This is a genomic window from Actinomadura meridiana (assembly GCF_039537545.1).
Classification (GTDB): Bacteria; Actinomycetota; Actinomycetes; order Streptosporangiales; family Streptosporangiaceae; genus Spirillospora; species Spirillospora meridiana.
This window is the reverse complement of the sequence record NZ_BAABAS010000004.1, coordinates 547,608-662,950: the sequence shown is the minus strand read 5'-3', so window position 1 is coordinate 662,950 and position 115,343 is coordinate 547,608. Positions and strand designations below refer to the sequence as shown.

Annotated in this window: 104 protein-coding genes, 1 tRNA gene and 2 pseudogenes (1 of these 107 only partly in view); 61 read left to right on the top strand and 46 right to left on the bottom strand. The window is 72.1% G+C overall.

The genetic code is table 11. The features are described 5' to 3' along the window. The 8 genes from pgl to tkt form a co-directional block, all read right to left on the bottom strand. Window positions 1-325, bottom strand: partial view of a 6-phosphogluconolactonase gene (gene pgl, locus ABD808_RS07165; RefSeq protein WP_344891679.1) — the 5' end (the start) only. 413 nt of this gene lie to the left of the window's left edge; 325 of the gene's 738 nt are visible here — the first part of the coding sequence; the start codon lies at window positions 323-325; its stop codon lies off the left edge, out of view. Beyond that, window positions 322-1,362, bottom strand: a complete 1,041-nt coding sequence (gene opcA, locus ABD808_RS07160; protein ID WP_344891677.1) for a glucose-6-phosphate dehydrogenase assembly protein OpcA — start codon at window positions 1,360-1,362, stop codon at window positions 322-324. Before opcA ends, pgl begins: the two co-directional genes overlap by 4 nt. Window positions 1,363-1,379: 17 nt before the next feature. Further along, window positions 1,380-2,918 carry a glucose-6-phosphate dehydrogenase gene (zwf, locus tag ABD808_RS07155; protein WP_344891674.1) on the bottom strand — a complete coding sequence of 513 codons (1,539 nt, stop codon included), beginning with the start codon at window positions 2,916-2,918 and terminating at the stop codon, window positions 1,380-1,382. A gap of 55 nt (window positions 2,919-2,973) precedes the next feature. Next, window positions 2,974-4,638 carry a hypothetical protein gene (locus tag ABD808_RS07150; RefSeq protein ID WP_344891671.1) on the bottom strand — a complete coding sequence of 555 codons (1,665 nt, stop codon included), beginning with the start codon at window positions 4,636-4,638 and terminating at the stop codon, window positions 2,974-2,976. Further along, the gene (locus ABD808_RS07145) at window positions 4,635-6,326 is read right to left on the bottom strand and encodes a phosphoheptose isomerase (RefSeq protein WP_344891668.1); all 1,692 of its coding nucleotides are present in this window, start codon (window positions 6,324-6,326) and stop codon (window positions 4,635-4,637) included. The genes ABD808_RS07150 and ABD808_RS07145 overlap by 4 nt, the downstream gene beginning before the upstream one ends. Window positions 6,327-6,404: 78 nt before the next feature. Then, on the bottom strand, window positions 6,405-8,102 hold the full coding sequence (locus tag ABD808_RS07140) for a glucose-6-phosphate isomerase (protein ID WP_344891665.1): 1,698 nt from the start codon (window positions 8,100-8,102) through the stop codon (window positions 6,405-6,407). Next, entirely contained in the window at window positions 8,099-9,214 is a 1,116-nt protein-coding gene (gene tal, locus ABD808_RS07135) for a transaldolase (RefSeq protein WP_344891662.1), read from the bottom strand. Before tal ends, ABD808_RS07140 begins: the two co-directional genes overlap by 4 nt. 12 nt (window positions 9,215-9,226) lie before the next feature. Further along, complete coding sequence (gene tkt, locus ABD808_RS07130; protein WP_425548893.1) at window positions 9,227-11,353, bottom strand: transketolase; 2,127 nt, start codon at window positions 11,351-11,353, stop codon at window positions 9,227-9,229. A 461-nt stretch (window positions 11,354-11,814) separates the two neighbouring features. Here tkt and ABD808_RS07125 point away from each other — a divergent pair, with 461 nt between their 5' ends. From ABD808_RS07125 to ABD808_RS07115, 3 genes are read left to right on the top strand one after another with little or no spacing between them, the layout of a single operon-like run. Then, window positions 11,815-12,786 carry a heme o synthase gene (locus ABD808_RS07125; RefSeq protein ID WP_425548901.1) on the top strand — a complete coding sequence of 324 codons (972 nt, stop codon included), beginning with the start codon at window positions 11,815-11,817 and terminating at the stop codon, window positions 12,784-12,786. 50 nt (window positions 12,787-12,836) lie between these two features. Further along, entirely contained in the window at window positions 12,837-14,069 is a 1,233-nt protein-coding gene (locus ABD808_RS07120) for a PrsW family intramembrane metalloprotease (RefSeq protein WP_344891659.1), read from the top strand. A 54-nt stretch (window positions 14,070-14,123) separates the two neighbouring features. Further along, complete coding sequence (locus ABD808_RS07115) at window positions 14,124-15,125, top strand: COX15/CtaA family protein (protein WP_344891656.1); 1,002 nt, start codon at window positions 14,124-14,126, stop codon at window positions 15,123-15,125. A 2-nt stretch (window positions 15,126-15,127) separates the two neighbouring features. Here ABD808_RS07115 and polX read toward each other — a convergent pair whose 3' ends face one another. The 5 genes from polX to ABD808_RS07090 form a co-directional block, all read right to left on the bottom strand. Continuing rightward, window positions 15,128-16,846: a DNA polymerase/3'-5' exonuclease PolX gene (polX, locus tag ABD808_RS07110; RefSeq protein ID WP_344891654.1), complete on the bottom strand. Its 1,719-nt coding sequence runs from the start codon at window positions 16,844-16,846 to the stop codon at window positions 15,128-15,130. A gap of 49 nt (window positions 16,847-16,895) precedes the next feature. After that, complete coding sequence (gene prcB, locus ABD808_RS07105; protein WP_344892881.1) at window positions 16,896-17,705, bottom strand: proteasome subunit beta; 810 nt, start codon at window positions 17,703-17,705, stop codon at window positions 16,896-16,898. 135 nt (window positions 17,706-17,840) lie between these two features. Beyond that, window positions 17,841-18,779, bottom strand: a complete 939-nt coding sequence (locus ABD808_RS07100; RefSeq protein WP_344891651.1) for an EamA family transporter — start codon at window positions 18,777-18,779, stop codon at window positions 17,841-17,843. A 3-nt stretch (window positions 18,780-18,782) separates the two neighbouring features. Beyond that, complete coding sequence (locus ABD808_RS07095; RefSeq protein WP_344891648.1) at window positions 18,783-19,553, bottom strand: ABC transporter permease; 771 nt, start codon at window positions 19,551-19,553, stop codon at window positions 18,783-18,785. Continuing rightward, complete coding sequence (locus tag ABD808_RS07090; protein WP_344891645.1) at window positions 19,550-20,476, bottom strand: ABC transporter ATP-binding protein; 927 nt, start codon at window positions 20,474-20,476, stop codon at window positions 19,550-19,552. Before ABD808_RS07090 ends, ABD808_RS07095 begins: the two co-directional genes overlap by 4 nt. Window positions 20,477-20,683: 207 nt before the next feature. Here ABD808_RS07090 and ABD808_RS07085 point away from each other — a divergent pair, with 207 nt between their 5' ends. The 13 genes from ABD808_RS07085 to ABD808_RS07025 all read left to right on the top strand — a co-directional run bounded on the left by ABD808_RS07085 (window position 20,684) and on the right by ABD808_RS07025 (window position 32,872). After that, complete coding sequence (locus ABD808_RS07085; RefSeq protein WP_344891643.1) at window positions 20,684-21,925, top strand: arginine deiminase; 1,242 nt, start codon at window positions 20,684-20,686, stop codon at window positions 21,923-21,925. 1 nt (window position 21,926) lies between these two features. Further along, the gene (arcC, locus tag ABD808_RS07080; RefSeq protein ID WP_344891640.1) at window positions 21,927-22,862 is read left to right on the top strand and encodes a carbamate kinase; all 936 of its coding nucleotides are present in this window, start codon (window positions 21,927-21,929) and stop codon (window positions 22,860-22,862) included. After that, complete coding sequence (locus tag ABD808_RS07075; RefSeq protein ID WP_344891637.1) at window positions 22,859-24,319, top strand: amino acid permease; 1,461 nt, start codon at window positions 22,859-22,861, stop codon at window positions 24,317-24,319. The genes arcC and ABD808_RS07075 overlap by 4 nt, the downstream gene beginning before the upstream one ends. Further along, entirely contained in the window at window positions 24,316-25,227 is a 912-nt protein-coding gene (locus ABD808_RS07070) for a universal stress protein (RefSeq protein ID WP_344891634.1), read from the top strand. The genes ABD808_RS07075 and ABD808_RS07070 overlap by 4 nt, the downstream gene beginning before the upstream one ends. A gap of 84 nt (window positions 25,228-25,311) precedes the next feature. Next, window positions 25,312-26,088, top strand: a complete 777-nt coding sequence (locus ABD808_RS07065; RefSeq protein ID WP_344891631.1) for a helix-turn-helix transcriptional regulator — start codon at window positions 25,312-25,314, stop codon at window positions 26,086-26,088. Then, window positions 26,085-27,497, top strand: coding sequence for a Fe-S cluster assembly protein SufB (sufB, locus tag ABD808_RS07060; RefSeq protein WP_344891628.1), 1,413 nt, complete (start codon window positions 26,085-26,087; stop codon window positions 27,495-27,497). Before ABD808_RS07065 ends, sufB begins: the two co-directional genes overlap by 4 nt. Next, entirely contained in the window at window positions 27,497-28,660 is a 1,164-nt protein-coding gene (gene sufD, locus ABD808_RS07055; protein ID WP_344891625.1) for a Fe-S cluster assembly protein SufD, read from the top strand. The genes sufB and sufD overlap by 1 nt, the downstream gene beginning before the upstream one ends. Beyond that, window positions 28,657-28,974, top strand: coding sequence for a non-heme iron oxygenase ferredoxin subunit (locus ABD808_RS07050; protein WP_344891622.1), 318 nt, complete (start codon window positions 28,657-28,659; stop codon window positions 28,972-28,974). The genes sufD and ABD808_RS07050 overlap by 4 nt, the downstream gene beginning before the upstream one ends. Window positions 28,975-29,005: 31 nt before the next feature. After that, window positions 29,006-29,770 carry a Fe-S cluster assembly ATPase SufC gene (gene sufC, locus ABD808_RS07045; RefSeq protein WP_344891619.1) on the top strand — a complete coding sequence of 255 codons (765 nt, stop codon included), beginning with the start codon at window positions 29,006-29,008 and terminating at the stop codon, window positions 29,768-29,770. Further along, window positions 29,767-31,029: a cysteine desulfurase gene (locus ABD808_RS07040; protein ID WP_344891616.1), complete on the top strand. Its 1,263-nt coding sequence runs from the start codon at window positions 29,767-29,769 to the stop codon at window positions 31,027-31,029. The genes sufC and ABD808_RS07040 overlap by 4 nt, the downstream gene beginning before the upstream one ends. Before the next feature lie 53 nt (window positions 31,030-31,082). Beyond that, window positions 31,083-31,541, top strand: coding sequence for a Fe-S cluster assembly sulfur transfer protein SufU (gene sufU, locus ABD808_RS07035; RefSeq protein ID WP_344891613.1), 459 nt, complete (start codon window positions 31,083-31,085; stop codon window positions 31,539-31,541). A gap of 73 nt (window positions 31,542-31,614) precedes the next feature. Continuing rightward, entirely contained in the window at window positions 31,615-32,001 is a 387-nt protein-coding gene (locus tag ABD808_RS07030) for a metal-sulfur cluster assembly factor (protein ID WP_344891610.1), read from the top strand. An 88-nt stretch (window positions 32,002-32,089) separates the two neighbouring features. Next, entirely contained in the window at window positions 32,090-32,872 is a 783-nt protein-coding gene (locus tag ABD808_RS07025; protein WP_344891607.1) for a class I SAM-dependent methyltransferase, read from the top strand. On the opposite strand, the gene ABD808_RS07020 is transcribed toward ABD808_RS07025, so the two are convergent. Further along, window positions 32,844-33,434, bottom strand: coding sequence for a hypothetical protein (locus ABD808_RS07020; RefSeq protein WP_344891605.1), 591 nt, complete (start codon window positions 33,432-33,434; stop codon window positions 32,844-32,846). The genes ABD808_RS07025 and ABD808_RS07020 overlap by 29 nt on opposite strands. A gap of 234 nt (window positions 33,435-33,668) precedes the next feature. Between ABD808_RS07020 and tnpB the strand changes: the two genes are divergently transcribed. From tnpB to ABD808_RS07005, 3 genes are read left to right on the top strand one after another with little or no spacing between them, the layout of a single operon-like run. Beyond that, complete coding sequence (gene tnpB, locus ABD808_RS07015; RefSeq protein ID WP_344891602.1) at window positions 33,669-34,994, top strand: IS607 family element RNA-guided endonuclease TnpB; 1,326 nt, start codon at window positions 33,669-33,671, stop codon at window positions 34,992-34,994. Further along, entirely contained in the window at window positions 34,985-36,172 is a 1,188-nt protein-coding gene (locus tag ABD808_RS07010) for a sensor histidine kinase (RefSeq protein WP_344891600.1), read from the top strand. Before tnpB ends, ABD808_RS07010 begins: the two co-directional genes overlap by 10 nt. 30 nt (window positions 36,173-36,202) lie before the next feature. Next, window positions 36,203-36,880: a response regulator gene (locus ABD808_RS07005; RefSeq protein ID WP_344891597.1), complete on the top strand. Its 678-nt coding sequence runs from the start codon at window positions 36,203-36,205 to the stop codon at window positions 36,878-36,880. Between the two features lie 30 nt (window positions 36,881-36,910). On the opposite strand, the gene ABD808_RS07000 is transcribed toward ABD808_RS07005, so the two are convergent. Further along, entirely contained in the window at window positions 36,911-38,044 is a 1,134-nt protein-coding gene (locus ABD808_RS07000; protein ID WP_344891594.1) for an EAL domain-containing protein, read from the bottom strand. A 104-nt stretch (window positions 38,045-38,148) separates the two neighbouring features. Beyond that, window positions 38,149-38,544 carry an ABC transporter permease gene (locus tag ABD808_RS06995; protein ID WP_344891591.1) on the bottom strand — a complete coding sequence of 132 codons (396 nt, stop codon included), beginning with the start codon at window positions 38,542-38,544 and terminating at the stop codon, window positions 38,149-38,151. A 163-nt stretch (window positions 38,545-38,707) separates the two neighbouring features. Here ABD808_RS06995 and ABD808_RS06990 point away from each other — a divergent pair, with 163 nt between their 5' ends. The 3 genes from ABD808_RS06990 to ABD808_RS06980 are packed head-to-tail and all read left to right on the top strand — an operon-like array spanning window position 38,708 to window position 40,760. After that, window positions 38,708-39,346, top strand: a complete 639-nt coding sequence (locus ABD808_RS06990; RefSeq protein ID WP_344891588.1) for an AIM24 family protein — start codon at window positions 38,708-38,710, stop codon at window positions 39,344-39,346. Further along, window positions 39,346-39,999, top strand: coding sequence for an AIM24 family protein (locus tag ABD808_RS06985; protein ID WP_344891585.1), 654 nt, complete (start codon window positions 39,346-39,348; stop codon window positions 39,997-39,999). Before ABD808_RS06990 ends, ABD808_RS06985 begins: the two co-directional genes overlap by 1 nt. 2 nt (window positions 40,000-40,001) lie before the next feature. Beyond that, a complete protein-coding gene (locus ABD808_RS06980; protein WP_344891582.1) occupies window positions 40,002-40,760 on the top strand; it encodes an AIM24 family protein in 759 nt (252 codons plus the stop codon). Between the two features lie 74 nt (window positions 40,761-40,834). On the opposite strand, the gene ABD808_RS06975 is transcribed toward ABD808_RS06980, so the two are convergent. Next, window positions 40,835-41,635: a VOC family protein gene (locus ABD808_RS06975; RefSeq protein ID WP_344891579.1), complete on the bottom strand. Its 801-nt coding sequence runs from the start codon at window positions 41,633-41,635 to the stop codon at window positions 40,835-40,837. A gap of 288 nt (window positions 41,636-41,923) precedes the next feature. Between ABD808_RS06975 and ABD808_RS06970 the strand changes: the two genes are divergently transcribed. Together ABD808_RS06970 and ABD808_RS06965 are read left to right on the top strand one after the other, a co-directional pair. Beyond that, window positions 41,924-43,525: an ABC-F family ATP-binding cassette domain-containing protein gene (locus ABD808_RS06970; RefSeq protein WP_344891576.1), complete on the top strand. Its 1,602-nt coding sequence runs from the start codon at window positions 41,924-41,926 to the stop codon at window positions 43,523-43,525. Between the two features lie 116 nt (window positions 43,526-43,641). Beyond that, window positions 43,642-43,854 (top strand): helix-turn-helix domain-containing protein, encoded by a 213-nt coding sequence (locus tag ABD808_RS06965; protein WP_021596738.1) that lies wholly within the window; start codon window positions 43,642-43,644, stop codon window positions 43,852-43,854. 156 nt (window positions 43,855-44,010) lie between these two features. Here the strand turns inward: ABD808_RS06965 and ABD808_RS06960 are convergent, their stop codons facing one another. Further along, window positions 44,011-45,954, bottom strand: coding sequence for a Xaa-Pro dipeptidyl-peptidase (locus tag ABD808_RS06960; protein ID WP_344891573.1), 1,944 nt, complete (start codon window positions 45,952-45,954; stop codon window positions 44,011-44,013). Between the two features lie 306 nt (window positions 45,955-46,260). On the opposite strand from ABD808_RS06960, the gene ABD808_RS06955 reads away from it, so the two are divergent. Beyond that, on the top strand, window positions 46,261-48,243 hold the full coding sequence (locus ABD808_RS06955; RefSeq protein WP_425548892.1) for an ABC transporter ATP-binding protein: 1,983 nt from the start codon (window positions 46,261-46,263) through the stop codon (window positions 48,241-48,243). Between the two features lie 21 nt (window positions 48,244-48,264). On the opposite strand, the gene ABD808_RS06950 is transcribed toward ABD808_RS06955, so the two are convergent. Beyond that, window positions 48,265-49,212 (bottom strand): sulfotransferase family protein, encoded by a 948-nt coding sequence (locus ABD808_RS06950; RefSeq protein WP_344891571.1) that lies wholly within the window; start codon window positions 49,210-49,212, stop codon window positions 48,265-48,267. 58 nt (window positions 49,213-49,270) lie between these two features. Between ABD808_RS06950 and ABD808_RS06945 the strand changes: the two genes are divergently transcribed. From ABD808_RS06945 to ABD808_RS06935, 3 genes are all read left to right on the top strand, one after another. Continuing rightward, window positions 49,271-49,516, top strand: coding sequence for a hypothetical protein (locus tag ABD808_RS06945; protein ID WP_344891568.1), 246 nt, complete (start codon window positions 49,271-49,273; stop codon window positions 49,514-49,516). Between the two features lie 88 nt (window positions 49,517-49,604). After that, the gene (locus ABD808_RS06940; protein ID WP_344891565.1) at window positions 49,605-50,759 is read left to right on the top strand and encodes a S66 peptidase family protein; all 1,155 of its coding nucleotides are present in this window, start codon (window positions 49,605-49,607) and stop codon (window positions 50,757-50,759) included. Beyond that, window positions 50,756-51,658, top strand: a complete 903-nt coding sequence (locus tag ABD808_RS06935) for a DUF1444 domain-containing protein (RefSeq protein WP_344891562.1) — start codon at window positions 50,756-50,758, stop codon at window positions 51,656-51,658. The genes ABD808_RS06940 and ABD808_RS06935 overlap by 4 nt, the downstream gene beginning before the upstream one ends. A gap of 19 nt (window positions 51,659-51,677) precedes the next feature. On the opposite strand, the gene yczE is transcribed toward ABD808_RS06935, so the two are convergent. Further along, window positions 51,678-52,313, bottom strand: a complete 636-nt coding sequence (gene yczE, locus ABD808_RS06930) for a membrane protein YczE (protein WP_344891559.1) — start codon at window positions 52,311-52,313, stop codon at window positions 51,678-51,680. Between the two features lie 93 nt (window positions 52,314-52,406). Between yczE and yczR the strand changes: the two genes are divergently transcribed. Beyond that, a complete protein-coding gene (yczR, locus tag ABD808_RS06925; protein WP_344891556.1) occupies window positions 52,407-53,858 on the top strand; it encodes a MocR-like transcription factor YczR in 1,452 nt (483 codons plus the stop codon). 179 nt (window positions 53,859-54,037) lie between these two features. Here the strand turns inward: yczR and ABD808_RS06920 are convergent, their stop codons facing one another. The 4 genes from ABD808_RS06920 to ABD808_RS06905 all read right to left on the bottom strand — a co-directional run bounded on the left by ABD808_RS06920 (window position 54,038) and on the right by ABD808_RS06905 (window position 57,239). Continuing rightward, window positions 54,038-54,472, bottom strand: coding sequence for a CBS domain-containing protein (locus ABD808_RS06920; protein ID WP_344891553.1), 435 nt, complete (start codon window positions 54,470-54,472; stop codon window positions 54,038-54,040). 168 nt (window positions 54,473-54,640) lie between these two features. Further along, the gene (locus tag ABD808_RS06915) at window positions 54,641-56,254 is read right to left on the bottom strand and encodes a phytoene desaturase family protein (protein WP_344891550.1); all 1,614 of its coding nucleotides are present in this window, start codon (window positions 56,252-56,254) and stop codon (window positions 54,641-54,643) included. Between the two features lie 22 nt (window positions 56,255-56,276). After that, window positions 56,277-57,110: a formate dehydrogenase accessory sulfurtransferase FdhD gene (gene fdhD, locus ABD808_RS06910; protein ID WP_344891547.1), complete on the bottom strand. Its 834-nt coding sequence runs from the start codon at window positions 57,108-57,110 to the stop codon at window positions 56,277-56,279. A 35-nt stretch (window positions 57,111-57,145) separates the two neighbouring features. Next, window positions 57,146-57,239: transfer RNA gene (locus tag ABD808_RS06905), tRNA-Sec, on the bottom strand. Window positions 57,240-57,390: 151 nt separating this feature from the next. Here ABD808_RS06905 and selD point away from each other — a divergent pair. Both selD and ABD808_RS06895 read left to right on the top strand, forming a co-directional pair. Beyond that, a complete protein-coding gene (gene selD, locus ABD808_RS06900; protein WP_344891544.1) occupies window positions 57,391-58,383 on the top strand; it encodes a selenide, water dikinase SelD in 993 nt (330 codons plus the stop codon). 92 nt (window positions 58,384-58,475) lie between these two features. Continuing rightward, window positions 58,476-58,769, top strand: a complete 294-nt coding sequence (locus ABD808_RS06895) for a GlsB/YeaQ/YmgE family stress response membrane protein (protein ID WP_344891542.1) — start codon at window positions 58,476-58,478, stop codon at window positions 58,767-58,769. Here ABD808_RS06895 and ABD808_RS06890 read toward each other — a convergent pair. Both ABD808_RS06890 and ABD808_RS06885 read right to left on the bottom strand, forming a co-directional pair. Continuing rightward, complete coding sequence (locus ABD808_RS06890; RefSeq protein WP_344891539.1) at window positions 58,766-60,649, bottom strand: propionyl-CoA synthetase; 1,884 nt, start codon at window positions 60,647-60,649, stop codon at window positions 58,766-58,768. The two genes, ABD808_RS06895 and ABD808_RS06890, sit on opposite strands and share 4 nt — an antisense overlap. Window positions 60,650-60,814: 165 nt before the next feature. Further along, a complete protein-coding gene (locus tag ABD808_RS06885; protein ID WP_344891536.1) occupies window positions 60,815-62,245 on the bottom strand; it encodes an MFS transporter in 1,431 nt (476 codons plus the stop codon). Window positions 62,246-62,304: 59 nt separating this feature from the next. Between ABD808_RS06885 and ABD808_RS06880 the strand changes: the two genes are divergently transcribed. The 3 genes from ABD808_RS06880 to ABD808_RS06870 all read left to right on the top strand — a co-directional run bounded on the left by ABD808_RS06880 (window position 62,305) and on the right by ABD808_RS06870 (window position 65,906). Next, complete coding sequence (locus ABD808_RS06880) at window positions 62,305-62,790, top strand: MarR family winged helix-turn-helix transcriptional regulator (RefSeq protein ID WP_344891533.1); 486 nt, start codon at window positions 62,305-62,307, stop codon at window positions 62,788-62,790. Between the two features lie 137 nt (window positions 62,791-62,927). Next, window positions 62,928-64,655 (top strand): SelB domain-containing protein, encoded by a 1,728-nt coding sequence (locus ABD808_RS06875; RefSeq protein WP_344891530.1) that lies wholly within the window; start codon window positions 62,928-62,930, stop codon window positions 64,653-64,655. A 63-nt stretch (window positions 64,656-64,718) separates the two neighbouring features. After that, window positions 64,719-65,906 carry an RtcB family protein gene (locus ABD808_RS06870; protein WP_344891527.1) on the top strand — a complete coding sequence of 396 codons (1,188 nt, stop codon included), beginning with the start codon at window positions 64,719-64,721 and terminating at the stop codon, window positions 65,904-65,906. Window positions 65,907-65,926: 20 nt separating this feature from the next. Here ABD808_RS06870 and ABD808_RS06865 read toward each other — a convergent pair whose 3' ends face one another. Further along, window positions 65,927-66,733, bottom strand: a complete 807-nt coding sequence (locus tag ABD808_RS06865; protein ID WP_344891524.1) for an alpha/beta fold hydrolase — start codon at window positions 66,731-66,733, stop codon at window positions 65,927-65,929. 106 nt (window positions 66,734-66,839) lie between these two features. On the opposite strand from ABD808_RS06865, the gene moaA reads away from it, so the two are divergent. Genes moaA through ABD808_RS06850 form a run of 3 tightly spaced genes read left to right on the top strand, consistent with a single transcriptional unit; the run spans window position 66,840 to window position 68,774 of the window. After that, on the top strand, window positions 66,840-67,829 hold the full coding sequence (gene moaA, locus ABD808_RS06860; protein WP_344891521.1) for a GTP 3',8-cyclase MoaA: 990 nt from the start codon (window positions 66,840-66,842) through the stop codon (window positions 67,827-67,829). Window positions 67,830-67,833: 4 nt separating this feature from the next. After that, complete coding sequence (gene mobA / locus ABD808_RS06855; protein WP_344891518.1) at window positions 67,834-68,403, top strand: molybdenum cofactor guanylyltransferase; 570 nt, start codon at window positions 67,834-67,836, stop codon at window positions 68,401-68,403. 50 nt (window positions 68,404-68,453) lie between these two features. Then, the gene (locus ABD808_RS06850; protein WP_344891515.1) at window positions 68,454-68,774 is read left to right on the top strand and encodes a DUF6457 domain-containing protein; all 321 of its coding nucleotides are present in this window, start codon (window positions 68,454-68,456) and stop codon (window positions 68,772-68,774) included. On the opposite strand, the gene ABD808_RS06845 is transcribed toward ABD808_RS06850, so the two are convergent. Beyond that, window positions 68,771-69,019, bottom strand: coding sequence for a hypothetical protein (locus ABD808_RS06845; protein WP_344891512.1), 249 nt, complete (start codon window positions 69,017-69,019; stop codon window positions 68,771-68,773). The two genes, ABD808_RS06850 and ABD808_RS06845, sit on opposite strands and share 4 nt — an antisense overlap. Window positions 69,020-69,101: 82 nt before the next feature. Here ABD808_RS06845 and ABD808_RS06840 point away from each other — a divergent pair, with 82 nt between their 5' ends. Continuing rightward, a complete protein-coding gene (locus ABD808_RS06840; protein WP_344891509.1) occupies window positions 69,102-70,529 on the top strand; it encodes an MFS transporter in 1,428 nt (475 codons plus the stop codon). Here the strand turns inward: ABD808_RS06840 and ABD808_RS06835 are convergent. The 3 genes from ABD808_RS06835 to ABD808_RS06825 all read right to left on the bottom strand — a co-directional run bounded on the left by ABD808_RS06835 (window position 70,498) and on the right by ABD808_RS06825 (window position 73,282). After that, a complete protein-coding gene (locus ABD808_RS06835) occupies window positions 70,498-71,841 on the bottom strand; it encodes an FAD-dependent oxidoreductase (RefSeq protein ID WP_344891506.1) in 1,344 nt (447 codons plus the stop codon). The genes ABD808_RS06840 and ABD808_RS06835 overlap by 32 nt on opposite strands. Continuing rightward, window positions 71,831-72,646 (bottom strand): tryptophan 2,3-dioxygenase, encoded by an 816-nt coding sequence (locus ABD808_RS06830; RefSeq protein WP_344891503.1) that lies wholly within the window; start codon window positions 72,644-72,646, stop codon window positions 71,831-71,833. Before ABD808_RS06830 ends, ABD808_RS06835 begins: the two co-directional genes overlap by 11 nt. 141 nt (window positions 72,647-72,787) lie before the next feature. Further along, entirely contained in the window at window positions 72,788-73,282 is a 495-nt protein-coding gene (locus ABD808_RS06825) for a MarR family transcriptional regulator (protein WP_344891500.1), read from the bottom strand. Between the two features lie 104 nt (window positions 73,283-73,386). Between ABD808_RS06825 and icmF the strand changes: the two genes are divergently transcribed. Continuing rightward, window positions 73,387-76,605, top strand: coding sequence for a fused isobutyryl-CoA mutase/GTPase IcmF (gene icmF / locus ABD808_RS06820; protein WP_344891497.1), 3,219 nt, complete (start codon window positions 73,387-73,389; stop codon window positions 76,603-76,605). Window positions 76,606-76,665: 60 nt separating this feature from the next. After that, window positions 76,666-77,436 (top strand): helical backbone metal receptor, encoded by a 771-nt coding sequence (locus ABD808_RS06815; RefSeq protein WP_344891495.1) that lies wholly within the window; start codon window positions 76,666-76,668, stop codon window positions 77,434-77,436. A gap of 28 nt (window positions 77,437-77,464) precedes the next feature. On the opposite strand, the gene ABD808_RS06810 is transcribed toward ABD808_RS06815, so the two are convergent. After that, window positions 77,465-77,704 carry a flagellar biosynthesis anti-sigma factor FlgM gene (locus ABD808_RS06810; RefSeq protein WP_344891493.1) on the bottom strand — a complete coding sequence of 80 codons (240 nt, stop codon included), beginning with the start codon at window positions 77,702-77,704 and terminating at the stop codon, window positions 77,465-77,467. Between ABD808_RS06810 and ABD808_RS06805 the strand changes: the two genes are divergently transcribed. Beyond that, the gene (locus tag ABD808_RS06805) at window positions 77,691-78,443 is read left to right on the top strand and encodes a hypothetical protein (protein WP_344891491.1); all 753 of its coding nucleotides are present in this window, start codon (window positions 77,691-77,693) and stop codon (window positions 78,441-78,443) included. The two genes, ABD808_RS06810 and ABD808_RS06805, sit on opposite strands and share 14 nt — an antisense overlap. 436 nt (window positions 78,444-78,879) lie before the next feature. Here the strand turns inward: ABD808_RS06805 and ABD808_RS06800 are convergent, their stop codons facing one another. Further along, window positions 78,880-79,209, bottom strand: coding sequence for a DUF3099 domain-containing protein (locus ABD808_RS06800; protein WP_344891489.1), 330 nt, complete (start codon window positions 79,207-79,209; stop codon window positions 78,880-78,882). Window positions 79,210-79,278: 69 nt separating this feature from the next. On the opposite strand from ABD808_RS06800, the gene ABD808_RS06795 reads away from it, so the two are divergent. Then, on the top strand, window positions 79,279-79,491 hold the full coding sequence (locus tag ABD808_RS06795; protein ID WP_344891487.1) for a dodecin: 213 nt from the start codon (window positions 79,279-79,281) through the stop codon (window positions 79,489-79,491). Window positions 79,492-79,768: 277 nt separating this feature from the next. On the opposite strand, the gene ABD808_RS06790 is transcribed toward ABD808_RS06795, so the two are convergent. Then, window positions 79,769-81,142 carry a metallopeptidase TldD-related protein gene (locus ABD808_RS06790; protein ID WP_344892875.1) on the bottom strand — a complete coding sequence of 458 codons (1,374 nt, stop codon included), beginning with the start codon at window positions 81,140-81,142 and terminating at the stop codon, window positions 79,769-79,771. Between the two features lie 5 nt (window positions 81,143-81,147). Beyond that, window positions 81,148-82,647 carry a TldD/PmbA family protein gene (locus ABD808_RS06785; RefSeq protein ID WP_344891484.1) on the bottom strand — a complete coding sequence of 500 codons (1,500 nt, stop codon included), beginning with the start codon at window positions 82,645-82,647 and terminating at the stop codon, window positions 81,148-81,150. Between the two features lie 180 nt (window positions 82,648-82,827). Between ABD808_RS06785 and fabG the strand changes: the two genes are divergently transcribed. Both fabG and fabI read left to right on the top strand, forming a co-directional pair. Further along, window positions 82,828-83,532 (top strand): 3-oxoacyl-[acyl-carrier-protein] reductase, encoded by a 705-nt coding sequence (gene fabG / locus ABD808_RS06780; protein ID WP_344891481.1) that lies wholly within the window; start codon window positions 82,828-82,830, stop codon window positions 83,530-83,532. A 5-nt stretch (window positions 83,533-83,537) separates the two neighbouring features. Then, the gene (gene fabI / locus ABD808_RS06775; RefSeq protein ID WP_344891478.1) at window positions 83,538-84,323 is read left to right on the top strand and encodes an enoyl-ACP reductase FabI; all 786 of its coding nucleotides are present in this window, start codon (window positions 83,538-83,540) and stop codon (window positions 84,321-84,323) included. Between the two features lie 33 nt (window positions 84,324-84,356). Here the strand turns inward: fabI and ABD808_RS06770 are convergent, their stop codons facing one another. From ABD808_RS06770 to corA, 3 genes are read right to left on the bottom strand one after another with little or no spacing between them, the layout of a single operon-like run. Further along, window positions 84,357-86,249 carry a helix-hairpin-helix domain-containing protein gene (locus ABD808_RS06770; protein WP_344891475.1) on the bottom strand — a complete coding sequence of 631 codons (1,893 nt, stop codon included), beginning with the start codon at window positions 86,247-86,249 and terminating at the stop codon, window positions 84,357-84,359. After that, window positions 86,246-87,199, bottom strand: a complete 954-nt coding sequence (locus ABD808_RS06765) for an aldo/keto reductase (protein ID WP_344891472.1) — start codon at window positions 87,197-87,199, stop codon at window positions 86,246-86,248. The genes ABD808_RS06770 and ABD808_RS06765 overlap by 4 nt, the downstream gene beginning before the upstream one ends. A gap of 55 nt (window positions 87,200-87,254) precedes the next feature. Continuing rightward, a complete protein-coding gene (gene corA, locus ABD808_RS06760; protein ID WP_344891469.1) occupies window positions 87,255-88,235 on the bottom strand; it encodes a magnesium/cobalt transporter CorA in 981 nt (326 codons plus the stop codon). Between the two features lie 66 nt (window positions 88,236-88,301). Here corA and ABD808_RS06755 point away from each other — a divergent pair, with 66 nt between their 5' ends. From ABD808_RS06755 to mshC, 8 genes and pseudogenes are all read left to right on the top strand, one after another. Beyond that, window positions 88,302-89,006 carry an MSMEG_4193 family putative phosphomutase gene (locus tag ABD808_RS06755; protein ID WP_344891466.1) on the top strand — a complete coding sequence of 235 codons (705 nt, stop codon included), beginning with the start codon at window positions 88,302-88,304 and terminating at the stop codon, window positions 89,004-89,006. 10 nt (window positions 89,007-89,016) lie between these two features. Then, window positions 89,017-89,566, top strand: a pseudogene (locus ABD808_RS06750) (DUF3090 domain-containing protein). 75 nt (window positions 89,567-89,641) lie between these two features. After that, window positions 89,642-90,433, top strand: a complete 792-nt coding sequence (locus ABD808_RS06745) for an SCO1664 family protein (RefSeq protein WP_344891463.1) — start codon at window positions 89,642-89,644, stop codon at window positions 90,431-90,433. Between the two features lie 262 nt (window positions 90,434-90,695). Then, entirely contained in the window at window positions 90,696-91,451 is a 756-nt protein-coding gene (locus ABD808_RS06740) for an NRDE family protein (protein ID WP_344891460.1), read from the top strand. A 39-nt stretch (window positions 91,452-91,490) separates the two neighbouring features. Further along, a pseudogene (locus ABD808_RS06735) lies at window positions 91,491-91,691 on the top strand (hypothetical protein); the annotation flags it as partial. Between the two features lie 129 nt (window positions 91,692-91,820). Further along, window positions 91,821-92,438, top strand: coding sequence for an ABC transporter permease (locus ABD808_RS06730; RefSeq protein WP_344892872.1), 618 nt, complete (start codon window positions 91,821-91,823; stop codon window positions 92,436-92,438). Window positions 92,439-92,440: 2 nt separating this feature from the next. Then, window positions 92,441-93,370, top strand: coding sequence for an ABC transporter permease (locus ABD808_RS06725; protein ID WP_344892869.1), 930 nt, complete (start codon window positions 92,441-92,443; stop codon window positions 93,368-93,370). Window positions 93,371-93,418: 48 nt separating this feature from the next. Further along, entirely contained in the window at window positions 93,419-94,657 is a 1,239-nt protein-coding gene (gene mshC, locus ABD808_RS06720; RefSeq protein ID WP_344891457.1) for a cysteine--1-D-myo-inosityl 2-amino-2-deoxy-alpha-D-glucopyranoside ligase, read from the top strand. A gap of 4 nt (window positions 94,658-94,661) precedes the next feature. Here the strand turns inward: mshC and ABD808_RS06715 are convergent, their stop codons facing one another. The 3 genes from ABD808_RS06715 to ABD808_RS06705 form a co-directional block, all read right to left on the bottom strand. Continuing rightward, a complete protein-coding gene (locus ABD808_RS06715; protein WP_344891453.1) occupies window positions 94,662-96,119 on the bottom strand; it encodes a serine/threonine-protein kinase in 1,458 nt (485 codons plus the stop codon). A 148-nt stretch (window positions 96,120-96,267) separates the two neighbouring features. Continuing rightward, entirely contained in the window at window positions 96,268-97,110 is an 843-nt protein-coding gene (locus tag ABD808_RS06710; RefSeq protein ID WP_344891450.1) for a PAC2 family protein, read from the bottom strand. A gap of 145 nt (window positions 97,111-97,255) precedes the next feature. Beyond that, entirely contained in the window at window positions 97,256-97,714 is a 459-nt protein-coding gene (locus tag ABD808_RS06705) for a universal stress protein (RefSeq protein ID WP_344891446.1), read from the bottom strand. Between the two features lie 181 nt (window positions 97,715-97,895). Here ABD808_RS06705 and ABD808_RS06700 point away from each other — a divergent pair, with 181 nt between their 5' ends. The 7 genes from ABD808_RS06700 (at window position 97,896) to ABD808_RS06670 (ending at window position 105,764) form a co-directional block, all read left to right on the top strand. Beyond that, entirely contained in the window at window positions 97,896-98,558 is a 663-nt protein-coding gene (locus ABD808_RS06700) for an HAD family hydrolase (protein WP_344891443.1), read from the top strand. Window positions 98,559-98,702: 144 nt separating this feature from the next. Then, complete coding sequence (locus ABD808_RS06695) at window positions 98,703-99,140, top strand: hypothetical protein (protein WP_344891440.1); 438 nt, start codon at window positions 98,703-98,705, stop codon at window positions 99,138-99,140. Window positions 99,141-99,636: 496 nt separating this feature from the next. Continuing rightward, on the top strand, window positions 99,637-100,629 hold the full coding sequence (locus tag ABD808_RS06690; RefSeq protein WP_344891437.1) for an ABC transporter permease: 993 nt from the start codon (window positions 99,637-99,639) through the stop codon (window positions 100,627-100,629). A gap of 46 nt (window positions 100,630-100,675) precedes the next feature. Further along, window positions 100,676-102,442: an ABC transporter substrate-binding protein gene (locus ABD808_RS06685; RefSeq protein WP_344891434.1), complete on the top strand. Its 1,767-nt coding sequence runs from the start codon at window positions 100,676-100,678 to the stop codon at window positions 102,440-102,442. A 105-nt stretch (window positions 102,443-102,547) separates the two neighbouring features. Then, on the top strand, window positions 102,548-103,561 hold the full coding sequence (locus ABD808_RS06680; RefSeq protein WP_344891431.1) for an ABC transporter permease: 1,014 nt from the start codon (window positions 102,548-102,550) through the stop codon (window positions 103,559-103,561). Beyond that, window positions 103,561-104,628 (top strand): ABC transporter ATP-binding protein, encoded by a 1,068-nt coding sequence (locus ABD808_RS06675; RefSeq protein ID WP_344891428.1) that lies wholly within the window; start codon window positions 103,561-103,563, stop codon window positions 104,626-104,628. Before ABD808_RS06680 ends, ABD808_RS06675 begins: the two co-directional genes overlap by 1 nt. A 26-nt stretch (window positions 104,629-104,654) precedes the next feature. After that, the gene (locus tag ABD808_RS06670) at window positions 104,655-105,764 is read left to right on the top strand and encodes an ABC transporter ATP-binding protein (protein ID WP_344891425.1); all 1,110 of its coding nucleotides are present in this window, start codon (window positions 104,655-104,657) and stop codon (window positions 105,762-105,764) included. 87 nt (window positions 105,765-105,851) lie between these two features. On the opposite strand, the gene ABD808_RS06665 is transcribed toward ABD808_RS06670, so the two are convergent. From ABD808_RS06665 to ABD808_RS06645, 5 genes are all read right to left on the bottom strand, one after another. Continuing rightward, window positions 105,852-108,350, bottom strand: a complete 2,499-nt coding sequence (locus ABD808_RS06665) for an ABC transporter permease (protein ID WP_344892866.1) — start codon at window positions 108,348-108,350, stop codon at window positions 105,852-105,854. Continuing rightward, a complete protein-coding gene (locus ABD808_RS06660; RefSeq protein WP_344891422.1) occupies window positions 108,350-109,204 on the bottom strand; it encodes an ABC transporter ATP-binding protein in 855 nt (284 codons plus the stop codon). Before ABD808_RS06660 ends, ABD808_RS06665 begins: the two co-directional genes overlap by 1 nt. A 384-nt stretch (window positions 109,205-109,588) precedes the next feature. Next, entirely contained in the window at window positions 109,589-110,269 is a 681-nt protein-coding gene (locus ABD808_RS06655; RefSeq protein ID WP_344891419.1) for a response regulator, read from the bottom strand. A 166-nt stretch (window positions 110,270-110,435) separates the two neighbouring features. Continuing rightward, window positions 110,436-111,659, bottom strand: a complete 1,224-nt coding sequence (locus ABD808_RS06650) for a sensor histidine kinase (protein WP_344891414.1) — start codon at window positions 111,657-111,659, stop codon at window positions 110,436-110,438. Between the two features lie 117 nt (window positions 111,660-111,776). Then, a complete protein-coding gene (locus tag ABD808_RS06645) occupies window positions 111,777-112,760 on the bottom strand; it encodes a RecB family exonuclease (RefSeq protein WP_344891408.1) in 984 nt (327 codons plus the stop codon). 186 nt (window positions 112,761-112,946) lie between these two features. Here ABD808_RS06645 and ABD808_RS06640 point away from each other — a divergent pair, with 186 nt between their 5' ends. Both ABD808_RS06640 and ABD808_RS06635 read left to right on the top strand, forming a co-directional pair. Beyond that, complete coding sequence (locus ABD808_RS06640; RefSeq protein WP_344891405.1) at window positions 112,947-114,140, top strand: site-2 protease family protein; 1,194 nt, start codon at window positions 112,947-112,949, stop codon at window positions 114,138-114,140. A 74-nt stretch (window positions 114,141-114,214) separates the two neighbouring features. Continuing rightward, entirely contained in the window at window positions 114,215-115,168 is a 954-nt protein-coding gene (locus ABD808_RS06635; RefSeq protein WP_344891403.1) for a tRNA (adenine-N1)-methyltransferase, read from the top strand. The last annotated feature ends 175 nt before the right edge of the window (window positions 115,169-115,343 follow it).

Below are 115,343 nucleotides of genomic sequence, written 5' to 3'. Positions count from 1 at the left end.
GCATCGGGTGCACGCGCGCCGGATCGACCGGGACGTGGTCGAGCAGCGCCTCGCGGGCGCCGGTCTCGTTGCGCTCCGGGTCTCCGGTGGGCAGGAAGCGCTCGTCGCCCCACCACACGTCGAGACGGGCCCAGTCGATCGCGTCGCGGGCGGGGGCGGCGGCGAGGGCGGCGAGCACCGCCGTGCCGACACCGCCGCCCGTGAGCACGACCGACGCCGATCCGCGTGCGGACTGCGCGTCGACGATGGTCGTGACCAGGCGTGCCGCCGCCGTGGCGGCGAGCACCTCCTGGTCGCGGTGGGTCAGGACCGTCGGGGACGTCACGCCCCCTCCTGCTTCTTGTCGGCCTTCTGGGCCGCTTCCTCCTTGGCGGGTTCGGTTGCCGGGGCCTCGCCTGCCGGTGCCTTCCCTGCCGGGGTCTTGTCTGCCGTGGACTCGGTCGTCGCGCCGCCCGCGAGGTCCTTGGCGAAGCGGGCCGCTGCTTCGCGGTACACCTCGTCGGGGTCGAGTCGGCGCAGCTCCTCGGCCAGCAGTTCGGCCATCGGGCGGCGCAACAGCGCCACCTGCCGGTCGGGCTGGCCGGGACGGCACAGCGTCGCGACCCGCCCGTCCGGACGGTGCACGACGATGTCGCCGCCGGTCGTCCGCAGCTGGACGCCCGTGACGCCGGGGCCCTCCGACACGGACCGGTCCACCGGGACTCCGAGCCTGATCGACAGCCACGCCGCGAGGAGTTCCGCGCTCGGGCTGTCGGGCTCGGCCGACACGACGCCGGACACGATGTCGTCGTGGTCCTGGTCGAGCGCGGCGGCCAGCAGCGACCGCCAGTTCGTCAGCCGCGTCCAGGTGAAGTCGGTGTCGCCAGGCCGGTACGCCGCCGCGAGCTGCGCGAGGGTGCCGAGCCGGTCGCGGGCCGCGTAGGAGTCGGTCACCCGGCGCTGTGCCAGCGCGCCGAGCGGGTCGCCCGCCGGGACCTTCGGGACCTTGCCGCCCGGCCACCAGGTCACCACCGGGGTGTCGGGCATCAGCAGTGGGACGACGACCGAGTCGGCGTGCTCGGCGAGCGGCCCGTACATGCGCAGCAGCACCGTCTCGCCGGGGCCGGTCTCGCCCATCCGGATCTCGGCGTCCAGCCGGGAGGAGTTGCCGCGCGGGTCGCGGGAGATCACGGTCAGCACCCGGCACGGATGCTCGCGCGCCGCCTCCGTCGCGGCTCGCACCGCGTCGTACTGCGCGGACTCGTCCGTCACGATGATCAGAGTGAGGACCATGCCGACGGCGGGACCGCCCATCAGATGCCGGGACTGCGTCAGCGCGTCCTGGATCTGCCGGGTGGTGGTGCCGGTGAGGTCGATGTTCATCTAGCGCCCCCGTTCGTCTAGAGCCGTCGCCACGTGCGGCCGTCGCGCGCCATCAACTCGTCGGTGCTGTCCGGCCCGTAGCCGCCGGACTTGTACTGGTCGAGCCCGCCCCGGCTCGCCCAGAACTCCTCGATCGGGTCGAGGATCCGCCAGGACAGCTCGACCTCCTCCTGGCGCGGGAACAGCGGCGGGTCGCCGATCAGGACGTCCAGCAGCAGCCGCTCGTACGCCTCCGGGGACGTCTCGGTGAACGACTCGCCGTACGCGAAGTCCATGTTGACGTCGCGGATCTCCATCGCGGTGCCGGGCACCTTCGACCCGAACCTGACCGTGATGCCCTCGTCCGGCTGGACCCGCATGACCAGGGCGTTCTGCCCGAGCTCCTCGGTGTCGGTCTCCGAGAACGGCAGGTGCGGCGCCTGCTGGAACACCATCGCCACCTCCGTCACCCGGCGGCTGAGGCGCTTTCCGGTGCGCAGGTAGAACGGGACGCCCGCCCAGCGGCGGTTGTCGATCTCCAGCTTGACCGCCGCGTAGGTCTCGGTGCGGGTGTCGGCGGGGATGCCGTCCTCCTCCAGGTAGCCCTTGACGCTGACGCCGCCCTGCCAGCCCGCCGCGTACTGGCCGCGCGCCGTGGACGCCTCCAGGTCGCCGGGCACCCGCACCGACGACAGGATCTTGGCCTTCTCGGCGCGGACGGCCTCGGCGCTGAACGACGTCGGCTCCTCCATCGCGGTCAGCGCCAGCAACTGGAGGAGGTGGTTCTGGATGACGTCGCGGGCGGCGCCGATCCCGTCGTAGTACCCGGCGCGTCCGCCGATGCCGATGTCCTCGGCCATGGTGATCTGCACGTGGTCGACGAACGAGCGGTTCCAGATCGGCTCGAACATCGTGTTGGCGAACCGCAGCGCCAGGATGTTCTGCACGGTCTCCTTGCCGAGGTAGTGGTCGATCCGGAAGATCGACTCCTCGGGGAAGACGCGGTGCACGGTGTCGTTCAGCTCGACGGCCGTCTTCAGGTCGCGGCCGAACGGCTTCTCGATGACGACCCGGCGCCACGACCCCTCCCGGCGGTCGGCGAGGCCGCTGCGCCGCAGCTGCTCGACCACCTTCGGGAAGAACTTCGGCGGGATCGACAGGTAGAAGGCGTAGTTGCCGCCGGTGCCCCGGGTGTCGTCCAGCTCCTTGACCGCCATCGACAGCGCGTCGAACGCGCCCGGGTCGTCGAACGTGCCGGGGACGAAGTGCATGCCCTGCGACAGGTGCGTCCAGACGTCCTCGCGGAACGGCGTGCGGGCGTGCGCCTTCACCGACTCGTAGGCGATCTGGCGGAAGTCCTCGTGCTCCCAGTCGCGGCGCGCGAACCCGACCAGGGAGAACCCCGGCGGCAGCAGTCCCCGGTTCGCCAGGTCGTAGATCGCCGGGAGCAGCTTCTTGCGCGACAGGTCGCCCGTGACGCCGAACAGCACGAGCACGCACGGCCCGGCCACCTGCGGGAGGCGCTTGTCCCGTGGGTCGCGGAGCGGATTGGCCGGGCTGATGAGTGGGTCGGTCACATGGTCCCCTTCGATCGCACTCGCTTTGACACTCCTCGCTCTGGCACGGTGACGCTCATTCCCCTTCTCTGGCGGAGTCGAGCAGCCGGGTGAGCCCCGCCCGGCGGTCCCGCAGGTGCAACCGGATGACGGGCAGGCCCGCCGCGCGCGCGTTCTTCGCGTCCCCGAGCGCCCGCGCGAGCTGCACCATGCCGAGCCGGTGATGACGGCCGGGGACCGGTACGTCGCGCACGACGTTCCCGGTCACCATCAGGTATACGCCACCGTCCCCCTGATCATTCCAGAACGCGGGAAGCCCGGTGCCCCAGCGGGCGGCGACCGGACGGCCGGTGCGGGCGGCGAGCCGGGCCGCGAGCCGCCGCACCTGCGTGCCCTCGCCGCGCGACTCGTCCGGGTCCAGATAGGCGACGATCACCAGATGCTCCCCGTCGGCGACCCGGGCGATCAGCTCGTCGAGGAGTTCCGGCAGGTCCCGCGCCACCGCCAGCCCGGGGACGGTCGTGTGCGCCTCGACGGCCAGCGCCGGGTCGCCGTCGGCGAACAGCGCGTCGCCGGAGCCGTCGTCCAGCGTCATCGGGGCGGTGCCGTCGCGCGGGGCGAGCGGGTCGAGCTCCAGCAGGTGGGACGCGACGGCGGCGGCGTACTCCCACACGACGAGCTGGGCGGCGAGCGGGCCGGTGACGGTCGCGTCGTCCTGGTGCGGACGGCCGTCGAATGTGATGAGGAACATGTCGTCGTCGGGGGACAGCGGGAGCCCGCCGTCCTGGACGACGGGCGTCAACCGGCCCCGGCCCGACTCCTCCAGCAGCCGCGCCACCCAGCCCGCGATGCCCGGCAGCGCCGCCGGATACCCGCCGAGGACGGCGGTGCCGCGTCCCGATCGGACCGCTCCCGCGAGGATCGCGCCGAGCGCCAGTCCCGGGTTGTGCTCCGGCCGGGTCAGCGAGGGCAGGACGGCGGTGGCCTCGTCGAGCAGCGCCGCGACGTCGACCCCGGCGAGCGCGGCGGGCAGCAGCGCGTACGGCGACAGCGCGCCGAACGGGGTCGGCGCGGGCGCCTCGACCAGCGGATGCCCGGTCTCGATGGCGATCTTGGCCGCGGGGGAGCGCGGCTCGGCGACGGTGACGAACCGCCGCGCGATCTCGTCGGGGGACAGGCCGAGGTCGCAGAGCATCCCGTGCAGGACCCGGCGCAGCGCGTCGGTGCCGGGGTCGTCGCCCGTCACCACGACCGTCGTCCGGTTCAGCCGGGTGGGGTCGTCCGCGAGGCGGAGGGGTGGGCCGGGGTCCGGGCCGTCGAGCACGGTGAGGGTGACGTCCTGCGGTGTGGTGAGGCGGTGCGGTGTGGTGAGACGGTGCGGTGTGGTGAGGCGGTGCGGTGCGGTGAGGCGGTGGGCGTCGACGATGAGCCTGGCGGCGTGGGCCGGGGCGCCGCGGCCGAGCAGCAGCACGTCGGTCAGGCCCTCCGCGCGGGCCCGTTCGCGCAACTCCGCCACGCGGCCCAGGGCGGCGCGGCCGGGGCCGGGTTGCGCGGGCCAGCACAGCGGGCGGCCCTCGTCCCGCGCGGCGGTGGCCGACGGCCACAGCGACGGGTCCTCCGACGCCAGCCGGACCGGCACCTCGTCGATCCACAGGCGGCCGAGAAGCCGCTCGGCCGCGCCCTTCAGCGGCCCTCGGGCGGTGATGGCCGTGTCCCCCGAGACGACGGCGTTGAAGGTCACGACCCGCGAACTCCCGCCACCGAGCGGACCGCCTCGGTGAGCCTGCCCGCGCCGTCCACCGGGTCGCGCAGGTGCAGCCGGATCACCGGGAACCGGCGTTCGCGCAGCGCCCGCAGCTCGCCGAGCGCCCGCGCGATCTGGAGCTTCGCCAGGCTGTAGGGGCGGCCGGGGATGGGCTGCGAGGCGAGCACGTCGCCGGGCGCCGGGTCCCCGGTGATGATGAGGAACGCGCCGTTGCCCGGGCCGTCCTTGTGGACGGGTCCCGTCGCGTGCGGGTAGGCGGGGCCCGGGCCGTACACGACGGGACGTCCCGACGCGCGGGCCAGGGAAGGCGCCAGGTACCGGCCCGAGAAGTCGCCCGACAGGTACGTCATGACCGACAGGTAACCGCTGGACGGCACGGCGGCGACCAGCCCGCCGAGCACCGTGCGCAGCTCCGCGCCCGGCGGCCACGGGAAGTCGGCGTGGACCTCGATGCCGTCCTCGACGTACACCGGCCGCTCCGCCGTCAGCGAGCCGCCGCCCGCCGAGCGCAGCAGCGTCGCCGCGTCGTCCTCGGACTCCTGGACGACCCTGCTGCCCGCCTCGAACGGGTTCACCCCGAGCAGCCACCCGGCGACCGCCGTCGCGTACTCCCACAGCAGGAACTGCGCGCCGAGCGGCGCCCACACCGAGGTGTCGGAGTCGTCGTCGGCCGCCGACCGCGGGTTGATCGACACGCCGTGCACGTCGGGGAAGTCGCCGCGCCCGCCCGGCGGCTCGAACGCCAGCACGCCCTTGCCGCGCTTGCCGGTGCCGACGGCCAGGAGCTGGGTGATCCAGGCGCTGAGCGTGCCCGACCCGCCGCGCTCGCGCAGCATCACCTTGTCGCGGGTGAGGCCGCCCGGCGACTGCTGCGCGCAGCCGCCGAGGATCGCGCCGAGCAGCAGGCCCGGGTTGTCCTCCTCCTTGCCGAGGGACGGCACCAGCGTCGCCGCCTCCTCCAGCAGCCGGTCCGCGTCGGCGCCCGCGAGGACCGCCGGGACCAGCCCGTACGCCGACAGCGCCCCGTAGTGGCCCGGCAGGTACGGGTCGGTCAGCCCGATCCGGTACCCGCACTGGCGGGCGAAGTCGTGCAGCGGGCTGCCGTGGTCGGTGACGACCAGGAACCGGCTCGCGATCTCCCGCTCCGACAGGCCCCGCTCGCGGAACGCGGCCGCGAAGATCCGCCGGTAGGCGTCGCCCTCCAGCGACACGCCAGCCTTGCTCGCGAGGACGACCAGTGTCCGGTCGAGCCGCTCCAGCGCGTACGCGAGCGCGGCGGTGTCGCTGCCGTCCAGGACGGTCAGGCCGCCGCGCCTGCCGTCCGCCGCGTCGCGCTCACCGGTGGTGCGCGTGCCCTCGGGCGTGTGCGCGTCCACGATCGCCTGGGCGGCGAGGCTCTCCGCCCCGACGCCGATCAGCACGATGTGGTCCAGGCCCGAATAGCGGGCCTCCGCGACCAACCCGTCCACCTGTTTGAGCAGACCCCGGGACGCGAACGGCAGATCGAGCCACCCCAGCCGACTGTGGTCGACCGCGCGCCGTCCCCACAGCCGGGGGTCCTTCGCGGCGAGCGCGCCGGGGACGCCGCAGCTCACCAGATAGTCCCTCGCCCGCAACGCCACGTCCAGCACGTCGCCGCGCGTCAGTACGTCGAATCCCGACACGTTCCCTCCTGACCCCTATCGTTTCAGGAGAGAAAGGGCATTCGCGACCAACTCCCTCGATCTTTGTTTTTCGAACATTCAGCCGAGCGCTGAGCCGGGTGTCGAGCCGAGTGCCTGGCCGAGCTGCGCGAGGCCCTCGGCCCGGTCGCGCAGATGCAGCCGGACGGCCGGACGCCCCAGCGACCGGACGACCCGCAGATCGCCGAACGCCTGCGCGAGCTGGAGTTCTCCCAGGCTGTAGGGGCGCCCCGGGACGGGCACGTCGTCCGAGACGGCCCCGGTGACCTGCATGAACACGCCGTTCGCCGGGCCGCCCTTGTGGTACTGCCCGACCGTGTGCAGAGATCGCGGCCCCCAGCCGAACGTGACGGGCGCCGGATGTCTGCGGACCATCGCGCCGCGCGCGGCCAGCAGTGGCCGCAGCTCGGCCGCCGCCGCGTCCCCGACGCGGTCCAGATAGGCGACGACTGCGAGGTAGCCGCCGTCGCGGACGTCCTCCACGATCGCTTCGAGCGCCTCGGTCAGCGTCCGCGCGCCGCGCAGCGCGTCCGACCCGGCGTGCACCTCCACCGCATCCGACACCAGCTCCGGCGGCCGGTGCACCACCGTGGGCGCCGTGTTCTCCTCCGAGCGCAGCAGCGCCGCCGTGCTGGCGCGCGACTCGGCGACGTCCGGCTCGTCGAACGGGTCGACGCCGATCACCCGGGCCGCGACCGCGACCGCGTACTCCCACAGCGGGAACTGCGCGCCGAGCGGCCCGGCGACGCTCACGCCCGCCTCGCGGCCCGGGCCCGGCTCGTCCGGACGGCGGCCCAGGATGACGCGGCGCAGGTCGCCCGCCAGCTCGAACCCGGGCGCGTTGACGCCCTCCACCACGACCGGCAGCAGGCCCCGGCCGTGCTTGCCGGTCGCCCCGGCGACCAGCTGCTCCACCCAGCCGTCAAGGCCGTCCAGACCGGAGCCGTGGTCGGCGATCACCAGCTTGTCGCGGGTGCCGAGCGCCGAGGAGCCGAGCGCCGCGCCGAGCGCCAGCGCCGGGTTGTCGTAGGGCTGCCGGAGGACCCCGGCGAACCGGGACGCCTCGTCCAGCAGGGCGTCCACGTCCACCCCGGCGAACGCGGCCGCGACCAGGCCCCGCGCGCCGAGCGCGCCGAACCGGTCGTCGACGGTGCCCTCGGCGGTGACGAGGTTGTGTCCCGCGTCGAGCGCGACGCGTTCGAGTTCCGAGCCCTCCTCGGCCACGACGACGAACCGGCGGACCAGCTCGTCGCGGCCCAGGCCCGTCTCAAGGAACGCCTGGCCGAACACGCGGCGCAGTGCGTCCGCCTCGATGCTCTCGCCGACCAGGACCACGAGCGTCCGGTGCAGGTCGCCCGCGAGGACGCCCGCCACCTCGTGCGGGTCGGACGTGTCGAGGACGATCAGCTCAGTACTCTCGGAACGCTCCATTCCGGCGGTGCGGTACATCGCGTCGGAGGCGAGGACGGAGCCGCCGGAGCCCGCGACGACGACCCGGTCGAGACCGGCGTCGCGGGCCTCCCGCACCGGCTCGGCCAGCCGGGCCGCCAGGGACCGCGAGGTCTCCGGCAGGTCCAGCCAGCCGAGGCGGCGGGCCGCGAGGGGGGCCGCGTCGGGCCCCCACAGCTTGGCGTTCCCGGACGTCAGCGCGCCCGGGACGCCGTCGGACACGAGGCGCTCCAGCACCGTCTCGCTCTCGTCGACGACGGCGCCGCGGATGGTGACCGAGATCCCCCCGGCGGTCACCACCGAGGTCACGCGCCGGCCCTCTTGGACTCCAGTTCGCCGGAGATGGACCCGAGCAGCTCCTGCCACGAGGCCGCGAACTTCTCGACGCCCTCGTCCTCCAGGACCCGCACCACGTCGTCGTAGTCGACGCCGACCGACGCCAGCGCCGCCATGTGCGCGCGGGCGTCGTCGTAGGCGCCGCGGACGGTGTCGCCGCGGAGCTGGCCGTGGTCGGCGACCGCCTTCAGCGTCGCCTCCGGCATCGTGTTGACGACGCCCGGCGCGACCAGCTCGTCCACGTACAGCGTGTCGACGAGGTCGGGGTCCTTCACCCCGGTCGACGCCCACAGCGGACGCTGGGGACGGGCCCCCGCGTCCTTCAGCGCCTGCCACCGGTCCGTGCCGAACCTGTCCTCGTACAGGGCGTACGCGAGCCGGGCGTTGGCGAGGCCCGCCCTGGACTCCAGGCCCGCCGCCTCGTCCGTGCCGATCTTCTTCAGCCGCTTGTCGATCTCGGTGTCGACCCGGCTGACGAAGAACGACGCGACCGACGTGATCCCCGACAGGTCGTGGCCGTTCTCCCGGGCCTTCTCCAGGCCCGCGAAGAAGGCGTCGATGACCTCTCCGTAGCGCTCCAGCGAGAAGATCAGCGTCACGTTCACGCTGATGCCCTCCGCCAGCGCCGCCGTGATCGCGGGCAGGCCCTCCGGCGTCGCCGGGATCTTGATGAACAGGTTGGGCCGGTCCACGAGCCACCACAGCGCGCGCGCCTCGGCGATCGTGCGGCGGGTGTCGCGGGCCAGGCGCGGGTCGACCTCGATCGACACGCGCCCGTCCAGCCCGTCGGTGCGGTCGTAGACGGGGCGCAGCACGTCGCAGCCCCAGCGGATGTCGTAGGTGGTGACCGCGCGGGTCGCCTCCTCGATGTCCACGCCCCGCACCGCCAGGTCGCGGACCTGGTCGTCGTAGGCGGTGCCCTTGCTCAGCGCCTTGGCGAAGATCGTCGGGTTGGACGTGACGCCGACGACGTTGCTGTTCTTGACCAGGTTCGCGAGGTTTCCGGTCCGCAGCCGGTCGCGGCTGATGTCGTCCAGCCAGATCGACACGCCCTCGTCCGAGAGCGCCTTCAGAATGTCGCTCATCGCGTTCTCTCCCTAGTTGCCGGTGGTCTCGCCGCGCCCGGCGTTCTTGACGGACGCCTTGATCAGGCTGGCCTTCGCCGCCGCCACGACCCGCTCGGCGGTGATTCCGAACTGTAGGAACAGCGTCTTGTAGTCGGCGGACGCGCCGAAGTGCTCCAGGCTCACCGCCTCGCCCGCGTCACCGAGGTAGGAGCGCCAGCCGAGCGCGATGCCCGCCTCGACGGACACCCGCGCGCGCACGCCGGGAGGCAGCACCTCCTGCCGGTAGGCGTCGGTCTGCGCCTCGAACCACTCCACGCACGGCATCGACACGACGCGGGTGGGGGTGCCCTCGGCCTGGAGCGTGTCGCGGGCCTCCAGCGCGAGTTCCACCTCGCTGCCCGTCGCGATGATGATCACGTCGGGCTGGCCGCCGTCGGCGTCGGCGAGCACGTAGCCGCCGTTCGCGGCGCCCTCGGCGGACGCCAGCGCGCCGCCGCGGTCCAGGGTCGGCAGCTTCTGCCGGGTCAGCGCGAGGCCCGCCGGACGGTCGGTGTGCCGCAGGACGGTCCGCCACGCGACCGCCGTCTCGTTGGCGTCGGCCGGGCGGACGACGTCCAGGCCCGGGATCGCGCGCAGCGCCCACAGGTGCTCGACGGGCTGGTGCGTCGGGCCGTCCTCGCCGAGGCCGATCGAGTCGTGCGTCCACACGAACGTGACCGGCAGCTTCATCAGCGCCGCCAGCCGCACCGCCGGGCGCATGTAGTCACTGAAGATCAGGAACGTGCCACCGTAGGGGCGGGTGCCGCCGTGCAGCGCGATGCCGTTGCAGATCGCCGCCATCGCGTGCTCGCGGACGCCGAAGTGCAGCGTCCGGCCGTAGCGGTGCCCGGGGAACTCCTTGGTCTGGAACTCCTCGGGGATGAACGACGGCTCGCCCTTCATCGTCGTGTTGTTGCTCTCGGCCAGGTCGGCCGAACCGCCCCACACCTCCGGCAGCACCGGCGCCAGCGCGGCCAGGATCTGCCCGGACGCCGCGCGGGTCGCGATGTCCTTGCCGGGCTCGAACGCGGGGATCGCGGCGTCCCATCCGGGCGGCAGCGTGCGGGACGAGATCCGGTCGTACTCGGCGGCCCGCTCCGGGTTCGCCGCCCGCCAGGAGTCGAACGCGCCGTTCCACGCGGCGTGCTCGGCGCGGCCCCGCTCGGACACCTGCCGGGCGTGCGCCAGGACGTCCTCCGGAACCTGGAACGTTTCGGCCGGGTCCATGCCGAGGATCCGCTTGGTCGCCGCGACCTCGTCCGCGCCGAGCGCCGAACCGTGGACCTTGCCGGTGTTCTTCTTGTTCGGCGCGGGCCAGCCGATGATCGTGCGCAGCGCGATGAACGACGGGCGGGACGTCTCGGCCTTCGCCGCGGCGAACGCGGCGGCCAGCGCGGCGACGTTCTCCTCGTAGTCGCCGTTCTCCGTCCAGTCGACGCGGTGGACGTCCCAGCCGTAGGCGGCGTACCGGGCCCGCACGTCCTCCGACAGCGCGATCGCGGTGTCGTCCTCGATCGAGATGTGGTTGTCGTCGTACAGCAGGACCAGGTTTCCGAGCCGCTGGTGCGCGGCGAGGGCGCTGGCCTCGTGGCTGATGCCCTCCTCGATGTCGCCGTCGGACGCGATCGCCCAGACCGTGTGGTCGAACGGCGACCCGCCGTCGGGGGCGTCCGGGTCGAACAGGCCGCGTTCGCGGCGCGCCGCCATCGCCATCCCGACCGCGTTCGCGATGCCCTGCCCGAGCGGCCCCGTCGTCGTCTCGACGCCCGCGGTGTGCCCGTGCTCGGGGTGGCCGGGGGTGAGGCTGCCCCACTTGCGCAGCGACTTCAGGTCGTCCAGCGTCATCGGGTAGCCCGACAGGTACAGCTGGATGTAGAGGGTCAGGCTGGAGTGGCCGCAGGACAACACGAATCTGTCCCGCCCGGCCCAGTGCGGATCGGTCGGGTCGTGCCGGAGGAACCGCTGGAAGAGAAGGTAGGCGGCGGGCGCGAGGCTCATCGCCGTCCCGGGGTGACCGGACCCGGCCTCCTCGACCGCGTCCATGGCGAGGGCGCGGATCACGTCCACCGCGCGCCGGTCCTGGTCGGACCATTCAAACGTGCTGTTGTCCCTGCTCACGGAACGCCGGGCTCCTCTCGAAACGGTGCTGCAGATCCACTCTGTGATGTTGTGCCGCCGCGGTCACGCGCGAATCTCCGCCGCCCCACGCGCGGCACCGCCCCTTGGGCGGCAAGATCACGCCACGCCCTCCGCGAGCCTACCGCGCCCTTGCCCGGACGCCTTGCGCGCTAACCCCTGCCGCGCCCGATCCGCCGACCGATCCGGCGGGTGATCGGCGACCCGGTGCGTGACCCCCGGAGGGGGCGGACTACAGTGAGGGCGCGGTTGACGACAGCGGCCGCGGCAGGAACGAAGCCGGATAGTCGCATCCAGCCGAGGCCGGCCCGATCGCGGGGGCGCCGCCGAGGTGGTAGGCGATTTCAGATCCCTAGTTGGACGTGGACCCGATTGTGACGGTGCTCAGTAACAAGCGCGGAGTCGAGGCCTCCCTCGACGGCCTCGACGACCTCGACGGGCAGGTGGCGGGGGCGCCGCTGGAGCCCGTGGCCGCCGAGGCGGACCAGGTTCTCGACCCGGCCCCGGAGGCGCGCCCGACGCTGGCCGCGAGCGTGCGCGCCTACGTCGCGCTGACCAAGCCGCGTGTCATCGAACTGCTTCTGATCACCACCATCCCGGTGATGTTCCTCGCGGACGGCGGAGTGCCCGCACTGTCCACCGTACTGCTGACACTCGCGTTCGGGACGATGTCCGCGGGCGCCGCCAACGCGATCAACTGCTACATCGACCGCGACATCGACGCCAAGATGCGCCGCACCCGGCGCCGCCCACTGGCCCGCCACCAGGTCACGCCCGCCCGCGCGCTGATCTTCGGGGTCAGCCTCGCGGCGCTGTCCACGGTCGGGTTCCTGCTCGCGGTGAACCCCGTCGCGGCCGCCGGGTCGCTGTTCGCGATCCTGTTCTACGTCTTCGTGTACTCGCTGCTGCTGAAGCGGCGGACGTCGCAGAACGTCGTGTGGGGCGGCATCGCCGGGTGCATGCCCGTCCTCATCGGGTGGGCGGCGGTCACCGGCGACCTCGCCTGGACGCCGTTCGTCTTGTTCGGCGTCGTGTTCCTGTGGACGCCGCCGCACACCTGGACGCTCGCGATGCGCTACCGCGATGACTACGCGGTCGCCAAGGTCCCGATGCTGCCGGTCGTCGCCACCGAACGCCGCGTCGTCACCGAGAGCCTCATCTACACCTACGCCACCGTCGCCTGCTCGCTGGTGCTGTGGCCGGTGGGCGGGATGAGCCCGGTGTACGGCGCCGTCGCCGTCGTCCTCGGCCTGGTGTTCCTCGCCGAGGGGCACCGGCTGCTGCGGGCGGTGCGCGCCGGGGTGACCGGCGTCCACCTGCGGCCCATGCGGTTCTTCCACCTGTCCAACGTCTACCTGGCGTTGCTGTTCACCGCCGTGGCCGTCGATCCGATCTTGTCCTGGCCACTGTCCTAGCGGGCCCCGTCACGCCGCGTCACCTCATCACGGGCGGTTACGCTCGCCTCATGGCGCACGTGAACCCCAAGGCGGTGCTCGAGGGCCGGATCCCGGGGCGGCCCCCGGTCGGCATGATCATCGGCATGACCGTCTCGGGCGTGTGCGTCCTGGTCGCGCTCGGGCTGACCGCCGCCGTCGGCGGGCCCGGCTTCTGGGTGGGCGTGCTGCTCGCCATCATCCCGATCCCGGTGCTGGTCGCGCTCTCGCTGACCCTCGACCGGCTGGAGCCCGAGCCGCCGCGCGCGCTGGCGTTCTCGTTCCTGTGGGGCGCGGGCGTCGCGGTGCTCGGCGCGCTCGTGCTGAACACCCTCGGGCTGCTGTACGTCACCGTGCCGATCTTCGGGGAGACGGAGGGGCACTTCGTCAGCGCCACGTTCGGCGCGCCCGTCATCGAGGAGACGCTGAAGGGCGCCGTCCTGTTCGGCCTGCTGTGGTTCCGCCGCAACGAGATCGACGGCTTCGCCGACGGCATCATCTATGCCTGCATGGTCGGCCTCGGCTTCGCCATGATGGAGAACATCACGTACTACATGCGGGCGTACGACGATGGCGGGGCGCAGCAGCTCACGGCCGTCTTCGTGTTGCGCGGGCTGATCGTGCCGCTCAGCCATCCGCTGTTCACGTCCATGACCGGGCTCGGCGTCGCGTACGCCGCCACCCACCGGCGGTGGCAGGTCGCCGCGCCGCTCGTCGGGCTGCTCGGCGCGATGATCCTGCACGGGCTGTGGAACGGCGGCGCCTCCCTCGGCCTCGGCGGCCTCGCCGTCGTCTACGTGCTCGACTTCTGCGTCCTGGTCGCGCTGATCACCGTCGTGTTCGTGGAACGGCGCGGCACCGTCCGGCGCATCGAGGCGTACCTGCCGATGTACGCGAGCACGGGCCTGGTGACGCCGCAGGACGTGCGGATGCTGCGGTCGATGCCGTCCCGCCGCTACGCCCGCCGCTGGGCCCGCAGGGTCGGCGGCACCAGCGCCGCCCGCGCCATGACCGACTACCAGCTCGCCGCGACCGAGCTGGCGCTGCTGCACAAGCGCGCCGACCGGGGCGTCGCCGACCAGAACTGGTTCGTCACCCGCCGGGACGCCCTGCTGAACCTGATGGCGCTGGCCCGGCAGGCGTTCCTGCGGACGCCGCCGCGTCCCGGGGTGCCGGGGCCGCCGTGGGCGGGGGAGGGACCGTCCGGATTCGGCTGGCCCGGCCCGGCGCCCGGCGGGCCGCCACCCGGCCCGTACGCCCGGTGACCCTCACCGGGGGGCGGATCGGGGGCGCCGTGACCCGGCCATACGATGGGTGCCGTGGCTGAGCGACTCCCTTCCCACCTCCTGATCCGCGCCTGGAACGCCGTGTGGCGTCCGACGCCCGGGTCGCTGCGGTCGCTCGCGCTGCTCGGCGTCCTCGGCAACGTGCTCATCGTCGTCAGCGGCGGAGCCGTCCGGGTCACCCAGTCGGGGCTCGGCTGCCCCGACTGGCCGCGCTGCTCCGGCGACAGCCTCGTCCCGACGCACAACGCCGAGCACCACGTGCTCAACATGTCGATCGAGTTCGGCAACCGGCTGATCACGTTCGTGGTCCTCGGGGTCGGGGTGCTGGTGTTCGTCGCGGCGCTGCGGCTGCGTCCCCGCCGGAAGCCGCTGGTGTGGTGGGCGCTGGCGCAGCCGATGAGCGTCGTCGCGCAGGCCGTCATCGGCGGCATCGTCGTGCTGACGAAGCTGCACCCGGCCGCCGTCTCGCTGCACTTCCTCGTCTCGCCCGCCCTGCTGGTGTTCTGCGTGGCGCTGTGGGTCCGCTGCGGTGAGGGCGACGCCCCGCCCCGGCCGCTCGCCGGGCCGTGGACGCGCCGCCTCGCCGCCGCGCTGCTGGTCTCCTGCGCCGCCGTGCTCGTCGCGGGCACCGTCGTGACCGGCACCGGCCCGCACGCCGGGGACGCCGAGTCGCGCCGGTACGGCTTCGACATCACCGATGTCGCCCGGATCCACGGCGAACTGGCGTGGGTCACGATCGCGCTGACGCTGGTCGCCATCGTCGTCCTGCACCGCACCGGCGGGCCCGCCGCCGCCCGCCGCCGCGCCCACGAGCTGGCCGGGCTGATCGTCGTCCAGGGCGCCGTCGGCTACACCCAGTACGCGCTGGGCGTCCCGGAGGGCCTGGTGCTGCTGCACATGCTCGGCGCGGTGCTGATGTGGATCGCGGCGTTCCGGCTGTTCTTCGCGCTCCGCGACCGGGGGCCCGCCCCGGCCGCGGAACCGGCGGCGCCGCTCGCCCCGGCGCCCGCCGTGGAGACGCCGCAGCCCGCCTGACCTCAGCTTTTGCGCAGGAACTCGCGGAGACGTTCCAGCGGCCAGGTGTTGATCACGTCGTCGGGGGTCAGCCAGCCGCGCTGCGCGGTGCCGACGCCGTAGCGGATGTTGCGGTGGTGGCCGAGCGAGTGCGCGTCGGTGTCGATGGAGAACTTCACGCCGAGCCGCTTCGCGCGGCGCGCCAGGTCGGCGGGCAGGTCGAGCCGGTCGGGGAACGAGTCGATCTCCATGGCGGTGCCCGTGCGGGCGGCGGCGCGGAACACCTCGTCCCAGTCGGCCTCTACCGGCGGGCGGCGGCCGATGCTGCGGGCCGTCGGATGCCCGATCACATGGACGTGCGGGTTCTCGCAAGCCCGGATGAGCCGCCGCGTCATCGTCGCCTCGTCCTGCGTGAAATGGGAGTGGACGGACGCCACGCACACGTCGAAACGGGACAGGAAGTCGGCGTCCCAGTCGACGCCGCCGTCCGGGTCGATGTTGAGTTCGGTGCCGTGCAGGAGTGTCAGGTCGCGGTACTTCTTCTGGAGCTTGGCGACCTCGACGCGCTGGGCGAGCATCTTCTCGTCCGTCATCCGCTGCATGACGAGGTTCGGCGCGTGGTCGGTGATCGCGTAGTACTCCAGGCCGCGGTCGCGCGCGGCGGCGACCATGGCCGCCAGGGACGCGACGCCGTCGGTCAGGTCGGTGTGGCTGTGCAGGTCGCCGCGCAGGTCGTCGACGGTGACGAGCCGGGGCAGCGTCCCGGCGAGCGCGGCCTCGATCTCGCCGGTGTCCTCCCGGAGGGTCGGGTGGACCCAGGGGAGGCCGAGCCGCTCGTAGACCTCCTCCTCGGTCTCCGACACGATCAGCTCGTCGGACTCGGCGTGGAACAGGCCGTACTCCGACAGTTTCAGGCCCGCCTTCACGGCGATCTCGCGGGTGCGGATGTTGTGCGCCTGCGAGCCGGTGAAGTACTGGAGCGCGGCGCCCCACGACTCGGGCGGCACGACCCGCAGATCGACCTGGAGGCCCTTGGTAGTACGGATCGAGGTCTTCTTGTCGCCGCTCGCGATGACCTCCGCGACGAACGGCAGCGCCGTGAACGCCTCCATGATCGGATGCGGATCGCGGGACGCGGCGAGGACGTCCACGTCGCCGATCGTCTCCCGCATCCGGCGCAGCGAACCGGCGTGTTCACACCGCTCCACCTGCGGCAGCGCCGACAGCGTCGCGACGATCTCGTCGGCGACGCCCGCCGCGACGTCGACGAGGACCCGCTCGCCGGAGCTGCGCATCAGCTCGATGCCGCGCAGGATGTTCTCCTCCGTCTTGGCGCCGAACCCCTTCAGACCGCGCAGCCGCCCCTCGCCGATGGCGGTGGCCAGCTCGTCCACCGAGGAGACGCCGAGCGCCTCGTACACGGCGAGGGCCTTCTTCGGGCCGAGCGTCGGGATCGCGGTCAGCGCCCGCACCCCGCTGGGAATCTGGGTGCGCAGCTCCTCGACCTGCCGGATCGTGCCGGTGGTGTTGTAGTCGACGACCTTCTTCGCGATCGCCTCGCCCACGGCCGGGATTCCGCGCAGCCCGGCCAGGTCGAGGCCCGCGATGTCGTCGGGATGACCGGCGATCGCCCGCGCCGCCTTCTCGTACGCCCGGATCTTGAAGGCGTCGCCGCCCGTGATGGACAGCAGGTCGGCCAGTTCCTGGATGAGGGCCGCAGCCTCGTCGTTCGCCCGTGCCATGCGTCCGAGTCTAGGAGCCGGGTACGACGTTTCCCCGCGCCGGACGGGCTCAGCGCAGCGGCGCGACCGGCCCGTTCGGCTCGTCCAGCCGGGCCCGCATGACCGCGTCGGCGATCGTGGCCACCTGCTCCTCCGGCAGCTGCCGGTAGCCGTCCTCGGTGACGACCGCGATCGTCGGGTAGATCCGGCGTGTCGGGTCGGGTCCGCCGGTGGCGCTGTCGTCGTCGGCCGCGTCGTACAGCGCCTGGACGCAGACGGTCGCCGCGTCCTCGATCGACAGGTCGGCCCGGTACAGCTTCTTCAGCGACCCCCGCGCGTACGGCGAGCCGGACCCGTCGGCGTGGAACTCGCGGGCCTCCTGCGGCGCGCCGGTGATGTCGTAGGTGAAGATCCGGCCCTGCCCGGAGTCGGGGTCGTACCCGCAGAACAGCGGCACGACCGCGAGACCCTGGAGCGCCTGCGCGAGGTTGGCCTGGATGACGGCGCCGAGGCGGCGGGCCTTGCCCGGCAGCGACAGCGGGACCGTCTCCATCTTCTCGTAGTGTTCCAGCTCGACCTGGAACAGCCGGACCATCTCCAGCGCCAGCCCGACCGTCCCCGCGAACGCGACGGCGGAGTACTCGTCGCCGCGCTGCACCTTGTCGAGACGGCGGTAGGCGATGCGGTTGCCCTGCGTGGCGCGCCGGTCGCCCGCCATCATGACCCCGCCGGGGAACGTCAGCGCCAGGACGGTCGTGCCGTGCGGCAGCTCCGGGAGGTCCCCGTCCGGCACCCGGTTGACGGGCAGCAGCTCGGGGGAGTGGACGCGCAGGAGGTCGACGAACGACGCCGACCCCGCCTCGAAGAACTCGGGCGGCATCCCCTGGTCCTCGGTCCGGCCGATCACGGCGACTCCCCTCCGCTGGACGATCCCTGGATCCCGATCCTTCCACACCGATCTCAAGCCTGTCCCTTGTGAGGGGACGACCCCCCACACCCCCCGGTTCGCTGTCGCTCAAGCTTCGGGGGCCTCCGGCGGGTCCTTCTGGCCGCGCGTGGCGCCCGCGCAGGCGACGATGACGCAGCAGATCGCGATCCACTGGCGTCCGGTGAGGATCTCGCCGAGCAGCGCGACGCCGACGAGCGCGGCCACGGCGGGCTCCAGGCTCATCAGGATCCCGAACACGCGTGCGGGCATCCGCCGCAGCGCCTCCATCTCCAGCGAGTACGGGATCACCGACGACAGCAGCCCCACCCCGAGCCCGATGAGTAGCAGCGTCGGGTCGAGCAGCGCCGAGCCCCCGGCCGTGATCCCCACCGGCAGGATGACGATCGACCCGACGACGCTGGCGACGGCCAGGCCGGTCGAGCCGGAGAACCGCTGCCCGGTCGCGGCGGTCAGCAGGATGTAGGCCGCCCAGCAGCCCCCGGCGATCAGCGCGCACGCGATCCCGACCGGATCGACGTGGCCGGACCCGCCCCGGGCGAGCAGGACGACCCCCGCCCCCGCCAGGACGGCCCACAGCGCGTCCCGTGGACGCCGCGACGCGGAGATCGACACCGCCAGCGGGCCGAGGAACTCGATCGTCACCGCGACGCCGAGCGGGATCCGCGCGAACGCCTGGTAGATCGAGAAGTTCATCAGCGCCAGCGCCAGCCCGAAACCGGCGGCGATGGCGAGGCTGGAGCGGGAGTGGTCGCGCAGCACCGTCCGCAGTGCCCGGCGGCCCACGAACCCCAGCACGATCGCCGAGGTCAGCAGTCGGACCGTCACGACGGTGGTCGGCGGCATCCGGTCGAAGAGGTGCTTGGCCATACCCGCCCCGAGCTGCACGGAGATGATGCCGAGCAGGATCAGCGCGGGCGGTGGGACCGATCCAAGTGAGAGCGTACGTTTTGGCCAAGACGCCCGGGACTCGCCCCCGTACGATCCCGGCGCCTCAGCCAGCGCCATGCATCACTCCCATTCGAAGAACCTCGCGGCCAGCGCGAGCCCGGCGACCGCCCACACGGCGAGGACGAGCAGGGCCGTGCAGGGAAGGGCCGCGCCGTCCTGGAGGACGTCGCGCAACCCCTCGGCCAGGGCCGAGATCGGCAGCAGTTCCAGCGCGTCCCGCACCCCGTCCGGGAAGTCGTCCAGCGGGAAGATGACGCCGCCGACCGCCAGCAGCAGGACGTACACGAGGTTCGCGGCGGCGAGCGTGGCCTCGGCGCGCAGCGTCCCCGCCATGAGCAGCCCGAATCCGCTGAACGCGGCCGTCCCGAGCAGCAGCAGGACGAGCACCGAGCCGGGGTCGCCCTTCGGGTGCCAGCCGAGCGCGAACGCCACCGCGCAGATCACCACGGCCTGCACCGCCTCGACCGCGAGCACGCTGAGGGTCTTGGCGGCGATCAGGCCGCCGCGCGGCAGCGGGGTCGCGCCGAGCCGTTTCAGGACGCCGTAGCGCCGCTCGAACCCCGTCCCGATCGCCTGCCCGGTGAACGCCGTGGACATCACCGCCAGCGCCAGGACGCCGGGCGCGAGGAAGTCGACACGACGCCCGGAGCCGAGATCGACCAGAGACGTGGCGCTGAAAAGGACGAGCAGCACCACCGGGATGATCAACGTCAGCAGCAACTGCTCGCCGTTGCGCAGCACGCCGCGCAGCTCGTAGGCGGCCTGCGCCAGGACCATCCGCGACAGCGGCGCGGCACCGGGCGCCGGGGACAGGTCCAGCGGCGCGGTCATGAGCGAAGCTCCCGTCCGGTCAGTTCGAGGAAGACGTCCTCCAGGGTGCGGCGCTCGATCCGCAGGTCCTCGGTGAGGACGCCGTGCGAGGCGCACCAGGCGGTGACCGTGGCGAGCAACTCGGGCCGCACGTCCGCCTCGATCAGGTAGTGCCCGGCGGGCGACTCCTTGGCGGCGCTCCCGGCGGGCAGCGCCGACAGCAGCTCCTCCAGGCCGAGGCCGGGACGGGCGCGGAACCGCAGCTGCCGCTCCGCGCCGGTCAGCTCGGCCGGGGCGCCCTCGGCGACGAGCCTTCCGTGGTCGACGATGGCGACGTGGTCGGACAGCCGCTCGGCCTCGTCCATGTTGTGCGTGGTGAGGACGACCGCCGCCCCGGCGGCGCGCAGCTCCTCGATCAGCTCCCAGGTGGCGTGCCTGGCCTGCGGGTCGAGGCCGGTGGTGGGTTCGTCCAGGAAGACCAGCTCGGGCCGTCCGATCACGGCGACGGCCAGCGACAGCCGCTGCTGCTGCCCGCCCGACATGCGGCGGAACGGGGTGCGGGCGTGCTCGGTGAGCCCGAGCCGCTCCAGCAGCGCGGCCGGGTCGAGCGGCGTCGCGTGGAACGAGGCGACCAGGCGCAGGAACTCCCCGGCGCGGGCCGTGCCGGGGACGCCGCCGCTCTGCGGCATCACCCCTACCCGGGGTCGCAGCTCCCGGCCGTCGGCGGCGGGGTCGCGGCCGAGGACGCGGACCGTCCCGGAGTCGGCCCGCCGGAACCCCTCGCAGATCTCGATCGTGGTGGTCTTGCCCGCGCCGTTCGGACCGAGCAGCGCGGTCACCGCGCCCCGGGCGGCGCGCAGCGACAGACCGTCCACGGCCCGCCGCTCACCGTAGCGCTTGACGAGCGCGTCCAGCTCGACGGCGGCGTCTCCGGGGGGCGTCATGAGGACGAGTCTAAGCCGGTGGGGGTACGGGCTCCGCGCCTGGTCCCGCCCGTCCGGCGGGGCGCCGCGATCGGCTCCCCGCCGGGACGCCGGACGGAAGTGGATCTAGTTTCGCCCGCGCGGGCCGGGGGAATTGACGGCCTGTCGCCGCGCCGCGCCCGGCGACCTGGGGCCCGCCACCGTCGCCGGGTCCCAAGGAGGTGGGGGATGGCGTTTCATGTCGATTCTGAGGTGGGGCGGCTTCGGGGGGTGCTGCTGCATCGGCCCGAGCTGTCGCTGAAGCGGCTGACCCCGTCGAACGCCGCCGGTCTGCTGTTCGACGACGTGTTGTGGGTCAGGCGGGCCGTGGAGGAGCACGAGGAGTTCGAGGACGTGCTGCGCGCGCGGGGCGTCCGGACGTACCTGGTGCTCGACCTGCTGCGAGAGACGGTCGAGAACCTTGAGGCCCGCGTGCACATCCTCGACGCGGTCGTCGACCCGCACTGGTTCGGGCCGCTCGCCGTCGACCCGATCCGCAACTGCTTCGACGCGATGGACGCGGCGGAGCTGAGTTCGTTCCTGGTCGGCGGCATCACCAAGCGGGAGCTGCTGGAGCGGATGCCGGAGCCCGCGTCGATCGCGTTCCACTCGATGCCGATGGACGGGTTCGTCCTGCCGCCGCTGCCGAACCACCTGTTCACCCGCGACACGTCCTGCTGGATCTACGACGGCGTGTCGATCAACACGATGCGCATGAAGGCCCGGATGCGCGAGACGGTGAACATGGAGGCGATCTACCGGTGGCATCCGCTGTTCGCGGAGGGCTACGGCAGGCCGGGCCCGGACGGCTTCCGCGTCTGGAACCGGGGCATGGAGATGGCCCCGGCGACGCTGGAGGGCGGCGACGTCCTGGTCATCGGGAACCGCGCCGTCCTGGTCGGGATGAGCGAGCGGACGCAGCCGCAGGCCGTCGAGATGCTGGCCCAGTCGCTGTTCGCCGCCGGGGCCTGTGACCGGATCGTCGCGCTGCGGATGCCGAGCAAGCGGGCGTTCATGCACCTGGACACCGTCATGACGATGGTCGACCACGGCGTGTTCACCACGTACGCGGGGATGGGGACGCTGCCGTCCTACACGATCGAGCCAGGCGACACCGAGAAGGAACTGAAGATCACCGACCATCCGCCGGAGGACATGAACCGGGCCATCGCGGCGGCGCTCGACCTGGACGACATCAAGGTCCTCACCCCGACGCAGGACGTGTTCGCCGCCGAACGCGAGCAGTGGGACGACGGCTCCAACGTCCTCGCGGTCTCTCCCGGCGTGGTCATCGCCTACGAACGCAACGCCACGAGCAACAACCATCTGACCCGCAACGGGATCGAGGTCATCACGATCCGGGGCAGCGAACTCGGCCGCGGACGTGGCGGACCGCGCTGCATGAGCTGCCCGATCGAACGGGACGCCTGACATGCGGGTCGTCGTCGCACTCGGCGGAAACGCACTGGTCAGGCGGGGCGAGACACCGGACGCCGGGCCGCAGCGCGGCAACGTCGACCGGGCCGTGCGGGCGCTGGCGCCGCTCGCCGAACGGCACGAGCTGATCGTCACGCACGGGAACGGGCCGCAGGTCGGGGTGCTGGCGCTGGAGAGCGTCAACGACCCGAACCTGACCCGCCCCTACCCCCTCGACACCATCGGCGCCGAGACCCAGGGCATGATCGGCTACTGGATGCTCCAAGCGCTGCAGAACGCGCTGCCCGGCCGCCAGGTCATGGCGATGATCAACCAGACGCTGGTGTCGGCGGTCGACCCGGCGTTCCAGAACCCGACCAAGTTCGTCGGCCAGGTCTACGACCAGGAGGAGGCGGAGAAGCTCGCCGCCGAGTACGGCTGGACGGTCCGGCAGGACGGCGACGGCTGGCGGCGCGTCGTCCCGTCCCCGCGCCCGCAGCGGGTGATCGAGACCCGGTTGATCAGGGAGCTGGTCCGGCTCGGCACGGTCGTGGTCTGCGCGGGCGGCGGCGGCATCCCGGTGTTCCGCAACGACGTCGGGCGCCTCCAGGGCGTGGAGGCGGTGATCGACAAGGATCTCACCGCGTCCGTCCTGGCCGAGAGCATGGACGCGGACGCGCTGTTGATCCTCACCGACGTCCCGCGCGTCATGCGGAACTTCGGTACCCCCGACCAGGAGGAGATCGGCCACACGACCCCGCACGAGCTGCGCGCCGAGGAGTTCCCCGCCGGGTCGATGGGCCCGAAGGTGGAGGCGGTGGCCGGCTTCGTCGAGCGCACCGGCGACATGGCCGCGATCGGACGGCTCGACCAGTGCGTCGAGATCCTCGACGGCGCCGCCGGAACGATCGTCACCCCCAACGCGACCTGGCCGCTGGCGAGCACCCTGTGACCGCCGGGACGGGGGCCCGGCCGGTCTCGTTCGCCCGCAGCCTGCTGCGCACCAAACCCGTCGATCGGATCGTCGCGGAGGGCGGGCACGGCGAGGGCGGCGAGCTGAAGCGGACGATGAGCCTGCTCCAGCTCACCCTGTTCAGCGTCGGCGCCACCCTCGGCACCGGGATCTTCGTCGTGCTCGGCGAGGCGGTGCCGAAGGCCGGGCCCGCGGTCGTGCTGTCGTTCGTCCTCGCCGCCGTCACCGCGCTGTTCTCCGCCCTGTCGTACGCGGAGCTGGCCGGGACGATCCCCGTCTCCGGCTCGTCGTACTCCTACGCCTACGCCACGCTCGGCGAGCTGGTCGCGTGGGTGTGCGGCTGGTGCCTGCTGCTGGAGTACGCCGTGTCGGTGTCGGCCGTCGCGGTCGGCTGGGGCTCCTACCTCAACGAGTTCTTCGACGACGCGGCCGGGTTCACGATCCCCGTCGAGCTGAGCGCCCCGCCGGGCGACGGCGGCTGGATCAACCTCCCGGCCGTGGTCGTCGTGCTGTTCGCGACGTTCCTGCTGCTGCGCGGGACGTCCGAGAGCGCGACCGCCAACACGATCATGGTCTTCCTCAAGATCGCCGTGCTGCTGTTCTTCTGCGCGGTCGCGTTCACGGCGTTCGACTCGGGGAACCTCAGCCCGTTCGCGCCGATGGGCTGGGCGGGGATCAGCGCGGCGGGCTCCAAGGTCTTCTTCTCCTACATCGGGTTCGACGCCGCCTCCACGGCGGGCGAGGAGGCGAAGAACCCGCGCCGCGACCTGCCGCTCGCGATCATCCTGTCACTGGCCATCGTGACCGCCGTCTACGTGCTGGTCGGTCTCGCCGCCGTCGCCGCCATGCACTGGGAGCGGTTCTCGCTGTCCGGTGCCGAGGCGTCGCTGGCGCAGGTGCTGGACGAGGCGACCGGACGCTCCTGGCCCTCGATGATCCTGTCGCTCGGCGCGGTGGTCGCCATCGCCAGCGTCGTCCTCACCGTCATGTACGGGCAGACCCGCATCCTGTTCGCGATGTCCCGCGACGGGCTCATCCCGGACGTGTTCCAGAAGGTGAGCCCGAGGCGTCGCGTGCCCGTCGCCAACACGATCATCGTGGCGGCGTTCATCTCGGTCCTGGCCGCCGCGATCCCGCTCGGCCGTCTCGTGGACGCCACCAGCATCGGCACCCTGTTCGCGTTCGCGCTGGTCAGCGTTGGCGTCATCGTCCTGCGCCGGACCCGGCCCGACCTGCCGCGCAGCTTCCGCACCCCGCTGTACCCGGTGACGCCGCTGCTCGGCGTCGCGTTCTGCGTGTATCTCATGGTCGGCCTCGGCGGCGTGACCTGGCTGGTGTTCACCCTGTGGAGCCTCGTCGGTCTGGTCGCCTACTTCCTGTACGGTCGCCGCCACTCACGCCTGGCCGCTCCCTCCTCGGGAAGGGGGACGGCATGAGGGTCCTGGTCGGCTACTGTCCCGACGACCGGGGCGCCGACGCGCTGGCGCTGGCGGCCCTGCTCGTGCGTGTCCTGGACGCGCGGCTCGTGGTCACCAACGTCCACCCGCCGCCGTGGCCCGCGCGCGGACCCGGCTCGGTCGACGCCGAATGGGTCGCCTATCTCCGGGCCGAGTCGCGGGCGGCGCTCGACGACGCCGCCGCGAAACTCGCCGAGGCGGGCGTCCCCGAGACCGCCGTGACGTTCCGCGTCCACTCCCACCGGGGCAGCGGGCGGGGCCTCATCGAGGTCGCCGGGGACGTCGACGCGGGCCTCATCGTCGCCGGGTCGGCGCCGCGCGGGCGGCGTGGACGCATCGCCATCGGCAGCACCGCCGACCAACTCCTGCACGGCTCGCCCGTCCCCGTCCTGCTCGCCCCGCGCGGCTACGCCGACGACCCGCCGGGAGGGTTCGACCGCCTGACGGTCGCGTACTGGCGGCGCCGCGCCTCGGACGGCCCGCTGACGGCCGTCGCCGAGATCGCCGGGTCGCTGGGTGTGCCGCTGCGGCTGCTCACCCTCGTGCTGCGCCCGCCGGGCCTGGCGGCGAAGCTCAGGAACGTGGGCGACGTCCTGGACCGCCAGGTCGCCCAGGCCGACGCCGACCTGGACCATGCCGCCGGGCTTCTGGCGCGGTCTCCCGGCGGAACGTCGGTGGAGCGGCTGGCGGTGGTCGGGACCGGGGTCGCGAAGACCCTCGGCACCGTCGATATGCTGCCCGGCGAGATCCTGGCCTGCCAGTCCAGCCACGACGGGCCGCTGCGCACGGTCTTCCTCGGGGAGAGCTCCGGCAAGATCGTCCGGGCCGCGCCGTGCCCGGTGCTGCTCCTGCCGCGCGGCGTCGCACCGGGCGGAAGCCAAGCTTAGGTAAGGCTTACCTGCGTGAGGCACGACATCGGGAAAGCGGTGTTTGGCGGGAAGGAATTACGGCACACTGATGTTGTGAAAAACGTGAGCGAGGATCGGACGAGCACGGAGGCCGCCACCGCGCGGCCCTTCGGCACGCCCTCCACGCCTGGTAGGGCCGAGCGCGACACCCGCGCCCGGGTCGCCCGGCTGATCCTCGAACACGGGCCGGTCACGGCGTCCACACTGGGGGAGCGCGTCGGTCTCACGCCCGCCGCGATCCGCCGCCATCTGGACGCCCTGCTCGCCGACGGCATGATCGAGGTCCGCAAGGCACGGACGCCGCAGACCCGGCGCGGCCGGGGACGTCCCGCCAAGTGGTTCGCCATCACCGACGCCGGGCGCAGCGCGTTCGTGCACGCCTACGACGACCTGGCGACGAGCGCGCTGCGGTTCATCGCCGAGACGGCGGGCGACCACGCGGTCGCCGAGTTCGCCCGGCGCCAGATCGCCGACCTGGAGCGCCGCTACCGGCCCGTCGTGCAGGACGCCCCGCCCCACCAGCGGGCCCGCACGCTCGCCGAGGCGCTGTCGGCCGACGGCTACGCGGCCGCCTCGGCCAAGGCGCCCCAGCCGGGCGGCGGCGAGCAGCTGTGCCAGCACCACTGTCCCGTCGCGCACGTCGCCGCGGAGTTCCCGCAGCTGTGCGAGGCCGAGACCGAGGCGTTCAGCCGCCTGCTGGGCACGACCGTCCAGCGGCTGGCCACGATCGCCCACGGCGACGGGATATGCACGACCCACGTCAGCCCCCGCTCCCTGTGCGGCGGTGGCGACGAGGAGACAGAGACACATGACGAGGAGTCCGGAGGGACCTCCCTATGACTACGGCAGCCCACCCTGAGCTGGAAGGGCTCGACAGGTACAAGTTCGGCTGGGCCGACTCGGACGAGGCGGGGGCCTCGGCGCGGCGCGGTCTGAACGAGGACGTCGTCCGCGACATCTCGGGCAAGAAGGGCGAGCCCGACTGGATGCTCGACCTGCGCCTCAAGGGCCTGCGGCTGTTCAGCAAGAAGCCGATGCCCACCTGGGGGTCCGACCTGTCGGAGATCGACTTCGACAACATCAAGTACTTCGTCCGGTCCACCGAGCAGCAGGCCGGGTCCTGGGAGGAACTTCCCGAGGACATCAAGAACACCTACGACAAGCTCGGCATCCCCGAGGCGGAGAAGCAGCGCCTCGTCGCGGGCGTCGCCGCGCAGTACGAGTCGGAGGTCGTCTACCACAAGATCCGCGAGGACCTTGAGGAGAAGGGCGTCCTGTTCCTCGACACCGACACCGGCCTGCGCGAGCACCCCGAGATCTTCCAGGAGTACTTCGGCTCGGTGATCCCCGTCGGCGACAACAAGTTCGCCGCGCTGAACACCTCCGTGTGGTCGGGCGGCTCGTTCATCTACGTGCCGCCGGGCGTGCACGTGGAGATCCCGCTCCAGGCCTACTTCCGGATCAACACCGAGAACATGGGGCAGTTCGAGCGGACGCTGATCATCGCCGACGAGGGCTCGTACGTCCACTACGTCGAGGGTTGTACCGCTCCGATCTACAAGTCGGACTCGCTGCACTCCGCCGTCGTCGAGATCGTCGTGAAGAAGGACGCCCGCGTCCGCTACACGACCATCCAGAACTGGTCCAACAACGTCTACAACCTGGTGACCAAGCGCGCCGTCGCCTACGAGGGCGCCACCATGGAGTGGGTCGACGGCAACATCGGCTCCAAGGTCACCATGAAGTACCCGGCGGTGTACCTGCTCGGCGAGCACGCCAAGGGCGAGACCCTGTCGATCGCGTTCGCGGGCGCCGACCAGCACCAGGACGCGGGCGCCAAGATGGTGCACGCCGCGCCCAACACCTCCTCCAGCATCATCTCCAAGTCGGTGGCGCGCGGCGGCGGCCGCACGTCCTACCGGGGCCTGGTGCAGATCCAGGAGGGCGCCGAGCACAGCAAGTCCACGGTGAAGTGCGACGCGCTGCTCGTCGACCAGATCAGCCGGTCCGACACCTATCCCTACGTCGACGTCCGCGAGGACGACGTCGAGATGGGCCACGAGGCCACCGTCTCCAAGGTGTCGGAGCAGCAGCTGTTCTACCTGATGAGCCGCGGCCTCACCGAGGACGAGGCGATGGCGATGATCGTGCGCGGGTTCGTCGAACCCATCGCGCGCGAGCTGCCGATGGAGTACGCCCTTGAGCTGAACCGGCTCATCGAGCTTCAGATGGAAGGAGCCGTCGGCTGATGGGGCTCGACACCAAGCCTCTCTCGACGCTGCACCGGAAGGCGTCGTTCGACCTCGGCGACTTCGACGTGCCGACGGGCCGCGAGGAGGAGTGGCGGTTCACGCCGCTGCGCCGCCTGCGCGGCCTGCACAACGGCACCGCCGACGAGGGCGGCAAGGTGCTGGTCGAGGCGGAGGCGGCGCCGGAGGTGACGGTCGAGACCGTCGACCGCGACGACCCGCGCCTCGGGACGGCCCACGTGCCGTCCGACCGGGTCAGCGCGCAGGCGTGGACGGCGTTCACGCACGCGACCGTCGTGACCGTGCCGAAGGAGGCCGTCGCGTCGGCGCCGACCGTGCTGCGGATCCACGGCGAGGACGCCCTGTCGCCCGGCGGGGCCGCCGCCTACGGCCACACCACGGTGATCGTGGAGCCGTTCGCCGAGGCCACCCTCGTGCTGGCGCACCGGGGCGCCGCGACCTACGCCGACAACGTCGAGTTCATCGTCGGCGACGGCGCCCGCCTGTCGGTGATCAGCCTCCAGGACTGGGCGGACGGCAGCGTGCACGTCTCCCACCAGCACGCCCGGCTCGGCCGCGACGCGCGGTTCGTGTCGCACAACGTGTCGCTCGGCGGCGACGTCGTGCGGATCTCGCCGTCCATCTCCTACGACGGGCCCGGCGGCGACGCCGAGCTGTACGGGGTGTACTTCGCGGACGGCGGCCAGCACCTGGAGCACCGGCTCCTCGTCGACCACGCCGTCCCGAACTGCCGCAGCCGCGTCGACTACCGGGGCGCCCTCCAGGACCAGGACGCCCACGCCGTCTGGATCGGCGACGTGATCATCCGCGCGGAGGCGGAGGGCACCGACACCTACGAGCTGAACCGCAACCTCGTCCTCACCGACGGGACGCGGGTCGACTCCGTCCCCAACCTGGAGATCCTCACCGGTGAGGTCGCCGGGGCCGGGCACGCCTCGGCGTCCGGTCGCCTCGACGACGAGCACCTGTTCTACCTCCAGGCCCGCGGCATCACCTTCGACGAGGCGCGCCGCATGGTCGTGCGCGGCTTCCTCGGCCAGCTCGTCGAGCGCATCGAGGTCGCCGAGGTGCGCGAGAAGGTGCGCGAGGCCATCGAGGCCGAGCTCGACACGGGCGCGGCCGACACGGGGGCGCGTGGATGACGTACGTCAAGGTCTGCGCGCTGGACGAGGTCCCGGTGGACGGGGCCATCGCCGTCGAGGTCGACGACACGCCCGTCGCGGTCGCGCGCAGCGGCGAGGACCTCTACGCCCTCAGCGACATCTGCTCGCACGCCGAGGTGTCCCTCTCCGAGGGGGAGATCTACGACGGCACGATCGAGTGCTGGCTGCACGGGTCGTGCTTCGACCTGCGCACGGGCAAGCCCACCAACCCGCCGGCCACACAGCCGGTCGCCACCTACAAGGTCAAGGTCGAGGACGGCGACGTCTACGTCTCGCTCGCGGCCGACGACTGACACATACATTCGACTAAGGACTAGAAGCACCATGGCCACCCTTGAGATCCGCGACCTTCACGTCTCCGTCGGCGACGGCTCCGACGGGTCGAAGGAGATCCTGCGCGGGGTCGACCTCACCGTGCGGGCGGGCGAGACCCACGCGATCATGGGCCCGAACGGCTCCGGCAAGTCCACCCTCGCCTACGCCGTCGCCGGGCACCCGAAGTACGAGGTGACGTCCGGCGCCGTCACCCTCGACGGCGAGGACGTCCTCGCCATGTCCGTCGACGAACGCGCCCGCGCCGGGCTGTTCCTCGCGATGCAGTACCCCGTCGAGGTGCCCGGCGTGTCCGTCTCCAACTTCCTGCGCTCCGCCGTGACCGCCGTGCGCGGCGAGGCCCCGAAGCTGCGCGAGTTCTCCAAGGAGATGAAGCAGGCGATGGACGCCCTGGCCATCGACCCGGCGTTCGCGCAGCGCAGCCTGAACGAGGGTTTCTCCGGCGGCGAGAAGAAGCGGCACGAGATCCTCCAGCTGGAGATGCTGAAGCCGAAGGTCGCCGTGCTGGACGAGACCGACTCCGGCCTCGACGTCGACGCGCTCAAGGTCGTCGCCGAGGGCGTGAACCGGTTCGCGGCGGGTGACACCGGCGTCCTGCTGATCACCCACTACACGCGCATCCTGCGCTACGTGAAACCCGACTTCGTGCACGTGTTCGCGGCCGGCCGCGTCGTCGCCGAGGGCGGCCCCGAACTCGCCGACGAGCTTGAGGACCAGGGGTACGAGAAGTATGTGAAGGCGGGCGCGTCCCTATGAACCTGCTGCCGGAGGAGCTGAAGAAGGACTTCCCGCTGCTTCAGCGCACGGTTCGCGGCGGGCGCCCTCTGGTGTATCTCGACTCGGGCGCGACGTCGCAGAAGCCCGTCCGCGTCCTGGAGGCCGAGCGGGAGTTCTACGAGCGGCACAACGCGGCACCGCACCGGGGCGCGCACCAGCTCGCCGAGGAGGCCACGGAGGCCTACGAGAACGCCCGCGCGTCCATCGCCCGGTTCATCGGCGCGTCGCCCTCCGAGGTCGTGTTCACCAAGAACGCCACCGAGGCCATCAACCTGGTCGCGTACGCGATGAGCAACGCCGCGACCGCGGGCCCCGAGGCCGAGCGGTTCGCGGTCGGCCCCGGCGACGAGGTCGTGGTGTCGGAGATGGAGCACCACGCCAACCTCGTCCCGTGGCAGCAGCTCTGCCGGCGGACCGGGGCGACGCTGCGCTGGTTCGGCATCACCGACGACGGCCGTCTCGACCTGGAGCACCTCGACGACCTCGTCAACGAGCGCACCAAGATCGTGGCGCTGACGCACCAGTCGAACGTGCTCGGCACCGTCCCGCCGATCGAGCGGATCGCGGCGCGCGCCCACGCCGTCGGCGCGCTCGTGCTGCTCGACTCCGCGCAGGCCGTGCCGCACCAGCCGGTGGACGTCGCCGCGCTCGGCGCCGACTTCCTGGCGTTCTCCGGCCACAAGATGCTCGGCCCGACCGGCATCGGCGTGCTGTGGGGCCGGGGTGAGCTGCTGGCCGCGCTGCCGCCGTTCATCACCGGCGGATCCATGATCGAGGTCGTCCACATGGAGGAGACCACGTTCATGCCGCCGCCGCAGCGGTTCGAGGCGGGCGTGCCGATGACCGCGCAGGCCATCGGGCTCGGCGCCGCCTGCGAGTACCTCGCCGAGATCGGCATGGACCGGATCCACGCCCACGAGGAGGCCCTCGTCGGCTACTCCCTAGAACGGCTCGCCGAGATCCCCGGGGTGCGGATCATCGGCCCCGGCACCACGGAGGCGCGCGGCGGCGCCGTGTCGTTCACCGTGGAGGACATCCACCCGCACGACGTCGGCCAGGTCCTGGACGACCTGGGCGTCGCGGTCCGCGTCGGCCAGCACTGCGCGTGGCCGATCTGCCGCCGCTTCGCGATCCCGGCGACGACCCGCGCGACGTTCTACCTCTACAACACCCTCGGCGACGTGGACGCGCTCACCGACGGGATCAGGCAGGCCCAGAAGTTCTTCGGCACCACCTGAGGAACAGCACCGGGAACCGCCCTGTTGTAGCGAAAGAGTTCGGAAAGGACGCCATGCATCTTGAGGGGATGTACCAGGAGGTCATCCTGGATCATTACCGCAACCCCCATCACAAGGGGCTGCGGGAGCCGTTCGAGGGCGAGGCGCACCACGTCAACCCGACGTGCGGCGACGAGGTGACGCTGCGCGTCCACCTGGACGGCGACGGCCAGGCCGCCACGGTCGCCGACGTGTCCTACGACGCGATGGGCTGCTCCATCAGCCAGGCCAGCGCCTCGGTGATGTCCGACCTGGTCATCGGCAAGTCCGTCAAGGAGGCGATGGCGGTCGGCGAGGAGTTCCTCACGCTGATGCAGTCGCGCGGCCAGGACATCGAACCCGACGAGGACGTCCTGGAGGACGCCATCGCCTTCGCCGGGGTCTCCAAGTACCCGGCCCGCATCAAGTGCGCCCTGCTCGCCTGGATGGCGTGGAAGGACGCGACAGCCCGCGCCCTGGGCGAGGCCCGATGACCGCAGCGAAGCGAGGATCTTCGGGCGGAGCGCCCGGGGGTCCGGGGGTCGCCACCCAGAGAGGTAGAGCATCATGAGCGAACCGACCGAGACCGCCGCTCCCGACAGCGTCGCCCCTGACAGCGCCGTTCCCGAGAGTGCGGTCGCTGGCGGCGCCGTCCCCGACGAGGACATCCTCGAAGCCCTCAAGGACGTCGTCGACCCCGAACTCGGCATCAACGTCGTCGACCTGGGTCTGGTGTACGGCGTCACCCTGACCGACGAGGTCGCCACCCTGGACATGACCCTCACCAGCGCCGCCTGTCCGCTCACCGACGTGATCGAGGACCAGGCGCACAGCGCGCTGGAGGGCATGGTCAAGGACGTCAAGATCAACTGGGTGTGGCTGCCGCCGTGGGGCCCCGACAAGATCACCGACGAGGGTCGCGACCAGCTCCGCGCCCTCGGCTTCAACGTCTGACCCACGTCTGACCCACACCGCACCAAAGGCCGCGCCGAGGGCGCGGCCTTACGTGTACCTGGTGATTTCTCCACTTAGGGTGGGGTTTGTGGTTGACGAGTTCTCTGATGGTGACCCGGAGTTGAGGGCACGGCGGGCGGTTTCGTTCGGCGGGAACGCCGCCGCGTACGCGGAGGAGCGGCCCGACTATCCCGTCGCGGCCGTGCGGTGGGCGTTGGAGCCGGTCGCGGACCGCCGGCCGTTGCGGGTGCTCGACCTCGCCGCCGGGACCGGCAAGCTGACCGGGGTGCTGCTCCGGTCAGGGGTGGACGTGGCGAACCTCGTCGCCGTCGAGCCCGACCCGGCGATGCTGGCGGAGCTGCGGCGCCGCCTGCCGCAGGTGCGGGCGGTCGAGGGCGCGGCCGAGCGGATCCCGCTGGGCGACGGCACCGTCGACGCGGTGGTCGTCGGGCAGGCCATGCACTGGTTCGACCTCGACCGGGCGCTGCCGGAGATCCACCGCGTGCTCGCCGACGGCGGCGTGCTCGCCGGACTGTGGAACACCGACGACGACCGGGTGCCGTGGGTGGCGGAGATGCGGCGGGTGTCGCGGAGCGGCGTCCCCTCCGTGGGGGACGGGCTGAAGCCGCTCGACCTCGGGGAGTGGTTCCCCGGGTTCGAACGGGCCGACTTCCCGCACGCGCAGCGCCGGACGGCCGAGTCGATGGCCGCGACCGTCGGGACGCACTCGCGCGTGCTGGTCCTGGACGACGCGGAGCGCGCGGCCGTCATGGCGCGCCTGCTGGGGTACCTGCGCGCCACGCCGGAGACGGAGGGGGAGTTCGACCTGCCGATCGTCACCCTCACGGTCCGTGCTCGGCGGGCGGGCTAGGGGCCTTCGGCTTGGCGGGCCACAGCGTGTAGGTGATCGGCCAGATCGACCAGACCGCGAGGACGACGCCGAGGCGGCTGAGCCAGCCGTGCAGGGCCTCGGTGCGGTCGGCGTCGTCCACCCACGCGATCATGATGAGCAGGAAGCCGCAGGCGAGGGCGGTGGCGAGCGCGGCCTTGCCGAACTCGCGCCACTCGTAGCGGGCGCGGGCCGCGCCGTGCTCGGGCTTGCCGCGCGGCGGCGGACCGCCCGCGAAGCGGTGCGCGAACCGCTCGTCGGCCCAGCGGACGGTGCTGTGCCCGAACGCGACCGAGTACCCGAGGCAGGCGGCGGCGAACCCGTGCGCGAACCCGGCCGTCCCGCCGTCGTGCAGGTCGATGGTGGTGGCGGCCAGCAGGACGAGGTCGACGAGCGGCACGCCCAGCAGCAGCGCCGCGCCCGTCCCGCGCATGCGCAGCAGGTACCGGGTGGCGAGCCCGGCCGCGAGCACGACCCAGAAACCGACCTCACAACCGGCGATGACCGCGATCAGCACGTGGAGCCCCTCTCTCGACGGTTCCATCGTCCTGCCGGACGGGCCGCGGATCGTCGTCCGCTGTGCCGGTTCCGGTGGTCGTCCGAAGGATGTACGGGGCGTCCTCACCCAGGTGGAGGAGCGGGCGGCGCGGAGATGCTGAGATGGAGGGGTTCTCATCTGCTGGTTGGGGAGTGAGTGAGGGTGAGTGTTCGTGCGTGTCTGCGCGCAGGTCCGGGAACGCTGGGGCGGAATGTCGGCGGTGTCGGTACGGTGTGTGATGTGCAGGTCACTCAGGCGTACCGGTTCGCGTTGGACCCGACGCCCGCGCAGCGGCGGGCGTTGGTCTCGCATGCGGGTGCGGCGCGCTTCGCGTGGAACTGGGCTCTGGCCGCCTGCACCACACGCCACCAGGCTGAAGGCACATGGTGGTCGGCGACCGACCTGCACCGGTTGTGGAACCAGACCAAGAAGGCCGACCCCACGCTGGGCTGGTGGGCTCAGAACTCCAAGTGCGTGTATCAGGAGGCGTTCCGCGACCTGGACCGGGCGCTGCGCGACTTCGTCCGATCCCGCAACGGGCAGCGCAAGGGCCGCCGGTTGGGGTTTCCTCGGTTCAAGAAGTGGGGCCGGTGCCGGGACTCGTTCCGGTTCTCCACCGGTGTCATGCGCTGTGCGGGCCGGACCGTGACCCTGCCACGCCTGGGCACCATCGGTACGCACGAGTCGACCCGCAAGCTGGCCCGGCGCTTGGAGGGCGGCCCGGCGCGGGTCTTGTCGGCGACGGTGTCGCGGACGGGGCATCGCTGGCACGTGTCGTTCACCGTGCGGATCGACCGTGAGGTGCCCGAACGGCACGCCCGCCCCGGCAGCGCCGTGGGTGTCGATCTGGGCGTGTCGACGCTGCTGACGGCCGTCGACAACAGTGGCTCGGTGATCGAGATCGCCGGGCCGAAGGCGCTGCGGGCGGGGTTGCGGGCACTGGCGCGGCTCAGCCGGGCGCACGCCCGCACACAGCCGGGGTCGGCGAACCGGGCCAAGGCGGCTGGGCGGCTGGCCCGCCACCACGCCCGCATCACCCACGTCCGCGCCGACGCCCTCCACAAAGCCACTACCATGCTGGCCGCCCAGTACGAGACCGTTGTGGTCGAAGACCTCAACGTGGCCGGGATGCTGGCCAACCGGCGGCTGGCCCGCGCAATCGCCGACGCCGGGTTCGGGCGAGCGCGGCAGATGCTCGCTTATAAGACCGGATGGAACGCTGGAAGCTTGGTGGTCGCCGACCGCTGGTTCCCATCCTCCAAGAAATGCTCGGGTTGCGGGAGGCCAAAGCCAAACCTCTCCCTGTCCGAGCGTACCTACCGTTGTGGCGGCTGCGGCCTGGTCACCGGCCGGGACGTCAACGCCGCCCGTAACCTGCTCAACCTCGCCGTCAGTGGGGCGGAGAGCCAAAACGCCTGTGGAGGCGATGTAAGACCCGGCCTGGCCGGGCGACCGCCTGCGAAGCAGGAACCCGGCACCGCATACGCGGGTCAGACCGGGACCGCCACCGCGCAAGCGGCGGCTACCCTGATGGCGAATTCTCACATTCGCTCACTTTGTCGGTAACGGTGCACAGGCTCACCACCCGCAAGGACGCGCTCATCGCCGTGGCGGCGCTGGCGGGCGGGCTGGTCATGCTCGCGGTCCACGGCTACTCGACGTGGACGGACGACTGGGACCCGTCGGTGTGGCTCCGGGTGTTCCCGCTGCTCGGGCTGTGCTCGGCGGTGCTGATGCGGCGGACGGCGCCGCTCGCCGCGCTGGCCCTCGCGACCCCGTTCAACATCGCCGACGTGGTCATGGGCCCGAGCATCGCCACCGCCATGATCTACGGGGACGCGCTGTACGCGGCGAGCCTGTACGGGCGGCGGCGGACGGCGGAATGGCTGCTCGGCACGACCACGGCGGCGTCGCTGGCGGTGGCCGCCGCGACCGGGATCGGGCTGCGCGGCTTCGCCGTCGGGGTCGTCGGCGGGTCGGTCGCCGGGGTGGTGTGGGTCGCGCCGGTGCTGACGGCGATGACCGTCCGGGAGCACCGGCACCGGGCGCAGGCGGAGCGGCAGCGGGCCGAGCAGGTGGCGCGGCTCGCCGAGCTGGACCGGCGGGCGGCCGTGACCGCCGAACGCGCCCGCATGGCCCGCGAGCTGCACGACGTGATCGCCAACCATCTGAGTGCCGTGGCATTGCACTCCTCGGCCGTGCTGAAGCTGCCCGGCCTCGACCGGGACGGCGTGGTGCGGGCCATGGAGGTCATCCGGGAGAACAGCGTCCAGGGCCTCGCCGAGATGCGCCGGATGATCGGGCTGCTGCGGGACGGCGACGACGACCCGGCGGCGCGGCCCCGGCTGGCGGAGCTGGAACGGCTCGTCCGGCACACCGGCAGGTCCGACCTGTCGGCGCGGCTGCGGGTCGTGGGGGAGCCGCCGGAGCTGCCCGCCGCCGTGGAGCTGGCCGCGTACCGGATCGTCCAGGAGGCGCTGACGAACGCGCTGAAGCACGCCGGGCCCGGCCGCGCCGACGTCGGCGTCGAGTACACGCGGCGGTGCGTGGTGATCGACGTGCTGAGCCCGCTCGGCGCGGGCGCGGCCCGGCTGCCCGGCACCGGGAGCGGGCTGGTCGGGATGCGCGAGCGCGCGATGATGCTGGCCGGAACGTTCGACGCGGGCCCGGACGGCGACCACCACTGGCGGGTGCACGCCGAGCTGCCCGTCGACCAGCGGTTCGCGGACGCGGAGGTGTCATGATCGCGGAGGTGTCATGATCGCGGAGGTGCCATGATCGAGGTGCTGGTCGCCGACGACCAGGCGGCGGTGCGGGCGGGGCTGGTGCTGATCCTGGGCGCGGCGCCCGGCGTCCGGGTCGTCGGGGAGGCGGCGGACGGGGCGCGCGCGGTGGAGCTGGCCCGGGAGCTGCGGCCCGACGTGGTGCTGATGGACGTCCGGATGCCCCGGCTCGACGGCATCGCGGCCACCCGGCAGATCGCGGACATCGCGAACGTCCTCGTGCTGACCACGTTCGACATGGACGAATACGTGTTCGGCGCCCTGCGTGCGGGCGCGGCGGGCTTCCTGCTCAAGGACGTGGACGCCGACAAGCTCGTCGAGGCGGTCCGGACGGTGGCGGCGGGCGAGGGGATCATCGCGCCACGGGTCACCCGGCGGCTCATCGAGGCTTTCGCCACCCACACGGCCCCGGCCCTGGCCGCCTCCGCGCCCGCCGAGCTGACGCCGCGCGAGCGCGAGGTGTTCGCCTGCCTGGGGCAGGGCCTGTCGAACGGGCAGATAGCGGCCCGCCTGGACATGGCGGAGACGACCACCAAAACCCATGTCAGCCGCATCCTGGGCAAACTGGGGCTGACCAGCCGCGTGCAGGCGGCCATCCTCGCCCGCGAGACGGCCACCGCCGAACTCCCCGGCCCCGACCCGAACCTTGGATCACCCGGACTGGGCTAGCCCGGCAGCGACGGTCTCAGCGCGACGGTCTCAGCGGGACAGGCTGCGGATCAGGTCGGCGACGCGGACGATGCCGAGGCAGCGGCCCAGCTCGTCCACGACCACCAGGTCGTCGTAGACGCGCTCGCCGTCCTGCCCGGCGGCCCGCAGCGCCGCGACCGCCGGGACGGTGCGCGGCACCGGCCGGGGCTCGTCGGCCAGCCGCGCGGCGGGCCTGCGGGCGTGCAGGGCGTGCCCGTAGGCGCCCGACAGCCGCAGCAGAAAGCGGGTCCGGTCCACCGTGCAGCGGGGGCGTTGCCGTTCGTCGACCAGGACGATGCTGGTGATGCCGGTCTCGGTGTTCAGCGCGTCCAGCACCTCCCCGGCGGTGGCGGTGTGCGGCAGGGTCACGGCGGGCAGCGTGAACTCCGAGACCCGCGGCCCGAGCCAGGTGTCCGGCCGCGCGGGCTCCTCGGCGGCCGCGACGGGAATGTGGACCGGCATCCCCGGCCGCCACTCCGGCGGGGCCAGCGCGGGCCCCTGGACGAGCCGCACCCCGGCGTCGCGCATGTGCAGCACCTGTTCGCGCGTCCCCATCTGCGGCGCCAGGACGTGCGTCTCCAGCCGGTGCGCCAGCTCCACCAGACTGCGCACCAGCGCGGCCCGGCGCGGTTCGGCGGCCGCGCGGCGGGCCAGCTCCGAGTCGAGCTTCAGCAGGTAGGACGCGCCGTCCACGAGCAGGTCGAGCGGCGCGTGGGCGGCGCCGAGCCCGGCGAGCCCGACGAGGTACCCGGCGCGGCGCAGCCCCGACAGGGCGGCGGTGACGGGCGGGCGCAGCGCGGGCGGGAACCCGCCCGACACGCACAGGATGAACTCCTGCGGGCGCCGTCCGGTGTCGCCGAGCCCGTGATGCAGTTCGGCGAGCAGGTCGTCGCCGCGGGCGAGGCTCTCGGCGCGCAGGCCGATCTGCAACGGGAGCGGCGTCCCGAGGTCGGAGGCGGCGCGGGCGGCCTCGACCGCACGGCGTATGTCCTCGGCGGCCGGGTCGATTCGCATCGGACCGGACGTCGCGGAAGGGGGCGCGTGCGCTTCCACCGCGACGACGGTCCCGGTGCTGAGATCGACGACCGGATGGAACACCGCTCGTGCGGGGAGGAGGGCGTCAAGGGCATCGACGGCTGCCACACACCGCATCATGGCGCCGACACATCGTCCAAACCAGATGTGTCAGCCGAAGTTAACCCACTATTCGCAGTTCAGAGGCCGTATCGGTCCAAAACGGTGTTCACTCATATCCCGCGTCCGCCGAGCAGGGCCGACAGCAGGTACGTGACGCCCGCGACGGCGGCGAGCCACACGTACGCGGAGATGTCGGCGCCGCGCAGCGCCTGGACGGTGAGCCCGCCGACCACGGCGACGGTGAGCACGTCGCCCGTCATCGCCGCCGCCCGCAGATGGGCGCGCGCCCGGGTGCCCGACCCGAAGCTCTCGCTGAGCGGAAGGGCGGGCTCGTTGCGCCGGTAGGCGAGGTAGGCCGCGTAGCCCGCCAGCGCGGCGAGCGCGGCGAGGGCCGTCCCGGACCGCCCGTCGGCGGCCAGCACGGCCCCGACCACCACACCGGCGCCGAGGACGACCCCGGGCACGGCCCACCTGCTGAGGCTGCGGCGTTCGGGAGCGATCCACATGGTGCCCATCCTTCCCCGATCCCGGCGAGGGCGCTCCTTCAACGCGCCGAGCGTTTCCATTGTGGGGGAACGCCCCCCCACACCCCCTAGAAGAACAGCTGTGTCTTTGTGGGGGGGCGACCCCCCACACCCCCCCGCAAGAACAGCTGTATCTTTCCGCCTCGTGGCGCAATTTCGAATGAACGGCTCCAAGATGCTCGCCGTCGACCTCGGCGGCGAGACCATCAGGGCGCTGAACGGCTCCATGGTCGCCTACGAGGGCCAGATGTCGTTCAAGCGGCAGGGCATGACGGGCGGCGAGGGGCTGCGGGGCGCACTGAAACGCAGGATCGCCGGTGAGGGCATGACCCTCATGGAGATCAGCGGGCAGGGCACGGTGTACCTGGCGAGCGAGGCGACGGAGGTGACCCTCGTCCAGCTGACCGGCGACACCCTGTTCGTCGAGTCGGAGAGCCTGCTCGCCCTCGACGGGAACCTCCAGACGGGCGTTCAGTTCGTCGGGCTGCGGGGCATGGGCACCGGGCAGGGGCTCGCCACCACCAAGGTGGACGGGCACGGGACGGTCGCGATCCTGTCCGACGGGCCCGCCATCGCGCTGGAGGTGACGCCGCACACGCCGTTGTGCGTCGACCCCCACGCCTACGTCTGCCACCACGGGCAGCTCCAGCAGGACGTCGTCACCGACGTCAACTGGCGGACGGTGATCGGCCAGGGGTCGGGGGAGAGCGTGCAGTTCCGCTACCAGGGGCACGGCCTGGTCTACGTGCAGCCCGCCGAGCGCGGCGGGATCTTGGAGGTCTGATGCCCGGGTACCAGTCGATCAACTCCAAGATGCTCCAGGTGCCGATCGGTCCCGGCCAGGAGGTCTACAGCAAGCGCGGCGCGATGCTCGCCTACGTGGGGCCGGTGTCGTTCGCGCCGACCGCGACGGCCGGGCAGGGCGTCGGCGGCACCCTCGGACGCGCCGTCGCCGGTGAGCGGTCCGCGATGATGCACGTCACCGGCCAGGGCAGCGTCATGTTCGGGCACGGCGGCCTGTACGTCACCGTCATCGACCTCCAGGGTGCCGACACCCTCTACGTGGAGGCCGACCGGCTGCTGGTGCACGACGCGACCCTCCAGGTCGGGACGATGTTCATGGGCGAGCAGGGCGGCGTGCGCGGCATCGTGCGCGGCGCCGTCACCGGGCAGGGCCTGTTCACCTCGACGCTCATGGGCCACGGCTCGTGCGCGGTGCTGTCGCACGGCGGGGTGATGGAGCTGCCGATCAGCCCGCAGCGTCCCGTGCACGTCGACCCGCAGGCGTACGTCGCGCACCGCGGCCAGGTGCAGAACAAGCTCACCACGGCGGTGGGGCTGCGCGACCTGGTCGGACGCGGTTCGGGTGAGGCGTTCCAGCTCGAACTGAGCGGTTCCGGCGTCGTCTACGTCCAGGCCAGCGAGAGGAAGATCTGACCGTGAGCAGCTTCGGCACGCGGACCTGGAACCCCGGGACGCTCCCGTCCAACGACAACGTCAACCCCTACGCCTTCAGCGTCGACCTCAACGGGCAGTGGTTCGCGCAGAAGGGCAAAATGATCGCCTGCTACGGGCAGGTCAGGTTCGAGGCGCTGTCGGCGGGCCCGCTCGACTCGCTCGTCGCGCACACGTTCAACTCGCCGCTGTACGCGCAGGACTGGATCGTCGCGCAGGGGCAGGGCAAGCTCCTGCTCGCCGACCGGGGCTTCGACGTCAACTCGTTCGACCTGGACAACGGGAACCTCACCGTCCGGGCTGGGAACCTGCTGGCGTTCGAGCCGGGCCTGGAACTCAAGCAGTCGATCATCCCCGGGTTTCTGACGCTGATCGGGACCGGACGGTTCGTGGCCGCCTCCAACGGGCCCGTCCACTTCGTGGAACCGCCCATCAGGATCGACCCGCAGGCACTGCTCGGCTGGGCCGACTGCCCGTCCCCGTGCCACCACTACGACCACTCCTACATGCGCGGAGCGTTCGGCGCGGCGCGGATGGTGTTCGGGATCGGCGGGCAGTCCGGCGAGGAGCACCAGTTCGACTTCACCGGTCAGGGCATGGTGCTGATGCAGTCGTCGGAGGTCGTGATGAACGAGGACGTCCTGCTCCGCGACCTCGAAGGCCAGATCGGGCTCGTCGGCACGTCCGGGCTGCAACGGCTCCAGCGGACGATCACGCAGCGACTGTCCTCCGAACGCGGCTGACCCGGCCGGGGGCGGACGCCGGAGCGTCCGCCCCCGGCCCGCCGGTCAGGACTCCGCCGCGTCCGGAAGCCTCGTCACGCGGACTCGTCCGGAAGCCTCATCACCCGGAACGGCACGCCGAACGGGTCGCGGACGGTCGCGATACGGCCGTACGGGGTGTCGGCCGGCTCCTCGTCGACCGTGCCGCCGCCCCCGCGCACCACCTCGACCGCCGCGTCGGCGTCCTCGACCGCGAAGTAGGTGAGCCAGGACGCCACCTCGCCCGTGCCGCCGCCGAGCACCAGGCCCTCACCGCCGAGGACGCCGCCGATGAACCGGCCGTCCGGGCGCGCCAGGGTGGTGTAGTCCATGCCCTCGGCGCCCTCCATCGGCTCGACCTGGTAGCCGAACAGCGTCCGGTAGAAGGCGCGCGCGGGCCTGGCGTCGCCCGGGACGAACAGGTCGTTCCAGGTGAACGAGCCCGGCTCGTTCACGATCCGGGAGCCCACGTGCGCGCGTCCCTGCCACAGCCCGAACTGGCCGCCCGCGGGGTCCTTGACGATCGCCATGCGGCCGAGGTCCATGACGTCCATCGCCGGGGCGACGATCTCGCCGCCCGCGCTCGCGGCGCGCTCCACGAGCGCGTCGCAGTCGTCGGCGGAGAAGTAGAGGCTCCACCAGTACACGTGCGGCTGATCCTCGGGGTTGAGCATCATGCCCGCGACGGGCTCGCCGCGCAGCAGGCACAGGTTGTAGTGGCCCGCCTCCTCGCCCGCGTCCTGGAACTCCCAGCCGAACAGCGTCCCGTAGAACGTCTTGGCCCGGTCGAGGTCGGGGACGCCGAGGTCGAGCCAGTCGGGCGTCCCCTCCGGTGCGTTGCTCGTGACCTGCGTCATTTCGGCTCACACTCCTCCGTGCTCTCCGCCTGCTCGCTGTCGTCGCACGCCCCCGTCCCCATCCTGGCCCACCGCGCGAGGTTCACACATTGGTCTTCGCGCATCGGCGTCCGCGCGCCGCCCGCCAGGGCCTCCGGGACGGGACAAGTCGGGTCGTCACGTACACTGGACCGATGGTTCCGCTCCCGAACTGACAGGCCGCGCCCCAGCGCGCCCCGGTCCCGAGACCGCGTGGCGCGCTTCTTCGTGCCTGTCCACCGAGCCGTCCGTCAGGGGAGCCCTGTCACTGTGATCATCGCGAAAGACATCGAACTGCGCGCCGGGTCCCGGCTGCTGATCGAGGCCGCCACGTTCCGGGTCAATCCCGGCGACCGGGTCGGGCTCGTCGGTCGCAACGGCGCCGGCAAGACCACCCTCACCAAGGTGCTGGCCGGGGAGGCGACGCCCGCGCAGGGCGCGGTGACGTCGTCCGGCACCATCGGCTACCTGCCGCAGGACCCCCGCGACGTCGACCTCGACGAGCTGGCCCGCGACCGCATCCTGTCCGCCCGCGGCCTGGACGAGGTGATCCGCAAGCTGCGCGCCGCCGAGGACGCGATGGCGGTCGCCGCGACCGGCGCCGAGCGGGACAAGGCCGTCCGCCGGTACGGGCGCCTTGAGGAGCGGCTGCACGTCCTCGGCGGCTACGCGGCCGAGTCCGAGGCGGCGTCGATCGCCTCCAGCCTCGGCCTGCCCGACCGGGTGATGACCCAGCCGCTCGGGACGCTGTCGGGCGGGCAGCGGCGCCGCGTCGAGCTGGCCCGCATCCTGTTCTCCGACGCAGACACGCTGCTGCTGGACGAGCCCACCAACCACCTCGACGCCGACTCGGTCGTCTGGCTGCGCGACTTCCTGAAGTCCCACCAGGGCGGCCTCGTCGTGATCAGCCACGACGTGGAACTGCTGGACGTCGTCGTCAACCGGGTGTTCCACCTGGACGCGAACCGCTGCGTCGTCGACATCTACAACGTCGGCTGGAAGAAGTACCTCGACCAGCGCGAGACCGACGAACGGCGCCGCAAGCGCGAGTCGGCGAACGCGCAGCGGCAGGCGTCCGCGCTGATCTCGCAGGCCGACAAGATGCGCGCCAAGGCCACCAAGGCCAAGGCGGCCCATCAGATGGACCGGCGGGCCCGGCAGCTGCTGGCGTCCGTGGAGGGCGAGCGGCAGGCCGACAAGGTCGCCAAGATCCGGTTCCCGGAACCCGCCCCCTGCGGTAAGACTCCCCTCACCGCGGAGGGTTTGTCGAAATCGTACGGATCTTTGGAGATATTCACCGACGTGGACCTGGCCGTCGACCGGGGCAGCCGCGTCGTCGTCCTCGGCCTCAACGGCGCGGGCAAGACGACCCTGCTGCGCCTGCTGGCGGGCGTCGACGAGCCCGACACCGGCGCCGTGGTGGCCGGACACGGCCTGCGGATCGGCTACTACGCCCAGGAGCACGAGACCCTGGACGTAGAGCGGTCCGTGCTGGAGAACATGCAGTCGGCCGCGCCCGGGATGGCGCCCGTCGACGTCCGCAAGATCCTCGGCTCGTTCCTGTTCTCCGGCGACGACGTCGACAAGCCCGCCGGGGTCCTGTCCGGCGGCGAGAAGACCCGGCTGGCGCTGGCGATGCTGGTGGTGTCCAGCGCGAACGTCCTGCTGCTGGACGAGCCCACCAACAACCTCGACCCGGCCAGCCGCGGAGAGATCCTCGCGGCGCTGCGGACGTTCGCCGGAGCCATCGTCCTGGTGACCCACGACGAGGGCGCCGTCCAGGCGTTGGCACCGGAAAGGGTTATTTTGCTCCCCGATGGGGTGGAAGACATCTGGAGTGACGAGTTTGCCGATCTGGTGGCACTCGCGTGACCTGCGGAGTGACTTCAACGGATCTTTTCTCGCCGAGTGGGTAGCCGAACCGCCGGGAATGACTGATCATGGCGGGGGATAACGCAGCGGTCACCACATCACTACGGGAGGTACTCGTGGCCGAGACCCTGAAGAAGGGCACCCGCGTGACCGGTGCCGAGCGCGACAAGCTGGCGGCGGACCTGAAGAAGAGGTACGACTCCGGCGAGAGCATCCGCGCCCTGGCAGCCGCCACCGGCCGCTCCTACGGTTTCATCCACCGGATTCTGACCGAGTCCGGAGTCAACCTGCGCGGTCGCGGTGGTGCGACCCGGGGCAAGAAGTCCTGACCGGACAACGGCCCCCGGATGAGCGCACGGCCCGGCCCGCCGCCGCGACCGGCCCACCACGGTCCGGTCGCGGCGACGGACGGGTTCCGGCCCCGCCCCGCACAAGCGGGGCGGGACCGGAGCGCCCACATCGTCCGACACCGGCTGCTGGTCGGTCTACTGCTGGTCGGCCGCCAGTGACTCGCGTCCGCCGCGTGCCAGTGGCAGCAGGATCCGGCTGACGCCGGGAGCCACGCCGACCTCGGTCCCCGCCGGGTACCGCAGCGTGAAGTGGTAGTCGGTCGACAGCAGGATCACGCCCAGCCGGTGCCCGGCCTTCACCACGTAGTCGGTGGGTTCGAGATCCCACCGGAACGAGTAGCTCCTGCCGGGCTTGATGGGCTCGGTGCGGCTGAAGCTGTGCCGGTTCCGCACGTCCAGCCAGCCCCGCGTGATGATCTTGTAGGGCGCGGTCTGCATGCTGAGCTTCTGCCGGATCGTGCAGCCGACGTCGCCCTCCACCGTCTGCCCGAAGCACACCTGCTCAGTGGTGTTGAGCCGGTTGCCCGTCGGACGGCTGTCGGTGCCGTAGTCGACCAGCAGCGCCGTCAGGTACGGCGACCGGCCGTCCAGCGACGCCCGCACCGACATCGACGGGATGCCGTCCACCCGGACGGGCTTGCTGAGCGGTCCCGTCAGGTAGGCGAGCCGGTTCGGGTCGGCCTGGTCCTCGTTGAGAAGCAGCTCGCTCGCCGTGCGGGTCTTCCCGGCGTCGGTGAACGTCTGCGTCCGGCCGTGGCGCGGCCGGAGCCCGAGCGTGCCCGGCTGCCCCGACTCCCCGGCGTTCAGACTGACCGGGACGGTGCGGGTGCCCGGAACCGGCCAGTCACGCGCCGTCTCCCATGACCCGTCCGGGTGCTCGATGTCCACCTTGGGCTCGCGCTCGATGCCGTTCCTGATCCCGTACAGGTACCGGTCGAACCAGTGGTGGATCTGCCGCAGCCACTCCTCGACGCGCCACCGGAACGGCGTGGCGTGGTTGGCCTGGTGCAGCCACAGCTTGCGCGGCACGCCCGCCCGCTTGAGCGCGTTCCACCACTGCACCGAGTTCTTGATCTTGACGTTCCAGTCGTTCAGGCCGTGCACGACCATGACGGCCGCGCGGACCTTGCGCGCCTGGCCCACGTAGTCACGCTGCGCCCACATCCTGGTGTAGTCGCCGGTCTCGCGGTCCTGCGTCGCCTCGATCTCGTCGATGATCTTCGCGCAGACCTCGGGGTGCTGGCGGGTGAGCACCACCTTGGCCAGGACGTCCAGGTCCTCGCCCTGGAAGCCGCCGGGGGCGACGACGCCGCCGCCCGCGCGGTAGTAGTCGTACCAGCTGGAGATCCCGGCGATCGGGACGATGGCCTTGAGCCCGTCGACCCCGGTGGCGGCGGCCATGTTCGGGAGCGTTCCGTTGTAGGACTGGCCGATCATCCCGACGCTGCCGGTGGACCAGCTCGCGGTCACCGGCGTCCCGTCCGGCGCCCAGCCCTTGGCGCGGCCGTTCAGCCAGTCCACCGCGGCCTTCGCGCCCGCCTGTTCCTGGCGGTCACCGGACGTCGGGCAGCCGGTCGAGCCGCCCGTCCCGATGCTGTCCAGGTTGGCGATGGCGTAGCCGCGGGGCAGGAAGTAGTTGTCGTAGTAGCCGGGGAAGATCTCGGCCAGGTCGCGGGCGGGTGAGGTCAGGGACTGCGCGCCCTTGTCGTCGATGTCGACCGGGTGCAGCGGGATGTCGTGGGTGCCGGCCCAGTACGGGCTGGCCTCCATGATCGTGGGGACCTTGAGCCCGGCGGTGTCGGTCTCCTTCGGGCGCATGATCCGCATCTGGACGCGGTCGCGGACGCCGTCGCGGTCGCTGTCGACCGGGGTCTCGATGCTCACGGTCTGTGTGACGGCGTCGGCGCGGGAGAAGACGGGTTGCGTCTCGCCGTTCTGGACCGTGACCTTCGCGGCGGGGGAGGAACCGGGCGGCGCTGACCTTGTGGGTTCGGCGACCGCCGGTGACGCGGCGACGGCCAGCAGCGCGGCCGTGAGGGTGGCCACTGCGGCGCCGCCACGCGGGAGGCGTTGTTTCACTGGGGCTCCTGGGAGGTGTGAGCCTGAAATGTGGACCTCATTAACTCGTGGAGGCGCCGTGAAGTCCATAAGCACCGCGTCTCCGTGCGCCGCCGGAACGTGATCATGGAGGGAACCGGGCCGTTCCGGGAGGAGTGGGTGGTCGTCCCACCACAGGGAACGGTTTCGCCAGGAGCGGACGCGGGAAGGCGCCGGGCGCCCCGGGCGTTGTCACCGCCGGGTGTTGAGATGCTTACTTGATTACATATGGCTTGATCGCATTTGGGCGTGATTGCATGCGGCGGACCTTCGGAGGCGCTTGTGGGTATGCCGGGAATGCCGGGCAACGGCTGGCAGGTGATGGCGTCGTTCCGTAAGGACGGCTCCGTCACGCGGCAGAAGCTGAAGCCCGGCACGGTGAAGCGGATCGCCGGTTATGCCCGGCCGTACGTCCGTGAGCTGGTGCTGTTCCTCACCCTGAACTCGCTGGCCGCGTTGATCGTCGTCGCCAACCCGCTGCTGCTGAAGGCGATCATCGACCAGGGCATCGTGTCGGGACGGCAGGACCTGGTCATCTGGCTCGCCGTCGCGGTGGCGGGGCTCGCGCTGGTGGAGGCCGTGCTCGGCCTCGGGCAGCGGTGGTACTCCTCGCAGATCGGCGAGGGGCTGATCTACGACCTGCGCAGCCAGGTCTTCGGGCACGTCCAGCGGCAGCCCGTCGCGTTCTTCATGCGCGCGCAGACGGGCTCGCTCGTCAGCCGCCTCAACAACGACGTCATCGGCGCGCAGCGCGCGATCACCACCACCCTGTCGTCGGTGGTGTCCAACGTGATCAGCCTGGTCGTCGTGGTGATCACGATGATGATCCTGTCGTGGCAGGTGACGCTGGTCGCGCTGTTCCTGCTGCCGATCTTCATCCTGCCGGCCAAGTGGGTCGGCAAGCGGCTCCAGCGCGTCAGCCGCGAGCAGATGGTGCTGGACGCCGAGATGGGCTCGCTCATGACCGAGCGGTTCAACGTCGCGGGCGCGATGCTGGCCAAGCTGTACGGGCGTCCCGCCGAGGAGGAGGAGAACTTCTCCCGCCGCGCCGCCCGCGTCCGCGACATCGGGATCGTCGCCGCCATGTACGGGCGGGTGTTCTTCACCGCGCTGACCCTCGTCGCTGCCCTCGCCACCGCCATGGTGTACGGCGTCGGCGGCTACCTGGCCGTGGACGGCGCCTTCCAGCTCGGCACGCTCGTCGCTCTCGCCACCCTGCTGACCCGCATGTACGGGCCGCTGACCGCGCTGTCCAACGTCCACGTGGACGTCATGACCGCGCTCGTCAGCTTCGACCGCGTGTTCGAGGTCCTCGACCTCAAGCCGCTGATCCGCGACCGCGACGATGCCCGCCCGCTCCACGCGACCACCACCGCGTCCTCCACCGGACCCTCGACCTCGCTGTCGAAGGCGCCGTCGATCCAGTTCGACCACGTCCGGTTCGCCTACCCGTCGGCGGAGGAGGTGTCGCTGGCCTCGTTGGAGTCGATCGCCCGCGTCGACACCGCCCCCAGCCGCGAGGTGCTGCACGACGTCGACTTCACCGCCGCCCCCGGGCAGCTCGTCGCGCTCGTCGGGCCGTCCGGCGCGGGCAAGTCGACGATCACGCACCTGGTGTCGCGGCTGTACGACGTGTCCGAGGGCGCGGTGCGGATCGGCGGCGCGGACGTCCGCGACACCACCCTGGAGTCGCTGCGCGCCGAGGTCGGCGTGGTCAGCCAGGACGCGCACCTGTTCCACGACACGATCCGCGAGAACATGCGCTACGCCCGTCCGGAGGCGTCCGACGCGGAGATCCTCGCCGCGCTGGAGGCCGCGCACATCGGCGAACTCATCGCCGACATGCCCGAGGGGCTCGACACCGTCGTCGGCGACCGCGGCTACCGATTGTCGGGCGGGGAGAAACAGCGCCTCGCCATCGGGCGGCTGCTGCTGAAGGCGCCGTCGGTGGTCGTGCTGGACGAGGCGACCGCGCACCTGGACTCCGAGTCCGAGGCGGCCGTCCAGCGGGCGCTGCGCACGGCCCTCGCCGGACGGACGTCCCTGGTGATCGCGCACCGGCTGTCCACGATCCGGGAGGCCGACCAGATCCTGGTGATCGACGACGGCCGCGTCGCCGAACGCGGACGGCACGAGGACCTGCTGCTCCAGGGCGGCCTGTACGCCGAGCTGTACCGCACCCAGTTCTCCCACCAGCGCGACGACGAGCCGAACTTCGGGGAACGTCCGAGCGAACCGCTCGGCGCCGAGTGGGCGGGCACGGGCGAGTGAGCGGTCAGAGCCGGTGAGCGGTCACAGGTCGTTGGACAGGCGGTAGCCGAGCCGCCGCAGCTCCGTCCCGGCGACCTTCTCGACCTGGGCGAGCTGCCGCGACGTCAACCGCTCCCGCCACGACCCGACGCCCCCGGTCTCGTCTCCGCCGTCCTGGACGCGGACGAGGCCGGACAGCGTCGTCCGGGAGATCGGGGCGTCCAGGTACCGGGCCAGGTCGGCGCCGAGCCGCCGCGGCTTCGTCACCAGGTCCTCGTACCGGACGGTGAGCAGCTGTTCGTCCGGGACCTGACGGCGGAGCCGGGCGCTGAGCCGCACCGCGCCCCGCCACCGCAGCGCGCACTTGACGGCGGGCGCGGCGCGCGGCCAGCGGCTCCGCTCGGTGTGGTCCTCGACGCCGAGGAACGGGTTCGGGAACACCGTGTCGAGGTTGGCGATGGCGGGCTTGAACCAGGCCAGGCAGCGCTCGTCGGCGAGCATGTCGGCGACCGCGTCCCGGCCGTCCCTGATCACCTGGACGAACTGCGCGTCCGGGAAGGCGTCCAGCAGCACGTCCGCGCTGTAGATCAGGTCGGGGGAGGCGTCGGCGAACCGCGTGATGCCGCCGGGATCCACGCACGGCTCGCCGGAACCGGGCTCCGCGGGCGGCTCCGGCGGCAGCCCGGCCAGCTCGCGGCACTCGCCCGGGCAGCGGGCGCAGGCGCGGGCCGACACCAGCCACGCCTCGGCGCAGGCGTCCCGCAGCACCCGCGCCGCGCCCCGCCCGCGTTCCGCCGCGATCGACGGCTGCCGGGCGAACGCGTACGTGACGCGCAGGACGCCGTGACGCCCGGTGGTCAGATGGAAGCCGGGGGACCGTTTCACCGCGCGCGCCAGCAGCTCCGCACCGGAGTGCGGAGCACCCAGGATGAACACCGGGCGGCGGACCTTGGTGCCGTTGACCACCAGGATGTGCGGCGTCGACCTCATACCAGGGCCAAGTTTGTCACCTTTTGAGCTCTGATCGGTCCGTGACGCTCCGTGAGGGGTGCGAGAGGCGCGACGGGCCCTAGGATATCGAGGTGGACGCTCCCCAGACGCTCGCCGAGTTCCTCCCGCCGCCGAGGCGATCACCGTCCTCACCGGAGCCGGAGTCTGGGCCCTCCTGGTGATCATCGACGCGGCCGAGACCCCGTACGATGGGCTGGCCGACGCGGTGCTGCGGCGACCGATCGGCGAGACGCTCCCACGCCTCGCCGGGCTCGCGCTCGGCACGGAGGGACGAGCGGTGTGATCTGTTGGCGGGTCGTGACCGGCCGTCCCTTCCACTGGCGTCCGGATCCTGACAAGCTCTATCCGTCGTGGTGCGAGGAGGGATCGGGTTGAACAGCGGGGGCTCCCGCGCGGAGGCGGCCGACGGGCCGTCCGGCGCGTCCACCGCCGACCTGGCGGGCGGTGCGGCGCGGACGCGGAAAGCTCGCCGGTACGGGCGGTTGCGCCCCGGTGACCGGGTCGTCGTCGTGGCGCCCAGCGGCCCCGTCGACGCCGCCCGGCTGGAGACGGGATGCGCCGTCCTCCGCGACCTCGGACTTGACACCGTGGTCGCCAAACACGCGCTCGACCTTGTCAACCTGGGCCCGGACCACGCCGCCATGGGAACGGTCCGAGACGACTGGTACCGGCTCGCGGGAACCGACGCCGACCGGGCCGCTGACCTGCAGGACGCCTGGTGCGACCCCCGCGTCCAGGCGGTGATCTGCGCGCGCGGCGGCTACGGCGCGACCCGCGTCCTCGACCACCTTGACTGGGAGCTGCTCGCCGCCGCCACGGCCGCCGACGAGGAGTCCGGGCGCGGCCCGACGATCCTGCACGGTTCCAGCGACATCACCGCCCTGCACGCCGCCTTCGGGGCCCGGCTCGGCGTCACCACCTCGTTCGGCCCGATGCCCACCGGAGTGATCGCCGACCTCGCCCCGGCCGTATCGCAGGACATGCCCGACGAAAGACTCCACGGCCTCCGCGCGGCCCTGTTCGGCGGCCCGGTCACCCTGCCCGGCACCCACGTGCTGCGGCCGGGGCGCGCCGAAGGCCCCCTCACCGGCGGCACCCTGTCGCTGCTGACCGCCCTGCTCGGCACCCCGTACGCGCCGCCGCCCGCCGCCGGGCACATCGTCTTCCTGGAGGACGTGACCGAGGCGCCCTACCGGGTCGACCGGATGCTCGTCCAACTCGTCCAGTCCGGCTGGTTCGACGGCGCCGCCGGGATCGCCCTCGGATCCTGGCGCGACTGCGGCGACCCGGCCGAACTCGACGCGGTGTTCACGGCGCGGCTCGGGCCGCTCGGTGTGCCCATGCTGGCGGGCGTCCCCGTCGGGCACGGACCCCGCCAGCGGACGCTGGAACTGGGCGCTCCGGCCGTGCTCGATACAGGTAAGGTTCATAAGGTTCACATCACTGTCCCCGAGACAGGCCCGGACCCCGCCGTGCCGGACGTCGGCGCGCTCACCCTCCATGCGCTCCCGGGAGGTTCGCGATGAGCGGCCGCCATGCCCGTGCTGGTGCCCGTCCCGACCCCTGGGACGACGGCACTCTCGACTCGTTGCTCGTTCTCGTCGCCGAGAGCCTCGGCTACAGCTGCCGCAGCGCGCCGGGCGAGATCGTGATGCTGGAGGGGCCGCGCCGGCTGCCCGTCAACATGCGCGACGTCCGGCAGCTCGCCCGGCTGGTGCCGCGCACCGACTGGCCCGCCGTGGTGTCCGACTACGTCACCACCATCGTGACCTCGATGGAGGAGCCGCTCGACCTCAGCGACTTCGACCTCGCCCAGCATCTGCTGCGCACCCGCATCTATCCGGGCGAGGCCGACAACGGCGGGCTCGCCGCCCGGCCGTTCGCGCCGGGCCTGATCGAGGTCGTCGTCGTCGACACGCCCACGTCGGTGCGGACGCTCAGCCTGGAGGAGATGAACGGCTGGCCGGTGTCGGGCGACTCGCTGTTCATGCTCGGCCGCGCCAACGTGCGCGGCGACGGGGCCCTCCAGGTCGACGAGCAGGACCTCGGCGGCGTCCGCGTCTCCGTCCTGCACGGCTGGACGTTCTACGTCGCGACCCACCTGGCGTGGCTGGAGGAGTACCTGTCGATCGGCCCGTACGGCGCGCTGGTCATCGCCCCCAACCGCAGCCTCATCGTCGCCCACCCGTTGCTGCTCGCCGAGGGCCACCCGAGGGCCAGGTACCGCACGGCCGTCGCCGCCGCCACGGAACTCCAGGCGCAGGCCCACCGCGCCTACGAGGAGGGGCCCGGCTCCCTCAGCCCGCACCTGTACTGGTGGCGCGCCGGTGAGATGACCTACCTCGAAACCCGCTACGAGGGCGACACGCTGGTGCTGCCCCGCGAGTTCTCCTCCGTCCTGGCCAATCTCGCCGCGGAGCGCTGAGCCCGGACACGGTGCGCGCCTAGACGCTCGAACCGGCGGGTTCGACCGTTGGCTCCGGCGTGACCGCCTCCTCCGGCGCCTTGACGGTCAGGACGGGCAGGAAGACGTGCGTCAGCGGGCCGATCGCGACGGCGTACAGGACGGTCCCGAGCCCCACCGTGCCGCCGAGCAGCCATCCGGCGGCCAGCACGGTCAGTTCGATCCCCGTCCGGACCACGCGGATGGAGCGGCCCCCGGCGGCGAGGCCGGTCATCAGGCCGTCGCGCGGTCCCGGGCCGAGGCCCGCGCCGATGTAGCAGCCCGTCGCGAACCCGCCCACCAGGACGGCCACGACGAGGAACGCCCAGCGCGCGGCGAGTGCGTCCGGTGCGGGCAGCAGCCACAGGAACAGGTCGGCGAACAGGCCGATCAGGACGACGTTGCTGACCGTCCCGATGCCGGGGCGCTGCCGCAGCGGGATCCACGCGAGCATGACCAGCGCGCCCATGATGATGATCCAGGTGCCGATGGACAGGCCGAACCGCCGGGACAGGCCCTGGTGCAGGACGTCCCACGGGTCGTTCCCGAGGCCCGACGACACCTGGAGGGCGATCCCCAGCCCGTAGAAGGCCAATCCCACGTACAGCTGCACCAGCCGACGCACCATCAAGGCCATTGTCACGCTCCAACTCCATCCACGAACCAACCTGCCCCACCTTGCCCGAAAGTGGCCTGGTTTCTGTAGGGCCAATATGCGAAAGTGGCTGGGGTGAGCACTCGGTATGTGAGCGGCACCCATCTGGCCCGGCTGCTGGACGGCGTGTCGCGGGAGCGTCCCGTCTACGCGGCGCTCGCCCGGTCGGTGCGCGCCCTCGTCCTGGACGGACGGCTCGCCCTGCGCACCCGGCTCCCGGCCGAACGCGACCTGGCCACCGCGCTCGGCGTCAGCCGCACCACCGTCACCGCCGCCTACGACCGGCTGCGCGACGAGGGCTATGTCGAGAGCAGACAGGGCGCGGGCAGTTGGACGGCGCTGCCGCCGGTGCGGATGTCGTCCGCCGAACCTCAGCCCGCCACGTTCGGCCGGACACGTGCCACGCCCGACGACCCGTCGTTCATCGACCTCGGCTGCGCCACCCCCGGCGCGCCCGCGTCCTTCGACGAGGCGGTCGCGGCCGCCGTCGCCGAGCTGCCCCGCTACAGCGCGGGCCCCGGCTACGAGCCCGCCGGGCTGGAGAGCCTCCGGCAGATCGTCGCGGACGGCTACGCGGCGCGCGGCGTCCCGACCCGCCCGGACCAGATCGTCGTCACCAGCGGCGCGCAACAGGCGTTCACGCTGCTGACGCACCTGCTCGCCCAGCCGGGCGACGCCGTGCTGGTGGAGCGGCCGACCTACCCGCACGCGCTCGGGGCGCTGCGCCGCCGCGGCGTCCGGCTCGTCCCGGTCGGCGTCAACGAGGGCTGGGACGTCGAGCAGGCGGCGGGCGCGATGCGGCAGGCCGCCGTCCGGATGGCCTACCTGATCCCCGATTTCCAGAACCCGACCGGACGGCTGATGCCCGCCGCCGAACGCGCCGCGCTCGCCGACGCCACGCGCCACGCCGACACCTTCACGATCATCGACGAGACGTTCGCGGACCTCGCCCACGACCCGGACGCGCCCCGCGAACCACCGTTCGCCGCCTACGACACCGGCGGCCGCGTCATCACGATCGGCTCGGCGTCCAAGCTGCTGTGGGGCGGGCTCCGCATTGGCTGGATCCGGACCACCGCGCCCCTGGCCCGCCGCCTGACCCTCGCCCGCGAGCCGTTCGACATGGCGAGCCCCGTGCTCGACCAGCTGATCGTCCGGGAACTCCTGCTGCGGGTGGACGAGGTCCGAACCGAACGCGCGCAGTCCCTACGCCGCAACCGCGACGCCCTCGCCGCCGCGCTGCGCGAACGCCTGCCCGGCTGGGAGTTCCGCCTGCCCGAGGGCGGCATGTCACTGTGGGCCCGCATCGGCGCCCCCGTCGCCACCCCCTTGGCCGAGGCGGCCGAACGACTCGGCGTCCGGGTCGTGGCGGGCCCGGTGTTCGGCGTGGACGGCGTCCTGGAAGACTACGTCCGCCTCCCGTACGTCCTCCCACCCGCCACGCTACGCGCGGCGGTCGACCGCCTCGCCCTGGCCTCCCAACAGGCCGAGACGGCCCCACCACCCCGCCCCCTCCCCACTGTGTAAATGGCAGTGCACTCCTCCTTCGGGCGTTGAACGCCCTCCATCGTCGTGCACTGCGTGCGATCGCTGCATCGCTTTCGACTCGCCCAGCGGCTCGCTTCGCGATCAGGTTTCTCGCGCGCTCGAAACCTGCCTTCGGACGCGATCGCAACGGTTGGGGTCTCTGCGTAGTTGCGGAAGGGTTACTGCACGTTCTGGATGTAGCCGACTAGGTGTTCGCGTTCGCTTTCCAACTCGTCGATGGCGCTTTTGACTACGTCGCCGATGCTGACGATTCCGGCCAGTCGGCCGTCCTCGACGACCGGGGCGTGACGGAACCGGTGTTCGGTCATGGTGCGGCGCAGGTCTTCGACCTTGTCGGCGGGGCCGCAGCTGCGGACCTCCGCGGTCATGATGTCGGAGACGGGACGGTCGAGCAGCGCGGCGCCGCGCTCGTGCATCCGACGTACGACGTCGCGCTCCGAGACGATGCCCGCGATGGACGTGCCGTCCGGCGAGACGACCACCGCTCCGATGTTGTGCTCCGCCAGGATGGCGAGCAGTTGCCGCACGGTGGCCTCGGGCTTGACCGTGGCCACCGTGTCTCCCTTCCTCCGCAGGATGTCGCGAATCCGCATGCCTCACGCTCCGGTGCCGGTTCCGGGCCCGCGCGGTGGCGGCCGCAGGGGTGGGGCCTGCCGCGGGGCCTGTCCTGTCCTGTCAAGGTCGCATGTTCCGGCCGCGAGCGGAACCCCGCGCTGGTAAACCGTTCCCGGCGCGACCCGGGACGAAAGCCGCAGATCGGGTCAGGGTGCGAGGAAGCGGGTGAGGGCGTGCAGGGTGGGGGTGAGGAGGCGTCCGGCGGGGGAGGCGTGGGCGAGGGCCGCGCGGGCCGCGTTCGCGCCGCAGGCGCCGTGGACGCCGCCGCCGGGGTGCGCGGACGCGGACGCCAGGTACAGGCCCGCGACGGGCGTCTCGGCGCGGCCGAGCCCGGGGACGGGCCGGAACACGAGCTGCTGGTGGAGCAGCGCGGTCCCGCCGTTGAGGGCGCCGTTCGGCAGGCTCGCGTTGTGGTCCTGGAAGTCGGGCGGGGCGGTGACCCGCCGGTCGAGGATCAGGGCGCGGAAGCCGGGGGCGAGGCGTTCCACGGTGTCCTCCAGGCGGGTGGCCATGGCGGCGCGGTCGTGTTCGTCCCAGCGGCCGGTGATGCCGTCCGGCCCGGCGTCGCCCTTCACCCGGTGCGGGACGTGCGTGTACGCCCACACCGACTCGGTTCCGGCGGGGGAGCGGGTGGGGTCGGCGGTCGTCATCTGCCCGAGGAGCGCGAACGGTTCGGCGGGGACGCGGCCCGTGGCGAGGTCGGCGCTGTAGCGGGTCATCGCGTCCATGCCGGGGGACAGGTGGACGGTCCCGGCCCGCCGCGCGCCCGGCGACGCCCACGGGATGGGGCCGGATAGTGCCCAGTCGACCTTGAACGTGGCGTGATCCCATTCGAAGCGGCGCAGGTCGGCGCGGAGCGTGGAGGGCAGGTCGGCCCAGTCGACGAGGCCGCCGTAGAGCACGGGCGCGGACACGTCCGCCACGACCCCCTTGACGGCCCGGACCGCCTCCCCGGACGCGGTGCGGACGCCGAGCGCCCGGCCCCCGCGCACCACGACGGACGCGACCGGGACGCCGCAGCGCACCCGTCCGCCCCGCGACTCCAGCCGCCGCACCAGGGCGGCCGTCAGCTCGCCCGCGCCGCCCTCGGGCACCGGCCACCCGTACGTCTGGCCGACCATGGCGAGGAGCCAGCCGAACACCGAACCCGCCGTCGTCTCGGGGAACATGTCGGTGTGCAGCGCCGACCCGGCGAGCAGCAGCGGCCCGCCCGGCCCGGCGAACTCCTGCTCGCCGAACGTGCGCACCGGCGCGAGCAGTGAGCGCAGCACCCGGAGCCCGCCCGCTCGCCGCGCCCGCACCGCCAGCGGCACCGTGGCCCGGACGGGTGGGAACGGGCTGAGCAGCGCCCGCAGGACGTCTTCGCCGATGTCGTCCCACAACCGGCACAGCCGCAGCCACGCCTCGCCGTCGCCCGCGCCGAACCCGTCCAGGGCCTCGGCGGTCGCGTCCCGGTCGTGTTCGAGGACGGCGCAGCGGCCGTCCGGCAGCGGGTGCGCGAGGACGGCGGGTGCCCGCCGCCAGCGCAGCCCGTGCCGCTCCAATTCAAGGGCCCGCATCGCCGGGGACGCGACGCCGAGCGGGTAGAACGCGCTGCACCGGTCGCTGACGAAGTCGGGGTGCACGCCCCGGTCGCTGCGGACGGCGCCGCCCGGCTCCGGCTGCGCTTCGAGGACCTCCACGTCCCAGCCCGCGTCGGCCAGCACGTTCGCCGCCACGAGCCCGTTGGGCCCCGCGCCGACGACCACGGCGTCCGCCATGCCACACCTCCCGATCGGGGGGTCAGCCTGTGTCGGCGCGCTCCTCGACGTCGATGCGCTCGGCCCCCGTGTAGACGTTCATCGTCTCGCCCCGCAGGAACCCGACGAGCGTCATGCCCGCGTCCTCGGCGAGGTCCACCGCGAGCGACGACGGCGCCGACACCGCCGCCAGCACCGGGACGCCCGCCGCCATCGCCTTCTGCGTCAGCTCGAACGACGCGCGCCCGCTCACCAGCAGGACGGTCCCGGTGAGCGGCAGCCGCCCCTGCCGCAGCGCCCAGCCAACGACCTTGTCGACGGCGTTGTGCCGCCCGACGTCCTCGCGCATCGCCAGGAGCCCGCCGCCCGCGTCGAACAGTCCGGCGGCGTGCAGGCCGCCCGTCCGGTCGAAGACCCGTTGCGCCTTGCGCAGCCGCCCCGGCAGGGCCGCGAGCAGTTCCGGCGCGATCCGGACGGGATCGCCCGCGATCTCGTAGGGCCGGTCGGTGCGCAGCGCCTCGATGCTCGACTTCCCGCACACCCCGCACGCGCTCGTCGTCGTGAACGCCCTGGTCATCGAGTCGTCCGGCGGCGCGACGCCGGGGGCGAGCACCACGTCCAGGGTGTTCTGCTCCTCGGTGTCGGCGCAGTACCGCATCGTCGCGAGATCTTCCGCGCCCGCGATCACGCCCTCCGCGGCAAGGAACCCCGCGACGAGGTCGAAGTCGTCCCCCGGCGTCCGCATCGTGATCGTCAGCGGCGTCCCCGCCACCCGGATCTCCAGCGGCTCCTCCACGGCGAGCGTGTCAGGCCGACGCCCCCGAACCCCGGCCGTGTTCAGCCGAAGCACAGGTTTCCGCACGGTAATCCGCCCCATAACGGTCACCGTACCCCGAAGTCGCAGGTCGTTCAGCGGAGGCGTGCGGGAATCGAACCCGCCGTCCCGAGGTACTCGGGACCGTCGGCTTTGAAGGCCGGGGAGGCCACCAGGCGCTCAGACGCCTCCGGAGTTGATCATAGTCGGGGGCGAATCGGGTTGGGCTCGTGGGCCGGGGCGGTGGTGTTCGCGCAGGTCGGGGATGAGGTCGGCCCTCGGTGACCGCACCCGTACTGTCCGTTTGTTGATCGTTTGCGGTAGTTGTGCGTTAAATCTTCCAGTGACACGCCTCGCCCCCGTCGCCCGCCTCACGCAGTACGCGCACGGCGCGGGATGCGCGAGCAAGATCCCACCGGCGGAGCTGGAACGGGTGGTCGCCGGGCTCACCGGCGGCGGGGAGGATCTCGTCGCCGGGGGAGCGGACGGTGACGACGCGGCCGTGCTGCGTGTCGCGGGCGGCCGGGCCGTGGTGTCCACCGCCGACTTCTCGACGCCTGTCGTCGACGACGCTTACGACTGGGGCCGTATCGCCGCCGCCAACGCGTTGTCGGACGTCTACGCCATTGGCGGGGAGCCGTTGATGGCGCTGAATCTGCTCGGCTGGCCTCGGGACGCGTTGCCCGCCGAGCTGGCCCGGGAGGTGCTGCGTGGCGGGCGGGACGTTGCCGCGCTCGCGGGGTGCGCCATCGCGGGCGGGCACAGCGTTGACGATCCCGAGCCGAAGTACGGGATGGCGGTGACCGGTGTCGCTGATCCGGATCGGCTGTTGCGGCTGCATACCGGGCGTCCTGGTGTGCCGCTGTCGTTGACCAAGCCGCTGGGGGTTGGCGTCCTCAACGCCCGCCACAAGGCGACGGGTGAGGTGTTTCCGGAGGCGGTGGCGACGATGACGGCGTTGAACGCGCAGGCGGGGCTCGCGGCGCTGGAGCGTGGGATCGCGTGCGGTACTGATGTCACCGGGTTCGGGCTGCTCGGCCACCTGTACAAGCTGGCCAGGGCGAGCGGCGTCACGGCCGTCGTGGACGCCGCCGCCGTCCGGTACTTGGACGGCGCGCGCGCGGCCGTCCGGCATGGGTTTGTCCCTGTGGGTACGCGTCGGAATCTGTCGTGGGTGTCGCCGCACACCGACTTCCGCCGGATCTCCGAGGAGGAGCGGCTGCTGCTCGCCGACGCGCAGGTCTCCGGCGGGCTGCTCGTCGCCGGTGAGATCCCCGGCGGCACCGTCATCGGGGAGCTGGTCGCGCGGGGGCGCCGCACGCTGGTAGTCCGCTGACCTGCGAGACTCGTTCGTGTCGCGCGCGTGGACGCGGGTAGGTCGTCCCATGACCTGGTCTTCACCGGGGGCTGGGATACCGAGGAGCGGACATGACCATCGGGGGGCTCGCCGCGGCCGTCGTCCTGGGCGCGGCCGTCGGGGTGCTGGGACGGCTGATCGCGCCGGGACGGGAGAGCATGCCGGTGTGGTGCATGATCGCGGTCGGCATCGTCGCCGCGTTCGCCGGGACGGGCCTCGCCCACATGTTCGGCGTCGGGGACGGTGGTTGGAGCCTCTGGGAGACGATCCTCCAGATCGCCGCGGCGGCGGTCGGCGTGGCGGCGGTGGCGCTGTGCTGGCCCAAGCGGGTCACGCGCCGTCCGGGGCCGCCCAGGGTGCCCTAGAGAGTCTCGCGCAGGACGGGACGCAGGTCGTCCAGCACGGCCGGGTCCTCGATGGTGGACGGCACGGACACCTCCCGCCCGTCGGCCATGCCCCGCATCACCCCGCGCAGGATCTTGCCCGACCGGGTCTTGGGGAGGGCGGCCACGATGTTGATCTGCTTGAGCGCGGCGACCGGCCCGACCTGGTCGCGGACCATCGCGACCAACTCGGCGCACACCTCGCCCGGCTCGGCGAGCACGCCGTTCTTCAGCACGACCAGGCCGCGCGGCACCTGCCCCTTCAGCGCGTCGGGGACGCCGATCACGGCGCACTCGGCGACGGCCGGGTGGGCGCCGATGACCTCCTCCATCGTCCCGGTCGACAGCCGGTGCCCGGCCACGTTGATCACGTCATCGGTGCGGCCCATCACCCACACGTAGCCGTCCTCGTCGACGTGGCCGCCGTCTCCGGTCAGGTAGTGGCCGGGACGCGCCGTCAGATACGACTCCACGAAGCGCTCGTCGTCCTGCCACAGCGTCGGGAGCGTGCCGGGCGGCAGGGGGAGGCGCAGGGCGATGTCGCCCTCCTGGCCGGGCTCGGCGGGCGCGCCGTCCGGGCCGAGGACCCGCACGTCGTAGCCGGGCACCGGCACCGAAGGCGACCCGGGCTTGACCGGCATCGGTTCGAGGCCGCGCAGGTTCGCCACGATCGGCCAGCCCGTCTCGGTCTGCCACCAGTGGTCGATGACCGGGCGGTCCAGGACGCGCGCCGCCCAGCGGTACGTGGCGGCGTCCAGGCGCTCCCCGGCGAGGAACAGCGTGTCCAGAGCTGACAGGTCGTGCCCGGCGAGCAGGGCGCCGTCCGGGTCTTCCTTCTTGATGGCGCGGATCGCGGTCGGCGCGGTGAACAACGCTTTGACGCGGTGCTGCGCGGCGACACGCCAGAACGCGCCCGCGTCCGGCGTCCCGACGGGCTTGCCCTCGTACAGAACGGTCGTGCAGCCCGTGAGCAGCGGCGCGTACACGATGTAGGAGTGCCCGACGACCCAGCCGACGTCGGACGCGGCCCAGAACACGTCGCCCGGACCGACGCCGAACACGTTCTCCATCGACCAGCGCAACGCGACCGCGTGCCCGCCGTTGTCGCGGACGACGCCCTTCGGCCGCCCGGTCGTCCCCGACGTGTACAGGATGTACAGCGGGTCGGTCGCGGCGGCGGGCACGCACTCGGCCGGTTCGGCGGCGGCGACGGCCTCGTCCCACTCCACGTCCCGGGGGCGGACGAGGTCGGCGTGCAGTTGCGGACGCTGCCGGATGACGCACCGTTCGACCTTGTGCCTGGCGAGGTCGAGCGCCCGGTCCAGCAGCGGCTTGTACGGGACGACCCGTCCGCCCTCGATCCCGCACGACGCCGACACGACCGCCTTGGGCCGCGCGTCGTCGATGCGGACGGCCAGCTCCGGCGCCGCGAACCCGCCGAACACCACCGAGTGCACGGCGCCGAGCCGCGCGCACGCGAGCATCGCGACGACCGCCTCCGGCACCATCGGCAGGTAGATCACCACGCGGTCGCCCCGGTCGACGCCCTGCGCGCGCAGGGCCCCCGCGAACCGGGCGACGATCCGCGTCAGCTCGCCGTAGGTGTAGGTCTCGACGGTCCCGGTGACGGGGCTGTCGTAGATCAGCGCGGGCTGGTCGCCGCGGCCCTCCTCGACATGCCGGTCCAGCGCGTTGTCGCACGTGTTCAGCTCGCCGCCGGTGAACCAGCGGTAGAACGGGGGCGCGCCGTCGTCCAGGACGCGGTCCGGCGGGACGAGCCAGCGGACGTCCCGCGCCGCCAGGCCCCAGAAACGGGTCGGATCGGCGATGCTGCGTTCGTACGCGGCCGCATAGGCGCCCATGTCGTCCTCCCGGAGGCCGTGCCCGGCCCACGAATTGGCAGTCACCCCTATAGGCAGTCATCCCTATAGGGCATGGCGCGGGGCCGTTTCGTCAAGGCCCCGCGCCGCCAGGACGGGCCGTCGCCGGGGAGGTCAAAGGTGTCTCAGGCGTGTCCCGGCCGCGTGTCAGTCGGTGTGGCGCAGGCCGTGCACGACCGCCACGGCCGCCGCCACGACGGCCCCGCCGCCGCAGATCAGGAAGCACAGCTCGTAGGCGCCGAGGGACGCCTCACCCGTGCCGGAGGTGACCCGCGAGGCCAGGATCGAGGCGGTCACCGCGCCCGCGACGCTGCCGCCCGCGACGCGGACGAGCGAGTTGACCCCGCTGGCGATGCCGCTCTGGTCCATCGGGACGTGCTGGACGGCGAGCGTCCCGAGCGCCGCGTACGCGATCCCGAACCCGGTGCCCTGCAACAGGCTGAACATCAGGACGTCGTACACGTGCCCGTTCGACGCGAACAGCCACACGTAGCACAGCGCGACGAACGCCGATCCCAGCGCGAGGGTGAACGCGGGGCCGATCCTGGCGGCGATCCGCCCGGCCATCGCGGAGAACAGCAGCATCGTGACCGTGCTCGGGAGCATGTAGAGGCCGACGTCCAGCACGGACCCGTCCAGCCCGTACCCGACCACCGACGGCTTGGCCTGGACGAAGTTGGCGATGAGCGTGAACGCCGCGAACATCGAGAAGCCGAGCAGCGCGGACACGACGTTGGCCGACAGCGACCGGGCGCCGACCAGCAGGTTCAGCCGCACCAGCGGCGCGCGGACCCGCAGCTCGATCGCCACCCACGCCGCGGACAGCGCCACCGCCGCCGCGAACAGGCCGAGCACCCCGGCCGACGTCCAGCCCCAGGCGTTGCCCTCGCTGATGGCGAGCAGCAGGCAGACCAGCATGCCCGCGAGCACCGCCGCGCCCGCGTAGTCGGGCCGCCCGCCCGTGCGCGCGCCGACGTCGCGTGCCGCCACCGCGGCCAGCGCCAGCACCCCCGCCGCCAGCACGGCGGTGATCCAGAACACGGGATGGAAGCTGGCGGTCCGGTCCGCGATCAGCCCGGTCACGATCATCCCGGCGCTGCCGCCGACGCCCATCGTGGCGCTGACCACTCCGATCGCCGTGATGACCCGCTCGCGCGGGAAGCTGTCCCTGATCATCCCGATGGCGAGCGGGATCAGCGCGGTCGACACGCCCTGCACCGCCCGTCCGACGATCAGCACGCCGAGCGACCCGGCCACCGCGCAGATCACCGAGCCGACCAGCAGCATCCCGAGGGCCAGCAGGATCATCCGCTTCTTGCCGAACATGTCGCCGAACCGCGTCAGCAGCGGCGTGGCGACCGCGCCCGCCAGCAGCGACGCCGTGAACACCCAGGTCACGTCGGTGACGGGGGCGTGGAACGTCCGCATGAGTTGTGGCAGCAGCGGCAGCACGAGGGTCTGCTGCACGGACACGACCATCCCGGCCGCCGCGAGCGCCAGCAGGATGGGTCCGGTGCGCACCGAACCCGCGGGCGGGACCCCGGTCGTAACGCGCGCCGAGGTCGGGACGCCGGTCATGCACACCTCCAGATTTTGCTTACTTAACTTAAGCAATTGTAGACGGTAGAGTGAGCGGCATGTCATCACGGGTGCCGCCGGACATCGCCGAGATCGAGCGGGCGCTCAGCCGGGTCGCGCACATGCTGACCCGGTTCCGCCAGCACGACCGCACGGTCGTCGCGGCGGGCGTCCCGGTCGACCGCGCCGCCGTCCCGCTGCTGCGCGTCCTCGCCGAGGAGGGCCCGATGCGGCCCGGGGAGATGGCCGCCCGGCTCGCCGTCGAGGCCCCGCACGTGACGCGGCAGCTCCAGCGGCTGGAGGCCGCCGGGTACGTCGAACGGGTGCCCGACCCCGACGACCGGCGCTGCCTGCGCGTCACGCTCAGCCGCGCCGGGGCGGACGCCGTCGAGTCGATCCGCGCGTCCGGGCGGCGGTGGATCTCCGACGCCCTCGCCGACTGGTCGCCGGACGACCGCGAGCGGCTCGCCGGGCTCGTGCACCGGATGGTCGACGACTTCGAGGCCCATTCCGGGTCCCGCGACGCGGAGACCGCCCGGAACTGATTAGGGTTGCGTTTCGTGGACCTTCGTCTGCGCAACCCCCGCGTTTCTCGCACGGCCCTTCTTCACACGGCCTCGTTTCACACGGCTCTTTCCCGCATGGCCCGATCCGGCTGCGTTCACGCCCGGAGAGGACGCTGATGCAGGTCGTCACCACCGCCGGTCACGGCGGTCATGGCAAGTCGACGCTCGTCCGCGCGCTGACCGGCAAGGACGTCTCGGTCGGCGGGAACGTGGAGGAGCCGCACGCCTGGACGCGGCTGCCCTCGGGTCGCCGCCTCGCGTTCGTGGACGTCCCCGGCGGCGACCGCGCCGTCCCGGCCCTGCTCGCCGCCGCCGCGCCCGCGCCCGTCGTGCTGCTGGCCGTCGCCGCCGACGAGGGCTGGACGCCGAGGACGCAGGAGCAGTTGGACGCCCTCGGCGCGCTCGGCGTCCGGTTCGGGGTCCTCGCCGTCACCCGGTCCGACGTCGCCGACCCCAAGCTCGCGCTGCGGCAGGCCCGGGACCGGCTCGCGGGGACCGCGCTGCGCGGCGTCGAGGCCGTCGCCGTCAGCGCCGCCACCGGCACCGGGACCGGTGACCTCGCCGCCGCGCTCGACCGGCTCGCGGGCCGCCTGCCCGTCCCCGACCCGGACGCCCCCGTGCGGCTGTGGATCGACCGCGCCTTCACCGCCGGACGCCAGACCGTGGTCACCGGCACCCTCGCCGCCGGGACGGTCACGGTCGGCGACGAACTGCTCCTGATGCCCGCCGGTGGGCGCGTCCGCGTCCGCACGATCGGATGCGCCGGGGAGCCGCACGAGTCGGTCGGCGGCGTGTCCCGCGTCGTGCTCACCCTGCGCGAGGCGGGACGGGTCGGCGCCGGGATGGCGCTCGTCACCCCCGGCGCCTGGACCCACACCGCCTCCATCGACGTCCGCACCCGGTTCGGCGAGGCGTCCGGGCGGCTCGCCCGGCGGATGACCTTGCACGTCGGCTCCGCCGCCGTCGCCGTGCGGCTGCGTCCCCTCGGCCCCGACACGGCCCGCCTCACGCTGAACCACCGGCTCGCGCTGCACCTCGGCGACACCGGCGTTCTGCGCGACCCCGAACGCGGCTCGATCGCGGGCGTCAACGTCCTGGACGTCCGCCCACCCACCCTCGTCAGGCGTGAGGCCGGAGCGGCCCGCGCCCGCGAACTGGCGTCCTGGCCGGACCGCCCGGACGGCGCGATCGTCCTCCGCCGCCACGGCGTGCTCCGCCGCTCCGAACTGGCCCCCATGGGCTGCGCACCACCACCGGACGCGGTCGCGCTGAACGGCGAATGGGTCGCCGATCCCGCGCACTGGGAGTCGCTGTTCGAGCGCCTGTCCGAGGAGACCGCCCGGCACGCCGCGCAGAACCCCTATGCGCCGGGTCTCGCCCTCGAAACCGTCCGCCTCCGCCTCGGGCTGCCCGCCCGCCAGCTCGTGGAAGCGCTCGTCCGCCCGCCCCTGCGCGTGGAGTCGGGCCGCGTCCACGCCCCGGCACCTGCCCCCGCCCCCGGCTGGGCCACCGCCGTGGAACGCATCAAAACCGACCTGGCGGCGACCCCCTTCAACGCCCCCACCCCAGACCGCCTGACCGCCCTGGGCCTCACCGACGACGCCCTGACCGCCGCCGAGAACGCGGGCGCCGTCATACGCATCCCGGACGACGACGGCGAGATCGTCCTCCTCCCGGACGCCGCCGACAGAGCCCTGCGCGTCCTGTCCGCCCTCCCTCAGCCGTTCACCCCCGCGCAGGCGGCCGACGCCCTCTGCACCGACCGCCGCATCGCCATCGCCCTCCTCCGCCATTTGGATGCCCTCGGCCGAACAGAACGCCGGAATACGGGAAAAACCGATTGAACTGCCACCCGTGACTCTGGCCTCATAGATCACGGTCCGGTTCCCGTCCGTGAGGAGAAGGCAATGCCGTACCAGACGATCGAGGGCGGCCGCGTTCCCATCCGGATGTGGACCGACCCGACCACGGTCGAGGACGTCGCCCTCGACCAGCTCCGCAACGTCTCGACCCTGCCGTGGGTGGAGGGCCTCGCCGTGATGCCCGACGTCCACTACGGCAAGGGCGCCACCGTGGGCTCCGTCATAGCGATGCGCGACGCGGTGTCCCCGGCGGCCGTCGGCGTCGACATCGGCTGCGGCATGACCGCCGCCAAGTCGTCCCTCACCGTCGAGGACCTGCCCGACGACCTGTCCACGCTGCGCGCGAAGCTGGAGAAGGCGATCCCGGTCGGCCGCGGCTCCCACAAGCAGAACGTCGACCCGTCCGCGCTCCCGAACCTGAGGGAACGCGGCTGGTACGAGTTCTGGCAGTCGTTCGAGGACCTGCACCCGGGCGTCCGCTCCCGCCTCGGCCGCGCGCACGCCCAGATGGGCACGCTCGGCGGCGGCAACCACTTCCTGGAGCTGTGCGCGGACGACGACGGCGCGATCTGGCTCGTCCTGCACTCGGGGTCCCGCAACATCGGCAACGAGCTCGCCGAGCAGCACATCGAGGCCGCCCGCAGGCTCCCGCACAACCAGGACCTGCCGGACGCCGACCTCGCGGTGTTCATCAGCGGCACCCCGAAGATGGACGCCTACCGCCACGACCTGTTCTGGGCGCAGGACTACGCCCGCCGCAACCGCGCGGTCATGATGGCCCTCGCCCAGAACGTCGTGACGACCCGCTTCAAGCGCTGCCGCTGGGAGCAGGCCATCTCCTGCCACCACAACTACGTGGCGGAGGAGGAGTACGACGGCGTCGAACTGCTCGTCACCCGCAAGGGCGCGATCCGCGCGGGCGAGGGCGACCTCGGCATCATCCCGGGCTCCATGGCGACGGGCACCTACATCGTCCGCGGCCTCGGCAACGAGACGGCGTTCAACTCCGCCTCCCACGGCGCGGGCCGCAGGATGAGCCGCAACAAGGCCCGCAAGTCCTTCACCGTCGACGACCTGATCGAACAGACCAGGGGCGTCGAATGCCGCAAGGACACCGGCGTCATCGACGAGATCCCCGGCGCCTACAAGGACCTGGAGACCGTCATGAACTCCCAGTCCGACCTGGTGGAGGTCGTCGCCCACCTCCGCCAACTCATCTGCGTGAAGGGCTGAGCCGGGTTAGATGAGCGGGGTCAGGTGAGGACGCCTTCGATGAAGGCGGTGACGTCGGCGAGGACCTCCTCGTGGTTGGTCTCGTTGAAGATCTCGTGGCGGGCGCCGGGGTAGAGGCGTTCGGTGAGGTCGGTGCCGCGGACCCGGTCGATGCCGGTGCGGGTGTCGCGGGGTCGGACGAGTTCGTCGGCGGCGCCGTGCATGTAGAAGGTGGGCAGGTCGCCCAGGGAGCCGTGGGCGTTGACGCGCCTGAGGGCGGTGTCGAGGGCCTTCACGGTGGGCTTCTTGTACGGGCCGTGCCAGACGAGGGGGTCGTCGGTGTACGCCTTGCCGACCGCCGGGTCGCGGGACAGCGTGGACGTGTCGATGGGCTCGTCCGGCATCTCGTCGAGGGGGAGCAGGGCGTCCACGACGTGCCAGTGGCCGAGGACCGGGCCGGACAGGACCAGCGCTGCCAGGGTGTCGCCGTGGAGTTGGGCGTAGCGCGTCGCGACCAGGCCGCCCATGGAGTGGCCGACCATGACGAGCGGCAGTCGTGGATGGTCGCGGCGCGCCATGTCCGCGACGGTGTTGACGTCGGCGACGACGTCGTCGACGTCCTCGATCAGGACGCGCTCGCCCGCCGAGCCGCCGTGGCCCATGTGGTCGGGGCCGCAGACGACGGCGCCGTACCGGACGAGGGCGTCCGCGACATGGGCGTAGCGGCCGAGGTGCTCTCCGTATCCGTGCACGAGGACGACGACGTGCCAGGGGTCGTCGGCGGCCCAGGTCCGGGCCGTGACGGCGCCCCGCGTCCCCGCGAACTCCCACTTGCGTTCGGTCGTCACGCGGCCTCCCAGATGCCGGACGGAAGGTAACCGTCTCTCGTGATGCGACGGATCGTCAACCACCGCAATAGGCTGGAACGACGGACCGCGATTGGAAGGGGTGCCCGTGCTGGTCGACACCTTCGGCCGTACCGCGACGGACCTGCGGGTCTCCCTCACCGACCGGTGCAACCTGCGGTGCTCGTACTGCATGCCGCCGGAGGGGCTGGACTGGCTGCCGAAGCCGGAGCTGCTCACCGACGACGAGGTGGTGCGGCTGGTCGGGCTGGCCGTCCAGAAGTTGGGCGTCACCGAGGTCCGGTACACCGGCGGCGAACCGCTGCTGCGTCGCGGGCTGTCCGACATCGTGCGGCGGACGGCGGAGCTGGCGCCCCGGCCCCGGATCTCGTTGACGACGAACGGCATCGGGCTCGACCGGCTGGCGGGGCCGCTGGCCGAGGCGGGGCTCGACCGGGTCAACGTCTCGCTCGACACCCTCGACCGCGACACGTTCAAGCGACTCGCGCACCGCGACCGGCTGGACGACGTGCTCGCCGGGCTTGAGGCGGCGCGGGCGGCGGGCCTGGAACCCGTCAAGATCAACGCGGTGCTGATGCGGGGCGTCAACGACCACGAGGCCGTCCCGCTGCTGCGGTTCGCCCTCGACCACGGGTACCGGCTGCGGTTCATCGAGCAGATGCCGCTGGACGCCCAGCACGGCTGGACCCGCCGCGACATGATCACCGCCGACGAGATCCTCGACCGGCTGTCGGCGGGTTTCGACCTGGCTCCGGACGCGGAGCACGAGCGCGGCAGCGCGCCCGCCGAGTCGTTCGTCGTCGACGGCGGCCCGTCGACCGTCGGGGTGATCGGTTCGGTGACGCGGCCGTTCTGCGGCGCGTGCGACCGGGTGCGGCTCACGGCGGACGGCCAGGTCCGCAACTGCCTGTTCGCCACCGAGGAGTCGGATCTGCGGGGCGCGATGCGCGGCGGCGCCACCGACGACGAGCTGGTCGAGCGGTGGCGGGCGGCGGTGCGGGCCAAGCGCGCCGGGCACGGCATCGACGATCCGTCGTTCCTCCAGCCGTCGCGGCCGATGTCGGCGATCGGCGGCTGATCCGGTGGCGTTCGACCCGGTGGCGTACGACGCGGTGCTGCTGGCGGGCGGCCGGGCCCGTAGGTTCGGCGGTGACAAGCCCGCCGCGCCGGTCGGCGGCCGGACTTTGCTCGAATGGGCGGCGGACGCCGCGTCCGGGGCATCTCAGCTGATCGTGGTGGGCCCGCCACGGGACGTCCTGCCGGGCGCGGTCGTGGTTCGGGAGGATCCGCCGGGCGGCGGGCCGGTGCCCGCGCTACGGGCCGGTCTCGGGCAGGTGCGCGCGTCCTGGCTGGTGTTGCTGGCCGCCGACCTGCCGTTTCTGCGTCCCGCCCATGTCGCGCGGCTGCTGGACGAGGCGCGGGGCCGGGCCGGGGCCGTGCTCGTGGACGGCGACGGCCGCGAGCAGTGGCTCGCCGGATGCTGGCGGACGGCAACGCTTCGGGACGCGCTCGACGCCTACCAGGGCTCGTCGCTGCGCGGCCTTCTCGGCCCGCTCGAACCCGTGCCGGTCGCGGTGCCGGACGGCGACCGTCCCGCCTGGTACGACTGCGACACGCGGGACGATCTCGCCGCCGCCGAACGGCTGCTTTGATCGCCGGAAAACGGGCAGATCCGGTGCGGACCACGCGAGAAGGGGAACCCATGTCGGTGCTTGAGGACTGGATCAACGCGGCGTGCCTCGAACTGGGCCTGGAACGCGGCGACATCGACCAGGGCCTGGTGCTGGACCTCGCCCGCGACGTCGCGCACGGCGTCGCGCGGCCCGGCGCGCCGCTGACGGCGTACCTGCTCGGCCTCGCGGTCGGCCGGGGCGTGCCCGCGCGGGACGCCGCCGCCCGGCTGACGGAGATGGCCGAGGACTGGAAGGCCCCCGAGACCCCGGACGTTCCCGAGGCCCCTGAGGTCCCCGAGGTGCCGGAGCCCGCCGGGCCCGCCGGGGAGACCCTGCTCGACGACGCCTAGCCCCCGGTGCCCTCCGGACGCGGGGGCGCGTCGCGGTCGGCGACGGGGACGACGTCCTTGAGGAAGTCGCGGCGCCCGAGGAACTGCGACAGGCTCTCGCGGTGCTCGTCGCACGCGAACCAGATCTTCCGCCGGTCCGGGGTGTGGACCTTCGGGTTGTTCCAGCGGAGCGCCCACACGGCGTCGGCGCGGCAGCCCTTGGCGGAGCACTGGAGGTCGCCCGGGCCCGGCGCGGAGTCGGTCATCCGGCCACCCTGGCACAGCCCGGCGGGCGAGGATGCGGCAGGCCCGCGTTTCACCCGGTCCGGCGGGGGATAGGACCCTGCCGTGCGGACCGAGCCCACGGACGCCGAGGACCGGGCGGCGCGGCGCCGCCGGTGGAAGGCGCTCTCCGTCTGCCTCGTCGCCGCGTTCATGACGCTGCTGGACGTCAGCATCGTCAACGTGGCGCTCCCGTCGATCCGGGAAGGATTGGGCGCCTCCGAGGCGCAGTTGCAGTGGATCCTGTCGGGGTACGCGCTGACGTTCGGCCTCGTCCTGGTCGCGGCGGGGCGGTTCGGCGACGCCCGCAGCCGCCGGGCTGTGTTCATGTTCGGGCTCGCGCTGTTCACGGTGGCGAGCGCGGCGGCGGGGGCGGCGCCGACGATCCTGTTCCTCGTGCTGGCGCGGCTGGTGCAGGGTGTCGCGGGCGGCGTGCTGAACCCGCAGGTCGCCGGGCTGATCCAACAGCTGTTCCGGGGCGCGGAGCGGGGCCGGGCGTTCGGCGCGCTCGGCTCGGTGATCGGGGTCGCGACGGCCGTCGGGCCGCTGCTCGGCGGCGGGCTCATCGCGATCGCCGGTCCCGACGAGGGCTGGCGGTGGGTGTTCTACGTCAACATCCCGGTCGGAGTGCTGGCGCTGGTGCTGGCGTGGCGGCTGCTGCCCGCGCCGATCTACGGGGAACGGCGGGGACTCGACCCGCTCGGTGTCCTGCTGCTCGGCGGGGGCGTGGTGTGCGTTCTGCTGCCGCTCGTCCAGGAACGGCAGTGGCACAGCGACCTGAAATGGCTGCTGATGGTCGCTGGCGCCGCCCTGATCGCCGCGTTCGTCGCCTGGGAACGCCGCACGCGGACGCCGATGGTGGACCTCAGCCTGTTCCGGCTCCGCTCCTACGCGCTGGGTTCGGCGATCGCGCTGCTGTACTTCGCGGGCTTCACCGCCGTGTTCTTCATCTTCGTCCTCTACTTGCAGAACGGTCTCGGCTACAGCGCGCTCGGCGCGGGCCTGGCCATCACCCCGTTCGCGGTCGGGTCGGGTGTCGCGTCCGCCGCCGGTGGACGGATCGTCGCCCGCTACGGCCGCCCGCTCGTCGCCGTGGGGCTCGTCGTGGTGCTGGTCGGTCTCGGCGCCGCGTGGGTGGCGGTGGAACTGCACCCGGGTGGCGGCGTGGCGTGGGCGACGGCGGCGCCGCTGCTGGTCGCGGGCCTCGGCAGCGGCCTGGTCATCGCGCCCAACCAGACGATCACCCTGTCGGAGGTGCGGCACACCGAGGGCGGCAGCGCCGCGGGCGTCCTCCAGACGGGTCAGCGGGTCGGGACCGCGACGGGCATCGCCGCGGTCGGATCGGTGTACTTCGCGACCCTCGCCGGGTCGCACGGGGACTGGGCCGCCGCGTTCCGGCACGGCCTCGTCGTCATCATGGTGTTCGTCTTCGCGGCGCTGGTGGCGGCCGCGATCGACCTGGTCACGGGCGGCGACGGACCGCGCGGCCGGTGAGGGCGACGGCGGCGATCCCCGCCAGCGCCGCCCCGGCGGCGGCTGCGGCGAGAACGCGGTTCTGCCGCCTGATCCGCGCCGGGATCTCCGCGTACGGCAGCGTCGAGAACGACACCAGTTCGTAGCGGGAAACGTAGCGCCCGGCGAGCCGCCGCTCCAGCGCGTGCGTCGTGGCCTGCTTCGCCCGGTAGACCGGCGACGACACGCGGTCGCGCATCTCGATGAAGTTGTCGAGCGCCATCTCGGCGATCACGTCGGTGTTGGCTTTGCGGCGCTCCTGGTAGAGCGACAGCGCGCGGGACCAGTCGCCGTCGGTCTCGGTCAGGCAGCGGTCGATCTCGATGCAGTCCTCGAACGCGCAGTTGGCGCCCTGCCCGAAGAACGGGACGATCGCGTGCGCGGCGTCACCGACCAGCGCGACGACCGCGCCGTCGCCGTACCGCGTTCCGTATCGTGTCCCGTATCGTGTCCAAGGCCAGCACCGGACGGTCACCAGCGACCCGATCGGGTTGTGCTCATAGTCGTCGGTCAGGTCGGGCATCAGCGACGCGACGTCGGGATAGTGCTCCTCGAAGTACGCGGTCACCTTGTCGGGCGTGTCGAGCGCGTGGAACTCGTCCTTCGGCCAGAACAGCGTGCACGTGAACGACCGGTCGAGGTTCGGCAGCGCGATCATCATGGACGTGCCGCGAGGCCAGATGTGCAGGGCGTCCGGGTCGAGCGCGAACTCGCCGTCCTTCGGCGGGACGGTCAGCTCCCGGTACCCGTGCTCCAGGAAGTCGGCGTCGACGTCCAGGGCCAGCGAGCCGCGGACCGCGCTGTAGGCGCCGTCTCCGGCCAGCACGACGTCGGCGGGTTCGGAGTCGGCGTCGTCGAGCAGGATCGTCCCGGCGTCCGCGTCGACGCCGGAGACACGCTGGGAGAACCGCAGCGTGACGCCCGGGGTCGCCTCGGCGGCGTCCAGCAGCGACCGGTTCAGCTCGGCGCGGCTGATCGAGTTGATGGCGCGTTCGCCGTCCGCGCTGTACGGCTGGAAGTTCGTCCCACCGGCCCGGGGATGCACCATCCGGCCGTGCATGGGCAGGGCCTGCTTGAGGGACTGGTCGCGCAGCCCGACCTGGTCCAGCGCCGCCAGCCCGCGCGCCGAGATCGCCAGGTTGATCGAGCGGCCGCGTTCGGCCCCCGCGATCCGCGGGTCGGGGCGCCGCTCGTACACCGTGACGGGGACGCCCCTGCGGCCGAGCAGCACCGCGAGCAGGCAACCCGCCAGGCCCGCGCCGACGATCGCGACCCGCTCGCCCTCACTCGCCATGGGCCCCGGAGCCCTCCGCGGTCGGCGCGCCGGTCTGCGACCGGACCTCCCACAGGTCGGGGAACGCGGGCGCGAACAGGGTGCGGCGCAAGTAGTCGGCGCCCGCGGACCCGCCGGTGCCCACCTTCGCGCCGATGGTCCGCTCGACCATCTTCAGATGCCGGTACCGCCATTCCTGGATGCCCTCGTCCACGTCGACGAGGGCCTCGCACACCTCGGCGGCGGAGCCGGACTCGTCGTCGTACACGGCGAGGAGCGCCTTCTGCACCCCGGCGTCCGGCTCCCAGGGGAGGGACGTGTCGCGGTCGAGCGCCGCCTGCGGGACGGCGTGGCCGAGACCGGCGAGGTAGCGCAGCAGCGAGTCGAACATCGACGGACGCGCCACCGCCGCTTGGAGCCGCTCGTCGCCGCGCAGGTCGGAAGCGGGGAAGGAGCGCCGCCCGAGGACGGCCTCGATCGAGCGGAACTGCTCGCTCTGGAACCCGCTGGACGTGCCGAGCACGTCGCGGAACGCGGCGAACTGCCGGGGCGTCATCGTCTCCAGGATGTCCAACTGCCCGACCACCGTCTTGAGGATCTTGGTGATCCGGCGCGCGGTGTGCAGCGACCCGGCGGTGTTGCCCTCGGTGAGCCTGGCCTGCAACAGCGCCGCCTCGTGCAGGATCTGTTTGAACCACAGCTCGTACACCTGGTGGATGACCACGAACAGCATTTCGTCGTGGGCCCCGGTCCGCGGCTCCTGGCAGGACAGGAGATCATCGAGCCGCAGGTAACCGCCGTACGTCAACGCCGGCGACTCCGCCATCACGCCTCCTTGCGACACAACGGATGTGACTCGCAGCATATGGGATCCCCCACCCAGCAAGGCGTTGACGGCCCGTCCAAGCCCATACCGGACCCATACCGGAACGATGCCGGACGGGGCGCGCCGCCGTGCCGGGCGACGTCAGTCGAGGTCGCCCGCGGCGAGCCGGACGGGCCGCAGCGCGGCGGTGATCCCGGCGGCCTGGTCGGCGGGGAGGTCGGCGATGCCGAAGCCGGACTCGTTGAGCGCCCGGGTCGCCTCCTCGGCGAGGTCGCGTCCGGCGGGGGTGATCGTGGCGAGGACGACGCGCCGGTCGTCGGGGGAGTTGGCGCGGCCGACGAGCCCGCGCTGCTCCAGGCGTCCGATCGCGTTCGTCACCGACGCGGGATGAACCATGAGGCGTGTGCCCATCTTCCCCATGGGAAGGGTCCCGGTGCGGGTGAAGGCGAGTAGCCGCAGCGCCTCGTAGGCGGCGAACGTCAGCCCGTACGGCTTGAGGGCGGCCTCGATCCGGCTCAGCAGCAGTTGCTGGGCGCGCATGACCGAGGTGACGGCCGCCATCCGGTCGGCGTGCTCGGGCCAGCGCAGGCTCCACTGGCGGTGGGCCTCGGCGATCGGGTCGGGCGTGTCGGGCACCGCCCGATCGTACGTGGTCCGGACTGACGCGGTCTTGACTGGAGGGCGCATGGAAACTATTTTAACTTCCAAATATTGGATGTCCAAGGGTTGAGGTGAGGACGGTGGCGGGGGACCTGCACGCGCCGGTGCACCCGGTGCGGTTCGTGACGGCGGCCGCGCTGTTCGACGGCCACGACGCGGCGATCAACATCATGCGGCGCATCCTTCAGTCGCAGGGCGCCGAGGTGGTGCACCTCGGGCACGACCGCTCGGTCCACCAGGTGGTGGACGCCGTCCTGGAGGAGGACGCGCAGGGCGTGGCCATCAGCTCCTACCAGGGCGGGCACGTCGAGTACTTCGAGTACCTGTCGCGCAGCCTGAAGGAGGCGGGGGCCGAGCACGTCAGGCTGTTCGGCGGGGGCGGCGGCGTGATCGTCCACGAGGAGATCGCGCGGCTGTCCGGCGCCGGGGTGCGGATCTTCTCCCCGGAGGACGGGCAGCGCCTCGGCCTGCCCGGGATGATCAACGAGCTGGTGCGCGACTGCGACGTCGACCTCGCCGCCGAGCCCGTCCCGGCCGCGGCCGTCCTGGCGGGGGAGCGGCGCGCGCTCGCCCGGACCATCACCTGCCTCCAGGCCGGGCGGCTTCCCGACGCCGACCGGGCGGTGCTCGCCGAGGCGGCCGACGCCCGCGACGTGCCCGTGCTCGGCATCACCGGGACGGGCGGCTCCGGCAAGTCGTCCCTCACCGACGAACTCGTCCGGCGGTTCCGCGTTGACCAGCGGGACACCCTGCGCGTCGCGGTCCTCGCCGTCGACCCGACGCGGCGGCGCGGCGGCGGCGCGCTGCTCGGCGACCGGATCCGGATGAACGCCCTCGACGGCGACCACGTGTTCTTCCGCTCCCTGGCCACCCGGGGCGCGCGGGAGCTGCCCGAGAACATCGAGGAGATCGTCGGCGCCTGCAAGGCCGCCGGATACGACCTCGTCATCCTGGAGACGCCCGGCATCGGGCAGGGCGACGCCGCGATCGTCCCGCTGGTCGACGTGTCGCTGTACGTGATGACGCCCGAGTTCGGCGCCGCGTCCCAGCTGGAGAAGATCGACATGCTCGACTTCGCCGACGTGGTCGCGATCAACAAGTTCGAGCGGCGCGGAGCCGCCGACGCGCTGCGGGACGTGTCGCGGCAGCTCGTCCGCAACCGGGAGGCGTTCGGGCAGCGTCCCGACGACATGCCCGTGTACGGCACCAGCGCCGCCACGTTCAACGACGACGGTGTCACCGCGCTCTACCAGCATCTCGGCGGGCTGCTCGGCGAGCACGGCCTGCGTCTCGCCGACGGCGTCCTGCCCGAGGCCGCGACGAAGGTGTCGACCAGCGCGGCGACCGTCATCCCGCCGGGACGGGTCCGGTACCTGTCCGGCATCGCCGAGACCGTCCGCGGCTACCACGCCGACACCGTGACGCAGATGGAGGCGGTGCGGCGCGTCCAGCGGCTGGACGAGGTCCGCGCCGAGCTGACCGACGCCACCGAGGTCGAGAGTCTCCTGGAGCGCGCCCGCCGCACCGTGGCCCCGGAGAACGCCGACCTGATCGAGGAATGGCCGAAGGTCGTGGAGGTCTACTCCGGCGACCAGCTGGTCGTGAAGATCCGCGACAGGGAACTGCGCACCGCGCTGACCCGCGAGTCGCTGTCGGGCAGCCGCGTCCCGCGCGTCGCGCTCCCGCGCTACACCGACCATGGCGAACTGCTGCGGTTCCTGCGCAACGAGAACCTGCCGGGCCGGTTCCCGTTCACCGCCGGGGTGTTCCCGTTCAAGCGCGACAACGAGGACCCCGCGCGCATGTTCGCGGGCGAGGGCGACCCGTTCCGCACCAACCGCCGCTTCAAGCTCCTGTCGGAAGGGCAGCCCGCGACCCGCCTGTCCACCGCGTTCGACTCGGTCACCCTGTACGGGCGCGACCCCGACGAGCGTCCTGACGTGTACGGCAAGGTCGGCACGTCGGGCGTGTCGATCGCGACGCTGGACGACATGAAGGCCCTCTACGACGGGTTCGACCTGTCGTCACCGACGACGTCGGTGTCGATGACCATCAACGGGCCCGCGCCCACGATCCTGGCGTTCTTCCTCAACACCGCCATCGACCAGGGGATGGACGCCTTCTACGAGGAGAACGGGCGCGAACCGTCCGCCGCCGAGGCCGCCGACATCCGCGCGCGCGTCCTGGCGACGACGCGCGGCACCGTCCAGGCCGACATCCTGAAAGAGGACCAGGGGCAGAACACCTGCATCTTCTCCACCGAGTTCTCGCTGCGGATGATGGGCGACATCCAGGAATGGTTCATCGCCAACAAGGTCCGCAATTTCTATTCGGTGTCGATCTCCGGCTACCACATCGCCGAGGCGGGCGCGAACCCCATCAGCCAGCTCGCGTTCACCCTCGCCAACGGATTCACCTACGTCGAGTCCTACCTGGCACGCGGCATGGACGTCGACGACTTCGCGCCCAATCTGTCGTTCTTCTTCTCCAATGGAATGGACCCCGAGTACAGCGTCCTCGGACGGGTCGCGCGCCGAATCTGGGCCGTCGCCATGCGCGACCGGTACGGGGCCAACGAACGCAGCCAGAAACTCAAGTACCACGTGCAGACGTCCGGCCGTTCCCTGCACGCGCAGGAGATGGACTTCAACGACATCCGCACGACTCTGCAAGCGCTCATCGCCATTTACGACAACTGCAACAGCCTCCACACCAACGCCTACGACGAGGCCGTCACCACCCCGACCGCCGAATCCGTGCGGCGCGCCCTGGCGATCCAGCTCATCATCAACCGCGAGTGGGGCCTGGCGATGAACGAGAACCCGCTCCAGGGGTCGTTCATCATCGACGAACTGACCGATCTGGTCGAGGCGGCGGTGCTCGCCGAGTTCGACCGCATCAGCGAGCGCGGCGGCGTCCTCGGCGCCATGGAGACCGGCTACCAGCGCGGCCGCATCCAGGACGAGTCGATGCTGTACGAGCAGCGCAAGCACGACGGCTCCCTGCCGATCGTCGGCGTCAACACGTTCCGGGCCCCGGACGCGGGCGACGGCACACCCGACACCATCGAACTGGCCCGCGCCACCGAGGACGAGAAGCGCTCCCAGCTCGACCGGGTCCACGCCTACCAGGAGGCGCACCGCGACGAGGCGCGTGAGGCCCTCACCGCCCTCCAGGACGCGGCCCGCGCGGGCGAGAACGTGTTCGCCGTCCTGATGGACGCGGCCCGCGTGTGCAGCCTCCAACAAATCACCGACGCGTTCTTCGAGGTAGGCGGCCAGTACCGCCGCAACGTATGAGCGAAGCGAACCGGGGGGTGTGGGGGGTCGCCCCCCACGGTGAACGCATATGAGATTGCCGTGAGTCTTCGCGATGACACCGGCGCCCCGGTTCCCGTACCGGAGCGGGTGCGCCGGGTCGTGTCGATCGTGCCGTCCTTGACGGAGACGGTCGCGGTGACCGCGCCGGGGTTGCTGGTGGGCGCCACCGACTGGTGCACCCATCCGGCCGACCTGGACGTGCCGCGCGTCAGGGGCACCAAGAACCCTGATCTGGATCGGATCGCGGAGTTGCGGCCCGATGTCGTTCTCGGCAACACCGAGGAGAACCGTCCCGCCGACGTCGAGGCGATGCGCGCGGCCGGGATTCCGGTGTGGATGACGGAGATCCGCACCGTGGACGAAGCATTGGCGTCCCTGCGGTGGATGCTGACCGAGGCGTGCCGGGTCCCGGTGCCCGGTTGGCTGGACGAGGCGTCCCGCGCGTGGTCGGACGTCACGCCGGGCCGTCCGCGCGCCGCCGTCGTCCCGGTGTGGCGGCGTCCGTGGATGGTCGTCGGCCGCGACACCTTCACCGGCGACGTCCTGTCGCGCCTGGGCGTATCCAACGTCTACGCCCACCACTCGGAGCGCTACCCGAAGATCCCGCTCGGGGAGCTGATCGAGGCGGGCGCGGACCTGGCCGTCCTCCCGGACGAGCCCTACCGGTTCACCGAGGACGACGGCCCCGAGTCGTTCCCGGGCCTGGACGTCGCGCTCGTCAACGGCCGGTTCCTCACCTGGTACGGCCCGTCCTTGGTGGAGGCGCCGCGGACCCTCGCCCGCCAGCTCGCCGCCGCCAAGGTCCACTGACCCATAATCGCTGTGACGTTCGTCACATTCAGAAGCTGACGGGCACTTCGGCGAGCAGAGCGGTGAGGTCGGCGACGCGGTCGGGGGACACCTCGCCCGGACGGCGCCCGTCGATCGCGGCGCGCAACCGCTCCACCCGGCGGACGAGGTCCACCGGCTCGCCGCCGTCCACCTCGTTCAGCAGCGTGGTGACCTCTCTGGCGAGGTCGACGCCGAACCGCGGACCCACCTCCCCGGCCGCGATGCCCACGTCGATGACGCGCCGCATCCGGGCCAGCGCCCGCACGGTGACCGCCCGCGCCCGCGCCGCCCAGCACCGTGGCCCGTGGCGTTCGCCTGAGGCGGCGCCAGCGCGGCCGTCCCGGCACGGGGGCAGGCTCGGGACGGTCCACGGCGGGGAGCGGCGCGGTGTCCGTCACGTGCGGGGCCAGCGCGCGGACCACGTCCATGAACGCGGGACGTTCGGCGGCCTCGGCGGCGCGGCAGCGAGCCGCGAGCTCGACCAGGTCGCCGGGCGCCCCGTCAGGGACGTCGGCGCCCGGTGCGGCCTCCGGATCGCCGGTCAGGCACGCGGCGAGGATGCGGCCGAACTCCAGCACGTCCCCGGACTGCTCGGCGGGCACGTCCACCGCGTCGGAGTCGTCCGGGTCCCCGAGAGCCGCCATGGCGCCGAGGCCGAGGAGCTTCACGCCGTCTGCGGTGAGCATCACCTGTCCGGCTCTCAGATCGCCGTGCACGACCCCGCAGGCGTGGACGGCCACCAATGCGTCAGCGAGCTGTGCGCACAGGGCTACGGCGTCCTGAGCGTCCGGCAGCCCGGGGTCCAGGCGCACCGCGAGGGACTCGCCGTCGAGATGCTCGGTCACCACGTACGTGAGCGCCTCGCCGTCGGGGCCGTCCGCCTCGCCGTAGTCGTAGGTGGTCACGAGGTTCGGGTGGGCGAGCGCGCCGCCCACACCTGCGCGGGCGCCTGCGGATTCCGCGTGAGGCGGTCTTCCAGGCGGTAGCGGTCGTCCAGCCGGAATCCTGGGTCCACGGGATCTCCCCTCCGGCACGGGGATGCCGGTGTCGCGCCCAGGAGTACGCACCGCGCCTCAGATCGGCTCGGATCGGGGATTCACGAAAAAGTTCGGATCCGCCGGGTTTCGGGCCATGGCCGGACCAGGCCACGCGCGGGGGTTGTGTTTCCGTCTGGACGCGCCTAGCCCCGGACAGGACGGTCATGGAGGGGTCGAGGACGGGTCAACCCGGACCCGGAGAACCTTCAGGAGAAACCCCCGGATATGAAAAGCGGCGCCGGGTGGATACGGGGGCAATCCACCCGGCGCCGCATCATCGGTGTTCCGACGGGGGCCCGGAACACCGGCACGGGCGCTCCGACGGGGGACCAGAGCGCCGGTACAAATCGTACACCGAAACCCCCCGCGGTTAGTCAAGAGAATGTCACGACCCGATTTCTGGACGCTGTCCGGAATCGGGGTTCTGTGCACGCCGGGCGGGGTCGTCGAAGGCCGCGGAGGCCGTCGGCTCCCGCCCGCTGTTCGCGACGATCACCGCGACATACGGGAGGAACAGCGCACCGACCACCAAAAGGATCACAAGCCACACGGGCGCGCCCAGCACCGCCGTCAGGATCGCGCCGACGAAACAGCCCGTCCGCACGGCCATGGACATCAGGTATCGGCGCTGCCGGTGGCCGATGTCCTCCGACATGGGGCGGGGAGCGTCGGTGACCGTGTAGACCATCGGCTCCCGATGGTGATTGACCCTCACGTTTCCACGGTAAGCCCAAGGAGTCCGCCAGGCCACAGCGGCATGGGTCAAGACATCGGGAGGAATGAGATGGCCGATCACACCTACCGGGTGACGGAGATCGTCGGGACGTCGCCGGAATCGGTCGAGACCGCGATCCGCAACGGGGTCAGGCGCGCGGGGCAGACGCTGCGTCACCTGGACTGGTTCGAGGTCATGGAGGTCCGGGGCCAGCTCAAGGACGGCGAGGTCGCCCAGTTCCAGGTGACCATGAAGGTCGGCTTCCGCATCGAGGACAGCTGAGCGCCGCGCGGGGCCCGCACCGTACACACAGGTGCGGGCCCCGCGCAGTTCGGCCGTCTCCAGCAGTCACAACGCCACCGACGCCCGTCAGGACGCCCGCGCCCCTCAGTCAGGACACCTGCGCCCCCGTCAGGACGCCCGCGCGCCACCAGTCAGGACACCTGCGCCCAGTCGGGACGATTGCGCACAATGAGTCAGGAGACCCGCGCCCCGCCAGGACGATCACACACAGCCCGTCAGGACGCCGCGCTCCGCCGGGACGAGTGCGCACAGTCCGTCAGGACGCCTGGGACACCGTCGACATGTTGAAGTCGGGGACTCGCAGCGGCGGCATGGCGGTGCGCGTGAAGTAGTCCGACCATTCACGGGGCAGGGTCGGCCCGGTCGCGCCGACCTCGGTGAGGCGTGACAGCAGGTCGACGGGGCTCTCGTTGAACCGGAAGTTGTTCACGGCCCCGACGACCTCCCCGCCCTCCACGAGGTACACGCCGTCGCGGGTGAGGCCGGTCAGCAGCAGCCGCTGCGGGTCGACCTCGCGGATGTACCAGAGGCACGTGACCAGCAGTCCGCGCTCGGTGCGGGCGACCATCTCGTCCAGGGACGCGCCGCCGTCCGGTCCGGTCATCACCAGGTTGTCGACGCTGGGCGTGAGCGGCAGCCCGGTGCGTTCGGCGGACCGCCGCGTCTGGGTCAACGCGGTGAGGTCGCCCTCGCCGATCCAGTCGGTGCGGCCCAGCGCCAGACCGTTGTCGAACACCGACGACTCGCGGCCGGACGCGTGCTCGACGACGAACGGCGCGCACTCCAGCCCGGGCGCCGCCGGGTCGCTGAACAGCGTGACGGGCAGGCTCGCGAGCCGCTCGCCGACGCGGGTGCCGCCGCCCGGCGCGCTGAACACGGTGCGTCCGTCGTGGGCGTCCTGCGCGCCCGCCGACCAGTACAGGTAGATCATCAGGTCGGCGACGGCGGACGGCGGCAGGATCGTCTCGTACCGCCCGGCGGGCAGGTCGACGCGCCGCTCGCCCCACTCCAGGCGCCGGGCGAGGTCGCCGGTCAGCGCGGGGACGTCCACGTCGGTGAAGTCGCGGGTGCCGACGCCCGTCCACGCGGAGCCGCCCGCCCCCTTGGCGTTCAGCTCCAGCAGCCCGGTCGGCTGGTCGTGGCGTAGCCGCAGCCCCGCCGAGCTGCCGACGAACGTCGAGGTCAGCGCGTGGTTGGCGAACCCGTACAGCCGCCGGTCGCCCTCCTGCGCGGCGGCGAACGCCTCGCCGAGCGCGGGCGCGAACCCCTCGAACACGCCGATGCCGGTCTCGGCGGGATCGTCGTCCCAGCCGCCGGACGGGGCCGTCCGCACGAGCGGCGCGGCGTCCTCGGCGGCCTCGTTGCCCGCCGCGTCGGCCTCGGCGGCGCGCACCAGATCCTCGATGTCGTCGGAGTCGACCGCCGAACGGGACACGACGCCCGCCGCGACGCCGTCCCCGGTGTTCCGCAACGCGATGACGGTGAGGCGGCTCGACCGGGTCACGCCGTTGGTGGTGAGGGTGTTGCCCGCCCACCGCAGGTTCGCGGTGCTCGCCTCGTCGGCGATGACGACGCAGTCGTCGGTGCGGGACAGCGACAGCGCCCGCTCGACGGCGTCCTGCGGCCTGATCGCGGTCACTTGCCGGCCTCCTTGAGGGCGTTGAGGATGTTGACGCCGCGGAACAGCGCGGCGGGGCAGCCGTGGCTGACCGGCGCGATCTGCCCCGGCTGGCCTTTCCCGCAGTTGAACGCGCCGCCCAGCACATAGGTCTGGGGGCCGCCGACGGCCTCCATCGAGTTCCAGAAGTCGGTGGTGGTGGCCTGGTAGGCGACGTCGCGGAGCTGCCCCGCCAGCCGTCCGTTCTCGATGCGGTAGAACCGCTGCCCGGTGAACTGGAAGTTGTACCGCTGCATGTCGATCGACCAGCTCTTGTCGCCGACGATGTAGATGCCGCGGTCGACGCCGGAGATCAGTTCGTCGGTGGACGGGCCGCCGTCGGCGGGCCGCAGCGACACGTTCGCCATCCGCTGGATCGGCATGCTGGACGCCGAGTCGGCGAACGCGCAGCCGTTGGAGCGGTCGGCGCCGGTGAGGCGGGCGATGCGCCGGTCGGTCTGGTAGCCGGTGAACAGGCCGCCGGTGACGATGTCGAACTCCTGCGTCGCGACGCCCTCGTCGTCGTAGCCGATGGTGGCCAGGCCGTGCTCGGCGGTGCGGTCACCGACGATGTTCATGACCTTCGAGCCGTACTGGAGGTTCCCGAGCTTGTCGGGCGTGGCGAACGACGTCCCCGCGTACGCCGCCTCGTAGCCGAGGGCCCGGTCCAGTTCGGTGGCGTGCCCGATCGACTCGTGGATCGTCAGCCACAGGTTCGACGGGTCGACCACGACGTCGTACGCGCCGGGCTCCACCGACGGCGCGGCGAGCTTCTCGGCGAGCAGTTCCGGGATGCGGGCCAGCTCGCCGTCCCAGTCCCAGTGGTCGCCGGTCAGCCACTCCCACCCGTATCCGGCGGGCGGCGCGAGCGTTCGCATCGTGTCGAACAGCGACCCGGCGATGCCGACGGCGTTCACGACGGGGTGCAGCCGGACGCGCTGCTGCGTGGTGACCGTCCCGGCGAGGTCGGCGAAGAACTTGTTCTCCTTCACCTGGAGGAGCGTGGCGTCCACGTGGTCGACGTGGTCGTCGCCGAGCAGGCGGCGGCTCCACTCGGCGAGCAGCGCGACCTTGTCCCCGGTCGCCACGTCGAACGGGTCGATCTTGTAGGCGGACACCCAGGTCCGTTCCCCGTGGACGGGTTCGGGGGCCAGCTCGATGGGTTCGCGGTTGACGGGACGCGCGACGGCCGCGACCTCCACGGCCTGCTCGGCGACCCGGGCGGCGCCGCCGGTCGTCAGGTCGATGCCCGCGGCGAAGCCCCAGGTGCCGTCCTTGACGACCCGCACCGACAGGCCGACGTCGTCGGCGTCCAGCGCGGTCTCCAGCGCGGCGTCGTGCAGGGCGAGGGTCTGGCTGCGGATGCGTTCCAGGCGGAAGTCCGCGTGCTCGGCGCCGAGCTCCCGGGCCCGGGTGAGGGCCGCGTCGGCCAGCGCGCGCAGCGGCAGGGCGGTGAACGTGGGATCAATGGAATGCACCTTCCGCAACCTACCCCCGCGCCCCGCCGCGCACCCCCGCGGTTTCCGGCGCGCCGGGGCCGCGCGGGACACCGCACAAACCGGGGTCGGCGGATCTTGTCGGTTCGGCATATCCGTGGGGCGGTCCCCAGGCCGCTAGGGTCGTGCGCAGCCGACATCCATCCGAACGAGAGGGTCCTGATGAGTCGCTCTGTCCTCGTGACCGGGGGTAGCCGGGGCATCGGCCTGGCCATCGCCCGGGAGCTCGCCACCGCGGGCGACGCGGTAGCGGTGACCTACCGGTCGGGTGAACCCCCCGAGGGGCTGTTCGGTGTGCGGTGCGACGTCACCAGCGCCGAGGACGTCGACACCGCGTTCGGCAAGGTCGAGGCGGAGCAGGGCCCGGTCGAGGTGCTCGTCGCCAACGCCGGGATCACCAAGGACACCCTCCTCGCCATCATGAGCGAGGAGTCGTTCACGTCCGTGCTCGACACGAACCTGACGGGCGCGTTCCGCGTCGCCAAGCGGGCCGTGAAGGGCATGATGCGCAAGCGCGGCGGACGGATCGTGCTGGTCTCGTCCGTGGTCGGCCTGATGGGGTCGCCCGGGCAGACGAACTACGCGGCGTCCAAGGCGGGCATGGTCGGGTTCGCGCGGTCCCTCGCCCGCGAGCTGGGGTCGCGGAACGTCACCGTGAACGTGGTGACGCCCGGGTTCGTCGACACCGACATGACGTCGGTGCTGTCGGAGGACCGGCAGAAGGCCATCACCGCCACGATCCCCCTCGGCCGCATGGCGCAGCCGGACGAGGTCGCCAAGGCCGTCCGGTTCCTGGCGAGCGACGACGCCGCCTACATCACCGGGGCCGTGCTCCCGGTCGACGGCGGACTGGGAATGGGGCACTGACCGTCATGGGCATTCTCGAAGGCAAGCGGATCCTGGTCACCGGCGTCCTCACCGACGCCTCGATCGGCTTCCACATCGCGCGTATCGCGCAGGAGCAGGGCGCCGAGGTCGCGCTCACCGCCTACCCGCGCCCGACGCTCACGCAACGGACCGCAAAGCGGCTCCCGTCCGGTCCCGACTCGCCGCCGCCGGTCATCGAGCTGGACGTGACGAACGCCGAGCAGCTCGACGGCCTCGCCGGGAACCTGCGCGACCACGGCTTCGACCACCTCGACGGCGTCGTCCACGCCATCGCGTTCGCGCCGCAGACCGCGCTCGGCGGCACCTTCCTGGAGACCCCGTGGGAGGACGTCGCGACCGCCGTGCACGCCTCCGCGTACTCGCTGAAGTCGCTGACGATGGCGTGCCTGCCGCTGATGAAGGACGGCGGCTCCGTCGTCGGCCTCGACTTCGACGCCACCAAGGCGTGGCCGGTGTACGACTGGATGGGCGTCGCGAAGGCGGGCCTGGAGTCGTGCGCCCGCTACCTCGCCAAGTACCTCGGCCCGCAGGGCATCCGCGTGAACCTCGTCGCGGCGGGCCCGCTCGCCACGATGGCGGCCAAGAGCATCCCCGGCTTCGAGGGCATGACGGAGATGTGGCCGAAGGCCGCGCCGCTCGGCTGGGACATCAAGGACAGCGAACCGACCGCGCGCGCCTGCGCGGCGCTGCTGTCGGACTGGTTCCCCGCGACGACGGGCGAGATCGTCCACGTCGACGGCGGCCTGCACGCCATCGGCGGAGTGGCCTGACCACGACGTACACCGTGAACCGCTAGAAGCGGCTCACTGGGTCACCAGCCTGGCGAGCCTGGTCCGGCGCGCCGGGGCCGTCTCCTCGCGGACGGCCCTGGCCAGCGCGGGCCCGGCCGCCTGGACCACCGACAGATGCCGGTCGGCCAACCCGAACGCGGCGGCGACCAGTGGCCGCGACAGTCCCTCGGGCGACAGGACGGCGACCACGGCGGGACGTCGCGTCCCCCTGGCCTGCGCGACGGTCACGGCCCAGCCGTGCCGCAGCCGGGACGCGTCCGCCGGGGCGATGACGGCGGCGCCGCCGGGGAACTCGACGTCGAGCCCGTGCGGGCCGCCGCCGGTGACGACGCCCGTCTCGCCGAGAGCGGCGTGGGGGAGCGGTGCGGCGACGACCACCCGGTCGCCGGAGTCCATGCCGCCGAACTGTCCCGGCCCGGGGTTCAGCGCGGCTTTCAGCGCCGTGTTCAGCGCGGTCACGCCCGCGTCGCCGCCGGTGGTGGGCGCGACGACCTGGACGTCCTCGACGGGGATGCCGAGCGCGCGGGGAATCGAGTCGGTGACGAGCTGCACCGCGCGGTGCACCGCCTCGCCGGGGCTCTCGGCGGGCACGATGACGACCTCGTGGCCCGGCGCGTCCACGGTCGTGAGGTCGCCCGCCCGCACCGCCTCGGTCAGCACGCCGATCGGGCTCGTCGGCGGCGCGGCGTCCAGCGCCACGACGGGCACGGTCTCCGACGCCTCCAGGTCGTCCAGGGGCCGTCCGGGACCGGCGGGTGGCGGGGCGTCCGGCTCGGCGCACAGCACCAGGTGCGCGCCGTCGGGACACGCCTCGACCAGCACCGCGCACAGCTCGACGTCCAACGCGGCGGCGTCCGTCACGATGACCAGGTCGAGGTCGAAGGGCCACTCCTCGCCCCGCCCGTACACGACGGCGCCGGGCGCGGCGGACGGGTCGTCGCGCGGCTCCAGCAGCCGGTGCAGGCTCGTGACGATCGCCTCGTCGCCGCACTCGACGTCGGCCGAGGCGCGGTCGGTGGGCGTCGCGACGGCGGTCCGCACGCCCTGACCTGCGGCGGCCGACGCGATGCCGACAACGGCGCCGGCCAGGTCCGTGGGCGTCCCGCGCACGACGCTGACGCCGGTGCGCAACGCGGCGGTGAGCGCGAGGGCGTGGTCCTCGGGAAGCCCGTCCCGCAGGCCCTTGATGGCCGCGTCGGCCAGCAGTGGTGCCGCCGTGAGCGTCAACCGGCGGAACCCCTCGGCGGCGGCCTCCTCGGCCAGCGCCCACCGCGCGGGGCCGAGCGTCTCCTCCGGCTCGGGCGGCTCGGCGTCCTCGTCGAACGCCTCCTCGTCGAACTCGGGCTCCTCGGTGAGCGGCAGGACCTCCGCCTCGTCTAGGGCGGCCTCCACGGCACGCCGCGGGTCGGCGACACCGGCGCGCTCCAACGCCGACAGCACGTCGGCGGCGGGCGTCACCGTGTGTCCGCCGCGCGCCGCGTCCGTCAGCAGATGCAGGACGAGGGCGCGGCCGCGCCGCGGATCGTCGGGCCGGGCGTCCGGACCGAGGACCGCCTTCGCGAAATGGTCGGCCTGCGGGGGCCGGACGCCGGGGACGCCCAGCAGCCGCCACGGGTCGGCGCGCAACCGCCCGGCGGCCTCGGGCCCGAGACGCGCGGCGGCGCGGGCGGCGAGCGGCGCGGGCACTCCCGCCTCGGCGAACAGGTCGGCCACGGCACGCGCGCCCTCCCGCGCGGACGGCTCGGGCTCGGGCTTGGGCGCCGGAGCGGGCGCCGCCGCGATGGCCCCGGCCGCGGCCTCGGCGGCGCGCATCGCCTCGGCGGCTCTCGCCGCGCGCGCGGACGCGGACTCGCCGTTTTCTGGAGTGCCGGTGTTTGGAGTGCCGGTGTCTGGCGTGTCGGTCACGGGCTCCCCGTCGAGGTGTCGGAGACGTCGTCCAGCGCCGCGCGGATCTCGTTCGGCAGCGTCACGTCCTCACTCTCCAGTATCGCGCCGAGCTGCGCCGCCGTCCGGGCGCCGACGACCGGCGCGGCGACCCCGGGACGGTCCCGCACCCAGGCCAGCGCCACCGCCAGCGGCGACCGGCCGAGGCCCTCGGCGGCCGTCACCACCGACTCGACGATCCGCGCGCACTCCTCGTCCAGGTACGGCAGGACGAAGTCGGAGTAGTGCGCGGCGGCCGCCCGCGATTCGGCGGGGATCCCGGTGCGGTACTTGCCGGTCAGCACGCCCCGGCCGAGCGGCGACCACGGCAGTAGCCCCGCCCCCGCGTCCAGCGCGGCGGGCACCACCTCGCGTTCGATGTCGCGGCTCAGCAGCGAGTACTCCAGCTGCGCCGACACGACGGGCGCGCGGCCCGGCCAGGCCCGCTGCCACGCCGCCGCCTTCGCGACCTGCCAGCCCGCGTAGTTCGACACGCCGACATACCGGGTCCGGCCGGACGCGACGGCCTCGTCCAGCGCGGACAGCGTCTCCTCCAGCGGCGTCCCCGGGTCGTACACGTGCAGCTGCCACAGGTCGACGTGGTCGAGGTCCATCCGGTCGAGGGAGGCGTCCAGGGCCCGCAGCAGATGCCGCCGCGACCCGTCGTAGCGGCCGTTCGGCCTGATCGCGGCCTTCGTCGCGACGACGAGCGCGTCCCGGTCGACCCGCTCGCGCAGCAGCCGCCCGAGGATCCGTTCGCTCTCCCCGCCGTTGTAGACGTCGGCGGTGTCGACCAGGGTGCCGCCCGCGTCCACGAACGCCGCCAGCTGCGCCGCGGCCTCCTCGGGGTCGGTGTCCTGCCCCCAGGTCATGGTGCCGAGACCCAGCCGGGACACCAGCAGCCCGCTCCGCCCCAGGTGACGCTCCTTCATAGGCGGTCAATGTAGCGGTCCGACGTGAAGTCGAGGGTGCCGGGCCGCCGGGCCGCTACAGCCACCCGCTCCTGCGCAACCGCCGGAACAGCAGCGTGCAGATGACCAACATCACCCCGATGGCCAGCGGATACCCGAACTTCCATTTCAGCTCCGGCATGTGCTCGAAGTTCATCCCGTAGATGCCGGCGATCGCCGTCGGCACCGCGATGATCGCCGCCCACGCCGAGATCTTCCGCATGTCGTCGTTCTGCTGCTTGCCGAGCAGCGCCAGATGCGCGGTGAGCACGCTGTTCAGCAACTCGTTGTGCGCGTCGACCTGTTCGTCGACCCGCAGCAGATGGTCCAGGACGTCGCGGAAGTACTCGCGGGTCGAACCGCACTCGGCGATCCGCCCCCGCGTGATCTCCTGCAACACCGGGACCAGCGGGTCCTCCGCGGTGCGGAACTCCAGCACCTCCCGCTTCAGGGAGTGGACGGCCTCGGTGACGTCCCGCGCGCCGGGATCGAACACCGCCTTCTCCAACTGGATGATGTCGATCTCGACCTCGTGCGCGACGATCCCGTAGTGGTCGACGATCTCGTCGCACACCGCGTACAGGACGGCGGTCGCGCCGTGCTTCAGCAGCTCCGGCGACTCCTCCAGCCGCTCCCGGACGGGCCCGAGCGGGTTGCCGGAACCGTGCCGGACCGTGACGACATAGTCCGGGCCGAGGAACACCATGATCTCCCCGACCTCGATGTCGGACGTCTCGTCGATGTACGACAACGTCTTCAACACCACGAGCAGCGTGTCGTCATAGCGTTCCAGCTTGGGGCGCTGATGGGCCGTCACGGCGTCCTCGGCGGCCAGCGGATGCAGCTGCAACTCGTCTTTGACCAGCTCGAACTCGTCCACGTTGGGTTCGAACAACCCGATCCAGACGAAACAGTCGCCGTCCTCGCGAGCCAGGTCGAAGGCGTCGCTGATGTCGCCGTCGATGTCGCGCCGCGTCCCGTCGGCGTAGATGGCCTTGTCCACGATCACAGGCCGCATTGTCGCGCATCCCGGACGCGAGGGTGCCGCGTCCCCACCGATCGGTCATCTCCTAGAGTGACCGCTGTGACGATGCTTCTCCTGGTACGGCATGGCCTGACCGAGATGACCGGTCCCGTCCTCGCGGGGTGGACGCCCGGGGTGTCCCTCGACGACCGCGGCCGCGCGCAGGTCGCCGCGCTCGCCGCCCGCCTCGCGCCGCTGCCCCTCGCCGCCATCGTGAGCAGCCCCCTGCAACGCTGCGCCGAGACCGCCGACGCCCTCGCGGAGGGCCGCTCCGTGAAGGTCGAGACCGACGACCGGTTCGGCGAGGTCCACTACGGCGACTGGACGGGCCGTCCCCTCAAGGAACTCGCCGAGGAACCCCTGTGGCGCGTCGTCCAGTCCCACCCGAGCGCCGCCCGGTTCCCCGGCGAGGACGGCGAGTCCCTCGCCGCCGCGCAGCACCGCGCCGTCACCGCCGTCCGCGACTGGAACGAACGAATCGCCGCCGAACACGGACCCGACGCCCTCTACGCCGTGTGCAGCCACGGCGACATCATCAAGGCGATCGTCGCCGACGCCCTCGGCCTGCACCTCGACCAGTTCCAGCGGATCCAGGCCGACCCCGCGTCGCTCACCGCGATCCGCTACACCGAAACGCGCCCGTTCGCCGTCCGCGTCAACGACACCGGCGGTGATGTCACCGCACTCGTGCCCGAACCGACCGCCGAAACGGCGGGAGGAAACGGACTCCGGCCGGGTGACGCGGTGCCCGGCGGCGGCGCGTAGGGTCGTTGTCATGCCCGTCATCTCCTACGACCCGCCGGAGCGGTTCGTCGCCGGCGCCGTCGGACGGCCAGGCGATCGCGCGTTCTACCTACAGGCGCGCTCCGGCCGCCGCGTGACCAGCGTCGGCCTGGAGAAGTTCCAGGTCACCCTGCTGGCCGAACGCCTGGAGGAACTGCTGGACGAGGTGCTGCGGCGCAGCGGCGGAGAGGCCCCGGTGCCCGCCGTCACCCCGTCCGAACTGCTCGACGACGCCCCCCCTCGACCAGCCCGTCGAGGAGGAGTTCAAGGTCGGCACGATGGCGCTCGCCTGGGACCCCGACGACGAACAGGTCGTCATCGAGGCCCAGGAGGTCACCGAGACCGAGGAGGACGCCGAGGTCGGCGAGGACGATCCCGCCATCGCCGTCCTGCGGGTCCGGATCAGCGCCGCGCAGGCCCGCGCGTTCGCCGAACGCGCCCTGAAGGTCGTCGCCGCCGGGCGCCCCCCGTGCCCCCTGTGCGGCCTGCCCCTCGACACCGAGGGCCACGTGTGCCCCCGCCAGAACGGATACCTCGGCTGAGATGCCTTCGCCCGGCGAGGACGAAATGGGCCCGTTGTGCTGGATCATGGGCGCCGTGCCCGGAAGAATGAACACATGACGCAGTCCTCCCGGGACCGCGCGCCCGCGGACGACGCCGCCGGACGCGGCACGCCCGGATGCCCGACCTCCCCCCGCGACGTCGCCGCCGCCGAACGGCTGCTGACCGCCGGGCGCCTCAACGTGGAGGGCCGGCTCGTCCAGGCGTCCAACGCCACCCTGTACTGCACCATCGAACACGAGGGCCGCGCCGCCAACTGCGTCTACAAACCCGTCGCCGGCGAGCGGCCCCTCTGGGACTTCCCCGACGGCACCCTCGCCGAACGCGAGGTCGCCGCCTACGAGGTCTCCAAGACCATGGGCTGGGGCACCGTCCCGCCCACCGTCCACCGCGACGGCCCCTACGGCGTCGGCATGGTCCAACTGTGGGTCGAACCCGACCCCGACATCGACCTGGTCGCCCTCTCCCGCTCCGACGACGACGCCATCCGCCGCATGGCCGTCTTCGACGCCGTCGTCAACAACGCCGACCGCAAGATCGGCCACCTCCTCCCCCCGGGCGACGGCCGCGTCTACGGCTGCGACCACGGCGTCTGCTTCTCCATCGAGTACAAACTCCGCACGGTCCTCTGGCAGTGGCGAGGCAAACCCCTGGCCCCCGAGGCCCTGGAGGCCCTGGACCGCGTAGCGAAAGCCCTGAACGAGGGCCCCCTGGGCACCCGCCTCTCCGACCTCCTCACCCCCGACGAGGTAGACGCCACCCGCCGCCGCGTAGACCTGATGCTCAAACACAGAATCCACCCCTACCCCCCAGAAGACTGGCCCGCCATCCCCTGGCCGCCCCTTTAATGTGGGGGAGCGACCCCCCACACCCCCGGCTGCGCGGCACGGGTCTCCTCGCTCCGGTCGCTGGCGCCCCCTGCGCTGCGGGGACGCGGCGCGCCGGGTATTCCCGCTCCGCTCGCTGGCGCTCGCTCCACGTGACTACCCGTACTCCTGTGGCTGGGCTTAGAACCCTGTGGCTGAGGTCAGAGCCTGTGGCCGGGGTTTGAGGCCCGCGGTTGATGAGGGCGGTGCCTTGTGGAAATTGGCGCTTCAATAAGCTCGGGGCATGTGTACGGCGATTGTCAGTGTTGATCCTGGTTCTGCTGTTCCGGTGTTGGTTGTGGGGGTGCGGGACGAGTTCGTTGCGCGGGAGTGGGAGGGGCCGGGGCGGTACTGGGCGGAGTGGCCCGGGGTTGTCGGGGGGCGTGATCTGCGGGCTGGGGGGACGTGGTTCGCCGTCGAGCCCGGGGCGCCGCGTGTGGTGACCGTGTTGAACGGGCGGGGGCGGATGGCGGCCGAGGCGGGGCGGGTGTCGCGGGGCGGGTTGTCGTTGCGGGTCGCGGCCGATGGGAAGCTCGGGCGGCTTGATCTGACGGTCTATGACCCGTTTCATCTGGTCGCGGCGGAAGCCGATCGGGTGCGGTTCTGGAGTTGGGACGGTGTCGAGCTCGCCGAGCGGGAGCTCGGGCCGGGGCTGCACATGATCGTCAACAGCGGGCTGGAGGGTGGGGAGCAGCTCGAAGGGGAGACCGAGGACGCCTACATGGGGGCGCGGCTCGCCTACTTTCGTCCTCGGTTGGTCGCCGCGGCGCGGCCTGCGCCGCGGGTTGGTGAGTCGCTTGAGGAGGCTTGGGGGGAGTGGCTGCCGTTGGTGGGCGGAGGCGGGCTGGACCGTGCCGATCACCGGGCGCTGCTTCCGCTGCTCGACCTCGGGGAGGGGCGGGTCTGGGGGACGACGTCGGTCAGCCTCGCCGCGTTGACCCCGGGCGGTGTCCGGTACGACTTTCGTGCCGTGCCGGGCGATTGGGCTCGGGTGCTGTAGCCGCTTCTCCGTCAAACGGCCACGGCGTGATGACGGTCGGTGTTAGCTTGGCCACTCGTTGCGATCTTTTGGCAGGGAGCGCGGGTGGCAGGAACGCGGGTGGAGGCGCGCACACCGTTTCAGGTTGGGTGGGGTCGGTTCCGGCGTGATCGAGTCGCGGTGGCGTCTTTGGTTGTTTTGGCGGTAGTCGCTGTTTTCGCTGTGCTGGCGCCGTTGTGGGCGCATCTCACTGGTCATCCCTATGACGATACGTTCCCCCGGACCGGGTTGGACGCCGGGGGACGGCCGCGTGGGCCCGGGGGAGAGTTCCTGCTCGGGGCCGATCTGTTGGGGCGTGACGTGCTTGTGCGGGCCGCCTATGGGACCCGGGTGTCGTTGGTGGTGGGGGTCGGGGCGGCGTTGCTCGCTTCTGTGGTCGGGACGGCTGTCGGGCTGGTCGCCGGGTTCGTGGGTGGGGCCGTGGACGCCCTGTTCGGGCGGATGATGGATCTCGTCCTCGCGCTGCCGTACCTGCTTGTCGCGATCACCCTGGCGACGACGTTTCCGGTGTCGTCGGCGGTGGGCGGGCTCACCATGACCGTCGTGGTGATCGCGTTCTTCTCGGCGGCGGCTTCGGGGCGTGTGGTGCGGGGGCAGGTGCTGGTGTTGCGGCGGGCGGAGTTCGTCGAGGCGGCCCGGTCCGCGGGGGCCTCCGGGCCCCGGATCATGGTCGGGGACGTCCTGCCGAACCTGGCCGCGCAGGTCACCGTGCTGACGTCGTTGCAGATCCCGGCGGCCATCGTGTTCGAGGCGACGCTGTCGTTCCTCGGTGTCGGGGTGCGCCCGCCGACGCCGAGCCTCGGGTCCATGCTCGGGGAGGGCGGTGACGTGTTCGGGTCCGCCTGGTGGCTGCTGCTCGTTCCGGGTGTCCTGCTGTTGCTGACCACGTTGTCGTTCAACCTGATCGGCGACGGGGTCCGGGACGCGCTCGACCCCCGGGGGCGGTGACCATGCCCCGTTACCTGTCGCGTCGGCTGCTGCACTCGGCGGTCGTGCTGTGGCTGGTGTCGACGTTGGTGTTCGTGTTCCTACATGTCTCGCCCGTGCCGGTGGAGCGTGTCATCGGGGGGCCGCGGGCCAGCGGTGAGGTGCTGGCCCAGATCCGGGCCAACCTGGGGTTGGACCAGCCCGTCCTCGTCCAGTACTGGCGGTTCGGGACGCGGCTGCTGCGGGGCGATCTCGGCGACTCCTACATCAGTGGGGCACCGGTGTCGACGTTGATCGCCGAGCGCCTCCCGGTGACGATATGGCTCGTCGCGGGCGCCGGGGTGGTGTGGTTCGTCGGGGGTGTCGGGCTCGGGGTCCTCGGCGCGACGCGGGCGCGGACGATGGGGGACCGGGCCGCAACGGCGTTCGTGCTGGTCGGCATGTCCACGCCGCCGTTCGTGGTGGCCCTGGCGCTGCTGTACGTCTTCGGGTCCGGATTGCACGTGTTCGAGGCGGGGCCGCCGATGCAGGAGCACTTCTTCCGGCGGATGGTCCTGCCGTGGGCGGCGCTGGCGTTCCTGATGCTCGCGTCCTACGCGCGGCTGACACGCGGCGCGATGCTGGACGTCCTAAGCGAGGACTATGTGCGGACGGCGCGCGCCAAGGGCCTCCCGGAGCGCCGGGTCGTGTGGCGTCACGGGTTGCGGTCGGCTCTGACGCCCGTCGTCAGCCAGTTCGGCGTCGATCTCGGCGCCCTGGTCGGCTCCACGATCGTGACGGAGAAGGTGTTCGGGCTCCAGGGGGTGGGGCAGCTCGTCTACCAGTCCATCACGGTGGGTGATACCCCCGTGGTCATCGGGGTGACGCTGACGGTGACGCTGTTCGTGATCGCGGCGAACCTGGTGGTGGACGTCGGATACTCGTTCCTGGACCCCCGCGTCCGGCTCGCCTGACCCGATCTCGCCGCAAACCCACGAAGTCGGCATGGATAAGCTTTCGGTATGCGATCGTGGCCCGCTTCCGACGTTCCCGACCTTGCCGACGCGGGACTGCCCGCCGCGACCCGGCCGCTCCGCCTGTACGACACGGGAACCGGGACGGTCCACCCCTCCGGGCCCGCCGAACGCGGCGGAACCGCCCGGATGTACGTGTGCGGCATCACCCCCTACGACGCCACCCACCTCGGCCACGCCAACACCTATCTGGCGTTCGACCTCGTCAACCGTGTGTGGCGCGACCTCGGGCACCGGGTCCATTACGTGCAGAACGCCACCGACGTCGACGACCCCCTCCTGGAACGTGCCCGCGACACCGGGGAGGACTGGCGCGTCCTCGCCGACCGGGAGATCCAACTGTTCCGCGACGACATGACGGCGCTGCGGATCCTGCCGCCCGACCGGTACGTCGGCGCGGTCGAGGCGATCCCGCTGATCGTCGAGATGATCGAGAAGCTGCGCGGCCGGGACGCCGCCTACGAGCTGGGCGGCGACACGTACTTCCCGGTCGCCGCGGACCCCGCGTTCGGGCAGGTCAGCGGGCTGACCCGGGGGGAGATGACGCCGCTGTCCGCCGAGCGTGGCGGCGACCCCGACCGGGAAGGGAAACGTGACCCGCTCGACGCCATGCTGTGGATGGCGCGGCGTCCGGGCGAGCCCGGCTGGGAGTCGCCGTTCGGGGAGGGCCGCCCCGGCTGGCACGTGGAGTGTTCGGCGATCTCCATCGAGTACCTCGGCATGGCGTTCGACGTTGAGGGCGGCGGGTCCGACCTGGCGTTCCCGCACCACGAGATGGGCGCGTCCCACGCCCAGGTCGCCACGGGTGAACGGCCGCATGCCCGCGCCTACGTCCACGCCGGGATGGTCGGGCTGGACGGCGAGAAGATGTCCAAGTCGCGCGGCAACCTGGTGTTCGTGTCGAAGCTGCGGGACGCGGGCGTCGACCCGATGGCGATCCGGCTGGCGTTGCTCGCGCACCACTACCGTGCCGACTGGGAGTGGACGCCCAAGGACCTGGACGCCGCCGTCACGCGCCTGGGCCGGTGGCGCGCCGCCGTGGAGCGTGCGTCGGGCCCGTCCGCCGAGGGCGTGGTCACCGCCGTCCGTGACCGGTTGAACGACGATCTGGACGCGCCGGGCGCGCTCGCCGCCGTCGACGCCTGGGCCGCCACCGAAGGGGCCGACACCGCGGCGCCCGCGCAGGTCAAGGCCGCCGTCGACGCGCTTTTCGGCGTCGCCCTCTAGGCCGTCACTTCAGGACGTAGCAGTCCCAGTCGGACGGGACGCTCGCGTCGCCGCGCAGCCGCGCCTCGGCGTCGGACGCGTACTGCGACGCGCACACCGCCGTCATGGAGATGGGGGTGTCGACGCCGATGTCGCCGTCCCGGGGCACGCAGTACCACTTCCCGGTCCGGAACACGGCGTCGCGTTCCCGCGCCGCGCAGTACTTGGCGGGCGACGGTGAGCCGAGCACGACGGGTTTCGGCGGCGGGTCGCTGCTAGGCGGGGGACCGTCGTCGTCGGTGGGACGGGTGCCGCCCGGGACGGGACGTCCCGGCGCCGTCGACGTCGGGCCCCGCCCGGACCGGGTGTGACTCGGCGTGGCGGAGGTCGGCGCGGTCGACGGCGCGGCCGTCGACTCCGGCGCCGTCACCTGCCCGCCTCCGCCGGTCGGATCGTCGGATCGGTCGAGCAGCGTGTAACCGGCGACCGCGGCGGTGGCCGCGACGACGGCGGCCCCGGCGGCCGTGGCGGCGGCCCAGCGCACCTTGCGGCGCCGCCCCCGCGGGCTCGGGGCGGGGTTGGTGGCCGTGGGCGGGAGTGTGTCACCCCCGGCCCCACCCGGCACCGGCAGCGCCGGGGATGCGGCGCCCGCGGCAGGCGTGTCATAGGCCTCCGCGTGGCCGACCAGCCGGAGCAGCAGCTGCGCCGCCGTGGGGCGGGCCGCCGGGTCCTTCGCGAGCGCCGCGCCGACCAGGTCGCGCAGCTCGCCGTCCAGGCCGCCGAGGTCGGGTTCGTGGTGCAGGACCCGGTACATCACCGCCGGGATGGTGTCGGACCCGAACGGCGGCCGTCCCGTCGCCGCGAACGTCATCGTCGCGCCCCACGCGAACACGTCGCCCGCGGCGCCGACGTCCCGTCCGGACACCTGCTCGGGCGCCATGTAGGCGGGGGTGCCGACGGCGCGGCTGCTGACGGCGCTGGCCGCGTCCAGGACCCGGGACAGGCCGAAGTCGATGACGCGGGGCCCGTCCGGCCCGAGCAGCACGTTGTGCGGCTTGAGGTCGCGGTGCACGATCCCGGCGCGGTGGATGGCGGTCAGGGCGCTGGCGGTGCTGACCGCGAGCCGGTCGAGCGTTCCGCCGGTCAGCGGCCCGTCCCGCGCCACGGCCCGCGCCAGCGCCTCGCCGGGCACGTACTCGCTGACCAGGTACGGGTTGTCCCCGGCGACCTCGGCGTCCAGGAACTGGGCGGTGCAGAACCGGGCGACCTGCTTGGCGACCTCCGCCTCCCGGACGAACCGGGCCCGCGCCGTGTCATCGTCGTCGAACTGGACCCGCAGGAGCTTCACCGCGACGCGCTCGCCCTCGGGGCCGACACCGAGGTAGACCGTGCCCTGCGCGCCGGACCCGAGCCGCCCGAGCAGCTCGTACCGGCCGAGGCGGGTGGGGTCGTGCGGGTGCAGCGGGTGCGCGTCGGAGTTCATTGCAGTGCCCTCCTCCTCCGGGCGCTGGCGCGCCCTGCGTCGGGCACTGCGGGCGATCGCCGGACGCGATCGCGAGAATCGGGGTCGTGGTGCGGTTCCGCCGCTGGCCAGGGTAGTGCCTACCGGGGCAATCCGCTCAAGTCACGGGTCAGCCGGGGTCGCGGCGCCGCAGATAGCGCTGGAACTCGCGGGCGATGGCGTCGCCGCTCGCCTCGGGCAGCTCGGTGGCGTCCTTCTGCTCCTCCAGCGTCCGGACGTACTCGGCGACCTCGGAGTCCTCCTCGGCGAGCTCGTTGACGCCGTTCTCCCAGGCCCGGGCCTCCTCGGGCAGCTCACCGAGCGGGATCGCGACGTCCAGGAGGTCCTCGACGCGGCGCAGCAGCGCGAGCGTCGCCTTCGGGGACGGCGGCTGCGCCACGTAGTGCGGGACCGCCGCCCACAGCGACACCGTGTCGAGGTCGGCCTTGGCGCAGGCGTCCTGTAGGACGCCGAGGATGCCGGTCGGGCCCTCGTACCGCGCGGGCTCCAGGTGCAGGCTGCGGGCCAGCCCCGCCTCGGACGCGGCGCCCGTGACGGGCACCGGACGGGTGTGCGGGGCGTCGGCGAGCAGCGCGCCGAGCAGCACCACGTTGCGGATCTCCAGCTCCAGCATCAGCCCGATCAGCTCTCGGCAGAACGACCGCCACCGCATGTTCGGCTCGATGCCGTGCAGCAGCACGACGTCCTTCCCGGACGGGAGCCGCGCCCACGAGACGCGGGTCGTCGGCCAGGTGATGCCGCGGGTCTCGCCGTCGGTCATCTCCACGATCGGACGGGTGACCTGGAAGTCGTAGTAGTCGTCGGGGTCGAGTTCGGCGATCGGCACGGCCTCCCAGGTGGCCTCCAGATGCGCGACGACCCCGCTGGCGGCCTCCCCGGCGTCGTTCCACCCCTCGAACGCCGCCACGAGCACCGGATCGACCAGCTCCGGCAGACTCTCCAGCTCGACCACGCGCTGCCTCCTTCCGACGCCCAGGTACAGCGTCACCGACGGGGGTCTCATTCCCGGGGGCCGGGACCCCGCTCATGATCGGTGGGTGTCAGCCTACGTCCTGACGGTGACGTACCCCACCCTTACGCGACCCCACTTGTCCCCGTCACCTACCGTCGGTGGTGTGGACGATCAGCACATCGCAGGGGGAGCGGTGCGACAGGTTCGCGGGGACCGACCCGAGGATCCGTCCCGTCAGGGTGTTCAGGCCCCGGTTGCCGACCACGACGAGGTCGGCGCCGCGGTCCCCGGCCAGCCGCGCGATGACGTCGGCGGCGTCGCCCTCGACGGCGACCTGGTCGACGTCCCCGGCACCGGCGGCGACCGCCCGCGCCCGGGCGGCGCGCAGCGCGTCCTCGGCGGGCGTGGCCCCCTGCACCTTGTACGCCAGGTCCCCGAGCCGGTCGGCGGCGGCGGCGCGTTCCCGCGCGGGCATCGGCCCGTAGGCGGCGGAGAGCAGGAGGGACGCGCCGGTAGCCGCGGCCAGCCGGGCCGCGCGGTCGACCGCGCGGAACGAGGAGTCCGAACCGTCGGTGCCGACGAGGATGACGCGGTACGCGCTCATGCCGCTCCCTGCATGTTCGAGGTTTACCCGCTGGTAGCTTTTGGGGGGAACCGTACCGGTACGGTGACCCGTTCGTCACCGTTTCATCGCACACCGTGTCTCCGAGACCACCGTCCCTGAGACCGACACGTCGAGACCATGTCTCCGAGACCACACTGATTCGTCGCTTGAGGGGAAGATCGTGACCCGTGGGGGCCCGCAGGCCGTGCTGTTCGACATGGACGGCCTGCTCATCGAGTCCGAGCACGTCTGGCTGGAGGTCGAGTCGGAGGTCATGGCGTGGCTGGGCGGCGAGTGGACTCCCGCCCACCAGGAACGCCTCGTCGGCGGCTCCCTGTCCATCGCCGTCGACTACATGCTGGAGCTGACCGGCGCCGACGCCGACCCGGAGGAGGTCGGGCGGCGGATGCTGGACGGCATGGCCGAGCGGCTGAGCGCCTGCGTGCCGATGATGCCCGGCGCGAAGGACCTGCTGGCCGAGGTCCGGGAGGCGGGCGTCCCGGCGGCGCTGGTGTCGTCCAGCCACCGGCGCCTCCTCGAACCGGTGCTGGACGCGATCGGCCGCGAGCACTTCGCGCTGAGCGTCGCGGGCGACGAGGTGACGCGCACCAAGCCCGACCCCGAGCCCTACCTGACCGCCGTCGCCCGGCTCGGCGCCGAACCCGGCCGCTGCGTCGTCCTGGAGGACTCCCCGAACGGCGTCGCCGCGGCGGAGGCGGCGGGCTGCGTGACGGTCGCGGTGCCGGGCGTCCTGCCGATCCCGCCCGCGCCGGGACGCACGGTCGTCGCGTCGTTGCGTGAGGTGAGCATGGCGTCGCTGCGCGCCCTGCCCGCGTTCGCCTGATACCCGCGGGGTGGTCCCGGGGGGACGGATCACGCGAAAGGATGAGGTCGCCCCGGCGACAAACCGTCCGCCGGGAGGACCGAAAACGCGGTCCGGCGTGTGACGATGGGAAGTGAGCACGAGCGCACGGAATGAGGGGCCGGCATGAGCGACGCAGCCATTTTCGCGATCAGTCTCGGGGTGACCCTGGTCGGGCTGGTCATCAGCTGGGGCGTGTACCGCCGCCGGGGCGCGGGCGTGGGCCTGCGCGGAGCCGCGCTGTCCCTGGTGCCGCTCGCGGCGGCGATGACGGGCGTGACGGAGTTCTTCGTCGACCTCGCGTTCAGCCCGGTCAAGTGGGCGGGCGTCGCCCTCGCGGGGGTCACCGTGCTCCTCTACATGACGTCCGGCGCCATGATGAGCCGCCGCGCCGACTCCGGCGGCGGCGGCAAGCGCAAGGCCGCCGAGGGCGGGGACGCGGCGCCCCGGTCCACGGGCCGGTCCGGTAAGGCGAAGAGCGCGATCGAGGGCCCCGCCAAGAGCGGCGGCGACCCCGAGATGGCGGAGATCGAACGGATCCTCCGCGACCACGGAATCTCCTGACACCCACTGACAACTTCTGTCCGGTGCCCGCGCGGCGCCGGGCGCGGCTCTGACGGGCCGGGACGTCCCCACGCGATCCGGGGGCATCCCGGCCCGTCGCCGTGTGTGCGGCCCGTGCCGTCCCGCCGCCGTTCGGTCGCCGCCACGCCGGTGCTGACCTGCGGATGAACGGTCTCGGAACGGACTCAGTACGATAAAGCTTTCCGGTCTAGACCGGTCAGATGTTGCCTGCCCGGGTAGCGGCGTACGTACTATTCGGGCGATTCGTCCGACGTGTTGTCCGGGCGCATGTTCCCGAGATGACGACGAGATCACAAGTCAGATACGGGTACTGGCGAAGGTCGCTTCACGGATGGACAGTCATGCGCGAAGGACTACGTTTCCCTTCAGCGAACGCGGCGTGATCAGAACGTCGACAGCGGATGATCTCCGTCGTCGCCGGTCACACGCCGGCGGCATGGCCGAACCAGTGGCCGAACAGTAGGAGGTATGGAGCGTGGCCGCACCCATAGAGGTGAGCGGGTCCGACACCGAGGCACAGCCGGAAGCGGTCCTGGCCGGCGTCGACCGCAAGAAGATCCAGGGGCGCTCCCTGGGCCAGATCGCCTGGATGCGGCTCAAGCGCGACAAGGTCGCGCTCACCGGTGCCGTCGTGGTGGTCCTCCTCATCCTCATCGCGATCTTCGGTCCCTACTTCGTCCAGGACCCGCTGAAGTACCACCAGAACCTGATCGACCCCACCTACAACCGGCCCAAGACCGGCGTGTGGCACTCGGGCATCAGTGCCGACCACCTGCTCGGCGTGGAGCCGGGCACCGGCCGCGACATGCTGGCCCGCATCGTGCACGGCGCCCGGATCTCCCTGCTCGTGTCGTTCCTCGCCACCCTGATGTCGGTGGCCATCGGGACGATCATGGGGATCACCGCCGGGTTCTTCGGCGGCTGGGTCGACTACGTCATCAGCCGCGCCATGGACGCCTTCCTCGCCTTCCCGCTGCTGCTGTTCGCGATCGCGCTGGTCGGCGTCGTCGCCGACGACGCCTTCGGGTTGAGCGGCAACGGGCTGCGCGTCACCGTCCTGGTCATCGTCATCGGCTTCTTCAACTGGCCCTACATCGGCCGGATCATCCGCGGGCAGACGCTCTCGCTCCGAGAACGGGAGTTCGTCGACGCCGCCCGCAGCATGGGCGCGCGCAACTCCTACGTCCTGTTCAAGGAGATCCTGCCGAACCTGATCGCGCCGATCCTCGTGTACTCGACGCTGCTGATCCCGACCAACATCCTGTTCGAGGCGGCCCTGTCGTTCCTCGGCGTCGGCGTGAACCCGCCGACCCCGTCGTGGGGCGGCATGCTCACGCTCGCCGTGCCGATCTACTCCTCGGACCCGATGTACATGATCATCCCGGGTATGGCCATCTTCATCACCGTCCTCGCCTTCAACCTCTTCGGTGACGGGCTGCGGGACGCTCTCGACCCACGGTCCAGGTGACTCGGGTCCTATTTCGACCCGTCTATTTGAAGGGGTGCGCCTGCACATGAACAAGATGAGACCGATCGCGGTCTTCGCGGCCGGGGTGGTCGCGGCCGCGGGACTCGCCGCCTGTGGCGGTGGATCCGACGACGGGGGCTCGGGCTCGGGCCCCGGTTACAACGCCGGCGTCAAGGAAGTCGTCAACAAGGCGGACAAGAAGGGCGGCACGCTCAAGCTCGCCGACTCAGACGACTGGGACTCGCCGGACCCTGGCAACACCTACTACGCATTCGCGCAGAACTTCGCCCGCTTGTACGGCCGTGGCCTGACGACGTTCGCGCCCGCCGCGGGCGACGCGAGCCTGAAGGTCGTCCCGGACCTGGCGACCGACCTCGGGCAGGCCAGCGACGGCGGTAAGACCTGGACCTACAAGCTGCGCACCGGCGTGAAGTACGACGACGGCACCACCGTCACGTCCAAGGACGTGAAGTACGCGGTTGAGCGCAGTAACTACTCCGCCGAGTTGCAGAACGGGCCGAAGTACTTCAAGGCGTACCTGGTCGACAACGACCCGGCGTACAAGGGCCCGTACAAGGACAAGTCCGACGAGGGCCTGAAGTCGATCGAGACGCCGGACGACCAGACGATCGTCTTCCACCTGAAGACGCCGTTCCAGGAGTTCGACTACCTGATCGCGATGTCGCAGACGATGCCCGTGCCGAAGGCCAAGGACACCGGCCTGAAGTACGAGACCGCGATCGTCTCCAGCGGCCCGTACAAGATCGACAGCTACCAGCGTGGCAAGTCGATGTCGCTGTCGCGGAACCCGAACTGGAACAAGAGCACCGACCCGATCCGCAAGGCGCTGCCCGACAAGATCGAGGTGCAGCTCAAGCAGAACGGTGACGACATCGACCAGCGGCTGCTGGCCGGGTCGCTGGACATGGACATCGCCGGTGTCGGCGTCCAGTCGGGCTCGCAGCCGAAGGTGCTGGCCGACGACCAGAAGCCGTACGTCGACAACCCGGTCCAGGGTTTCCTGCGGTTCATGTCGCTGAACCAGCACGTCAAGCCGTTGGACAACATCCACTGCCGCAAGGCGGTGCAGTACGCGACCGACAAGGTCGCCGCGCAGACGGCCTACGGAGGCCCGCTGGCCGGCGGTGACGTCGCGACGACGGTGCTGCCCCCGACGGTCGCCGGTTACACCAAGTTCGACCTGTACCCGCAGAAGCAGGCCGAGGGCGGCGGGCTCGACCAGGCCACCCTCGCCAAGGCCAAGCAGGAACTGGCGGCGTGCGGCCACCCCGGCGGCTTCTCCACGAAGCTGTCGGCCCGGTCCGACCGCTCCAAGGAAGTCGCGATGGCGCAGGCGATCCAGCAGAGCCTGACCAAGGTCGGCATCAAGACCGAGATCGTGCAGTACCCGGCCGGTGACTACTTCACCAAGTACGTCGGCGTTCCGAAGTACGTCCACGACAACGGCATCGGTATGATGATCATGGCGTGGGCGGCGGACTGGCCGACCGGCTACGGGTTCCTGTCGCAGATCGTGGACGGTGCGGCGATCAAGCCGTCCGGCGGCAACAACCTCGCCGAGCTCGACGACCCGCGGGTCAACAAGGGGCTCGCGGACGCGATCTCCAACCCGGACGAGGCGGCCCGCCTCAAGGCCTACGGCGACATCGACAAGATCGTCATGGACACGGCGATGGAAGTCCCGCTGGTCTACGCCAAGGCCCTGATGTACCGGCCGAAGCGTGTCACCAACGTGGGGATCACCTACTCCTACGGCGGAATGTACGACTACCTCAACATGGGCGTGGAGTAACCACTCCGCTCGTCCGTGCGTCCCTCTGAAGGCAGGTGAAGGCGACGCCCGTCGGCCGGTTCCGGACCCACAGGTCCGGCCGGCCGGCGGGTGGGGCCGCGCAATGTGTTCGCATACATCGTCCGGCGCCTCATCGGTGCCGTGCTCATGCTGCTGCTGGTCAGCCTGGTGACCTTCGGCATCTTCTTCTGGCTGCCGAAGCTGGCGGGGCAGACCACCGACCAGATCGCGGCCGGTTACGTCGGCAAGGCCCCGACGAAGGAGGCCATCGCCGACACCAAGGAACGACTGGGCCTCGGCGACCCGGTGCTCGTGCAGTACGGGAACTATCTCAAGGGCATCGTGGTCGGCAGGGACTACAAGGCGGGACCGGTCACCGACCACTGTCCCGCGCCGTGTCTCGGCTACTCGTTCCGCAGCAGCCAGCCGGTCCTGGAGACACTGGTCGACCGGGCCCCGGCGACGGGTTCGCTCGCGTTGGGCGCCGCGGTGATCTGGCTGTCCGGCGGCATCACCGTCGGAGTCATATCGGCGTTGCGAAGAGGGACGGTATGGGACAGAGGCGCGATGCTCATCGCGTTGGCCGGTGTGTCCCTGCCGATCTACTTCACCGGCCTCGTCTCACTCCAACTGTTCTCCTACAGTCTTGAGATATTTCCGGGCGGCGGCCAATACACGGCCATCACGTCCGATCCGGTCAAATGGTTCCAGGCGTTGGTGCTGCCCTGGGTGACGCTCGCGTTCCTTTACGCGGCGATGTACGCGCGGCTCACCAGAGCGGGCATGCTGGAAACGATGAACGAGGACTACATACGCACGGCCCGCGCCAAGGGCCTTCCGGAGAAGAGCGTCGTCACCAAACACGCGCTCCGCGCGTCCCTGACCCCGATCATGACGATCTTCGGCCTGGACCTCGGGCTGCTGCTCGGCGGCGCGGTGCTGACCGAGAGCACCTTCGGGATCCCGGGCCTCGGCCGTCTCGCGATCGACTCGATCCGCAGCGGTGACCTGCCGATGGTCCTCGGCGTCACGCTGATCACCTCGACCTCGATCGTGATCATCAACCTGATCGTCGACGTGTTGTACGCGGTCGTCGACCCGAGAGTGAGGCTGGGCTGATGACCGGCACCGCCCCCGCCACCGGCGCCGCGGACCTGGGCGACGCTCCCACGGCGTTCCTCGAGGTCCGCGATCTGAAGATCCACTTCCCGACCGACGACGGCCTGGTCAAGTCGGTGGACGGGCTGTCGTTCCAGCTGGAACGCGGCCGCACCCTCGGCATCGTCGGCGAGTCCGGGTCGGGTAAGAGCGTCACGAGCCTCGGCATCCTCGGCCTGCACAACAAGCGCAACTCCAGCGTGTCCGGCGAGATCTGGCTGAACGGCAAGGAGATCGTCGGCGCCTCGCAGCACGACGTGCGCCGCCTGCGGGGCCGCGAGATGGCCATGATCTTCCAGGATCCGCTGTCGTCGATGCACCCCTTCTACACGGTCGGCCACCAGATCATCGAGGCCTACCGGGTGCACAACGACGTGTCGAAGGCGGTCGCCCGCAAACACGCGATCGACATGCTCGGCAAGGTCGGCATCCCGAAGCCCGACAAGCGGGTCGACGACTACCCGCACCAGTTCTCCGGCGGCATGCGGCAACGCGCGATGATCGCGATGGCGTTGTCGTGCGACCCGGAGCTGCTGATCGCCGACGAGCCCACCACGGCGTTGGACGTGACCGTCCAGGCGCAGATCCTCGACCTGATCCGCGATTTGCAGCAGGAGTTCAACTCCGCCGTCATCATGATCACCCACGATCTGGGCGTGGTCGCGGAGCTGTCCGACGACGTCCTGGTGATGTACGCGGGCCGCTGCGTCGAGTACGCGTCCGTCGATGACGCCTTCCACCAGCCGCTGCACCCCTACACGTGGGGTCTGCTCGGGTCGATGCCCCGGCTGGACCGGGAGCGCTCCGAGCGGCTGCTGCCGATCGAGGGATCACCGCCGAGCTTGATCAACGTGCCGTCGGGGTGCGCGTTCCATCCGCGCTGCCCCTACCGGGACCTGAACGGCGACAAGAGCACGACCGAACGGCCCGAGCTGGTCGAGGTCAAGCCCGGACACAAGGCCGCGTGCCACCTTCCGCTGGACAAGCGGCAGGAGATCTGGACCGACGAGATCAGGCCGAAGCTGTGACGAGCACGGGTGGGAACGAGACTGTGGTGAGCACATCCAAGACCTCGGCGGGCGAGCAGGCCCGTCCCGCCGGCGACCGTGAGCCGCTGCTGGAGGTGGAGGGCCTCGGCAAGCACTTCCCCGTCACCGCGGGGCTGCTGCGCCGACAGGTCGCGGCCGTGAAGGCCGTCGACGGCGTGTCCTTCTCCGTCCGCAAGGGCGAGACCCTCGGGCTGGTGGGGGAGTCGGGCTGCGGCAAGTCCACCACCGGCCGGATGATCATGCGGCTGCTGGACCCGACGTTCGGGAAGATCAGGTTCGAGGGGCGGGACATCACCAAGCTGTCCCAGGGCCGGATGCGGCCGCTCCGCCGGGACCTCCAGATGATCTTCCAGGACCCGTACTCGTCGCTGAACCCGCGCAAGACGGTCGGCTCGATCGTCGGGGCGCCGTTCCGGCTACAGAACATCGAGGCCAAGCAGGGCGTCAAGAAGGCCGTCCAGGAGATCCTGGAGCTCGTCGGCCTCAACCCCGAGCACTACAACCGGTACCCGCACGAGTTCTCCGGCGGGCAGCGGCAGCGCATCGGCATCGCCCGCACCCTGGCCCTCAAGCCGAAGCTGATCGTCGCGGACGAGCCGGTGTCGGCGCTGGACGTGTCGGTGCAGGCGCAGGTCGTGAACCTGCTGGAGGACCTACAGGACGAGCTCGACCTCACCTACGTGGTGATCGCGCACGACCTGTCGGTGGTCCGGCACATCTCCGACCGCGTCGCCGTCATGTACCTCGGCAAGATCGTCGAGGTGGCGGACCGGGCCGACCTGTACGAGCGGCCCATGCACCCCTACACCAACGCACTGCTGTCGGCGGTCCCGGTCCCGGACCCCGCCGAGCGCGGCGGGCGGCAGCGGATCCGGTTGCAGGGCGACGTGCCGAGCCCGCTGGACCCGCCGCCCGCCTGCCGGTTCCACACCCGCTGCTGGAAGGCGCAGGACATCTGCAAGCAGGTGGAGCCGCCGCTGGTGGAGCTCAGCCCGGGCCACGAGGCCGCCTGCCACTTCCCGGAGAACACGACGGTCAGCGCGACCGACGCGGTCGCCAAGGCCGCCGTGGCGCAGGCCGCGACCCCGGCGGACGACACCGAGCCCGCCGAGTGACCCGCCCCGCGCGGTAGCCGACTTCGGGTAGGACGGAAGCCCCGGCCCCCTCCGTGTGAGGGGGCCGGGGCTTCCGTCATGTGCCCGCTACTCGGTGGCGATGGCCTTCAGGACGTCCATGCGTCCCGCCCGCCACGCTGGCCACAGCGCCGCCAGCACACCGATGACCGCCGCCACGACCAGGTACACGACCAGCGTCCCGTAGGGGACGGCGAGGACACCGAGGCCCTCGTCGGCCAGCGCGTTCTGCAACGCCGCGCCGAACGCGACCCCGATCGCCATGCCGAGCACCGCGCCGAACACCGCGATCATGATGGACTCGAGCCGGATCATGCGGCGCAGCTGCCGCCGGGAGATCCCGATCGCGCGCAGCAGCCCGATCTCCCTGGTCCGCTCGATCACCGACAGGGCCAGGGTGTTGATGACCCCGACCGCCGCGATGATCACCGACATGACCAGCAGGATCGTCAGGAACGTCACGAACCCGTCGACCTGCTTTCGGGCCTCGTCCTTCAGCGCCGACTGGTCGAACACCGTCAGGTCCGGGTGGTCCTTCAACGCCGACTCCAGCGCCGTCTTCGTCGCCGTGTTCGTCGCCGCCGTGTCGACCACGACGCCGTCCACGGACGGCTTCACCGTGTGCCGCAGGTACATCTGCGTCGACATCAGCCGGGGGCCGATCAGGTCGCTCTTGGTGAAGACGCCCGCGACGGTCAGCCGTTCGGTCTTCCCGTCGGGGAACGTGACCGGCACCGCCGATCCGACCTTCCAGTGGTTGTCGTCCGCGGTGTCCTCGTCCACCATGATCCCGGCCGCGCCGAGGTCGGTGCCGCCCGACACCATCTTCAACCGGGCGGCCTTCCCGATCACCGCGGGGTCGCCGGACATGTACGACACCTTCTTGCCCGCGATCTTCGCGTCGCCCTCGTACGTCGACGACGCCGACTGGACGCCCGGCACCGCCTTCACCTTCTGCTCGACGTCGGCGGCGACACCGCCCGCGCCCTTCGGCAGCACCAGGTAGTCGGCGCCGAACTGCGCGTCGACCTGCGAGTCGATCGACGCCCGCATCGTCGCGCCCAGCACGTTCACCGTCGTGATCAACGCCAGGCCGATCATCAGCGCGGCGGCGGTCGCGGCGGTGCGGCGCGGGTTGCGCAGCGCGTTCTGCTGCGCCAGCCGTCCCGGCGACCCCATCAGCCGCGCCGGGGCCGCGCCGAGCAGCCGCAGCACCGGGACGCTGATCACCGGCGCGAGCATCGCGACGCCGATGAACACGGCGAACGCGCCCGCCCCGACCGGGACGACCGGGTTCCCGCCGCCGCCACCGAGCCCGACCGCGATCAGCGCCGCGCCCACCAGGGTCAGCAGCGACCCGAGCGCGATCCTGATCCGCATCGACCGCTGCGGCAGCGCCACGTCGTCGCGCATCGCCGCCACCGGCGGGATCTTCGCGGCGCGCCGCGCCGGGAAGTACGCCGACACGACCGTCACGACGATCCCGACCACGTACGACCAGATCACCGGCGTCGCCGTGAACGTCAGGCCCCCGTCGCCGGCGTCACCGACCTGGCTCTGTAGCAGCGACGCCAGCCCCGCCCCGGCCAGCAGGCCGAGCGTGGACCCGACGACGCCGACCGCGACGGCCTCGCCGATCACCGCCCGCGTCACCTGCGCGCGGGCCGCGCCGACCGCGCGCAGCAGCGCCAGCTCCCGGGTCCGCTGCGCCACCAGCATCGAGAACGTGTTGAAGATGATGAACGCCCCGACGAAGATCGAGATCAGCGCGAACGCGAGCAGGAACGTCCGGAAGAAGTTCATCATCGTCGCGATGTCGCTCTTGGACTCCTCCCGCAGCTTCTCGCCGGTGACGGCCTCCAGGTCGCCGGGCAGCGCCTTCGCGACCCGGTCGCGCAGCTCCGTCTGCGACGGGCCCGTCGACCCCATCTCGATGTCGGTGAAGTAGCCGGGCTTCAGCAGCAGCTTCTGCGCCGTCGCCGTGTCGAAACCGGTGAAGGTCGCGCCCATCAGGTTCCCGGCGTCGATCAGCCCGACGATCCGCATCTGCCGCGGCGCGCCCGAGGTGAGGACCCGCGCGGTGTCGCCGACACCGAGCTTGCCCTTCTCGGCGGTCTTCTCGTCGAGGACGATCTCGCTCGGGCCCTGCGGCGCGTGACCCGCCGACAGGTCATAGGACCCGCCGTTCGTCCAGTTCGCCCCGATCTGCGGCGGCCCGTTCTGCGGGGTGCCGACGACCTTGCCGTCCTTGCCGACGACCGCGGCGTACCCGGTGACGTTCCCCTGCGGGTTCTTCACCCCGTCGATGCCCCGCAGCGTCGTCAGCACCGACGCAGGCACCGGCTGCGCCGCCGTCCCGTCGTCGTCGCCGTCCACGACCTGCTTGGCCCGCACGTCCACGGCCACGTTCTTGCCGACCCGGCTGAACAGGTCGTCGAACTGCTTGTTCATGCTGTCGGTGAAGATCAGCGTCCCGGCCACGAACGCCACGCCGAGGATCACCGCGACGGCCGTCAACACCAGTCTGATCTTGTGCGCCGCGAGGTTGCGGAGCGTCACTTTGCCCATCATCGCGCCGCGACCCCCGGCCCCTGTGCGGGGTGCGCGCCGGTGGCGGACGGGGCGGACGGCGCGGGCCGGCCACCGCCGGTCTCGAAGCCCTTCATCCGCTCCAGCACCCGCTCCGCCGTCGGGTCCGCCATCGTGTCGACGATCTGCCCGTCGGTCAGGAACAGCACCTGGTCCGCGTACGCGGCGGCCGTCGGGTCATGCGTCACCATCACGATCGTCTGGCCCATCCGCCGCACCGAGTCGCGCAGGAACCCCAGCACCTCCGCGCCGGACTTGGAGTCCAGGTTCCCCGTCGGCTCGTCCGCGAAGATGATCTCCGGGCGGGCGGCGAGGGCCCGCGCGCACGCCACCCGCTGCTGCTGCCCGCCCGACAGCTCCGTCGGACGGTGCTTCAGCCGCGGCCGCAGCCCCACCGTGTCGATCACCGCGTCCAGCCACTCCTTCTCCGGCTTACGGCCCGCGATGTCCATCGGCAGCGTGATGTTCTCCAGCGCCGTCAGCGTCGGAACCAGGTTGAACGCCTGGAAGACGAACCCGATCTTGTCGCGGCGCAGCCGGGTCAGCCGCTTGTCCTTCAGCCCGGTGACCTCGGTGTCGCCGATGAAGACCTTGCCGGAGTCCACCGAGTCCAGGCCCGCCATGCAGTGCATGAGGGTCGACTTCCCGGACCCGGACGGACCCATGATCGCGGTGAACCGGCCGCGGGGAATGCCGACCGTGACCCCGTCGAGCGCGACGACCTGGGCGTCGCCGCGCCCGTACACCTTCGCGATCTCCTCGGTCCGTGCGGCGAAGTCGCCCGCCCCGGGCGCGCCCTGCGCGCCGGCGGTCGACGGGGCGGTGTTCGTCACGTGAAACTCCCATGTATGAGTGAACGTTGTGTGGATGAGCCACCTGCGTCGGATCGCGACGAACCCCCGGCGACCCGACGTTCAAAACAGTAGAAGTCCGACGACCCCGTGTGATGCACCCCAGGAACGGACTTGCCGGTCCACCCGAGGTGGGAGACACCGTCCACCCGTCGTCCCAACGGAGTAGGCGCCTCCCCCCGGAAGACAGGGGGCGTCTCAGGGGTCCCGCCGTCGACATGCTGGACGGCGCGCCGCTCGTCCGGGCGCTCACCTGCTCGGACGCAGGGTTCCCCGGGTCTCAGGGGCGTCCCTGAGACCCGTCGACCCGAGGGGTGACGTGGGGGTGACGTCCGGGGTGGAGCGGAGGGTGGTGCGGGGGCGCGGTCAGGTCTGGCCCGGTCTGCTCATGCCCGTCTCGTAGGCGTACACGACCGCCTGCACCCGGTCCCGCAGGCCCAGCTTCGCCAGGACGTTCCCCACGTGCGTCTTCACCGTGGTCTCGCTGACGACCAGTTCCGCCGCGATCTCCGCGTTCGACTGACCCCGCGCCACGTGCGACAGCACCTCGCGCTCCCGCTCCGTCAACGTGTCCAGGCCCGGCGGCGGCGACTGGTCCCGCACGGCGGGCAGCCGCGTCGCGAACTTGTCGAGCAGCCGCCGCGTCACGCTCGGCGCCACGATCGCGTCGCCCGCCGCCACGATCCGGATCGCCTGGACGAGATCCTCCGGCGGGGAGTCCTTCAGCAGGAAGCCGCTCGCGCCCGCGCGCACCGCCTCGATCACGTACTCGTCCAGGTCGAACGTCGTCAGGATCAGCACGCGCGGGTCGTGCGACGCCGCGCCGTCCCGGATGATCCGCCGGGTCGCCTCGATACCGTCCACGCCCGGCATCCGGATGTCCATCAACACCACGTCCGGAAGCAGCGACCGCGTCAGCTCCACCGCCGCCGCGCCGTCACCCGCCTCACCGACCACCGCGATGTCGGTCTCGGCCTCCAGGATCAACCGGAAACCCGTCCGCAGCAGCGGCTGGTCGTCGACGAGCAACACCCGCACCGCGCTCATCGCGTCGCCCCGCCCGCCCGGCCGTTCCCGGGGGTGCGGAGGGACGTCCCTCCGCGAAAAACCGGTCCGTTCATCGTCCCCGCTCCTCGCCTCGCGCCGCTCCTGCCAACCCTACGGCCCCGCCACGACCCGCCCGTCCGTCCGGACGCCGCCCTGTCGACCGCCATCACGCCTCCAGCGGGAAACGCGCCCGCACACCGAACCCGCCGCCGACCCGCGGCCCGATCTTCAACTCGCCACCGTACAGCGCCACCCGCTCGTACATGCCGACGAGCCCGTGGCCCGCGTTGTCCGCGTCGTCGCCCATGAACGTCGCCGTGCCCCGGCCGTCGTCCTCGATCTCCACCGTCAGGTCACCGTCCCCGTAGTACAACCGCACCCACGCCCGCGCCTGCGGACCCGCGTGCTTCAACGTGTTCGTCAACGCCTCCTGGATCAGGCGGAACGCCGCCACGTCCACCCCCGGCGACGGCGGCCGCGCCTCACCCTCGATCCACAGCTGCACCGACAGGCCCGTCTCCCGGACGTGGTCCAGAAGTTCGCCCAGATCCCCGAGGCCCGGCTGCGGCGCCAGCTCGCGGCCCGCGCGCTCCGGATCACGATCCGTCCGCAGCACCCCGACGATCCGCCGCATCTCGCTCAGCGCCGTCCGGCCGACCTCCTCGATCGTGGACATCGCCTCCCGCGCGCTGCCCGGATCACGGTCGATGATCCGCCGCGCCGCGCCCGCCTGCACCGTCATCACGCTCACATGGTGCGCCACCACGTCGTGCAGCTCCCGCGCGATCCGCGACCGCTCCTCGATCCGCGCCGCCCGCGCGTCCGTGCCCCGCGCCCGCTCCAACCGCGCCGCCCGGTCCTCCAACTCGGCGAAGTACGCCCGCCGCAACCGCAGGTTCCGGCCGAGCGCCCACACCCCGACCACCAGCGCCGCGTCACTGACCATCGTCACCGGCGACGACGACACCGGCAGCAACACCAGATACGTCACGAAATACGCGAACGCCACCAGCCCGCCGAGCGCGCTGTGCGCCAACCCCCGATGCGCCGCCACCCCGTACACCGCCAGCAGGAATGCCGCGATGTCCGACACCCCCGGCGGATACTCCAACACCGCCAGGACCAGCTCACCGACGATGACGAACATCAACACCGTCATCGGGGCGCGCCGCCGCCACGTCAACGCCATCGTCACCGCCGCCACCAGCAGCGCGCCCAACACGTCCGGGTCACGGAACTGCTCGAACTCGGCGTCCGCCGGAAGCTTCTCCAGGAACAGCTGCGGCAACCCCACCGCGAGCAGACCCAACGCCAGCAGAGCGTCCGCAGCCTGCGGACGCGCGCTCAGCCAGGCGCGTATCGACAGAAGACCACGGATGCGGGGTGACACGACTCTCACCCTAGGAGGTCGCGCCAGGTCGTGACCCCTCCTGCACGCCGATCCGCCGTCCTCCCCAAGGAGGACACACCCGCATCCCCCACTACGCCCCGCCGCCGCGACCGCACGTCACAGGTCGTCGCGCTCCCGCGCCGAGCCCGGCGGCGACGCCGCCACGCCCTCCAGATCCGCGGGCGACGGACGGCCCACCGGCGCTGACGGCAACGGCGGGGGAGTACCCCCGAACTCCGGGCACAGCTCCCGGTGGTCGCACCAGTCGCACAACCGGCCCGGCCGCGGCCGCCACTCGCCGGAGTCCATCGCGCGCCGGATCGCCTGCCACAACGCCTCCACCTTCCGCTGCGTCGCCCGGAGATCGGCCTCGTCGGGCGCGTAGCGCAGGATCTCGCCGTTGCCCAGATACATCAACTGCAACAGCCGTGGGACCCGGCCCTGCGACCGCCACACCACCAGCGCGTAGAACTTCATCTGGAACAGCGCGCGCGCCTCGAAATCCGCGCGCGGCGCCGTCCCCGTCTTGTAGTCGACGATCCGCACGTCACCGCTCGGCGCCACGTCCACCCGGTCGATGTAGCCGCGCAGCTTCAGCCCCGAATCCAGGACCGTCTCCACGAACAGCTCCCGCTCCGCGGGCTCCAACCGCATCGGGTCTTCCAACGTGAAGTACCGCTCCACCATCCGGCGCGCCTGCTCCAGCCACGTCGCCCGCTCCGCGTCGCCCGTGTCGCCCTGCTCGAACAACCCCGCCAACTCCGGCTCGGCCTCCAGCAGGCGCTCCCACTCCGGGTCGAGCAGCTCCACGGCCGCCGTGGACGTCCGGCCGTCCCTCGGAAGATCGAAGAGTCGTTCCAGGACCGCGTGGACCAGGGTTCCCCGCGCCGCCGCCGGGCTCGGCTTCTGCGGAAGCCGGTCGATCACCCGGAACCTGTACAGAAGCGGACACGTCATGAAATCGCTCGCCCGGGAGGGCGACAGCGACCCCACCACCTCGACAGCCTCGCCACCCGCGTTCCCACGTGCGTCCCCGGCGCGCTCCTCACCACCGTCCACGGTCGGAACCGGCACCCCACTACCCGCCTCGGTCGCCGTCATGGCACAGCACACTAGGCCACGCCCCCGACGAAAACCCCACACCCGGCCCGCGCCCGGCGCGCCCGGCGCGGCCATCCGTCGTGCCTACCGTGCCCACCCCCCGTGGCTGTCGTGCCCACCCGCCGTGCCCGTCCAGGCGCCCGACCGCCGCCCGGCCCGCGGCACCGGGGCCGTAGCATCGGTAACGTGACTCACAGCGCGCCCCCGACCGAGGGCAAGACGCCTCCCGGCGGCCCCCGCCGCGACGAGGGACCCGCACCCCGGCCCGGCATCCTCATGGGCCGGCTCCTCGGCGTCCCCGTCTACGTCTCGCCCAGCTGGTTCCTGGTCGCCGTCCTCGTCACCTTCATGTTCGAAGGACAGGTCCACGACGTCGTCGAACGCCCCGCCAGCTACCTCGTCGCGTTCCTCTACGCCGTCCTGCTCTACGGCTCCGTCCTCGTCCACGAGGTCAGCCACGCCGTCACCGCCCGTGTCTTCGGCCTCCCCGTCAAGTCCGTCACCCTCCACGTCCTCGGCGGCGAGACCTCCATCGAACGCGAGGCCCCCACCCCCGGCCGCGAGTTCCTCATCGCCTTCGCCGGGCCCCTCGTCAACCTCGTTCTCGCCGGACTCGGGCTCCTCGCCCACATCCTGCTCCCGCTGCCCGACGTCGCCGTCCTCCTCGTCGACGCCCTCACCTTCGCCAACCTCCTCGTCGGCGTCTTCAACCTCCTGCCGGGGCTGCCCCTCGACGGCGGACGCCTCGTCCGCGCCGCCGTCTGGAAGATCACCGGACGCAGCCGCAGCGGCGCCATCATCGCCGGCTGGGTCGGCCGCGGCGTCGCCATCGCCACCCTCGTCGCCGGCGCGTTCCTCGCCACCTACGGCACCGGCGACGGCGACGACCAGAACACCGGCATCGGCTGGCTCGCCCTCCTCTGGTCCGCCCTCATCGCCTCATTCATCTGGGTCGGCGCCACCCACGCCATCCGCGCCGAACACGTCCGCGAACGCATCCCCCTCCTGTCGGCCCGCCGCCTCGCCCGCCGCGCCACCCTCGTCACCGCCGACGTCCCCCTCGCCGAGGCCATCCGCCGCGCCCACGACGACCACGCCGGCGCCATCGTCATCGCCGACCACGACGGCAAACCCCTCGGACTCGTCAATGAGAAGGCCGTCACCGCCACCCCCGAGCACCGCCGCCCCTGGGTCTCCGCGGGCGACCTGTCCCGCGGCATCGACGACGGCCTCACCCTCCCCGTCGACATCTCCGGCGAGGACCTCATGGAAGCCCTCCGCCGCGCCCCCGCCCCTGAGTACCTCCTCATCGAACCCGACGGGCGCGTCTACGGCGTCCTCGCCACCACCGACATCGACCGCGCCTTCACCGGAACCTGACCCGTCCCCGGGCGCTGACGGGACGGTCACGGGACGGCTCGAAGCGCCCGCGCCCGCCGCTAGCCTTGACAATCATGAGCGAACCCCAGCCGAACGGCGCCGCGCCCACCACCCACCCCGCACCCGGCAGCGCCCCCCACCGCCCGTTCCGGCCCGGAGACCAGGTTCAGCTCACCGACCCCAAAGGCCGCATCAACACCATCACCCTCCAGGCGGGCAAGGAGTACCACACCCACAAGGGCTCCCTCGCCCACGACGACATCATCGGCAGCCCCGAAGGCACCGTCTACCGCTCCACCGGCGGCACGGAATACCTCGCCTTCCGGCCCCTCCTCGCCGACTTCGCCCTCCGCATGCCCCGCGGCGCCGCCGTCGTCTACCCCAAGGACGCCGCCCAGATCGTCGCCATGGCCGACATCTTCCCCGGCGCCCGCGTCGTCGAGGCCGGCGCCGGATCCGGCGCCCTCAGCTGCTTCCTGCTGCGCGCCGTCGGCGACCACGGCCTCCTGTCCTCCTACGAGCGCCGCCCCGACTTCGCCGACATCGCCCGCACCAACGTCGAACGCTTCTTCGGCGGCCCCCACCCCGCTTGGCGCCTCACCATCGGCTCCCTCGAGGACAACCTCACCGAAACCGGCGTCGACCGCATCGTCCTCGACATGCTCGCCCCCTGGGAATGCCTCGACGCCGCCGCCCGCGCCCTCATCCCCGGCGGCATCCTCTGCGCCTACATCGCCACCACCACCCAGATGTCCCGCGTCGTCGAGGACCTGCGCGCCCACGGCACCTTCGCCGAACCCGCCGCCACCGAGACCCTCCTGCGCACCTGGCACGTCGACGGCCTCGCCGTCCGCCCCGACCACCGCATGATCGGCCACACCGGCTTCCTCGTCACCGCCCGCCGCCTCGCCGACGGCGTCACCCCGCCCACCCGGCGCCGCCGCCCCGCCAAGGCCGCCCACCCCGCCGCCGATGCCGCCGACGCCGGGGCCGACGCCGCCACGCCCGGAGATCCCACCGAGTCGTAGATCACACCGCGGTGTCCACCTTCTGGGACGACACTCCCCATCCCGGTACGACACCCTCAGTTCCACCCCCGCCGTATCCGAACCCCGCAAACCCACCGCAACGACACCCTCACCCCGACGAACGCCCAGGTCCAAGCCCCGTAACCCCCCCCCCCCCCCCCCCCCCCCCCCCCCC

Bases quoted from the DNA above. Each gene is read 5' to 3' on its own strand.
- opcA (WP_344891677.1), bottom strand. From the start codon at position 1,362: ATGAACATCGACCTCACCGGCACCACCACCCGGCAGATCCAGGACGCG.
- tal (WP_344891662.1), bottom strand. From the start codon at position 9,214: ATGAGCGACATTCTGAAGGCGCTCTCGGACGAGGGCGTGTCGATCTGG.
- ABD808_RS07120 (WP_344891659.1), top strand. From the start codon at position 12,837: ATGGCGCACGTGAACCCCAAGGCGGTGCTCGAGGGCCGGATCCCGGGG.
- polX (WP_344891654.1), bottom strand. From the start codon at position 16,846: ATGGCACGGGCGAACGACGAGGCTGCGGCCCTCATCCAGGAACTGGCC.
- prcB (WP_344892881.1), bottom strand. From the start codon at position 17,705: ATGCCGCCCGAGTTCTTCGAGGCGGGGTCGGCGTCGTTCGTCGACCTC.
- ABD808_RS07100 (WP_344891651.1), bottom strand. From the start codon at position 18,779: ATGGCGCTGGCTGAGGCGCCGGGATCGTACGGGGGCGAGTCCCGGGCG.
- ABD808_RS07095 (WP_344891648.1), bottom strand. From the start codon at position 19,553: ATGACCGCGCCGCTGGACCTGTCCCCGGCGCCCGGTGCCGCGCCGCTG.
- ABD808_RS07090 (WP_344891645.1), bottom strand. From the start codon at position 20,476: ATGACGCCCCCCGGAGACGCCGCCGTCGAGCTGGACGCGCTCGTCAAG.
- ABD808_RS07085 (WP_344891643.1), top strand. From the start codon at position 20,684: ATGGCGTTTCATGTCGATTCTGAGGTGGGGCGGCTTCGGGGGGTGCTG.
- arcC (WP_344891640.1), top strand. From the start codon at position 21,927: ATGCGGGTCGTCGTCGCACTCGGCGGAAACGCACTGGTCAGGCGGGGC.
- ABD808_RS07070 (WP_344891634.1), top strand. From the start codon at position 24,316: ATGAGGGTCCTGGTCGGCTACTGTCCCGACGACCGGGGCGCCGACGCG.
- sufB (WP_344891628.1), top strand. From the start codon at position 26,085: ATGACTACGGCAGCCCACCCTGAGCTGGAAGGGCTCGACAGGTACAAG.
- sufD (WP_344891625.1), top strand. From the start codon at position 27,497: ATGGGGCTCGACACCAAGCCTCTCTCGACGCTGCACCGGAAGGCGTCG.
- ABD808_RS07050 (WP_344891622.1), top strand. From the start codon at position 28,657: ATGACGTACGTCAAGGTCTGCGCGCTGGACGAGGTCCCGGTGGACGGG.
- sufC (WP_344891619.1), top strand. From the start codon at position 29,006: ATGGCCACCCTTGAGATCCGCGACCTTCACGTCTCCGTCGGCGACGGC.
- ABD808_RS07040 (WP_344891616.1), top strand. From the start codon at position 29,767: ATGAACCTGCTGCCGGAGGAGCTGAAGAAGGACTTCCCGCTGCTTCAG.
- sufU (WP_344891613.1), top strand. From the start codon at position 31,083: ATGCATCTTGAGGGGATGTACCAGGAGGTCATCCTGGATCATTACCGC.
- ABD808_RS07030 (WP_344891610.1), top strand. From the start codon at position 31,615: ATGAGCGAACCGACCGAGACCGCCGCTCCCGACAGCGTCGCCCCTGAC.
- ABD808_RS07020 (WP_344891605.1), bottom strand. From the start codon at position 33,434: ATGGAACCGTCGAGAGAGGGGCTCCACGTGCTGATCGCGGTCATCGCC.
- ABD808_RS07005 (WP_344891597.1), top strand. From the start codon at position 36,203: ATGATCGAGGTGCTGGTCGCCGACGACCAGGCGGCGGTGCGGGCGGGG.
- ABD808_RS06995 (WP_344891591.1), bottom strand. From the start codon at position 38,544: ATGTGGATCGCTCCCGAACGCCGCAGCCTCAGCAGGTGGGCCGTGCCC.
- ABD808_RS06985 (WP_344891585.1), top strand. From the start codon at position 39,346: ATGCCCGGGTACCAGTCGATCAACTCCAAGATGCTCCAGGTGCCGATC.
- ABD808_RS06975 (WP_344891579.1), bottom strand. From the start codon at position 41,635: ATGACGCAGGTCACGAGCAACGCACCGGAGGGGACGCCCGACTGGCTC.
- ABD808_RS06955 (WP_425548892.1), top strand. From the start codon at position 46,261: ATGCCGGGAATGCCGGGCAACGGCTGGCAGGTGATGGCGTCGTTCCGT.
- ABD808_RS06950 (WP_344891571.1), bottom strand. From the start codon at position 49,212: ATGAGGTCGACGCCGCACATCCTGGTGGTCAACGGCACCAAGGTCCGC.
- ABD808_RS06935 (WP_344891562.1), top strand. From the start codon at position 50,756: ATGAGCGGCCGCCATGCCCGTGCTGGTGCCCGTCCCGACCCCTGGGAC.
- yczE (WP_344891559.1), bottom strand. From the start codon at position 52,313: ATGGCCTTGATGGTGCGTCGGCTGGTGCAGCTGTACGTGGGATTGGCC.
- ABD808_RS06920 (WP_344891553.1), bottom strand. From the start codon at position 54,472: ATGCGGATTCGCGACATCCTGCGGAGGAAGGGAGACACGGTGGCCACG.
- ABD808_RS06915 (WP_344891550.1), bottom strand. From the start codon at position 56,254: ATGGCGGACGCCGTGGTCGTCGGCGCGGGGCCCAACGGGCTCGTGGCG.
- fdhD (WP_344891547.1), bottom strand. From the start codon at position 57,110: ATGGGGCGGATTACCGTGCGGAAACCTGTGCTTCGGCTGAACACGGCC.
- ABD808_RS06895 (WP_344891542.1), top strand. From the start codon at position 58,476: ATGACCATCGGGGGGCTCGCCGCGGCCGTCGTCCTGGGCGCGGCCGTC.
- ABD808_RS06890 (WP_344891539.1), bottom strand. From the start codon at position 60,649: ATGGGCGCCTATGCGGCCGCGTACGAACGCAGCATCGCCGATCCGACC.
- ABD808_RS06885 (WP_344891536.1), bottom strand. From the start codon at position 62,245: ATGACCGGCGTCCCGACCTCGGCGCGCGTTACGACCGGGGTCCCGCCC.
- ABD808_RS06880 (WP_344891533.1), top strand. From the start codon at position 62,305: ATGTCATCACGGGTGCCGCCGGACATCGCCGAGATCGAGCGGGCGCTC.
- ABD808_RS06875 (WP_344891530.1), top strand. From the start codon at position 62,928: ATGCAGGTCGTCACCACCGCCGGTCACGGCGGTCATGGCAAGTCGACG.
- ABD808_RS06870 (WP_344891527.1), top strand. From the start codon at position 64,719: ATGCCGTACCAGACGATCGAGGGCGGCCGCGTTCCCATCCGGATGTGG.
- ABD808_RS06850 (WP_344891515.1), top strand. From the start codon at position 68,454: ATGTCGGTGCTTGAGGACTGGATCAACGCGGCGTGCCTCGAACTGGGC.
- ABD808_RS06845 (WP_344891512.1), bottom strand. From the start codon at position 69,019: ATGACCGACTCCGCGCCGGGCCCGGGCGACCTCCAGTGCTCCGCCAAG.
- ABD808_RS06835 (WP_344891506.1), bottom strand. From the start codon at position 71,841: ATGGCGAGTGAGGGCGAGCGGGTCGCGATCGTCGGCGCGGGCCTGGCG.
- ABD808_RS06830 (WP_344891503.1), bottom strand. From the start codon at position 72,646: ATGGCGGAGTCGCCGGCGTTGACGTACGGCGGTTACCTGCGGCTCGAT.
- ABD808_RS06805 (WP_344891491.1), top strand. From the start codon at position 77,691: ATGACGCGCCGCATCCGGGCCAGCGCCCGCACGGTGACCGCCCGCGCC.
- ABD808_RS06810 (WP_344891493.1), bottom strand. From the start codon at position 77,704: ATGCGGCGCGTCATCGACGTGGGCATCGCGGCCGGGGAGGTGGGTCCG.
- ABD808_RS06795 (WP_344891487.1), top strand. From the start codon at position 79,279: ATGGCCGATCACACCTACCGGGTGACGGAGATCGTCGGGACGTCGCCG.
- fabG (WP_344891481.1), top strand. From the start codon at position 82,828: ATGAGTCGCTCTGTCCTCGTGACCGGGGGTAGCCGGGGCATCGGCCTG.
- fabI (WP_344891478.1), top strand. From the start codon at position 83,538: ATGGGCATTCTCGAAGGCAAGCGGATCCTGGTCACCGGCGTCCTCACC.
- ABD808_RS06765 (WP_344891472.1), bottom strand. From the start codon at position 87,199: ATGAAGGAGCGTCACCTGGGGCGGAGCGGGCTGCTGGTGTCCCGGCTG.
- corA (WP_344891469.1), bottom strand. From the start codon at position 88,235: ATGCGGCCTGTGATCGTGGACAAGGCCATCTACGCCGACGGGACGCGG.
- ABD808_RS06745 (WP_344891463.1), top strand. From the start codon at position 89,642: ATGACGCAGTCCTCCCGGGACCGCGCGCCCGCGGACGACGCCGCCGGA.
- ABD808_RS06740 (WP_344891460.1), top strand. From the start codon at position 90,696: ATGTGTACGGCGATTGTCAGTGTTGATCCTGGTTCTGCTGTTCCGGTG.
- ABD808_RS06725 (WP_344892869.1), top strand. From the start codon at position 92,441: ATGCCCCGTTACCTGTCGCGTCGGCTGCTGCACTCGGCGGTCGTGCTG.
- mshC (WP_344891457.1), top strand. From the start codon at position 93,419: ATGCGATCGTGGCCCGCTTCCGACGTTCCCGACCTTGCCGACGCGGGA.
- ABD808_RS06715 (WP_344891453.1), bottom strand. From the start codon at position 96,119: ATGAACTCCGACGCGCACCCGCTGCACCCGCACGACCCCACCCGCCTC.
- ABD808_RS06705 (WP_344891446.1), bottom strand. From the start codon at position 97,714: ATGAGCGCGTACCGCGTCATCCTCGTCGGCACCGACGGTTCGGACTCC.
- ABD808_RS06695 (WP_344891440.1), top strand. From the start codon at position 98,703: ATGAGCGACGCAGCCATTTTCGCGATCAGTCTCGGGGTGACCCTGGTC.
- ABD808_RS06685 (WP_344891434.1), top strand. From the start codon at position 100,676: ATGAACAAGATGAGACCGATCGCGGTCTTCGCGGCCGGGGTGGTCGCG.
- ABD808_RS06675 (WP_344891428.1), top strand. From the start codon at position 103,561: ATGACCGGCACCGCCCCCGCCACCGGCGCCGCGGACCTGGGCGACGCT.
- ABD808_RS06665 (WP_344892866.1), bottom strand. From the start codon at position 108,350: ATGGGCAAAGTGACGCTCCGCAACCTCGCGGCGCACAAGATCAGACTG.
- ABD808_RS06655 (WP_344891419.1), bottom strand. From the start codon at position 110,269: ATGAGCGCGGTGCGGGTGTTGCTCGTCGACGACCAGCCGCTGCTGCGG.
- ABD808_RS06645 (WP_344891408.1), bottom strand. From the start codon at position 112,760: ATGACGGCGACCGAGGCGGGTAGTGGGGTGCCGGTTCCGACCGTGGAC.
- ABD808_RS06635 (WP_344891403.1), top strand. From the start codon at position 114,215: ATGAGCGAACCCCAGCCGAACGGCGCCGCGCCCACCACCCACCCCGCA.